98 protein-coding genes, 4 tRNA genes, 4 rRNA genes and 1 pseudogene (2 of these 107 cut by a window edge) are annotated in these 107,500 nt (G+C 69.9%); 46 read left to right on the top strand and 61 right to left on the bottom strand.

From position 1 onward, the window contains the following. The 5 genes from HBB12_RS31360 to HBB12_RS31340 form a co-directional block, all read right to left on the bottom strand. Positions 1-460: ribosomal RNA gene (locus HBB12_RS31360) — 23S ribosomal RNA — on the bottom strand; it reaches 2,343 nt to the left of the window's first position. Positions 461-729: 269 nt separating this feature from the next. Beyond that, positions 730-805: transfer RNA gene (locus HBB12_RS31355), tRNA-Ala, on the bottom strand. Between the two features lie 41 nt (positions 806-846). Next, positions 847-923 (bottom strand) — tRNA-Ile (locus tag HBB12_RS31350). Between the two features lie 142 nt (positions 924-1,065). Next, a 16S ribosomal RNA gene (locus HBB12_RS31345) occupies positions 1,066-2,548 on the bottom strand. Positions 2,549-3,000: 452 nt separating this feature from the next. After that, positions 3,001-4,170, bottom strand: coding sequence for an epoxide hydrolase family protein (locus HBB12_RS31340; RefSeq protein WP_236993005.1), 1,170 nt, complete (start codon positions 4,168-4,170; stop codon positions 3,001-3,003). 156 nt (positions 4,171-4,326) lie between these two features. On the opposite strand from HBB12_RS31340, the gene HBB12_RS31335 reads away from it, so the two are divergent. The 3 genes from HBB12_RS31335 to HBB12_RS31325 are packed head-to-tail and all read left to right on the top strand — an operon-like array spanning position 4,327 to position 7,098. Then, the gene (locus tag HBB12_RS31335; protein ID WP_236993004.1) at positions 4,327-5,412 is read left to right on the top strand and encodes an isocitrate/isopropylmalate dehydrogenase family protein; all 1,086 of its coding nucleotides are present in this window, start codon (positions 4,327-4,329) and stop codon (positions 5,410-5,412) included. Positions 5,413-5,438: 26 nt separating this feature from the next. Beyond that, positions 5,439-6,338: an NAD(P)-dependent oxidoreductase gene (locus tag HBB12_RS31330; protein ID WP_236993003.1), complete on the top strand. Its 900-nt coding sequence runs from the start codon at positions 5,439-5,441 to the stop codon at positions 6,336-6,338. Between the two features lie 55 nt (positions 6,339-6,393). Further along, a complete protein-coding gene (locus HBB12_RS31325; RefSeq protein ID WP_236993002.1) occupies positions 6,394-7,098 on the top strand; it encodes a glutathione S-transferase family protein in 705 nt (234 codons plus the stop codon). A gap of 165 nt (positions 7,099-7,263) precedes the next feature. On the opposite strand, the gene argC is transcribed toward HBB12_RS31325, so the two are convergent. Continuing rightward, positions 7,264-8,205, bottom strand: a complete 942-nt coding sequence (argC, locus tag HBB12_RS31320) for an N-acetyl-gamma-glutamyl-phosphate reductase (RefSeq protein ID WP_236993001.1) — start codon at positions 8,203-8,205, stop codon at positions 7,264-7,266. A gap of 239 nt (positions 8,206-8,444) precedes the next feature. Here argC and HBB12_RS31315 point away from each other — a divergent pair, with 239 nt between their 5' ends. Further along, entirely contained in the window at positions 8,445-8,969 is a 525-nt protein-coding gene (locus HBB12_RS31315) for a DUF5872 domain-containing protein (RefSeq protein ID WP_236993000.1), read from the top strand. A gap of 78 nt (positions 8,970-9,047) precedes the next feature. Here the strand turns inward: HBB12_RS31315 and rpsI are convergent, their stop codons facing one another. The 3 genes from rpsI to HBB12_RS31300 form a co-directional block, all read right to left on the bottom strand. After that, complete coding sequence (rpsI, locus tag HBB12_RS31310; protein ID WP_093570597.1) at positions 9,048-9,539, bottom strand: 30S ribosomal protein S9; 492 nt, start codon at positions 9,537-9,539, stop codon at positions 9,048-9,050. 1 nt (position 9,540) lies between these two features. Beyond that, entirely contained in the window at positions 9,541-10,002 is a 462-nt protein-coding gene (rplM, locus tag HBB12_RS31305; RefSeq protein WP_048426999.1) for a 50S ribosomal protein L13, read from the bottom strand. Between the two features lie 184 nt (positions 10,003-10,186). Continuing rightward, complete coding sequence (locus HBB12_RS31300) at positions 10,187-10,636, bottom strand: PaaI family thioesterase (protein ID WP_236992999.1); 450 nt, start codon at positions 10,634-10,636, stop codon at positions 10,187-10,189. 110 nt (positions 10,637-10,746) lie between these two features. Between HBB12_RS31300 and HBB12_RS31295 the strand changes: the two genes are divergently transcribed. Both HBB12_RS31295 and HBB12_RS31290 read left to right on the top strand, forming a co-directional pair. Beyond that, positions 10,747-11,541 carry an enoyl-CoA hydratase gene (locus tag HBB12_RS31295; protein ID WP_236992998.1) on the top strand — a complete coding sequence of 265 codons (795 nt, stop codon included), beginning with the start codon at positions 10,747-10,749 and terminating at the stop codon, positions 11,539-11,541. Then, positions 11,538-12,065 carry a CoA-binding protein gene (locus HBB12_RS31290; RefSeq protein WP_236992997.1) on the top strand — a complete coding sequence of 176 codons (528 nt, stop codon included), beginning with the start codon at positions 11,538-11,540 and terminating at the stop codon, positions 12,063-12,065. The genes HBB12_RS31295 and HBB12_RS31290 overlap by 4 nt, the downstream gene beginning before the upstream one ends. Positions 12,066-12,154: 89 nt before the next feature. Here the strand turns inward: HBB12_RS31290 and mgtE are convergent, their stop codons facing one another. Next, positions 12,155-13,522, bottom strand: coding sequence for a magnesium transporter (mgtE, locus tag HBB12_RS31285; RefSeq protein WP_236992996.1), 1,368 nt, complete (start codon positions 13,520-13,522; stop codon positions 12,155-12,157). 343 nt (positions 13,523-13,865) lie between these two features. Here mgtE and HBB12_RS31280 point away from each other — a divergent pair, with 343 nt between their 5' ends. Then, the gene (locus tag HBB12_RS31280; protein ID WP_236992995.1) at positions 13,866-14,312 is read left to right on the top strand and encodes a low affinity iron permease family protein; all 447 of its coding nucleotides are present in this window, start codon (positions 13,866-13,868) and stop codon (positions 14,310-14,312) included. Between the two features lie 6 nt (positions 14,313-14,318). Here the strand turns inward: HBB12_RS31280 and HBB12_RS31275 are convergent, their stop codons facing one another. After that, a complete protein-coding gene (locus tag HBB12_RS31275; RefSeq protein WP_236993515.1) occupies positions 14,319-14,735 on the bottom strand; it encodes a response regulator in 417 nt (138 codons plus the stop codon). A gap of 406 nt (positions 14,736-15,141) precedes the next feature. Here HBB12_RS31275 and pal point away from each other — a divergent pair, with 406 nt between their 5' ends. The 10 genes from pal to HBB12_RS31225 all read left to right on the top strand — a co-directional run bounded on the left by pal (position 15,142) and on the right by HBB12_RS31225 (position 28,053). Continuing rightward, positions 15,142-15,678, top strand: coding sequence for a peptidoglycan-associated lipoprotein Pal (gene pal / locus HBB12_RS31270; protein ID WP_236992994.1), 537 nt, complete (start codon positions 15,142-15,144; stop codon positions 15,676-15,678). Positions 15,679-15,923: 245 nt separating this feature from the next. Next, entirely contained in the window at positions 15,924-16,862 is a 939-nt protein-coding gene (ybgF, locus tag HBB12_RS31265; RefSeq protein WP_236993514.1) for a tol-pal system protein YbgF, read from the top strand. After that, a complete protein-coding gene (gene tilS, locus HBB12_RS31260; protein WP_236992993.1) occupies positions 16,859-17,932 on the top strand; it encodes a tRNA lysidine(34) synthetase TilS in 1,074 nt (357 codons plus the stop codon). The genes ybgF and tilS overlap by 4 nt, the downstream gene beginning before the upstream one ends. A gap of 141 nt (positions 17,933-18,073) precedes the next feature. Beyond that, positions 18,074-19,996 (top strand): ATP-dependent zinc metalloprotease FtsH, encoded by a 1,923-nt coding sequence (gene ftsH, locus HBB12_RS31255; RefSeq protein WP_236992992.1) that lies wholly within the window; start codon positions 18,074-18,076, stop codon positions 19,994-19,996. Between the two features lie 227 nt (positions 19,997-20,223). Next, positions 20,224-21,567, top strand: coding sequence for a phosphoglucosamine mutase (gene glmM / locus HBB12_RS31250; protein WP_236992989.1), 1,344 nt, complete (start codon positions 20,224-20,226; stop codon positions 21,565-21,567). A gap of 270 nt (positions 21,568-21,837) precedes the next feature. Then, positions 21,838-22,773 carry an outer membrane protein gene (locus HBB12_RS31245; protein ID WP_236992988.1) on the top strand — a complete coding sequence of 312 codons (936 nt, stop codon included), beginning with the start codon at positions 21,838-21,840 and terminating at the stop codon, positions 22,771-22,773. Positions 22,774-22,965: 192 nt separating this feature from the next. Then, positions 22,966-23,805, top strand: coding sequence for an outer membrane protein (locus tag HBB12_RS31240; RefSeq protein ID WP_236992987.1), 840 nt, complete (start codon positions 22,966-22,968; stop codon positions 23,803-23,805). A 533-nt stretch (positions 23,806-24,338) separates the two neighbouring features. After that, positions 24,339-25,295, top strand: a complete 957-nt coding sequence (locus HBB12_RS31235) for an omptin family outer membrane protease (protein ID WP_236992986.1) — start codon at positions 24,339-24,341, stop codon at positions 25,293-25,295. A 205-nt stretch (positions 25,296-25,500) separates the two neighbouring features. Further along, positions 25,501-26,271 (top strand): glucose 1-dehydrogenase, encoded by a 771-nt coding sequence (locus HBB12_RS31230; protein ID WP_236992985.1) that lies wholly within the window; start codon positions 25,501-25,503, stop codon positions 26,269-26,271. A gap of 108 nt (positions 26,272-26,379) precedes the next feature. Next, positions 26,380-28,053, top strand: coding sequence for an acyl-CoA dehydrogenase family protein (locus HBB12_RS31225; RefSeq protein WP_236992984.1), 1,674 nt, complete (start codon positions 26,380-26,382; stop codon positions 28,051-28,053). A gap of 40 nt (positions 28,054-28,093) precedes the next feature. Here HBB12_RS31225 and HBB12_RS31220 read toward each other — a convergent pair whose 3' ends face one another. Together HBB12_RS31220 and HBB12_RS31215 are read right to left on the bottom strand one after the other, a co-directional pair. Then, positions 28,094-29,359, bottom strand: coding sequence for a GGDEF domain-containing protein (locus HBB12_RS31220; protein WP_236992983.1), 1,266 nt, complete (start codon positions 29,357-29,359; stop codon positions 28,094-28,096). 213 nt (positions 29,360-29,572) lie between these two features. Further along, positions 29,573-29,749, bottom strand: a complete 177-nt coding sequence (locus HBB12_RS31215) for a hypothetical protein (protein ID WP_236992982.1) — start codon at positions 29,747-29,749, stop codon at positions 29,573-29,575. A 129-nt stretch (positions 29,750-29,878) separates the two neighbouring features. On the opposite strand from HBB12_RS31215, the gene HBB12_RS31210 reads away from it, so the two are divergent. Together HBB12_RS31210 and HBB12_RS31205 are read left to right on the top strand one after the other, a co-directional pair. Beyond that, positions 29,879-31,135 (top strand): glycosyltransferase, encoded by a 1,257-nt coding sequence (locus tag HBB12_RS31210; RefSeq protein ID WP_236992981.1) that lies wholly within the window; start codon positions 29,879-29,881, stop codon positions 31,133-31,135. A 38-nt stretch (positions 31,136-31,173) separates the two neighbouring features. Further along, a complete protein-coding gene (locus HBB12_RS31205) occupies positions 31,174-32,637 on the top strand; it encodes a DegQ family serine endoprotease (RefSeq protein WP_442919385.1) in 1,464 nt (487 codons plus the stop codon). Positions 32,638-33,140: 503 nt separating this feature from the next. Here HBB12_RS31205 and HBB12_RS31200 read toward each other — a convergent pair. The 17 genes from HBB12_RS31200 to HBB12_RS31120 all read right to left on the bottom strand — a co-directional run bounded on the left by HBB12_RS31200 (position 33,141) and on the right by HBB12_RS31120 (position 47,573). Next, on the bottom strand, positions 33,141-33,590 hold the full coding sequence (locus HBB12_RS31200; protein ID WP_236992979.1) for a hypothetical protein: 450 nt from the start codon (positions 33,588-33,590) through the stop codon (positions 33,141-33,143). Further along, positions 33,587-33,922 carry a flagellar protein FlgN gene (locus HBB12_RS31195; RefSeq protein WP_236992978.1) on the bottom strand — a complete coding sequence of 112 codons (336 nt, stop codon included), beginning with the start codon at positions 33,920-33,922 and terminating at the stop codon, positions 33,587-33,589. The genes HBB12_RS31200 and HBB12_RS31195 overlap by 4 nt, the downstream gene beginning before the upstream one ends. 5 nt (positions 33,923-33,927) lie before the next feature. Beyond that, positions 33,928-34,401, bottom strand: a complete 474-nt coding sequence (locus HBB12_RS31190; RefSeq protein WP_236992977.1) for a rod-binding protein — start codon at positions 34,399-34,401, stop codon at positions 33,928-33,930. 52 nt (positions 34,402-34,453) lie between these two features. Then, positions 34,454-34,882, bottom strand: coding sequence for a hypothetical protein (locus HBB12_RS31185; RefSeq protein ID WP_236992976.1), 429 nt, complete (start codon positions 34,880-34,882; stop codon positions 34,454-34,456). Continuing rightward, positions 34,882-35,637, bottom strand: a complete 756-nt coding sequence (gene fliR / locus HBB12_RS31180; protein ID WP_236992975.1) for a flagellar biosynthesis protein FliR — start codon at positions 35,635-35,637, stop codon at positions 34,882-34,884. Before fliR ends, HBB12_RS31185 begins: the two co-directional genes overlap by 1 nt. Next, positions 35,634-37,721 carry a flagellar biosynthesis protein FlhA gene (gene flhA / locus HBB12_RS31175; RefSeq protein ID WP_236992974.1) on the bottom strand — a complete coding sequence of 696 codons (2,088 nt, stop codon included), beginning with the start codon at positions 37,719-37,721 and terminating at the stop codon, positions 35,634-35,636. The genes fliR and flhA overlap by 4 nt, the downstream gene beginning before the upstream one ends. 72 nt (positions 37,722-37,793) lie before the next feature. Next, a complete protein-coding gene (locus tag HBB12_RS31170; protein ID WP_236992973.1) occupies positions 37,794-38,060 on the bottom strand; it encodes a flagellar biosynthetic protein FliQ in 267 nt (88 codons plus the stop codon). A gap of 42 nt (positions 38,061-38,102) precedes the next feature. After that, complete coding sequence (gene flgD, locus HBB12_RS31165) at positions 38,103-38,522, bottom strand: flagellar hook assembly protein FlgD (protein WP_236992972.1); 420 nt, start codon at positions 38,520-38,522, stop codon at positions 38,103-38,105. Continuing rightward, a complete protein-coding gene (flbT, locus tag HBB12_RS31160) occupies positions 38,523-39,062 on the bottom strand; it encodes a flagellar biosynthesis repressor FlbT (RefSeq protein ID WP_236993513.1) in 540 nt (179 codons plus the stop codon). It lies immediately after the preceding gene. Positions 39,063-39,070: 8 nt separating this feature from the next. After that, the gene (gene flaF / locus HBB12_RS31155) at positions 39,071-39,418 is read right to left on the bottom strand and encodes a flagellar biosynthesis regulator FlaF (RefSeq protein ID WP_236992971.1); all 348 of its coding nucleotides are present in this window, start codon (positions 39,416-39,418) and stop codon (positions 39,071-39,073) included. A gap of 84 nt (positions 39,419-39,502) precedes the next feature. Beyond that, positions 39,503-40,543, bottom strand: a complete 1,041-nt coding sequence (locus HBB12_RS31150) for a flagellar hook-associated family protein (RefSeq protein WP_236992970.1) — start codon at positions 40,541-40,543, stop codon at positions 39,503-39,505. Positions 40,544-40,584: 41 nt separating this feature from the next. Continuing rightward, the gene (gene flgK / locus HBB12_RS31145; protein ID WP_236992969.1) at positions 40,585-42,024 is read right to left on the bottom strand and encodes a flagellar hook-associated protein FlgK; all 1,440 of its coding nucleotides are present in this window, start codon (positions 42,022-42,024) and stop codon (positions 40,585-40,587) included. A 128-nt stretch (positions 42,025-42,152) separates the two neighbouring features. Then, positions 42,153-43,436, bottom strand: a complete 1,284-nt coding sequence (locus HBB12_RS31140) for a flagellar hook protein FlgE (RefSeq protein WP_236992968.1) — start codon at positions 43,434-43,436, stop codon at positions 42,153-42,155. Between the two features lie 152 nt (positions 43,437-43,588). Continuing rightward, positions 43,589-44,917 carry a flagellar protein export ATPase FliI gene (gene fliI / locus HBB12_RS31135; protein ID WP_236992967.1) on the bottom strand — a complete coding sequence of 443 codons (1,329 nt, stop codon included), beginning with the start codon at positions 44,915-44,917 and terminating at the stop codon, positions 43,589-43,591. 2 nt (positions 44,918-44,919) lie between these two features. Beyond that, a complete protein-coding gene (gene flgF / locus HBB12_RS31130; RefSeq protein WP_236992966.1) occupies positions 44,920-45,648 on the bottom strand; it encodes a flagellar basal-body rod protein FlgF in 729 nt (242 codons plus the stop codon). Between the two features lie 7 nt (positions 45,649-45,655). Continuing rightward, the gene (locus HBB12_RS34570; protein WP_236992965.1) at positions 45,656-46,885 is read right to left on the bottom strand and encodes a DUF1217 domain-containing protein; all 1,230 of its coding nucleotides are present in this window, start codon (positions 46,883-46,885) and stop codon (positions 45,656-45,658) included. A 136-nt stretch (positions 46,886-47,021) separates the two neighbouring features. After that, a complete protein-coding gene (locus HBB12_RS31120) occupies positions 47,022-47,573 on the bottom strand; it encodes a hypothetical protein (RefSeq protein ID WP_236992964.1) in 552 nt (183 codons plus the stop codon). Between the two features lie 157 nt (positions 47,574-47,730). Here HBB12_RS31120 and HBB12_RS31115 point away from each other — a divergent pair, with 157 nt between their 5' ends. Next, entirely contained in the window at positions 47,731-48,042 is a 312-nt protein-coding gene (locus HBB12_RS31115) for a PilZ domain-containing protein (protein ID WP_236992963.1), read from the top strand. 733 nt (positions 48,043-48,775) lie between these two features. Here the strand turns inward: HBB12_RS31115 and HBB12_RS31110 are convergent. After that, positions 48,776-50,695 carry a bifunctional sugar phosphate isomerase/epimerase/4-hydroxyphenylpyruvate dioxygenase family protein gene (locus HBB12_RS31110; protein WP_236992962.1) on the bottom strand — a complete coding sequence of 640 codons (1,920 nt, stop codon included), beginning with the start codon at positions 50,693-50,695 and terminating at the stop codon, positions 48,776-48,778. A gap of 188 nt (positions 50,696-50,883) precedes the next feature. Between HBB12_RS31110 and HBB12_RS31105 the strand changes: the two genes are divergently transcribed. Both HBB12_RS31105 and HBB12_RS31100 read left to right on the top strand, forming a co-directional pair. Next, positions 50,884-51,747 (top strand): shikimate dehydrogenase, encoded by an 864-nt coding sequence (locus tag HBB12_RS31105; protein ID WP_236992961.1) that lies wholly within the window; start codon positions 50,884-50,886, stop codon positions 51,745-51,747. A 98-nt stretch (positions 51,748-51,845) separates the two neighbouring features. Then, on the top strand, positions 51,846-53,183 hold the full coding sequence (locus tag HBB12_RS31100) for an MFS transporter (protein ID WP_236992960.1): 1,338 nt from the start codon (positions 51,846-51,848) through the stop codon (positions 53,181-53,183). Positions 53,184-53,257: 74 nt separating this feature from the next. Here HBB12_RS31100 and HBB12_RS31095 read toward each other — a convergent pair whose 3' ends face one another. Continuing rightward, positions 53,258-56,449 carry an autotransporter serine protease gene (locus HBB12_RS31095; protein ID WP_236992959.1) on the bottom strand — a complete coding sequence of 1,064 codons (3,192 nt, stop codon included), beginning with the start codon at positions 56,447-56,449 and terminating at the stop codon, positions 53,258-53,260. A 485-nt stretch (positions 56,450-56,934) separates the two neighbouring features. Here HBB12_RS31095 and HBB12_RS31090 point away from each other — a divergent pair, with 485 nt between their 5' ends. Further along, complete coding sequence (locus tag HBB12_RS31090; protein WP_236992958.1) at positions 56,935-57,162, top strand: hypothetical protein; 228 nt, start codon at positions 56,935-56,937, stop codon at positions 57,160-57,162. 296 nt (positions 57,163-57,458) lie between these two features. Next, positions 57,459-58,127, top strand: coding sequence for a DJ-1/PfpI family protein (locus tag HBB12_RS31085; RefSeq protein ID WP_236992957.1), 669 nt, complete (start codon positions 57,459-57,461; stop codon positions 58,125-58,127). 224 nt (positions 58,128-58,351) lie between these two features. Here the strand turns inward: HBB12_RS31085 and HBB12_RS31080 are convergent, their stop codons facing one another. The 4 genes from HBB12_RS31080 to HBB12_RS31065 are packed head-to-tail and all read right to left on the bottom strand — an operon-like array spanning position 58,352 to position 61,446. Further along, positions 58,352-59,134, bottom strand: a complete 783-nt coding sequence (locus tag HBB12_RS31080; RefSeq protein WP_236992956.1) for an ABC transporter ATP-binding protein — start codon at positions 59,132-59,134, stop codon at positions 58,352-58,354. Positions 59,135-59,148: 14 nt separating this feature from the next. Then, complete coding sequence (locus tag HBB12_RS31075) at positions 59,149-59,859, bottom strand: ABC transporter permease (protein ID WP_236992955.1); 711 nt, start codon at positions 59,857-59,859, stop codon at positions 59,149-59,151. Beyond that, positions 59,856-60,560, bottom strand: a complete 705-nt coding sequence (locus HBB12_RS31070) for an ABC transporter permease (protein ID WP_236992954.1) — start codon at positions 60,558-60,560, stop codon at positions 59,856-59,858. Before HBB12_RS31070 ends, HBB12_RS31075 begins: the two co-directional genes overlap by 4 nt. Before the next feature lie 31 nt (positions 60,561-60,591). Further along, on the bottom strand, positions 60,592-61,446 hold the full coding sequence (locus HBB12_RS31065) for a transporter substrate-binding domain-containing protein (RefSeq protein ID WP_236992953.1): 855 nt from the start codon (positions 61,444-61,446) through the stop codon (positions 60,592-60,594). A gap of 295 nt (positions 61,447-61,741) precedes the next feature. On the opposite strand from HBB12_RS31065, the gene HBB12_RS31060 reads away from it, so the two are divergent. Further along, positions 61,742-62,242, top strand: a complete 501-nt coding sequence (locus tag HBB12_RS31060; RefSeq protein WP_236992952.1) for a GNAT family N-acetyltransferase — start codon at positions 61,742-61,744, stop codon at positions 62,240-62,242. A 4-nt stretch (positions 62,243-62,246) separates the two neighbouring features. On the opposite strand, the gene HBB12_RS31055 is transcribed toward HBB12_RS31060, so the two are convergent. Further along, on the bottom strand, positions 62,247-62,894 hold the full coding sequence (locus HBB12_RS31055; RefSeq protein WP_236992951.1) for a pyridoxamine 5'-phosphate oxidase family protein: 648 nt from the start codon (positions 62,892-62,894) through the stop codon (positions 62,247-62,249). Positions 62,895-63,042: 148 nt separating this feature from the next. Continuing rightward, positions 63,043-63,627 carry a PepSY domain-containing protein gene (locus HBB12_RS31050; RefSeq protein ID WP_236992950.1) on the bottom strand — a complete coding sequence of 195 codons (585 nt, stop codon included), beginning with the start codon at positions 63,625-63,627 and terminating at the stop codon, positions 63,043-63,045. A gap of 136 nt (positions 63,628-63,763) precedes the next feature. Here HBB12_RS31050 and HBB12_RS31045 point away from each other — a divergent pair. Further along, positions 63,764-63,895: pseudogene (locus HBB12_RS31045) on the top strand (NAD(P)-dependent oxidoreductase); the annotation flags it as partial. A 66-nt stretch (positions 63,896-63,961) separates the two neighbouring features. Here the strand turns inward: HBB12_RS31045 and HBB12_RS31040 are convergent. Then, positions 63,962-64,180, bottom strand: a complete 219-nt coding sequence (locus tag HBB12_RS31040; RefSeq protein WP_236993535.1) for a DUF6894 family protein — start codon at positions 64,178-64,180, stop codon at positions 63,962-63,964. A 274-nt stretch (positions 64,181-64,454) separates the two neighbouring features. On the opposite strand from HBB12_RS31040, the gene HBB12_RS31035 reads away from it, so the two are divergent. The 3 genes from HBB12_RS31035 to eutC are packed head-to-tail and all read left to right on the top strand — an operon-like array spanning position 64,455 to position 67,591. Continuing rightward, positions 64,455-65,321, top strand: a complete 867-nt coding sequence (locus tag HBB12_RS31035; protein ID WP_236992949.1) for a transglutaminase-like domain-containing protein — start codon at positions 64,455-64,457, stop codon at positions 65,319-65,321. 21 nt (positions 65,322-65,342) lie between these two features. Further along, positions 65,343-66,722, top strand: a complete 1,380-nt coding sequence (locus tag HBB12_RS31030; RefSeq protein ID WP_236992948.1) for an ethanolamine ammonia-lyase subunit EutB — start codon at positions 65,343-65,345, stop codon at positions 66,720-66,722. Then, positions 66,719-67,591, top strand: a complete 873-nt coding sequence (gene eutC, locus HBB12_RS31025) for an ethanolamine ammonia-lyase subunit EutC (protein WP_236992947.1) — start codon at positions 66,719-66,721, stop codon at positions 67,589-67,591. The genes HBB12_RS31030 and eutC overlap by 4 nt, the downstream gene beginning before the upstream one ends. 114 nt (positions 67,592-67,705) lie before the next feature. On the opposite strand, the gene fliP is transcribed toward eutC, so the two are convergent. The 10 genes from fliP to HBB12_RS30975 form a co-directional block, all read right to left on the bottom strand. Then, on the bottom strand, positions 67,706-68,503 hold the full coding sequence (fliP, locus tag HBB12_RS31020; protein WP_236992946.1) for a flagellar type III secretion system pore protein FliP: 798 nt from the start codon (positions 68,501-68,503) through the stop codon (positions 67,706-67,708). Then, positions 68,500-68,991 carry a flagellar basal body-associated FliL family protein gene (locus tag HBB12_RS31015; RefSeq protein ID WP_236993504.1) on the bottom strand — a complete coding sequence of 164 codons (492 nt, stop codon included), beginning with the start codon at positions 68,989-68,991 and terminating at the stop codon, positions 68,500-68,502. Before HBB12_RS31015 ends, fliP begins: the two co-directional genes overlap by 4 nt. A gap of 25 nt (positions 68,992-69,016) precedes the next feature. Further along, positions 69,017-69,754, bottom strand: coding sequence for a flagellar basal body L-ring protein FlgH (gene flgH / locus HBB12_RS31010; RefSeq protein ID WP_236993503.1), 738 nt, complete (start codon positions 69,752-69,754; stop codon positions 69,017-69,019). Further along, positions 69,754-70,335, bottom strand: coding sequence for a MotE family protein (locus tag HBB12_RS31005; RefSeq protein WP_236993502.1), 582 nt, complete (start codon positions 70,333-70,335; stop codon positions 69,754-69,756). Before HBB12_RS31005 ends, flgH begins: the two co-directional genes overlap by 1 nt. Next, positions 70,332-71,468 carry a flagellar basal body P-ring protein FlgI gene (flgI, locus tag HBB12_RS31000; RefSeq protein WP_236993501.1) on the bottom strand — a complete coding sequence of 379 codons (1,137 nt, stop codon included), beginning with the start codon at positions 71,466-71,468 and terminating at the stop codon, positions 70,332-70,334. The genes HBB12_RS31005 and flgI overlap by 4 nt, the downstream gene beginning before the upstream one ends. Further along, the gene (gene flgA, locus HBB12_RS30995; protein ID WP_442919396.1) at positions 71,468-71,995 is read right to left on the bottom strand and encodes a flagellar basal body P-ring formation chaperone FlgA; all 528 of its coding nucleotides are present in this window, start codon (positions 71,993-71,995) and stop codon (positions 71,468-71,470) included. Before flgA ends, flgI begins: the two co-directional genes overlap by 1 nt. A 69-nt stretch (positions 71,996-72,064) precedes the next feature. Next, positions 72,065-72,853 carry a flagellar basal-body rod protein FlgG gene (flgG, locus tag HBB12_RS30990; protein WP_236993500.1) on the bottom strand — a complete coding sequence of 263 codons (789 nt, stop codon included), beginning with the start codon at positions 72,851-72,853 and terminating at the stop codon, positions 72,065-72,067. A gap of 13 nt (positions 72,854-72,866) precedes the next feature. Beyond that, positions 72,867-73,220, bottom strand: coding sequence for a flagellar hook-basal body complex protein FliE (fliE, locus tag HBB12_RS30985; RefSeq protein ID WP_236993499.1), 354 nt, complete (start codon positions 73,218-73,220; stop codon positions 72,867-72,869). 7 nt (positions 73,221-73,227) lie between these two features. Further along, positions 73,228-73,644: a flagellar basal body rod protein FlgC gene (gene flgC / locus HBB12_RS30980; protein ID WP_236993498.1), complete on the bottom strand. Its 417-nt coding sequence runs from the start codon at positions 73,642-73,644 to the stop codon at positions 73,228-73,230. Continuing rightward, entirely contained in the window at positions 73,641-74,021 is a 381-nt protein-coding gene (locus tag HBB12_RS30975) for a flagellar basal body protein (protein WP_236993497.1), read from the bottom strand. The genes flgC and HBB12_RS30975 overlap by 4 nt, the downstream gene beginning before the upstream one ends. Positions 74,022-74,266: 245 nt before the next feature. Here HBB12_RS30975 and HBB12_RS30970 point away from each other — a divergent pair, with 245 nt between their 5' ends. Further along, positions 74,267-76,993: a heparinase II/III domain-containing protein gene (locus tag HBB12_RS30970; protein ID WP_236993496.1), complete on the top strand. Its 2,727-nt coding sequence runs from the start codon at positions 74,267-74,269 to the stop codon at positions 76,991-76,993. 237 nt (positions 76,994-77,230) lie between these two features. On the opposite strand, the gene HBB12_RS30965 is transcribed toward HBB12_RS30970, so the two are convergent. The 3 genes from HBB12_RS30965 to HBB12_RS30955 are packed head-to-tail and all read right to left on the bottom strand — an operon-like array spanning position 77,231 to position 80,399. Next, positions 77,231-78,637: an FAD-binding oxidoreductase gene (locus HBB12_RS30965; protein WP_442919395.1), complete on the bottom strand. Its 1,407-nt coding sequence runs from the start codon at positions 78,635-78,637 to the stop codon at positions 77,231-77,233. Positions 78,638-78,696: 59 nt separating this feature from the next. Beyond that, positions 78,697-79,581, bottom strand: coding sequence for a dihydrodipicolinate synthase family protein (locus HBB12_RS30960; protein ID WP_236993495.1), 885 nt, complete (start codon positions 79,579-79,581; stop codon positions 78,697-78,699). Continuing rightward, on the bottom strand, positions 79,578-80,399 hold the full coding sequence (locus HBB12_RS30955) for a GntR family transcriptional regulator (protein WP_236993494.1): 822 nt from the start codon (positions 80,397-80,399) through the stop codon (positions 79,578-79,580). Before HBB12_RS30955 ends, HBB12_RS30960 begins: the two co-directional genes overlap by 4 nt. A gap of 138 nt (positions 80,400-80,537) precedes the next feature. On the opposite strand from HBB12_RS30955, the gene HBB12_RS30950 reads away from it, so the two are divergent. The 5 genes from HBB12_RS30950 to HBB12_RS30930 all read left to right on the top strand — a co-directional run bounded on the left by HBB12_RS30950 (position 80,538) and on the right by HBB12_RS30930 (position 83,226). After that, positions 80,538-81,545, top strand: a complete 1,008-nt coding sequence (locus tag HBB12_RS30950; RefSeq protein ID WP_236993493.1) for an ABC transporter substrate-binding protein — start codon at positions 80,538-80,540, stop codon at positions 81,543-81,545. A gap of 75 nt (positions 81,546-81,620) precedes the next feature. After that, positions 81,621-81,983, top strand: a complete 363-nt coding sequence (locus tag HBB12_RS30945) for a hypothetical protein (RefSeq protein ID WP_236993492.1) — start codon at positions 81,621-81,623, stop codon at positions 81,981-81,983. A gap of 124 nt (positions 81,984-82,107) precedes the next feature. Further along, on the top strand, positions 82,108-82,623 hold the full coding sequence (locus HBB12_RS30940; RefSeq protein WP_236993491.1) for a carbohydrate ABC transporter permease: 516 nt from the start codon (positions 82,108-82,110) through the stop codon (positions 82,621-82,623). Continuing rightward, on the top strand, positions 82,602-83,012 hold the full coding sequence (locus tag HBB12_RS30935) for a carbohydrate ABC transporter permease (RefSeq protein WP_236993490.1): 411 nt from the start codon (positions 82,602-82,604) through the stop codon (positions 83,010-83,012). The genes HBB12_RS30940 and HBB12_RS30935 overlap by 22 nt, the downstream gene beginning before the upstream one ends. A gap of 4 nt (positions 83,013-83,016) precedes the next feature. After that, positions 83,017-83,226 (top strand): ABC transporter permease family protein, encoded by a 210-nt coding sequence (locus tag HBB12_RS30930; RefSeq protein ID WP_236993489.1) that lies wholly within the window; start codon positions 83,017-83,019, stop codon positions 83,224-83,226. A gap of 280 nt (positions 83,227-83,506) precedes the next feature. Here HBB12_RS30930 and HBB12_RS30925 read toward each other — a convergent pair whose 3' ends face one another. Together HBB12_RS30925 and HBB12_RS30920 are read right to left on the bottom strand one after the other, a co-directional pair. Beyond that, positions 83,507-85,168, bottom strand: coding sequence for a Na/Pi cotransporter family protein (locus HBB12_RS30925; protein ID WP_236993487.1), 1,662 nt, complete (start codon positions 85,166-85,168; stop codon positions 83,507-83,509). Between the two features lie 149 nt (positions 85,169-85,317). After that, the gene (locus HBB12_RS30920; protein WP_236993486.1) at positions 85,318-86,028 is read right to left on the bottom strand and encodes a hypothetical protein; all 711 of its coding nucleotides are present in this window, start codon (positions 86,026-86,028) and stop codon (positions 85,318-85,320) included. Between the two features lie 210 nt (positions 86,029-86,238). Here HBB12_RS30920 and HBB12_RS30915 point away from each other — a divergent pair, with 210 nt between their 5' ends. The 4 genes from HBB12_RS30915 to HBB12_RS30900 all read left to right on the top strand — a co-directional run bounded on the left by HBB12_RS30915 (position 86,239) and on the right by HBB12_RS30900 (position 92,264). Continuing rightward, the gene (locus HBB12_RS30915) at positions 86,239-86,790 is read left to right on the top strand and encodes a DUF4337 domain-containing protein (protein ID WP_048430904.1); all 552 of its coding nucleotides are present in this window, start codon (positions 86,239-86,241) and stop codon (positions 86,788-86,790) included. 413 nt (positions 86,791-87,203) lie between these two features. Beyond that, positions 87,204-87,860, top strand: a complete 657-nt coding sequence (locus HBB12_RS30910; protein ID WP_236993485.1) for a TetR/AcrR family transcriptional regulator — start codon at positions 87,204-87,206, stop codon at positions 87,858-87,860. Continuing rightward, complete coding sequence (locus tag HBB12_RS30905; protein WP_236993484.1) at positions 87,857-89,125, top strand: efflux RND transporter periplasmic adaptor subunit; 1,269 nt, start codon at positions 87,857-87,859, stop codon at positions 89,123-89,125. Before HBB12_RS30910 ends, HBB12_RS30905 begins: the two co-directional genes overlap by 4 nt. Before the next feature lie 4 nt (positions 89,126-89,129). After that, positions 89,130-92,264, top strand: a complete 3,135-nt coding sequence (locus tag HBB12_RS30900; RefSeq protein WP_236993483.1) for an efflux RND transporter permease subunit — start codon at positions 89,130-89,132, stop codon at positions 92,262-92,264. A 6-nt stretch (positions 92,265-92,270) separates the two neighbouring features. Here HBB12_RS30900 and HBB12_RS30895 read toward each other — a convergent pair whose 3' ends face one another. From HBB12_RS30895 to HBB12_RS30880, 4 genes are all read right to left on the bottom strand, one after another. Continuing rightward, a complete protein-coding gene (locus HBB12_RS30895; protein WP_236993482.1) occupies positions 92,271-93,083 on the bottom strand; it encodes an ABC transporter permease in 813 nt (270 codons plus the stop codon). 8 nt (positions 93,084-93,091) lie between these two features. Next, positions 93,092-93,937 carry an ABC transporter permease gene (locus HBB12_RS30890; RefSeq protein ID WP_236993481.1) on the bottom strand — a complete coding sequence of 282 codons (846 nt, stop codon included), beginning with the start codon at positions 93,935-93,937 and terminating at the stop codon, positions 93,092-93,094. Between the two features lie 508 nt (positions 93,938-94,445). Continuing rightward, positions 94,446-95,489 (bottom strand): ABC transporter substrate-binding protein, encoded by a 1,044-nt coding sequence (locus HBB12_RS30885; protein ID WP_236993480.1) that lies wholly within the window; start codon positions 95,487-95,489, stop codon positions 94,446-94,448. Positions 95,490-95,509: 20 nt separating this feature from the next. After that, the gene (locus HBB12_RS30880) at positions 95,510-96,619 is read right to left on the bottom strand and encodes an ABC transporter ATP-binding protein (protein ID WP_236993479.1); all 1,110 of its coding nucleotides are present in this window, start codon (positions 96,617-96,619) and stop codon (positions 95,510-95,512) included. Between the two features lie 107 nt (positions 96,620-96,726). Between HBB12_RS30880 and HBB12_RS30875 the strand changes: the two genes are divergently transcribed. Next, the gene (locus HBB12_RS30875) at positions 96,727-98,136 is read left to right on the top strand and encodes an amidase (protein WP_236993478.1); all 1,410 of its coding nucleotides are present in this window, start codon (positions 96,727-96,729) and stop codon (positions 98,134-98,136) included. Next, complete coding sequence (locus tag HBB12_RS30870; protein ID WP_236993477.1) at positions 98,133-98,486, top strand: hydroxyisourate hydrolase; 354 nt, start codon at positions 98,133-98,135, stop codon at positions 98,484-98,486. Before HBB12_RS30875 ends, HBB12_RS30870 begins: the two co-directional genes overlap by 4 nt. Here HBB12_RS30870 and HBB12_RS30865 read toward each other — a convergent pair. From HBB12_RS30865 to HBB12_RS30855, 3 genes are all read right to left on the bottom strand, one after another. After that, positions 98,449-101,037 (bottom strand): sensor domain-containing phosphodiesterase, encoded by a 2,589-nt coding sequence (locus tag HBB12_RS30865; RefSeq protein WP_236993476.1) that lies wholly within the window; start codon positions 101,035-101,037, stop codon positions 98,449-98,451. The two genes, HBB12_RS30870 and HBB12_RS30865, sit on opposite strands and share 38 nt — an antisense overlap. Positions 101,038-101,318: 281 nt before the next feature. Beyond that, positions 101,319-102,449, bottom strand: a complete 1,131-nt coding sequence (locus tag HBB12_RS30860) for an acyl-CoA dehydrogenase family protein (RefSeq protein WP_236993475.1) — start codon at positions 102,447-102,449, stop codon at positions 101,319-101,321. Between the two features lie 11 nt (positions 102,450-102,460). Continuing rightward, on the bottom strand, positions 102,461-103,222 hold the full coding sequence (locus HBB12_RS30855) for an SDR family NAD(P)-dependent oxidoreductase (RefSeq protein ID WP_236993474.1): 762 nt from the start codon (positions 103,220-103,222) through the stop codon (positions 102,461-102,463). A 220-nt stretch (positions 103,223-103,442) separates the two neighbouring features. Here HBB12_RS30855 and HBB12_RS30850 point away from each other — a divergent pair, with 220 nt between their 5' ends. From HBB12_RS30850 to HBB12_RS30830, 5 genes are all read left to right on the top strand, one after another. Further along, entirely contained in the window at positions 103,443-104,555 is a 1,113-nt protein-coding gene (locus HBB12_RS30850) for a CaiB/BaiF CoA transferase family protein (protein ID WP_236993473.1), read from the top strand. A gap of 362 nt (positions 104,556-104,917) precedes the next feature. Then, positions 104,918-106,400 (top strand): 16S ribosomal RNA (locus tag HBB12_RS30845). Between the two features lie 155 nt (positions 106,401-106,555). Continuing rightward, positions 106,556-106,632, top strand: a tRNA-Ile gene (locus HBB12_RS30840). 39 nt (positions 106,633-106,671) lie between these two features. Further along, positions 106,672-106,747 (top strand) — tRNA-Ala (locus HBB12_RS30835). Positions 106,748-107,017: 270 nt separating this feature from the next. Further along, positions 107,018-107,500, top strand: a 23S ribosomal RNA gene (locus HBB12_RS30830); it runs 2,334 nt beyond the window's last position.

The raw sequence follows: 107,500 nt of genomic DNA, 5'->3' as shown, positions 1-107,500 counted from the left end.
TTGGAGGGTGGTCCCCCCATCTTCAGACAGGATTTCACGTGTCCCGCCTTACTCGTGTCCTGGCATTGGCTTGTCCCGTACGGGGCTGTCACCCATCACGCCGGCCATTCCAGGCCGTTCCGGTAAGCGTCATGCCAGGCGCTGGCCTGGTCCGCGTTCGCTCGCCACTACTGACGGAGTCTCGTTGATGTCCTTTCCTCCGGGTACTGAGATGTTTCAGTTCCCCGGGTTCGCTTCAAACCCCTATGGATTCAGGATTTGATACCTTCTCGAACCATCGTAGCGCAGACCCAGGATCGCTCCTGAGCCTACGATACGGTGGCTGAAGGTGGGTTTCCCCATTCGGAGATCCTCGGATCAAAGCTCGTTCGCAGCTCCCCAAGGCTTATCGCAGCGTACCACGTCCTTCATCGCCTCTCAGCGCCAAGGCATCCACCAGATGCTCTTAAGGCACTTGATCGCTCTCATGATCGGTGTCCGGCGTGACCGACAGCCTGTTGGGGCCATCGCTCACACCATCCACGGTCACGATAAAGACCGGCAGCAGGTTCTTTCGAACCCGCTGCCTTATGCTTGCCGAACGCACCCAGGTCCGCCGCTTTCGCAACGGCCCGGGCACATTCCCTCTTCACGATGTCAGATATCCGCAGCCACCCGCTGATGCGTCGATGGTGCGAAGCTCTTTGATCCGGACGACCCTCGACCTCACTGCCGATCGGCAGGGGAGGGTGGTGGAGCTGGACGGGATCGAACCGACGACCTCATGCTTGCAAAGCACGCGCTCTCCCAACTGAGCTACAGCCCCGAGTGGGACGTGCTCCAGCGGCAGAGGTCATCTCCTGATCCTGGTGGGCCTGGGACGACTCGAACGTCCGACCTCACCCTTATCAGGGGTGCGCTCTAACCACCTGAGCTACAGGCCCGTCGCTTGAGCCGCAGCCCAGCGTGTCCGGATGATGAGAAAGAGAAACGAAGACGGCGCGTCCCGCCAATTAGGTCCTGACTGGACCCTTGATCCAACGACGCCGTGAGAGTGAGCGAACTCACATCAGACAGCATCCTTAGAAAGGAGGTGATCCAGCCGCAGGTTCCCCTACGGCTACCTTGTTACGACTTCACCCCAGTCGCTGACCCTACCGTGGTCGCCTGCCCCCTTGCGGTTGGCGCAGCGCCGTCGGGTAAGACCAACTCCCATGGTGTGACGGGCGGTGTGTACAAGGCCCGGGAACGTATTCACCGTGGCGTGCTGATCCACGATTACTAGCGATTCCGCCTTCATGCACCCGAGTTGCAGAGTGCAATCCGAACTGAGACGGCTTTTGGGGATTCGCTCCAGGTCGCCCCTTCGCTGCCCATTGTCACCGCCATTGTAGCACGTGTGTAGCCCATCCCGTAAGGGCCATGAGGACTTGACGTCATCCACACCTTCCTCGCGGCTTATCACCGGCAGTCTCCCCAGAGTGCCCAACTGAATGATGGCAACTAGGGACGTGGGTTGCGCTCGTTGCGGGACTTAACCCAACATCTCACGACACGAGCTGACGACAGCCATGCAGCACCTGTGTGCACGCCTCCGAAGAGGACAACGGATCTCTCCGCCTAACATGCCATGTCAAGGGATGGTAAGGTTCTGCGCGTTGCGTCGAATTAAACCACATGCTCCACCGCTTGTGCGGGCCCCCGTCAATTCCTTTGAGTTTTAATCTTGCGACCGTACTCCCCAGGCGGAATGCTTAATGCGTTAGCGGCGCCACTGACCTGCATGCAGACCAACGGCTAGCATTCATCGTTTACAGCGTGGACTACCAGGGTATCTAATCCTGTTTGCTCCCCACGCTTTCGCGCCTCAGCGTCAGAACCGGACCAGACAGCCGCCTTCGCCACTGGTGTTCTTGCGAATATCTACGAATTTCACCTCTACACTCGCAGTTCCGCTGTCCTCTTCCGGTCTCAAGCCAACCAGTATCGAAGGCCATTCCGTGGTTGAGCCACGGGCTTTCACCCTCGACTAAATCAGCCGCCTACGCGCCCTTTACGCCCAGTGATTCCGAGCAACGCTAGCCCCCTTCGTATTACCGCGGCTGCTGGCACGAAGTTAGCCGGGGCTTATTCCTCCGGTACCGTCATTATCGTCCCGGAGAAAAGAGCTTTACAACCCTAAGGCCGTCATCACTCACGCGGCATGGCTGGATCAGGGTTGCCCCCATTGTCCAATATTCCCCACTGCTGCCTCCCGTAGGAGTCTGGGCCGTGTCTCAGTCCCAGTGTGGCTGATCATCCTCTCAGACCAGCTACTGATCGTCGCCTTGGTGAGCCGTAACCTCACCAACTAGCTAATCAGACGCGGGCCGATCCTTCGGCAGTAAACCTTTCCCCATAAGGGCGTATCCGGTATTAGCTCAAGTTTCCCTGAGTTATTCCGAACCGAAGGGCACGTTCCCACGCGTTACTCACCCGTCTGCCGCTGACCCCGAAGGGCCCGCTCGACTTGCATGTGTTAAGCCTGCCGCCAGCGTTCGCTCTGAGCCAGGATCAAACTCTCAAGTTGAAGAGCTGATCAAAGCTGATCACAATAGTAACGGAGGCTCACGACCGACCGGCGTTTCCACCAATCGTGTGAGCACCGAAACGTCAGATCAGCATCATCCTACTCACGACCGGCTCCGAAGGAACCGGCCCGCAGGGACGACGCCGTCCACGCTTCTCTTTCTCGTATGTACTTGTCAAAGAGCGGGTCGGGCCGGGAGCCAGACCTCGTACCCCGGAGAACAGAAAGCCGAGCCGGGTTTCCCTGGCCCTTGCTTCACCGTCTCTGGGGAAGTCCTTCGCGGCGGCCAGTTCGTCGGCGCCCCGTCGGTGAGCGGCTGTCTAAGGGTAGCCGGCTCGCCTGTCAACACAGCCCTATCCGAGGATTGCGGCCGCGGCGACAAGGGGAGGGCAGGGGGCCTGCCCAGCCCCTGCGGTCGGTGTGTCCACGGGCTGGGTCTGCACGCTCCGCGTTCAAGCCCGGGCGGCACGCTCCTCGCGTGGCAGCGAGGTCGCGAAGGCCCGGACGTCCTCGGCGAGGAGGTCCGGCTGCTCGAGGGCGGCGAAGTGGCCGCCGCGGGGCATCTCGGTCCAGCGTCGGAGATCCGCGAACATCGTCCGTTCCGCCAGCGAGCGGGGCGGGCGGACCATCTCCTTCGGAAAGGCCGCGTAGGCGGTCGGCACCTGCACCTTCTCGCCGTCCGGCACCGGCCAGGGTCGGTGAATCCGGGAATAGTAGGGATGGAACGACGAGCCGATCGCGCCGGTGAACCAATAGAACGAGATGTTGGCGAGCATCCGGTCGCGGGGAATCGCGCTCTCGATCGTGCCGCTGCAATCCGACCAGGACCGGAATTTCTCTACGATCCAGGCGGCGAGGCCGGCCGGGGAATCCGTCAGCGCGAAGGCCAGGGTCTGGGGCTTGGTGCCCTGGATCGACTGATAGCCCGTCTCCTCCTTCAGCCAGGCCGCGACGCGCCGGTAATGCGCGGCTTCCTCCGGGGTGGCATCGCGGCCCGACAGGTCGCGGCGCACCGGCAGCATGTTGAGGTGCAGGCCCTCGACCCGGTCCGGATGGCGCCAGGCGAGCCGCGTGGTGGTGAAGGCACCCCAGTCGCCGCCCTGCGCCATGAAGCGGTCGTAGCCGAGGCGCGTCATCAATTCCGAAAAGTGGTCGGCGATCTCCTCGACGCCGAGGCGCGGTTGGCCGGGGCGGAAGGACAGGCCGTAGCCGGGGAGCGACGGGGCCACGACCGTGAAGGCATCCTCCGGCCTGCCGCCGAAGCGGACCGGATCGGTCAGGCGCGGGATGAGATCGAGGAACTCGAACACCGAGCCGGGCCAGCCGTGGCAGAGGAGGAGCGGGCGAGGATTCGGCCCGCGGCCTGGTACGTGCAGGCAGTGGATGTCGATCTCACCGATGCGCGCGATGGTCTGGGGGAAGGCGTTGAGAGCGGCTTCTTGCGTGCGCCAGTCGAACCGGTCGCGCCAATACGCGACGAGGTCGGCGAGGTAGGTGACGTCGGTGCCGTAGGTCCAGGGCGCCTCGGGGGCCTGGTCGGGCAGGCGGGTGCGGGCGAGGCGCTCGCGCAGGTCGGCGAGGGCGGCATCCGGAACGCGGTAGGTGAACGGCTCTCCCGTCATCGGCGGCTCCTCTCTCATCGGATCTCTTGCCTTGTCGGATCCCGTGCCGTGGATCCCTCGCATGCGTCGGACCGGATGTCGCGGCCCGCGGCGCCGTGCTAGGCGCCCTGGCAAAGGTTCCGCGCGGGCCGCGGATCTCAAGGGAGGGGCGGAGAAATGGCGCAATATCGCATCGCCACCATCGAGGGCGACGGCATCGGGCCCGAGGTGACGCAGGCGGCGATGGCGGTGCTGAATGAGGCCTGCGGCGCAGGCACCCTCGCCTTCGAGATGCTGGAGGGCGGCGCTGGCCACTACGTGAAGAGCGGCGAGGTTTTGCCGGACGACACCTTCGCGGGCTGCCGCGACGCCGACGCGATCCTGCATGGGGCCGCCGGCCTGCCGGGGGTGGTCTATCCGGACGGGACGGAAGTCGGCAACGACCTGCACTTACGCCTGCGCTTCCGCCTCGACCTCTATGCCAATGTCCGGCCGATCAAGCTCCTGCCCGGCGTGCTCTCGCCGTTGCGCGCCTTCGAGGGCGGCGGCATCGACTACGTCATCGTGCGTGAGAACACCGAGGGGCTCTATGCCAGCCGCGGCGCCGGGGTGGTCCTGCGCGACGAGATCGCCTCGGACAGCCTCGTCGTGACCCGCAAGGGGACCGAGCGGGTGGCGCGCTTCGCCTTCGATCTGGCAGCCAAGCGCTCCGGCGCGCCGCGGGACGGGCAAAGCCGGGTGACGGTCTGCGACAAGGCCAACATCCTGCGGTCCTACGCCTTCTTCCGCCGAATCTGCGACGAGGTGAAATCCGAGTATCCCGGCATCGGGATCGATTACGCCTATGCCGACGCGATCACCGTGCACATGCTCAAGCGGCCGGATTTCTACGACGTGATCGTGGCCGAGAACATGTTCGGCGACATCATCTCGGATCTCGGCGCCGCCACCGTCGGCGGGATGGGCATCTCGCCTTCGGGCGAGATCGGCGACGGCCACGCCCTGTTCCAGGGCGCCCACGGCTCGGCGCCGGACATCGCCGGGCAGAACGTCGCGAGCCCGGTCGCCACCATCCTGTCGGGGGTGATGCTGCTGCGCTGGCTCGCCGACCGGAGGAACGATGCGGCTTTGGCCGTCGCGGCGGACCGGATCGAGGCAGCTCTCGGCACCGTGTTGCGCGAGGGGCGGGCGGTGCCGCGCGATCTCGGCGGCACCGCCACCTGCACCGCGGTGGCGGATGCGGTGCGCCGGGCGCTCGCCTGAACTTATTGTCGAGGAGACTTCATCATATGAGCAAGCAGAGCGTGGGCATCGTCGGCGTCGGGCTGATGGGGCATGGCATCGCCCTCAACGTCGCCCGGAAGGGCTGGCCGCTGGGCTATCTCGACCATCCGGGCAACCAGCCGACGGACGACCTCGACGCCTTGGGTGCGACGCGCCACGCCGACCGGGCGTCGCTGGCGCGGGCGAGCGAGGTGGTGATCCTGTGCGTCACCGGTACGCCGCAGGTCGAGGACGTCTTGCTCGGTGACAATGGGCTCCTCGCCTCCCTGCGGCCCGGCACGGTGGTGATCGATTGCTCGACCGCGGTCCCGGCCTCGACGGCGCGGGTCGCGGCGGCGGTGCGCCACGCCGGCGGGCGTTTCCTCGACGCGCCGATGACCCGCACCCCGAAGGAGGCGGCGGAGGGGCGTCTCAACCTCCTGGTCGGGGCCGAGCCGGAGCTGTTCTCGGCGATGCAGCCGCTGCTCTCGGCCTTCGCCGAGAACATCTTCCATGCCGGGTCCGAGGCCGGGGCGGGCCACACCCTCAAGCTCCTGCACAATTACGTCTCGCTCGGCTCCGTCGCGCTGATCGCCGAGGCGGCATCCTGCGCCGGCCGGGCCGGTATCGCGCCCGAGGTGCTGGTCGAGGTTTTGCGCAAGGGCGGCGGCCACGGCGCGGCGCTCGACCGGCTGTCGCCCTTCCTGCTCGCGGGCGATTCCTCGCCGATGCGGTTCTCGATCGCCAATGCCCGCAAAGACCTGAGCTACTACGTGGCGATGGCCGAGGGTCTGGGCGCCGAGCGCGCGGTCGCCGAGGGGGTGCTGGCCGATCTCGACGGGCTGGTCGAGGCCGGGCACGGCGCCGACCACCTGCCGCTCTTGGCCAAGCACTTCGCGGCCAAGCGCTTCGCGGCCAAGGACTGACGCCGGTCGGCGCGGTCGGGTATCGTCGCGACCCTCTCAAGGGAGTTTCCTGGCGATGCCCGACCTCTCCACCTTCCCGATCACCGCTCGCTGGCCGGCCCGGCATCCGGACCGGATCCAGCTCTATTCCTGGCCGACGCCGAACGGCGTGAAGGTCTCGATCGCGCTGGAGGAGCTGGGGCTCCCTTACGAGCCGCACGCCGTCGATATCGGCAAGAACGAGACCTGGAAACCCGAGTTCCTGTCACTCAACCCGAACGGCAAGATCCCGGCGATCATCGATCCGGACGGGCCGGGGGCCAAGCCGCTCGCGTTGTTCGAATCGGGCGCGATCCTGCTCTATCTGGCGGAGAAGACCGGGCGGCTGATCCCGGCCGATCCGGCCGGGCGCTACGAGACGGCGCAGTGGCTCTTCTTCCAGATGGCGGCACTCGGGCCGATGTTCGGCCAGCTCGGCTATTTTCATAAATTCGCCGGCCGCGAGATCGAGGACAAGCGGCCGCTCAACCGCTATCGCGACGAGTCGAAGCGGCTGCTCGGAGTGCTGGAGACACGGCTTTCCGGGCGCGACTGGATCATGGGCGCCGACTACACCATCGCCGACATCGCGATGCTCGGCTGGGTGCGCAACCTGATCGGCTTCTACGAAGCGCGGGAAATGGTGGGTTACGACGCGCTCGAGGCCGTTCCGGCCTGGTTGGACCGGGGGCTCGCTCGCCCGGCGGTGCAGCGCGGGTTGGAGATCCCGTCGCGGGGATAGGCTCGGGCCTGTTCGATCAGGTAGACCGAACTCCAACTCTCCATCGTCATCCCGGGGCCGCGAGAGCGGAACCCGGGATGACATCGAGGATGTCGGTGCTGTCGGGGTCATCGAACAGGCTCTTCGATTGCCGGAGGAGTTTCCTCCTCTCGGACAACCCGCCCCTCAGTCCAGATCGAGCATCAGGCGCAGGTTCTGCACCGCGGCGCCTGAGGCGCCCTTGCCGAGATTGTCGAGGCGCGCGACGAGCACCGCCTGGCGGTGGGTGTCGGAGCCGAACACCCGGAGCTCGAGCGTGTCGGTGTCGTTCAGCGCCTCGGGCTCGATGCGCTCGCGGTCGGCGCCGTCCTCGGCCGCAGTCACGACCTTGACCAGCGTGGCGCCGGCGTAGCGGGCAGCCAGCGCGGCTTCGAGATCGGCGACGCTCGGTCGGCCGGGCAGCAGGTCGAGATGCAGCGGGATCGACACCAGCATGCCCTGCCGGAAGTTGCCCACCGACGGCACGAAGATCGGGCGACGGGTCAGGCCGCTGTATTTCTGCGTCTCGGGCAGGTGCTTGTGGCTAAAACCCAGGCCATAGAGCTGGAAGGCCGGGGCTTCGCCGGCCTCGTAGGCCTCGATCATCTTGCGGCCGCCGCCGCTATAGCCCGAGACCGCGTTGATGCTGATGGGGTGGTCGGCGGGGATCAGCCCGGCATCGACCAGGGGGCGCAGCAGCGCGATGGCGCCGGTCGGGTAGCAGCCCGGGTTGGAGACGCGGCGCGACGCCCTGATGGCGGATTCCTGCTCGGGCGCCAGTTCGGCGAAGCCGTAGGTCCAGGCCGGATCGACCCTGTAGGCGGTGCTGGCGTCGAGGAGCCGCGGGCCGCCGCCGGGCAGGGAATCGGCGAGCGCCGCCGTCTCGCGCGAGGCCTCGTCGGGCAGGCAGAGGATGACGAGATCGACCTCGGACAGGAGCGTGCGCTTCGCCTCCGGGTCCTTGCGGCTCTCGTGCGGGATCGACCGGACCGTGATGTCGTCGAAGGCCTCCAGGCGCTCGCGGATGCCGAGACCGGTCGTGCCGGCCTCGCCGTCGATGAAGACGCTCGGGCTGTGCTTGCGGGTCATGGGCGAAGTCTCCGTGGCGCGGACCGGCCGATGCCGAACGACGCGCGTCGTGATGGGGGGCGGGGGGCCGTCGAGTCAATCGGCAATGACGGCCCGTGAGGGGAGGAACTGTGCCGCGTGATTCGCGACGGTCTCATGTCGCAGGCCTGTCCACAGCCGGAGAACCCGCCCCAGAGGAACCCGGCCCTCGCCGCCCGGTTGTGCTGCCAGATCAGAGCAGACGACATCAGGAGCCCATCATGGCCGGTACCGCCAAGAAGACCGACCCGAAGCTGTGGGAGAAGGTGAAGAAGGACGTCACCCGCTCCGCGAAGGGCGGCAAGCCCGGCCAATGGTCGGCCCGCAAGGCGCAGATGGCAGTGCAGGAATACAAGGAGGAGGGCGGCGGCTACGAGGGCAAGAAGTCGTCCGACAACCACCTCAAGCAATGGACCGACGAGGAGTGGGGCACCAAGTCGGGCAAGGAGAGCGGCAAGACCGGCGAGCGCTACCTGCCGAAGAAGGCCCGCGAGGAGCTGTCCGACGACGAGTACAAGCGCTCGACGGCCAAGAAGCGGGCCGACAGCGCCAAGGGCCGGCAGCATTCGAAGCAGCCGAAGGACGTGGCGAAGAAGGCGGCCGCCGCGCGCAAGGCCTCGCACAAGACCGGCGGCCGGGACGGCGGCCCGACCAAGGCCGAGCTGATGCAGAAGGCCCGGGCGAAGAACATTCCGGGCCGCTCCACCATGTCGAAGGGCGAGCTGGAGCGGGCGCTGGGCGCCTGAACAGGTATCCCGTAACCGCAAAAAGGGCGGGCCCTCGCGGGCCCGCCCTCCTTTTTTTCCGTGACCGGAAAGGTCGCCTTAGCGCTTCGAGAACTGGAAGCTGCGGCGAGCCTTCTTGCGGCCGTACTTCTTGCGCTCGACCACGCGCGGGTCGCGGGTCAGGAAGCCCTCGCGCTTCAGCGGGGAGCGCAGCTCGGGCTCGAAATAGGTCAGGGCCTTGGACAGGCCGTGACGCACCGCACCGGCCTGGCCGGAGAGGCCGCCGCCGGCGACCGTGACGACGATGTCGTACTGGTCGACGCGGTCGACGATCTGGAGCGGCTGCTGCAGGATCATCCGCAGCACCGGGCGGGCGAAGTAGGTGTCGACCGGACGGTCGTTCACCGTGATCTTGCCGGCGCCGGGCTTGATCCAGACGCGGGCGATCGCGTCCTTGCGCTTGCCGGTGGCGTAGGCGCGGCCGAGGGAGTCCAGCTTCTGGACGTGGACCGGGGCCTCGTTCTCGCCCTGCGAGGAGTTCTGGGCCTTGCTGGCCTGGCCGAGGTCGGCGAGAGACTGAAGGGTCGCCATCTTACGCGCTCACGTTCTTGCGGTTGAGAGCGGCGACGTCGAGCGTCTCCGGCTGCTGGGCGGTGTGGGGATGCTCGTTGCCCTTGTAGACCCGGAGGTTGCCCAGGATCTGCCGGAACAGCGGGCCGCGCGGCAGCATGCGCTCCACGGCCTTCTCGACGATACGCTCGGGGAAGCGGCCTTCGAGGATGAACTTGGCCGAGCGCTCCTTGATGCCGCCGGCGTAACCAGTGTGGTGGTAGTACACCTTCTGGTTATACTTGCGGCCGGTGAACTTCACCTTCTCGGCATTGATGACGATGACGTTATCGCCGCAATCGACGTGGGGCGTGTACTGGGGCTTGTGCTTGCCCCGCAGACGCATCGCGATGATCGACGCCAGGCGGCCGACCACCAGGCCCTCCGCGTCGATGACCACCCACTTCTTGTCGACGTCGGCGGGCTTCAGCGAAAAAGTCTTCATCGCGGATAAGTCCCGGAAGTCTTGACGAAAAAAACAGGACGCCGCTGCGGTCAGTGATGAGCGCGCAGCGGCGATGCCGGCTCAGTAACGGAGGTTCCCGCCGACGTCAAGCGGACCGGAAAACCCGAAACGGCAAAAAAGCGAGCTTTTCGAGCGGCTTCCGCGTAGCGGTATCATGATACCGCTATTTCGGCGGGATCGCGTAGGTGCCGGTGGCGTGGCAGACGAGGTCGTCGAGGCCCTGATCGTTTTTTTTGCCCCGGCTCCGGATCAGCACCTCGCCGACGGCGAGCGAGCGCCCGAGCTTGAGCAGGCGCGCTTCGGCCAGGAGATCGGCTTGCGCGGGCTTGCGCATGAAGTTGAACGACAGGTTGGTGGTGACGGCGAGCGCCACCGGGCCGATCTGGGCCAGGATCGCGACGTAGAGCGCAACGTCGGCGAGCGCCATCATGGCCGGGCCGGAGATCGTGCCGCCGGGGCGCAGGTGGCGCTCGTGATAGGGCAGGCGCATCGTGGCCGTCATCGGGCCGACGCTCTCGACCACCGGGCCGGGGCCGCCGTGATGGATCTGCGGAAAGGCCTCGTCGAGGAAGGCCGCGACCGCGTCGCGGTCCATCATGGGGGCGGCAGGCATGCGTGGGGCGTTTCCGGTCGGTGTCATGCACGATCTTGCAGCACGGCGCCCGGCACCGGACAATAGGCCATCCGTTCCGCCCTGACCCGAGACCGCGACTCCGAGCCCCCATGTCCGATACCATGACCGACACCCTGCTCTTGCGCGACGACCGCGACGGCGTCGCGACCCTGATTCTCAACCGGCCGCGGGCCCGCAACGCCCTCTCGCACGCGATGCTCACCGCCCTGTCGGAGGAATTCTCCCGGCTCTCCCGGGACGGGAGCGTACGCGCCGTGGTGCTGGCGGCCGAAGGGCCCGCTTTCTGCGCCGGCCACGACCTCAAGGAGATGACCGCCTACCGGGCGGAATCCGACCGGGGCGCCGCGCGCTTCAAGGACCTGTTCAACCTCTGCTCGTCGGTGATGATGGCGATCCCCGCCCTGCCGCAGCCGGTGATCGCCGCCGTGGAAGGAATCGCGACGGCGGCGGGCTGCCAGCTGGTGGCCTCCTGCGACCTCGCGGTGGCCGGCGGGGACGCCCGCTTCGCCACGCCGGGCGTGCAGATCGGCCTGTTCTGCTCGACCCCGATGGTGGCGCTCTCGCGCAACCTGTCGCGCAAGGCCGCCATGGCGATGCTGCTCACCGCCGAGATGGCGGAGGCCGAAGAGGCGAAGGCGCTCGGACTCGTCAACCGGGTGGTGCCCGCCGGCACGGCGCTGAGCGCCGCGCAGGACCTCGCCGCCGGGATCGCCGCGCGCAGCGCCTATACGGTGCGGGTCGGCAAGCGCGCCTTCTACGAGCAGCTGGAGATGCCGCTGGCGGAGGCCTATGCCCATGCCGGACGGGTGATGACCGAGAACATGCTGGCTCGCGCGGCCGAAGATGGCATCGCGGCCTTCCTCGACAAGAAGGCAGCGCGATGAGCCATCATGACCGTTACGACGACGAGGCGCTCCGAAAAATCCTGCAGGCGGTGCGCAGCATCGCTCTGGTCGGCGCCTCCGCCAACCCGGCCCGGCCGAGCTGGATCGTCACCAAGTACCTGCTGGAGCGCGGGTATCAGGTGATCCCGGTCAATCCGGGCCTCGCCGGGACCGAGCTCCTGGGCCGGCCGGTGGTGGCGCGGCTCGCCGACCTCGCCCAGCCGGTCGACATGGTGGAGATTTTTCGCAATTCCGAGGCCGCCGGCCCGCTGGTCGACGAGGCTCTGGCCCTCGACCCGCTGCCTCGGGTGATCTGGATGCAGCTCGGCGTGCGCAACGACGAGGCGGCGGCCCGGGCCGAGGCGCGGGGCGTCACCGTGGTGATGAACCGCTGCCCGAAGATCGAGTATGGGCGGCTCTCGGGCGAGATCGGCTGGACGGGAGTGAATTCCCGTATCCTGAGCGCCAAGCGGCCGAAGCTGGCGGCGAAGGGGTTCCAGAAGCTGACGATCGAGGAGCGCTAAAGCACGTCATCGTCTCGACCCCACCCTCGACCTCGGGATGAGGTTGAGGGTGGGATGGACAGGACCGACACAGCGACGCTTTTGGCGTGCTACAACAACGTCCCCTTCAGGATCACCAGCGCCACCGTGAAGTAGATCACCAGACCCGACACGTCGACGAGGGTCGCGACGAACGGGGCCGAGGCGGTGGCGGGGTCGAAGCCGACGCGCTGGAGGATGAAGGGCAGCATCGAGCCGGTGAGCGAGCCGAACAGCACGATGCCGACGAGCGCCGTGCCGACCGTGGCGGCGACCAGGAACCAATGCTCGCCGTAATCGTAGAAGCCGAGCTTCTGCCAGATCACGATCCGCACCACGCCGATCGTGCCGAGGATCGCCCCGAGCGTCAGGCCGGCCGGGATCTCGCGAAGCGCCACCCGCCACCAGTCGGACAGGCGCACCTGGTGGAGCGCCAGTGCCCGGATCAGCAGCGAGGTCGCCTGCGAGCCCGAATTGCCGCCCGAACTCATGATGAGCGGGATGAACAGGGTCAGGACCAGGGCCTTTTCCAGCTCGCCCTCGAAACCCTGCATCGCGCTGGCGGTCAGCATCTCCGAGAGGAACAGCACGCAGAGCCAGCCGGCCCGCTTGCGGATCATGGTCAGGAAGTTGATCGACATGTAGGGCTCGTCGAGCGCCTCCATGCCGCCGAAGCGCTGCACGTCCTCGGTCTGCTTCTGGATCATCGCGTCGATCACGTCGTCGACGGTGACGATGCCGACGACGTGGTTGCTCGCATCGACCACCGGCACGGCGAGCAGGTCGTATTTCGAGATCAGGCGGGCCGCCTCGTCGCGGCTGGCATCGGCCGAGACCACCACCGGGCGGCGGTTCGGCGCCACCGACAGGATGTTGTCCTCCGGGTTGCCGGTGATCAGGCGGCGCAGGGGGACCGCCTTGGCGAGCGCCCCGGTGCGCGGATCGAGCACGAAGATCGAGTAGACGGTCTCGCGGGTGCGCTCGACCTTGCGGATGTAGTCGAGGGTGAGCCCGACGGTCCAGGTCGTCGGCACGGCGACGAACTCGGTCGTCATGATCGAGCCGACGCTCTCCTCCGGATAGGCGATGAGCGTGTCGACCGCCCCGCGGGTCTCGGCGTCGAGGCGGGCGCGCAGGTCGGAGCGGCCCGGCTCCTCGATCTCCTTGAACACGTCGGTGACCCGGTCGGCCGACATGCCCGACAGGAACGAGGCGACGCGGTCGCGCGGCAGCATCTCGATGATGTCGGGGGCGCAGTCGAGCGAGGGCTGGTCCAGCACCTCGACGGCGCGGTCGTGCGGCAGGCTGAGCAGGATGGCGGCGGCCACCTCCGGCGCCTCCCGGTTCAGGGCCTCGGCGATGTCGGGGGCGCTCTCCTCGGAGAGGCGTGCGGCGAGGGCGGCGGGCTCGACGGGGGCGTCGATCACGGTGTCGATCATGGCTCACCTGTTTGGGGCGCTGGCGTCGGCCGGCCGTCCCCGGCCGGTCGCGGTGAGCCGCCGACAGGCGAAGCGCGCGGGACCTCAGGCCGGAGACGGCAAGGGCGGTCGACTGTGACTGTCGCTCGGCATGCAGTTCGGGGGTGTCCGGGAGTGCCGTAGCGCGAGAGCGCGCCGCGGGCGGCCTGTCACTGCGCCGGCCTGCCGGCCGCGTCAAGAGGGGAACCGGATGCGCACGATCGGAATTCGTAAGCGGGATCTCAATCAGCCCGGAGCCCTTGGAAACCTTGGGGAAATCTTCCAGGAATCGATTCCGGGAGACCGGGCCGCCGCTGGAGCCACGATGGCGACGACACCTGTCCGCACCTTTTCGGATTTCGCCGCCGCGGTCGCCCGGGCGGCGGGCCGTCCCGGTACCTTCGCGGCGAGCCTGCTCCTGATCGCGGTCTGGGCGGTGACCGGCCCGCTGTTCCACTACTCGGATACCTGGCAGCTGATCATCAACACCGGAACCACCATCGTGACGTTCCTGATGGTGTTCCTGATCCAGAACACCCAGAACCGCGACGGGGCGGCGATCCAGGCCAAGCTCGACGAGCTGATCCGGGCGAGCGCGGCCCAGAACGCCTATATCGGCATCGAGCACCTGACCGAGGAGGAACTCGATTCCCTGCGCGCCCGCTGCGAGGCGCGGGCGAAGAACTTCCATCTCGGCGACGCGGCGGACGCCGCCGAGGAGGCCGCCAACGCCAAGGCCGCCGCGGCCGCCCGGGCCGCGACCGGCGCGTGAGCCGTCTCACGCACAGAGCTGGCGCGACGCCTCGATCTCGCTGGCCATCATCCGGGCGAGACGCAGGATGTCGGCGATTACGAAGGGCTTGGTGACGAAGATGCTCCCGGGCACCGCCGGGTGGTTCAGGTTCGCCGTGGTCGAGGAATAGATCACCGGCCGGAGCGGCTGGATCCGCCGGTAGGCTTCGGCCACGCCCCAACCGTCGACGAGACCCGGAAGCCGGATGTCGGTGAGGAGCCAGTCGATCCGCGCGCCGTGCTCGCGCAGCAGGGTCAGCGCCGCCTCGCCGCTCGACGCGGTCAGCGTCTCGACGCCGTGCTGCTCGCACAGGGTCACCAGCAGCTCGAGCAGCATGTAGCTGTCCTCGACGATCAGGACGCAGGGCTTGCGAACCGGGGGCTTGGAGCCCGAATGGGGCATTCGGGGCGAGGGCAGTGTCGCGGGCATCGCGGGCGAATCTCGATCGTCGGTCCGGCGACGGTCCGACGTCCTGGTTAATGAAATGTCAACGGATCGGGGCCAGGATGTTGCGGGAATGCAACAAGGGCCGGGCGCGCGCGGCGATCGCGTCCCGCGCCGCAGCGTAGCCGTATTTCAACGGTGTCTGGGACTCGCCCCGTCGCGTGCCGGGGCTCGGCCTGACGGCGGCTCCGTGCCGCGCGGTCCCGCCGGGACGCAAGGTTCCGTCAAGCTTGACGAAAACCTTCGCTTAACCGGTCGGGCCTATGGACGATTGCGTGTCGTGAAGCGGCGTTGCCGGGCTCCTCGTACGGCTCGGACCTCGCCGGGTGCGGCCCCACGGGGTCGCCAGAGGAGTTCCCAGTCGATGCCGCTGTCGCTCGCGCCCCTGCGCGCGCTCAAGATCGCCGCCGCCCTCGGGCTCGCCCTGTCGATGGCGGCCTGCGCGAGCAACAACGACCTCGCCGATGCCTCGGCGGCCTACGGGGCCGGCGGACCCGGCGGCTATGGCGGCCGCGGCGGGCCCGCGACGCCGGGCAGCGCCCAGGATTTCGTGGTCAATGTCGGCGACCGGGTGTTCTTCGAGTCCGACTCGACGGACCTGAGTTCGACCGCCACCGCCACCCTCGACAAGCAGGCCCAGTGGCTGCAGCGCTACCCGCGCTACACCTTCCTGATCGAGGGCCATGCCGACGAGCGCGGCACCCGCGAGTACAACTTCGCCCTCGGCGCCCGCCGCTCGCAGGCCGTCCGGGACTATCTCGCCTCCCGGGGCATCGGCTCGAACCGGATGCGTACCGTCTCCTACGGCAAGGAGCGCCCGGTCGCGGTCTGCAACGACATCTCGTGCTGGTCGCAGAACCGCCGCGCCGTCACGGTTCTGGACGGCGGCGCCGGCTCGTGAGGCCAGGGCGGCGTACGCCGCCGTCCTGGAAAGCACCCGGCGGCGTACGCCGCCGTCCCGCGAAGCGAACCGTGCGGCGCGAGCCGCCGTCTTGCAGAGCGAAAGGGGCGGCGCACGCCGTCCCTTTCGGACCGAGGTGAACGGGACGGCGCCCGCCGTTCCTTTTGCCGGGAGCCGCGGCATCTGCTAACCCCCGCTCCCGAGTGCGGACCCGCCGCCTGACCCGAGCCGTGATGCGCCCCGCCATGCTTCGCCGCCTGCTCCTCGCCCCCCTCGCCGTCTCGGGGCTCGCCCTCGCCGCCGCATGCCCGGCCGCGGCCCAGGACGCCGCCGAGTTCGTGGTGCGCCTCAACCGGCTCGAGAACCAGTCGCGCCAGATGGCGGGCCAGATCGAATCGCTCCAGTACGAGAACCGCCAGCTCAAGGAGCAGCTGCGCAAGTTCCAGGAGGATGTCGAGTTCCGCTTCCAGGAGTCGAAGGGCGGGCAGAAGCCCGCGGCCTCGACGCCGCCGGCCAAGCCCCACAAGCGCAGCGACGCCTTCGACCCGTCCCAGAATCCCGACGCGCCGGGCGCGCCCCAGACGCTGGGCGCGACGACGCCTTCTCAGGCGCCCCGGTCGACCGCCCCGGCGACCCCGGGCGCCACCGCCGCCCTGGCGCCGCCCCGTGCGGCGATCGAGGAGCCGGCGCCCGAATACGGCGAGCCGGTGGACCTGCGCCCACCCTCCCGTCCGGCCGCCGCCGCGCCGACCCCGGCGCCGCGGCCCTCCGCCAGCGTCGCGGCCACCGGCAGCGGCGACGCGAAGGCGGATTACGAGGCGGCCTACGCCTACGTGCTCCAGCGCCAGTACGAGCAGGCCGAGATGAGCCTGCGCCAGTTCATCCAGTCGCATCCCCGCGACGCCCTGGTGCCGGACGCGACCTACTGGCTCGGCGAGAGCTACCTGCAGCGCAACCGCACCCGCGAGGCGGCCGAGCAGTTCCTGAAGGTCTCGACCGACTACGCCCGGTCGCGCAAGGCGCCGGACGCCATGCTGAAGCTCGGCGCCTCGCTCAACGCGCTCGGCGCCCGCGAGCAGGCCTGCGCCACCCTGGCCGAGCTGGAGCGCAAGTTCCCGCAGGCCTCCTCGACGGTCAGGCAGGGGGTCGACCGGGAGCAGCGGCGCGCGCGCTGCGCGGCGTGACCCGCCCGGAAGGGCCGCCTGTCGACGAACCCTTGAGTCCCGCCGAGGGCGCGGCTCTCCTCGGGCCCTGGATCGGCCCGGCTGCCACTTATCGGGGCGCCGTACTGGCGGTGTCCGGAGGACCCGATTCGACGGCGCTGATGGGCTGCGCCGCCCTGGCGGAACGCGGGATTCCCGTGATCGCCGCCACCGTCGACCACGGCCTGCGCCCCGCCTCGGCCGGGGAAGCGGAGGGGGTCGCCGGCCTCGCCGCCCGGCTCGGGCTCATCCATCGCATCCTCCCCTGGACCGGCCCCAAGCCCGCTTCGCGCCTCCAGGAGGCGGCCCGGGCGGCGCGCTACCGCCTGTTGGCCGACCTCGCCCGGGAGACCGGTGCCGACCTCGTCCTCACCGCCCACACCCTCGACGACCAGGCCGAGACCGTGCTGATGCGCCTCTGCGCCGGCTCCGGTCCCGCCGGCCTCGCCGGCATGGCGCCGGCCCGCGCCCTCGACGGTTTCACCCTCGGCCGGCCCTTCCTCGGCGTGCCGAAGGCCCGCCTCGTCGCCACCTGCGACGCCCAGGGCTGGCCGTTCGTGCGCGACCCCTCCAACACCGATCCGCGCTTCGGCCGCGCCCGCCTGCGGCACCTCATGCCGCTGCTCGCCGAGGAGGGGCTGACGCCCGGACGACTCGCCCGCCTCGCCGGGCGCCTGCGCCGCGACGAGGACGCCCTGGCGCAGGCCGCCGCCTCGGCCCTGCGCGACCTCCGCTGTCCTTCGCCGGGCGGGGAGGGCTCCCTGACCCTCGACGGGCCCGGGCTCGCGGCCCTGCCGGAGGCTTTGGCCCTGCGGGTCGTCGGCCTCGCGGTCGCGGCCGCGCAGGGCGAGGCGGGACACGGTGATCCTCGCGCCTATCCGCCGCGCCTGGACCGACTGGAGCGGATCGTCCTCGGCGAGATCCTGCCGGCGTTGCGCGGCGGCTTGCCCTGCCGGCGCACCGTCGCGGGACTCCTCCTGGCCGCCGGCGGCGGCCGGCTGACGATGAGCCCGGCGCCGCCCAGACGCTTCCCGGGATCCCGCCCGGCCTGACGCGAGGGACGGCCCGCGGCGCCGCAGGCGCGGGCGATTACTTGGCAAGCCCCGGGCGGGTGCCTACATTGCGTTCCGAGTGCCGGTGCCCCCACCCAGCACGCCCGCCCGGTACCGCGCTCCTCAGGGATTGACTCTTCGATGAACCCCAATTTCCGCAATTTCGCCCTGTGGGTCGTCATCTTCCTGCTGGTGCTGGCCCTCGTGACCCTGTTCCAGAACCCGGGTCATCGCTCGGGCGGCGGGGAGATCGCCTACAGCCAGCTCCTGAACGACGCCGATCAGGGCCGCATCCAGAGTGTGGTCATCTCCGGCCAGGAGGTGAGCGGGACCTATACGAGCGGCGGCACCTTCACGACCTACGCGCCGAACGACCCCTCGCTGGTGTCGAAGCTCCAGGGCAAGGGCGTGACGATCACGGCCCGTCCGCCGTCGGACAACACGCCGTGGTTCATCGCGCTGCTCGTCAACTGGCTGCCGATCCTGGTGTTCATCGGGGCCTGGATCTTCCTGTCGCGCCAGATGCAGTCCGGCGCCGGACGGGCCATGGGCTTCGGCAAGTCCAAGGCGAAGCTGCTGACCGAGGCCCATGGCCGCGTCACCTTCGAGGACGTGGCGGGCGTCGACGAGGCGAAGGAAGACCTGCAGGAGATCGTCGAGTTCCTCCGCGATCCGCAGAAGTTCCAGCGCCTCGGCGGCCGCATCCCGCGCGGCGTCCTGCTGGTCGGCCCCCCCGGCACCGGCAAGACCCTGATCGCCCGGGCGGTCGCTGGCGAGGCCAACGTGCCGTTCTTCACCATCTCGGGCTCGGACTTCGTCGAGATGTTCGTCGGCGTCGGCGCCAGCCGCGTCCGCGACATGTTCGAGCAGGCGAAGAAGAACGCCCCCTGCATCATCTTCATCGACGAGATCGACGCCGTCGGCCGTCACCGCGGCGCGGGCTTAGGGGGCGGCAACGACGAGCGCGAGCAGACCCTCAACCAGCTCCTCGTCGAGATGGACGGCTTCGAGGCCAACGAGGGCATCATCATCATCGCGGCGACCAACCGCCCCGACGTGCTCGATCCCGCCCTGCTGCGCCCGGGCCGCTTCGATCGCCAGATCATCGTCCCGAACCCGGACGTGATCGGCCGCGAGCGCATCCTGCGCGTCCATGTCCGCAAGGTGCCGCTCTCGCCCGACGTCGACCTGAAGGTGATCGCCCGCGGCACCCCCGGCTTCTCGGGTGCCGACCTGATGAACCTCGTCAACGAGGCAGCCCTGCTGGCCGCCCGCCGGGGCAAGCGCATCGTCACGATGCACGAGTTCGAGGACGCCAAGGACAAGGTCATGATGGGCGCCGAGCGGCGCACCCTGGTCATGACCGAGGACGAGAAGCGGCTCACCGCCTATCACGAGGGCGGCCACGCCATCGTGGCCTTCAACGTCCCGGCGACCGATCCCGTCCACAAGGCGACGATCATCCCCCGCGGCCGGGCGCTCGGCATGGTCATGCAGCTGCCGGAGCGCGACAAGCTGTCGATGTCCTTCGAGCAGATGACCTCGCGCCTCGCCATCATGATGGGCGGCCGCGTCGCCGAGGAGATGATCTTCGGCCACGACAAGGTCACCTCGGGCGCCCAGTCGGACATCGAGCAGGCGACCCGTCTCGCCCGCATGATGGTGACCCGCTGGGGCTTCAGCCCTGAGCTCGGCACCGTCGCCTACGGCGAGAACAACGACGAGGTCTTCCTCGGCATGCAGGTCAACCGGCAGCAGAACGTGTCGGAGGCCACCGCCCAGAAGATCGACGCCGAGGTCCGCCGCCTGGTCGAGGCCGGCCTCCAGGATGCCCGCCGCATCCTCGACGAGCGGCGCGCCGATCTCGAGGCCCTGGCCCGCGGCCTCCTCGAATACGAGACCCTGTCGGGCGACGAGATCCGCGGCCTCCTCGACGGCAAGCCCCCGGTGCGCGATGCCGGCGACTACCCGACGAACCCGTCGCGCGGCTCGCCGGTCCCCTCCGCCGGCCGTGGCCGGCCGCGGGAGAACGACGGCGGTTACGAGCCGCAGCCGCAGGCCTGAGACAGCGACTGAATTGACAACGAAGGGCGGCGGGAGCGATCCCGCCGCCCTTTCTCTTGTGCCCTTCGCCTGTGCGGCTCTTCGCGCGGCAGCCTCAAAATAACCCGAACCGTGCAATAGCCCGGGGCGATAGGGCCGCGTCGTCCGGATCGAGGCGGCACCGGCCTTGCGCGGCGTCGCCGACCGGCGGGCCGGATGGCCCGGAACGGGACAAGGAGTGGACAGCCGTGCGTAAGTATTTCGGGACCGACGGCATCCGGGGCCGGGCCAACGGCGTCATCACGCCGGAACTCGCGCTCAAGGTGGGACAGGCCGCCGGGCTCGTGTTCCAGCGCGGGGACCATCGCCACCGGGTGGTGATCGGCAAGGATACCCGCCTGTCGGGCTACATGATCGAGACGGCGCTCGTCGCGGGCTTCACCTCGGTCGGCATGGACGTGCTGCTGCTCGGCCCGATGCCGACGCCGGCCGTCGCGATGCTGACGCGCTCGATGCGCGCCGATATCGGGGTGATGATCTCGGCCTCGCACAACCCGTTCGAGGATAACGGCATCAAGATCTTCGGCCCCGACGGGTTCAAGCTCTCCGACGACGTCGAGCGCGAGATCGAGCGCCTGATCGATTCGAACCTGCAGACCAAGCTCGCCGGCGCCGGCGAGCTTGGCCGGGCCAAGCGCATCGAGAGCGTGCATGCCCGCTACATCGAGTTCGCCAAGCGCACCCTGCCGCGCAACCTCACCCTCGACGGATTGCGGGTCGTGGTCGATTGCGCCAACGGCGCCGCCTACCGGGTGGCGCCCGAGACCCTGTGGGAGCTCGGCGCCGAGGTGATCGCCATCGGCACCGAGCCGGACGGCTTCAACATCAACCGCGACGTCGGCTCGACGGCGCCCGAGGCTCTGGTCGCCAAGGTACGCGAGTTGCGTGCCGATATCGGCATCGCGCTCGACGGCGACGCCGACCGGGTGCTGGTGGTGGACGAGAAGGGCCAGCGGGTCGACGGCGACCAGCTGATGGCGGTGGTCGCCCGCTCCTGGCAGGAGGACCAGCGCCTGTCGAAGAACGGCATCGTCGCCACCATCATGTCGAATCTCGGCCTCGAGCGCTATCTCGGCGGCCTCGGCCTCGGCATGGTCCGCACGGCGGTGGGCGACCGCTACGTCCTCGAGCACATGCGCGAGCACGGCTACAACCTCGGCGGCGAGCAATCCGGCCACATCATCATGTCGGATTACGCCACCACCGGCGACGGGCTGGTGGCGGCGCTCCAGCTCCTCTCGGTGGTGCAGCGCCAGCAGCGCCCGGTGAGCGAGGTCTGCCACTGCTTCGATCCGCTGCCGCAGGTGCTCAAGAACGTGCGCTACGGCGCCGGCGGCGAGCCCCTGCGCCAGGATTCCGTCGTTACCGCCATCGAGGGCGCCCGGCAGCGCTTGGGCGAGGGCGGCCGCCTGGTCATCCGGCCCTCCGGCACCGAGCCGGTGATCCGCGTGATGGCCGAGGGCGACGACCGCGACCTCGTAGTGCAGGTGGTCGACGATGTCGTCGAGGCCCTGCGCAAGGTCGCGGCCTGACCGGACACCCCGGGAGCGGGCGCCGCGTCCGCTCCCTCCGCGCCACAGCCGAGGCGCGAACAGGCGAGGGCCTTACGCGCAGGATTTGTGCGAGCCGGGCTCGCCTCATCGTGCTTCCGCCTGGGCGACGACACCGATCAATCGAGTGCAACTCTTTCTCAGCCCTAAGGCTTAACGTTAAGCGCGGGTTTACCGAACCCGGCGACAGTCATGACGTCTTCCGGAATGGCCGCCCGACGTCTCCGCGGCCCTCCACAACAAGGAACCGTCATGGGCCGCCGCAGCAAGCCACTCGCGCTGGCGCGCATCTTCACGCTCGCAGCGAGCGTGGCAGCGCCGGGCCTCGTCCACGCCGCCGACCTCGATTTCCTGCCGCCCCCGCCGCCTCCGCCGCCCCCGGCGGTCGAGTTCGGTGGCGGCTGGTACCTGCGCGGCGATGTCGGTGCCAGCATCTACACCCGGCCGAAGCTCTCGACCGTGCCGAGCCCGGACGTGGTCAACTACTACAACACCGATCTCGGCGGCGGCGGTTTCGCCGGCATCGGCGTCGGCTACCAGTTCAATTCCTGGCTGCGCGGCGACGTGACCGGCGAGTACCGCTTCTCCAGCGGCTTCCGCACCAACGACCGCATCAAGTCGCAATACTCGACCTACGACGACAACGGCCTGCGCAAGGATTACGACGAGACCACCCACGAGACCACCAACGGCAATTACTCGGCCGCGGTGGTCCTGGTGAACGGCTACGCCGATCTCGGCACCTATTACGGTGTCACGCCGTTCATCGGTGCCGGTGTCGGCGCGGCGTTCCACCGCTTCTCCGGCCTGTCGGAGACGAGCCAGATCACCGGCAGCTACACCTATCCGGATTACCCGGATGCGGGCGCGGTCGGCTACCAGAACATCAGCGGCGGCACCTACAAGACCCAGATCAAGACGAGCTTCGCCTGGGCCCTGCATGCCGGCCTGTCCTACGCCGTCACGCCGAACCTGAAACTCGAACTGGCCTACCGTTACCTCAACATGGGCGAGGGGAGCACCGGCGTGCTCAACTGCTTCTGCGGCAGCACCCTGACGCCGATCAAGGTGAAGGACATCGAGTCCCACGACATCAAGCTCGGCATGCGCTGGATGTTCGGCGCGCCGGTCGTGGCCGCCTACGAGCCGCCCCCGCCGCCGATGATGCCGCTGGTGCGCAAGTACTGACGCTTCACGACTCGACTCCGGCGCGTCCCGCGCCGGAGACCTCGACGGCGGGCCGTTAGGGTTAAGTCGCCGCTAAACCTTTTTCGTTACCTTAAGGCATCGGGCCTCTCGGGTCCGCCGTCACCCCCAAGTGATCATCACAACGTGAAGCACGCCCCGGCTGAGGAGCCGTAGGGGCAGGAAAGGGCTCCCATGGCACGGTTCGGTCACTGCATCCCGGTCGCGGCCCTCGGGCTCGGCCTGCTCGGGGCGCCGGCGCGCGCCGCCGACCTGCTGCCGCCGCCGCCCCCACCGCCGCCGCTGCCGGCCCCGGTGGAGGTCGGCTCCGGCTGGTACCTGCGCGGCGACTACACGGCGAGCGACTTCCGCCACCCGAAGGACGACACCCTGCCGGGCACCGACGGTGCCAAGCTCGTCGGCTTCCGCCTCGGCAATACCGACGGCTATGGCGGCGGCATCGGCTACCGCTTCAACAGCTTCCTGCGCGCCGACGTCACCGTCGACGGCCGCACCCGCAGCCGCTTCCGCGATTATTCCTCGCGCACCAACTTCGTCGAGGGCTTCAACACCGAGGCCGGCAAGCTCGACGTCCTGACCGGCCTGTTCAACGTCTACGTCGATCTCGGCACCTGGTGGGGCTTCACGCCCTATATCGGCGCCGGCGTCGGCATGGCGAGCAAGCGCTTCCACGACGCCTGGACCGGCACCACCTGCTTCACCACCGCCTGCGGCAGCGGCGTCGACGGCGCCTACCAGCTCGGCGCCCAAGGGTTCGACGCCCGCGCCAACCACACGGCGATCGGCCTCGCCTGGGCGGCGATGGCGGGCATCTCCTACGAGATCGGCGCCGGCGTGAGCATCGACGCCAATTACCGCTACCTCGAAGTCGGCAAGGCGCGGACCGGCTTCGACGCCTACACCCAGAATACCCGCATCAAGGACATCGCCGCCAACGAGTTCCGGGTCGGCCTGCGTTGGGCCTTCGGCAACGGCCTCGCCCTGCCGGGCCTGGGCGGTGTCGGACCGTACTGAACAGAAACCGGACCCAAGCGATTGATGTTGCGATCGAATTTTGAGCGCGGGATCCCCTCTCCAGGCGATGCCGGGCTTGCCCGGTATCGCCTGGAGAATGGGACCCGCCCCAGAATAAAAACTGTCTTCGATAATTTATAATATGTACGGATGATCACCGCTTCGTTTCATCCGCCAGGGACGGCAAAGCCGGTGACGAACTGATACCAATGGCCCAAGAGGCTGACGCATCGGGCCATTGATCCATCTCGAATGTTCGTTTCGAAGCCGGAGGCTTGGCGAAGATTCGAGAACGGAACCAAAGGTCGTGTCCAACGACCGCTGGTATGACGAGACACATCCTCTTGCGCGAAACCGATCCGAAAACCGGGGCCGCGTCGGCGCCCCGACCCCCAAACGAGACGCCGGGCGCCCTACCGCGCCGGGCGTCTCGTTTCGGGGTCGGTGACGTACGGAAACCAAATATTAGGGTAAACAAGTCACTATCGCAGGCGTGATCGGCCCGGGGGAGAGGCCGACCCGTCGGAGCCGTGATGCGCACCGTTCTTTTGGGTCTATGGGCCAGTCTGCTGTTCATGCCGGCCGCCGGAGCCGCCGACCTGTTCGCCGAGGACACCGCCGAGGTGTTGCGCGGCAACACCTTCTCGGGCGAAGTGTTCACCGGATACCTGCGCAGTGAAGTGCGGGAATACGTGAACGACGTGGGTTCGCGCGCCCGGGTCAGCCAGCTCAACTGGAACACCGATGCCGCCGTGGTCGGCGGCCGGCTCGCCCTCCAGCCCTTGGATTGGCTGGCGATCCGGGGCCGCGGCTGGGCCGCCGTCGCCTCCAGCGCCGATATGCGCGATTACGACTGGCTCTACGGCTATGCCGGCAAGAACAGCTGGTCGCATTACTCGAACAGCCCGAACACCCAGACGCCGAAGGCTTGGCAGCTCGACATCAGCGCGGCGGCGACGTTCTACGAGGACGAGGAGACCAAGGTCTACGCCATTGCCGGCTACCGGGCGCTCACGTTGAAATCGAACGCCCGCGGCGGCGGGTTCATCTACTCGCAGAACGGATTCCGGGACACGGCCGGAACCTTCCCGGACGACAAGATCGGCGTCGCCTACCAGCAATGGTGGCAGACGCCGTATGTCGGCATCGGCGGCTCCTTCGCGTACGACGATTGGAGCGTGTCCGGCGAGCTGATCGGCAGTCCGTTCGCCTATGGGAACGACAAGGATCATCACGCCGCGCGCCACCTGGTGTTCCGGGAGGATTTCGGCACAACCGGCATGTTCGGCGCCACGGCGTCGGTCGAGTACCGTATCAACCCGTTCCTCTCGGCCGTGGGCCGGGTGGAGTACCAGCAATATTTCGAGGGCAACGGCCCGACGCGCATCACCTCGGGTCTCACCGGCGCGACGACGACCCTGCCGGCTCCGTCCGGCAGCGGCAGCGCCGAAACCATGCTTCTGTCGGTCGGCCTCAAGGCGCGGCTCTGATATGGAATCCGGAAGATCACTTCCGGATTCCATATCATCAGCCCGCGCGGCGCCTGAGCGAAGCCGCTTTCCGCATCGCAAAGCGATCAATCGGAAAGCGTATGACACGGGGACGCCATCCCTGCGACGATCGGCTGGCGCAACGCCGCCGGGCCGGCTAGCCTCCGGGACAAGCCGCGCGACAAGCGGCGGGGAGGGACACTGGATGCAGCGTCTGGCCGGCAAGGTCGCCCTGGTCACGGGCGGCGCGCGGGGAATCGGGTTCGCGATCGCGCGGCGCTTCGCCCGCGAGGGAGCGGCGGCGGTGATCCTCGCCGATCTCGACGAGGCCGAGGCCGCGCGCGTGGCGCCGGAGAACCCCGCCTTCCATCCCTGCCCCCTCGACGTGACGAAGGACGAGGACTGGGCCCGGGCCGTCGACCGCACGGTCGCCCGCCACGGCGGCCTCGACGTGCTGGTCAACAATGCGGGAATCGCGGTCGTCGGCACGATCGAGTCGGTCACCCTCGAAGAGTGGCACCGCGTCCAGGCGGTCAATGTCGACGGGACCTTCCTCGGCTGCCGCCACGCGGTGCGGGCGATGAAGCCGCCGGCCGGCCGCGGGGGATCGATCATCAACCTCTCGTCGGTCTCAGGCATCGTCGGCGGACACAACCTCGCGGCCTACAACGCCTCGAAGGGGGCGGTGCGGCTCCTCACCAAGTCGGTCGCCCTGCACTGCGCCCGCCAGAAATACGGCGTGCGCTGCAACTCGATCCATCCGGGCTTCACCGAGACCGACATGCTGCGCGACCTCGCCGCCGGCAGCCGCTACACGCCCGACGAACTCTCCGAGCGCCTGCGTGCTTCCGTGCCTCTGGGACGCAATGCCGCCGCCGAGGAGATCGCGGGGCTTGCCGCCTACCTGGCCTCCGACGAGGCCGGCTTCGTCACGGGTGCCGAGATGGTGATCGACGGCGGCGTCACCGCGCAATAATCCCCGCTCCCCATAAAGTCGGACCCCAGCGGCAGCCCAGGCCCTCTACAGACCGGCGATTCGCCGCTATTTGTATGCGCCGCAGCAAAATCACCGGAGACCTGCCCGATGTCCGCCCAGGCCGCCCCCGCCCCGACCGATCTCGTCACCCTGGCGCAGGAAGCCGGCCTCGCCGCGAAGGCGCTCGCCGCGGACGCCACGAGGCGCGTGCGCGCCGGCCTCGTCGGCCCCGACGGCCGGCTCTCGCCCGAGCGCCTGGAGACCGAGCAGCACGCCGCCCATGGGCTCGCCTGGCTCTCGACCTATGCCGAGGCGATCAGCCAGCTCGGCGCCTATGCGGCGCGCCTCGCCGAGCAGGGCCGCCTCGGCGAGACCGAGACGCTGCTGGTGCGCATCGGGCTGGGCGAATACCTGGAACAGCTCTTCACCGGCATCCCGATGAGCCAGGGCGAGATGGTGCGCCCGACCTCGTCGCTCGGCCTCAAGGCCCAGGAGGTCGCACGCCACCGCTCGGACGCCGTCGAGACCCTGATCGCGGAGGGCAACACCGCCGAGAACCGCGCCGCCCTGGTGCGGCTGATCCGCGAGGGCTCGGGCGCCACCGTCGGCGAGAGCGGCCTCGACGAGGACATGGAGGCGATCCGCACCGAGATGCGCCGCTTCGGCCAGGCCGAGGTCGCGCCCCACGCCCATGAATGGCACCTCGAGAACGCCTATATCCCGCTCGAGATCATCGGCCAGATGGCCGAGCTCGGCGTGTTCGGGCTGACCATCCCGGAGGAATACGGCGGCATGGGCCTGCCGAAGATCTCGATGTGCGTGGTCTCGGAGGAATTGTCGCGGGCCTATATCGGCGTCGGCTCGCTCGGCACCCGCTCGGAGATCGCCGCCGAGCTGATCCTGGGCGGCGGCACCGAGGAGCAGAAGCAGCGCTTCCTGCCCAGGATCGCCTCGGGCGAGATCCTGCCGACCGCGGTCTTCACCGAGCCCAATACCGGCTCCGACCTGGCCTCGCTGCGCACCAAGGCGGTGAAGGACGGCGACACCTGGCGGATCCACGGCAACAAGACCTGGATCACCCACCCGGTCCGCGCCGACCTGATGACCGTGCTGGTGCGCACCAAGCCCGAGGAGCCGGGCCACAAGGGCCTGTCGCTGCTGCTCGGCGAGAAGCCCCGCGGCACCGACGAGAACCCCTTCCCGGTCGAGGGCCTGTCGGGCGGCGAGATCGAGGTGCTCGGCTATCGCGGCATGAAGGAGTACGAGCTCGCCTTCGACGGGTTCACGGTTCCCGAAGGCAACCTGCTCGGCGGCGTCGAGGGCAAGGGCTTCGCCCAGCTGATGCAGACCTTCGAATCGGCCCGCATCCAGACCGCGGCCCGCGCCATCGGCGTCGCCCAGTCGGCGCTCGATGTCGGCCTGCGCTACGCCGAGGAGCGGGTGCAGTTCGGCAAGCCGCTGGTCTCGTTCCCGCGGGTCGCCGACAAGCTCGCCATGATGGCGGTGGAGATCGCCATCGCCCGCCAGCTCACCTACTTCGCCGCGCACCAGAAGGACGAGGGCAAGCGCTGCGACCTCGAGGCCGGCATGGCGAAGCTGCTGGGCGCCCGCGTCGCCTGGGCGGCCGCCGACAACGCCCTCCAGATCCACGGCGGCAACGGCTTCGCCCTCGAATACCCGGTGAGCCGCCTGCTCTGCGACGCCCGCATCCTGTCGATCTTCGAGGGCGCGGCCGAGATCCAGGCCCAGGTCATCGCCCGCCGCCTGCTCGAAGTGCAGTAAGGGGGATCGGGAGCCTCGCTCAGGGAGGCTCCCGATCCCGTCACGCCGCCCGCGCCCGGTAGACGGCGCGGTCGGCGACCGAGCAGTTCCGGCCGGCGGCCTTGGCGGCGTAGAGTTCGAGGTCGGCGGCCTTCAGGGCCTCGGCGTAGCTCATGGCCTCGGTCACCCGCGCGACCCCGGCGCTCGCCGTGACCGGGCCGGCGACGATCGGCACCTGTGCCGCCGCCCGTACGGGAATCGTCCGCCGCAGGGCCTCGACGGTGGAGAGCGCGGCCTCGTCGGAGAGGAGGAGCGCGAATTCCTCGCCGCCGAGCCGGCCCGCGAAGGCCGGGCCTGCGGCGAGTGCCCGTGCCACCGCGACGATGACCGCGTCGCCCTGGTCGTGGCCGAACGTGTCGTTGATCCGCTTGAAATGGTCGATGTCGAGGATCGCGACCGCGCGCGGCCGCGCCTGAGCGAAATGCCGCTCCAGGCCGCGGCGGTTCGGCAGGCCCGTCAGCGGATCGGTATGGGCGACGAGGTCGAGGGTGTCGGCCCGGGCCTGCGCCTGGTCGCGCTCGCGCTTCAGGCGCATGAACCGGTCGCCGACGCTGGCGGCATTCAGCAGCATCTCCAGCGCGATGGCGCCGAACAGGACGTAGAGGAAGAGGCCGAACGGACGCCCGAGCACGATGTCGTGGTAGAGGCTGACCGCGCAGACCGACAGCACGCAGAGCGAGGCCGCCGACTGGAACCGCGCCGCGCGGCTGCCGCGGGCGAGCGCCAGGCCCAAAGCCGTACAATACAGCACCAGGATCGCCACCAGGACGACATCGCGAAAGGCCCGGTAGGCGGGCGGGCAGGGGTCGAGGAGCATCGCGGGCGTCGTGAGCGCCACCGCGACGGGCAGCCGGACGAGAGCCTTGCGGAAGCCCGCCGGCAGCGTGCCGGGTTCGAGCAGCGTGCCGAGGAACGGCCCCATCAGGGCGATCACCCCGTCGAACAGGACGTTGATCGCGACCTGCCGGGCAACGCTCTCCGCTTCCAGGAGCGGACCGAGCGGCAGCGACGACAGGCAGAGCGTGAGGGCGACGAGCGTCAGGATGCGGGCGGTGTCCCAGAGCAGGAACCGCTCGCGCAGGATGACGAAGAAGGCTGCGTTGTAGGCGATCGGCAGGAGCAGGAAGCCGAGGAAGGCGCCGCTCAGCACGGCGGGCCAGTCGAGGGCGGTGCCGCGGGCGAAGCTGGACTGGGCCAGGGCGGGCGCGGTCGCGAACAGGAGGAGCGCGGCCGCGGGCCAGGCGGATCGGTTTGGCGGACGGATCATGCGGATGGGGCGGCTCTCCCGCGTCGCCCCGACATCGTCGTTCCCCAGGTCAGGCCGCGCCGCGCGCGGATTTAGGGGCCGGGCACTTCCGCGGCAAGCCGGCGATCGGCTGATGAAACCAGAAGTATGAATGATTTCATCGGGATCGCCTGTCCCGTGCAGGAGCGGGGAGGCGCGCCGGTCTCGTCGCCGACGGACCGGCGCGCCTGCCGCCTACTTCGTGATCTTCACCGAGACCGGATCGCTCGAGGGAAACGTCTCCTCCAGTCCCTCGTCGAGCCGTTCGCTGAGCTTGCTCTGCTGATTCTCGGGCCGGGCCTTGTCGTCCGGCGACGCGCTGTCGCGGCGGAAGCCGGGCTGGTCCTGGTTCGGGGTCTTGGTGTCGCTCATGGTGGTCTCCTCGGTCGGAGCAGTCTGCCCGGCTAACGCGCGGGGACCGGGGGTGTTTCGTCCGTGGCGCGCTTAACCGGACGGTGGCGCCTCCCGGGCTAGGGTGCCGCGGGTGAGAGGACCCTTCCGATGCATGTCGGCATCCTGACGAATTTCGCGACGCCGAAGGGCGGCGCCGAGAAGGTCGCGCTCGAATCCGCCCGCGGGCTTGCCGAACGCGGCGTCGCGGTCACGCTGATCCACGGCGCCGACGGGCCGGCCGACCCGATGCTCGATCATCCGGGCATCCGCCGGGTGGGTTTGGGCCTCACCGACGTGTGGGAGCGGCCGGCCTGGCGCGGCGCGATCGAGGGGATCTGGAATCGCGAGGCGGCGCGGCGTCTGGACGCGGCCCTGGCGGCCCTGCCGGTGAGGCCCGACGTGCTGCACCTGCACCAATGGACCCGCTCGCTCTCGCCGGCGATCTTTCCCGTGCTCGCTCGCAGCGGCCTGCCGGTGGCGATCACGCTGCACGATTACTTCCTCGCCTGCCCGAACGGCGTCTATTACCGCTTCGACACGGCCGAGCCCTGCACCCTGCGCCCGGTCTCGCCTGGCTGCCTCGCGGCATCGTGCGATCCGCAATCGCGGGCGCACAAGGCGGTGCGGGTGGCGCGTTACGTCGCGCAATGGGCAGCGATCACCCGCGGTTTCGACCGTCGCCCGATCGACCTCGTCCACGTCTCCGACGGCAGCCGCACCCGGATCGAGACGATGATGCGGGGCGCGCCCGTGCGCCACCACCGCATCGACAATCCGGTCCGGGTCGAGCGCGCCGCCCCGGCCGATCCGGCCGCCAATGACGCGATCGCCTTTGTCGGCCGCTTCACCCGCGAGAAGGGCGCCGACCTCGTGGCGCAGGGAGCCCACCGGGCGGGGCTGCCGTCGCTTTTCATCGGCGACGGACCGCTCGCCGACGAATTGCGCGCCGTCCCGGGGGCCGAAGTAGTCGGCTGGCGCGCCCCGGCGGAGGTCGAGGCGCTGCTGCGCGCCCGAGCCCGCGCCGTGGCGGCGCCGTCGCGCTGGCTCGAGACCGGGCCGCTGACGGTCTACGAGGCGCTCGCCGCCGGCATCCCGGCCGTCGCCTCCGACCGGGCCGGCGCGGCGGAAAAGATCCGGGACGGGGAGACCGGCTTCGTCACCGCGCCCGACCTCGCTTCGCTCAGCGGAGCCTTCGGCCGGTTGACGGACGACGCGCTCGTGCGCCGCCTCGGCGCGGCCGCGCATGCCCGCGCCTGGTCCGCCCCGATGACCCTCGCCGCCCATGCGGACGCTCTGTGCGACCTCTATGCCGGGATGACGGGCACGGCCGAGGCGCCATCTTTTCAGCGCAGTGCTGTCATGTGAGAGAGCATCCAGCGTCAAACCCGAACTTTCGGAGCCGAATGCCGATGCACCGCCCGACGACCTCCCTGCTGCTCGCCGCGCTCCTCCTCGGGGTCGCCCGACCGGCGGCCGCACAGGCCGAGTCGGTGCCGCCGTTCCGCGCCCTGACGGATAACCGGGCCGTGCCGGACTCGAAGGCGCAGGTGCAGCTCTCCTTCGCGCCGCTGGTCAAGCGCGCGGCGCCGAGCGTGGTTAACGTCTACGGCACCCATGTCGAGAAGCGCGCCGCCAATCGCGGCGCCATGGACGAGTTCCTGCGCCGCTTCTTCGGCGATGCGGCGCCCAACCTGCCGCAGGAGCGGGCCCAGCGGTCCCTCGGCTCCGGCGTCATCGTCGACGCCTCGGGGCTGATCGTCACCAACAACCACGTCATCGAGAACATGAACGAGGTCAAGGTGGCGCTGAACGACCGGCGCGAGTTCGAGGCGCAGATCCTGCTGCGCGACCCCCGCACCGACCTCGCCATCCTGAAGATCAAGAGCCCGAGCGGCGGCCTGACGCCGATGGAGATCGGCGATTCCGAGCACCTGCAGGTCGGCGACTTCGTGATCGCTATCGGCAACCCGTTCGGCGTCGGCCAGACGGTGACGCAAGGCATCGTCTCGGCGCTCGCCCGCACCCAGGTCGGTTCGGCCGATTACCAGTTCTTCATCCAGACCGATGCGGCGATCAACCCGGGCAATTCCGGCGGCGCGCTGGTCGATCTCAACGGCGGCCTCGTCGGCATCAACACGGCGATCTACTCGCAATCGGGCGGCAGCCACGGCATCGGCTTCGCCATCCCCGCCAGCATGGTCAAGGCGGTGGTCGAGACGGCGAAGGGCGGCGCCAAGACGGTGCGCCGGCCCTGGCTCGGCGCCCGGCTCCAGCACGTGACGCCGGACATCGCCGACAGCGTCGGCCTCGACCATCCGACCGGGGTGCTGGTGGCCTCGATGCAGGCGAAGAGCCCGGCCGAGGAGGCGGGCCTGAAGCGCGGCGACGTGATCCTGGCGGTGGACGGCCAGACGGTCGACGACCCGGAAGCCTTCGGCTACCGCTTCGCGCTCAAGGGCATCAAGGGCGAGACCAAGCTCACGGTGCTGCGCGGCTCCAGCCGCACGACGGTGCCGGTGCGCTTGGGCCCCGCGCCTGAGACCCGCCCGCGCGACACCCTGAAGGTGAAGACCCGCTCGCCGTTCCTCGGCGCCACCGCGGTCAACCTGTCGCCGGCCGTGGTCGAGGACCTGCAGCTCGACCTGCCGACGCAGGCGCAAGGAGACGGCGTCATCATCGCCGAGGTCGAGGGCGGCAGCCTCGCCAACCGGGCCGGCCTTCAGAAGGGCGACCTCGTGGTGGCGGTGAACGGGGCGCCCGTGACCTCGACGAAGGACCTGGAGCGCATGACCCGCACCTCTGCCTCGATGTGGGAGGTGACGATCAACCGGGGTGGGCAGCAGCTGACGTCGGTGTTCGGGGGGTAGGGGGCGGGAGGCGGGTGCTGCGGCGCCTTCAGCTCGACGAGGCGTGGCGCCCGTCTCCATGACACCCTCGATGTCATCCCGGGGCCGCGAAAGCGGAGCCCGGAATCCAGGGACTCAGGTGCGTCAGAACCTGCTTCGACCGATTGGCGGATTGTTCATCCTACCCACTCACCTCATCCTGAGGTGTTGGTCGATCGCAGATCGACTGACCTCGAAGGAGGGCTCCAGAAGTCTCGGCGCTATCTGGAGCCCTCCTTCGAGGCTCCTTTCAGTCGCACCTCAGGATGAGGTAAGGGGATAGGAACATCCCGCTTGTCTTAAATGTCGAGAATAAAATCTCACTCAAGCAGGCTCTCAACCAATGGCGGATTCGCTCGTCTTCCGCCTTATCCTGACCCATCCGCGGCTCTGGATCCCGGGCCTACGCTGCGCGGCCCCGGGACGACCCTGTGCGGGTGGAAACGATGCGGTCATTCTGCCGGGGGTTTTCTGCCTCGGCAAGCTTACGACCGTACTTCCCGCTTCGCGACGAAATTGATCTCGTCCACCAGCACGTCCTTGACGACGTCGCCGCCCAGGCGCTCGTTCACCTTCGCCCGCACCTCGGCCAGCCGCTTGGTGATGTCGTATTTCGCCAGTTTGCGAAAATCGAGCGCCGGGTCGGCATAGATCTGGCGGAAGGCTTCATCGACCACGAAGGCGTTGGGCGGCACCGGCAGGGTGTGCATCAGCTTGGCGTCGGCGGTGAAGACCAGCACGGCGATGACGTAGCCCTGCACCTTGCCGTCGGCGATCATCGGGATGTTGATCGGCGCGAGCTTCTGGTATTGCAGGCCTTCGAGATAGGGCTCGGTCTTCTTGCCCGAGAAGATGCCGCCGCCGAAGGTCACCGCACCGTAGCAGGAGGCGATGGTGACGGCGCAGATCCACAGCCCGGTGATCAGGATCTTCATGACCGGAGGCTCGTCCGCGCACTATAGGTCCCATCCGACTCGGCGGCGAGCGCCGCCTGGGTCACGGTGTCGTCGATCTCCTCCATCGCCCGCAGGTGCAGGGCGACGACCTGCTGGTTGCGGGCGAGCTTGTCGCGCAGGCGCGCGAGGTGGATCGCCGTGGTGGCGTCGAGGCCGGTGGGGTCGAGGCCGCGGGTGAGGCGGGTGAGTTCGAGGAGTCCCTGGCTCTTGCGGCGGTTGAGGCCGTCGAGATCGGCCGCCCCTCGCGCCTCCAGCGCCTCGGTCTCCTCCTCGATCACGGTTTCGAGCCGCTTGATGCAGGCGAGCAGCATGACGGTCACACCTTGGCCGCGGGATTGGCGGCATCCACCGCCGGCGCGGCGGGGGCAGCCGGATGAGCGGCGTTCAGCATCTTGGCGATGCCGATGCCGCCGGCCTTGGCGATCTGGGTGCCGATCTGCTCGGCCAGCATCGACTTCCAGATGCCGCCGGCATTGCCCTTGCCGTACACGGTCTCGGACTTCTCCGGCATCATCGCCTCGACGAATTGCTGCATCACCAGCCCCTCGAACTTCTTGTAGGGGTCGCTGCCGGCGCCGGTGAGCGCGGTCTGGTTCTGCAGGTTGAGGAGAGAGCCGCGGGCATCGAGCGGCATGTGGGTCGAGAGGCCGGCATCGCGCGCCGCATCGGCGAAGGCGGTGGCGCCGGCGCCGCCGGGCTGCGACAGCTTGGCGGCGGCCTCCTGGAAGCGCTGCGGATCGGCCGCCCGGGCCACGTCGAGCACGATGTCGGAGGGCGGTGAGATGCTCATCGGCGGCTCGAATCAGGATCGGTTACGTCAACAGGATCTTAACGGCCCTGGCTTACGGGAGGCTTGCGTCGGGACGGCCCGAGCGGGCCGCGAGCCGCGCCACCTGCCCGTCGAGCCGTTCGAGGTCGTCGCGCTTGTCCGCCTCGCGGCGGTGATCGTCGGCCCGGCGCTCGGCCAGGGATTCGGCGCGCTTCTGGGCGAGGCCCCGCTCGCGTACGGCTTCCCTCTGCGCGGCGGCCTCCGCCTCCAGCGCGGTCGCCTGCGCGGCGAGCCCGCGCAGGCGCCTGGCCGTGGCCTCCAGCAGCATCGGGCCGTGATCGGAGGAGGCGAGCGCCGCGAGCAGCCGCGACCGGTCGGCCTCGATCTCGGCCGCGCGCTCGCGGGTGGCGGCGAGCTCGATCTCGGCCGCGCGGCGCATCTGCTCCTGCACGGTGACGAGGCGCCTGGCGCGCTTCAGCCGGTCGCCGGTGCCCGACGCCATCAGCCGCGCACCAGCCAGGCCGCGTAGCCGCGGAGGAACTGCGTCATGAACTCGCCCGCGAGGTAGTAGAGCATGAGAAGGCCGCCGAACATCACGAACGGCGTGGCGACGAAGTAGACCGGGATCGTCGGCGTGAGCTTGTTGACGAAGCCCGCCGCCAGGTTGACCATGATGGCGTAGAGGATGAACGGCGCGACGATGCGCAGGCCCAGCATGAAGGCGGCGGTGACCTGGTCGACGATGCGGGTGAGGATCAGCTGGCTGCCGAGCCCCTCGCCGGGCGGGATGCGGGAATAGGATTCGACGAGGCCGCGAAACAGCTCCCAGTGCAGGTCGGCGGCGAAGATGATCGCGGCCGCGGTGAGGAGGATCAGCCCCTCCACCGCCGGCACCGGATCGATGCCTTCGACCGGCGAGCCTGGCATGCCGCCGAAGCCGACCATGGTCGAGGCGGCGTTCATCACCGTCTCCAGCACCAGGATGAAGATCCGGCCGAGGAAGCCGATCATCAGCCCGGTCAGGGTCTCGCTGGCGATCCAGGCCAGGGTCTGCACCGGCAGCTGCCCGGCGAGCCGCGGCTCGAATTGCGGCACGATCAACGGGGCGATGGCGAGCGAGACGGCCCCGGCGATGAGGAGCCGGACCTGCTGGGGCACCCGCGGACTCGAAAAACCCGGGACGACGAGGAGACAGCCGCCGACCCGGCAGAAGATCAGGAAGACGGCGAGGAAGCTGTCCGGCCCGATCTTGGTCACGAGACCGTGCCCAGCGACTTGATCTCGACGCCCCGCGCGATCTCGAGATGCGAGAGCACCGGCAGGGTCGGAAAGATCCGCTCGATGATCATCCGCACGTAGGGCCGGGCGTCGGGCGCGGTGACGAGGGCGAAGCCGTGCACCTCCTTCATCCGCGAGCGGATCGCCTCCGAGGCCTCGGTGCCGAATTGCTCGACGAGGCGCGGGTCGATGTCGAACTCCACCACCTCGCCCTTGGCGTCGCGCTTCAGGCTCTGGTGGAACGACAGGTCCCAGCTCGCCCCCAGCCGCAGCACGCTGAGCACGCCGTTCTCGGCGAGGTCGCCGCAGATCTGCTGCGCCATGCGCATCCGCACGTGCTCGGCGATCTGCTCGGCCCGGCGCGCATGCGGGGTGATCTCGGCGATCGCCTCCAGGATCAGGTGCAGGTTGCGGATCGAGACCCGCTCGGCCAGCAGCAGCTTCAGCACCGCCTGGAGGCCGGAGTAGGAGATCTGCGACGGGCAGATTTCGTCGAGCAGGCGCTTGTATTCGGGGTCGAGCCGGTCGAGGAGCGCACGCATGTCCTTGTAGGACAGGAATTGCGGCAGGTTGTTGCGGATCACCTCGGAGAGGTGGGTGAGCAGCACCGAGGCGCCGTCGATCGGCTCGAAGCCGCCGCGGCGCACCTCCGCGGCGTAGGAATCCATCACCCACAAGGCCTTCAGGCCGAAGGCGGGCTCGCGCACCTCGTCGCTCGGCACGTCGGGCTTCGGCCCGTCGCCGACCACCACCAGCATCTCGCCGGGGCGCAGCTCCTGGCTCGCCGCCACGGTGCCGTGGATCAGGATCTGGTAGCTCTTCGGCGGCAAGGCGAGGTTGTCCGCGACCTTGATGTCCGGCACCACGAAGCCGTACTGCCGGGCGAACTTGCGCCGCATCTTGGCGACCCGGTGGCCGAGCTCTCCTTGCGAGGCCTGGATCTGCGAGCCGACCTGGCGGCCGAGGCTGAGCTCGATCTCCGGGGTCTTGAGCGATTCCTTGACCGAGTCCTTCTCCTTGGTCTCGGCCTGCTTCATCGCCTCCTCGGCCTTGGCCTTGGCCTCCGTCGCCGCCGCCTTCGCCTGGAGCCGGCGCGGGATGGTACGGGCGATGAAGAACAGGAGCCCGCTCAGCGCCATGAAGGGCAGGAAGGGCAGGCCGGGCACGAGCGCGAACATGCCCATCATCGCGGCCGCCACCAGCAGCGCGCGCGGATAGGCGCCGAGCTGGCCGATTACCGCCTGTTCGGCGGTGCCCCGTGTGCCGCCCTTCGAGACCAGCAGGCCGGCGGCCAGCGAGACGATGAGCGCCGGGATCTGCGAGACCAGGCCGTCGCCGACCGAGAGCTTGGTGAAGATGTCGGCGGCGGTGCCGAGCGGCAGGCCGTGCCGCGTCGTCCCGATGATGATGCCGCCGAAGACGTTGACCGCGATGATGATGAGCGAGGCCACCGCCTCGCCGCGGACGAACTTCGAGGCGCCGTCCATCGAGCCGAAGAAGGCGCTCTCCTCCTCCAGTTCCCGGCGCCGGCGCTGCGCCTCCTTGTCGTCGATCAGCCCGGCATTGAGATCGGCGTCGATCGCCATCTGCTTGCCGGGAATCGCGTCGAGGGTGAAGCGGGCGCCCACCTCCGCGATGCGGGTCGCGCCCTTGGTGATGACCAGGAAGTTGACGGTGATCAGGATCAGGAACACCACGATCCCGATCACGAAGTCGCCGCTCATCACGAACTGCGAGAAGCCCTGGATGACGTGGCCGGCGGCGTCCACGCCCTTCTGGCCGTTGGCCAGGATCAGCCGGGTCGTCGCGATGCCCAGCGCCAGCCGCAAGAGCGTGGCGATCAGCAGCACGGTCGGGAAGGCCGAGAATTCGAGCGGCTTCTGGATCCAGAGCGCCACCATCAGGATCAGCACCGACAGGGCGATCGAGAAGGCGAGCCCGACATCGATGAGCAATGCCGGGACCGGCAGGAACAGCACCGCCAGGATCGCCACGATGCCGGCCGCGAAGCCGAAATCCCGCCGCGACTTGCGCTCGATTGCCGGAGCCGCGCCCACCGCCATGATCCCACCATCCTCCGCGAAGGGTTTTCGCAGGTGGGTGTGCCACGGCTAGCTTGCGCGGGGGTTGGGCATTCAGAATCCCGTCGCGATCCGCCCGTAGGCGGCCTCCGCGAAGGCGTTGATCTGGCCGCCGATGAAGGTGCCGGTGACCAGCAGAACGAGCAGGATCACCACGATCTTCGGCACGAAGGTCAGGGTGACCTCCTGGATCTGGGTGAGCGCCTGCAGCAGGGCCACCGCGATGCCGACCAGCATCGCGGCGCCGACCGCGGGGCCCGCGGCGACGATCACGGTCCAGATCGCGGCGCGGACGAGTTCGAGGGCGTCGACCTCGTTCATGGGTGTCTCCGAAGCGCCCGGCACGTCGCCGGATGGCGCACCTTACTGGATGGTGACGCCGGAGGTCAGCAGCACGTCCTGGCCGCTGGTCAGGCGCGCCAGCGCCCCGTCGCTCGTCACCCGCACCGACTGGACGGTGCCGGTCTGGGTGCCGTCGGCCGAGGTCAGGGTGCGGCCGATCACCGTGTCGGCCTGGTCGAGGAAGCTCGAGGCGAGCAGCGAATCGAGCTTGGTGTTGGTCTTCGTCGCCTGCTCGACCTGCGAGAAGGTGGCGAGCTGGCCGACATAGGCGGTCGAGTCCATCGGCTTCGTCGGATCCTGGTTCTTCAGCTGCGCCATCAGCAGCGTCAGGAAGGTGTCCGAGTTCATCGAGGCGGCGAAGGAGCTGCCGGCCTTGGCGGCGGCGGCGGTCGCGGAGGTCCCCGCGGCGGCGGTGGCGCTGGTGGTGCTGTCGACGGTCATTCAGGCCTCCGGGTCGCGGGCGGGCAGAGCGGCATGGGCGGAGCGGCGGTTCGTGGCAGGCGGCCGCACGGCCGTACGCTCGCGGGGCCGCTCGGGGCTGCGGGTGCGGCGGGCGAGCGCGGTCAGGGCCGGAGCCGGCGCCGGAACGGCGGGCGCGTCCCCGGCCTTCATCAGGGCGGCCTCGAGGGGATAGAGCCCGCGGATCAGCTTCAGCGCCTCGAACAGCCGGCCGCCCTCGATCAGGGCGTGGGCGGCGGCGAGCCCGTCGCGCAGGACCGCCTCGCCGGTCGTCGCCAGCAGGCCGTCGCGCAGGCCGTCGTAGAGGACCCGCGCCGATGCCGCCTGGGCGGGATCGATCAGCATGGTCTGGGCGGCGAAGTAGAGCTGACGCAGGGGCGTCGTCGCGTCCTCCGCCTGGAGCACGTGGCTCTCGAGCAGGAAGGTTGCATCGTTCATGAGTTCGATCGCCACCTTGCGGTCGACCCGCAAAACGGCGCCGTTGATGTAGATCCGTTCCCCGGCTCGCAGCGACAGGCGCATGGTGCGGCTCACCTCAGGCCGTCGCGGATCGAGGTGTTCACCTCGATCAAGGCGGAAAGGCTGCGCTCGGGCGAGCGCAGGACCTCGCCGACCTCCTGCATGGTCCAGGCGCCGATCGATACGAGGTCGTCGCGAAGCGCCGGCGGCAGGGCGTTCTCGGGCCCCAGGAGGTCGGCGATCAGGACGTTCCACAGGTCCTGCACGAAGCCGACCGCGGCGGTCCGCTCCGGCCCGGCGAGGCCCCGGGCCTCGACGTCGCGCAGCTGGGCGAGCGCCCGGTCGAAGGCGGCGCGCTCGCGCTCGCGGCCGACCTCCGGGGCGTCCTCCAGGATCTCGGAATAGGAAAAGCGGTACATCGAGCCGATGCCTCGTCGGTCTGTGTCTACGCGTCTGGATGGGGTCGCGGGGATGACGTCGCGCGGGCCGGCGGGGTCGCCGGGCTACGAGAGGTATTTCAGGAGCGACAGCTGCTGGATCTGCGCGGTCAGCGAGTAGGACATCTGGAGCTGGGTCTGCGCGGCGTCGAGCCGGGTCTTGGCCTCGGCCGGATCGACCGCTTCGAGGCGGGAGAGTTCCTTCTGGAAGAGGGAGGCCTGCGCGTCGAGCCGGGTATTGGCGTCGGTGATGCGCGACTGGCTGCGGCCGAGATCGGCCTGGAGCGAGACCAGCCCGGCACTGGCCTGGCTGAGGAGACCCATCGCCCGGTCGGACACGACGGCCTGGGCGTCGGCCGAGAGGCCGGTGAGGCCGAGGCTCGACACGATGGCGGCTTCGGCGAGCTGGCGGAACGCCGTCCCGTTGGCCGAGACCGAGGTGGTCACGGTCTCGCTCAGCGAGATCCGGCTGGTCACGGCGGTGCTCGAGGCCTGCGACCAGGTGTTGCCCCAGTTCGGGTCGGCGAACTGGGCCGCGACCGTGCCTTCGAGGAAGTTCTTCACCTGCGCCGCCGTCAGGGTGGAGGCGCGGGGGTCGTTCGGCCGAAAGCCGAAGGCGGTCTGGAACGCGGCGGTCGCGGCGGCCTGGGCATTGGCCACGGCCCCGTCCTTGATCGGGCTCACGCCGGTATTGATGCCGGAGAACAGCGTCTGCCCGCTCGCGGAGGAGTTGAGGAGGCTCGTCAGCGACGCCAGGGTGTCGCCGGCCGAGGCCGCCATCGCGGCGACGCGCTTGTCCGAGGTCAGCCCGGTCAGGGCGGCGAATTGCGTGTCGGCGGATTTCTGCAATTGCTGCAGGATGTTCTGGGTCGCGCCGAGGCGCAGGGCGGTGACGCCGTTGCCGTCCTTGAGGGCGGCGATCTCCGCCGTGCTCTGGCGCAGGGAGAAGCTGCGGCTCACCTGGGACCCGAGGGCGAGGCCGATATCGGCGTAGCGCCCCGCCGTGATTTCCTGGGTCGCGGTCGCGATCTCGGTCTGGAGCCGGCCCGCGGCATTGCGCGGGGTGTTCCACAGGCTGAGGCTGGAGATGTAGCTGGTGGTCATCATGGCAGGCAGGGCTCTGTCTTGCGGGGGATCGCCGGGACGCCTCACCGGATCGCGGTCAGGAGGGTCTGCAGCAGGTCGTCCACCATGGTCAGGATCTTGGCCGAGGCCGTGTAGGCGCGTTGGAGCTGCAGCATCTGGGCGGTCTCGTCGTCGCCGTTGACGCCGACGGCGTTCGACAGGGCGTCGCTGGCCCGCCCGAGCAGGGTCTTCTGGTAGTCGGCATCCCCCGAGGCGGCCTTGCGGGTCGCTTCGAGCCAGCCGGCGGAATCGGCCGCGAAGCCCGCGAGCGTCGCGGTCTCGTTCAGCGGCGGGCCCGGGGTGAAGCTGCGCGCCGTCGCCAGCCCGGCGACCAGCCCGTTCAGCCGCGTCGCGTAAGCCGCGTCGGTGCCCGGATTGGCCTTGTAGGCGGCACCGTTCATGCCGCCGTCGCGCAGGGTCGTGACGTCGCCGCCGCTCGTCGGGTCGACGGCGGCGTTGAGCGCGATCCTCCCTGCGAGCCCGGCGGTCGAACCCGGCAGGGCGCCGCTCGCGCCGGCCGTGAACAGGCCCGTCTTCGACCCGGCGGCGCCGGTTTCCTTGAAGGTGTCGATCAGGGCGCCGGCGATGGCGTCGAGCTGGTTCTCGTAAGCGACCGCGCTCTCGTCGCGCAACGAGGCGAGGCCGGCGAGCCGCCCGCTCGCGAGCCGCATCGGCGAACTCGCCCCCGTGACCGGCACGCCGTCGACCGTCACGGCCGAGCCCACCGTGCCCGCCGCGAAGGCCGTCGTCGGGGTGAAGCTCACATTCCGGGCGCCCCGGTCGAACAGCGTCACGCCGCTGTCGGTGTAGATCGCCATGTCGCCGCCCGGACGGTCGGAGACGGAGATGCCGATCTCGGCCGAGAGCTGCGACACGATGCGGTCGCGGGTGTCGAGGCTGTCGCTGACGTCCTGGCCGCTCGCCGTGCCGCGCATCACCGCCCGGTTGGCGATGTCGAACTGGCCGAGCAGGTCGTTGATGCGCGCGACCGAGTCCGCCATGCCCTGGTCGGCCGTCGCGCGGGCATCGTGCACGGCGTCCGCCGCGCCGTTGAGGCTGGTGGCGAGGTCGCGGGCGCTCTCGACCGCCGTCCGGGCGAGCCCGGCATCGTCCGGGCGGTTGGCGGCGGCCTGGAGCGCCGCGTTGAGGGCGCCGAGCCGCGCGGCCGGCGACCCCGCGTCGCTGGTATCGCCCACCGTCATCGACAGCTTGGTGAGCCCGTCGAGCAGGGCCTGGCTCTCGGAGGCCGCCGAGGCCGCCGAGAGCTTGCGGGTGAACAGGGCCGCGTCGCTCGCGCGGGTCACCACGACCGTGGTCCCGCCCGCGCCGGTCACCAGGCTGACGATCTTGCGCGAATAGCCGGGGTCGTTCGCCCCCGCGGTGTTGCGGGCGTTGGTGGCGATCTGGCTCGACGTCGCGAGGAGCGCCGAGCGTGCCGAATCGAGCGCGAGCGAGAGACCCATCTGTCAGTTCCGGTTGGCTGGAGCATTTTCCGACGAAGTGGAGACCGGTTCGTCGCAGAAAATGCGGCAAAACCAGATCGAGAGCGGCGCCCGATCGCGGCGCGATCAGGCGCTGCTCTCCTCTGCCGTTACCGCTTCAGGCTCATCAGGGTGTCGAGCATCTCGTTGCCGGTCGTGAACACCTTCGAGTTGGCGGTATAGGTCGACTGCGCCTCGATCATCGCGGTGAGCTCGGTGCTGACGTCGACGTTCGACTGCTCGAGGGAGCCCGACAGGATCTTGCCGCGGCCGCCCTGACTGGCGAAGCCGACCTGGATCGCGCCGGAATCGACCGTCGGCCGGTAGACGTTGCCGGACCGCGGCTCGAGGTTGTCGGCGCTCGGCACGGTGGCGACCGGGACCTTGAAGGCCGCCAGGCGGGTGCCGTCGTCGAAATTGGCGTAGACGGTGCCGTCCGCGTCGAACGAGGTGCCGGTCACGGCGGCCGGCGCCTGGCCGTTGGCCGTGCCCGTGATGGCGTAGTCGCCGGCGAGCTGAGTCAGGCCGGAGAGGTCGAAGGTCGTGCTCTGCCCGCCCGGGGTGGTGAGGGTGAGGGATTTCGGACCCGTATAGGTTCCCGAGCCCTTGGCTCCGGTGCCGGTGATCTGGCCCTGCGCATTGAAGCCGAGGGTGGTGCTCGCCAGCGGCGCGATCGTGGCCCCACTCGCGTCGAAGGGCAGCCTCGGGGCGGTGCCGGACGGGGTCGGGGTGGCAGCGCCGTCGTAGAGCGAGACCGTCCAGGTGTTGTCGTTGTTCTTCGCCAGGTAGACGTCGACGGTCCGGGACTTGCCGACGTTGTCGTAGGCCACGACCGAGTACTTCTTCGAGTACTGGTCCGCCCCGGCCGCGGTGGCGTCGACCGGCAGCTTGCCCGACAGGGAGCCGGCGGTGGTCGGCGTCGCCCGGCTGTTGACCGCGGCGAGGCTGATCGGCACCATGTCGGCGACGCCGTTGAGGGTCGTCGAGGGCTCGCCGTTGAGCAGGCTGTAGCCCATCAGGGTCATGCCGGCGGCATTGGTGAAATTGTTGGTCGTGGCGTCGATCTTGAAGTTGCCGGCCCGGGTCAGGAGCGGTGCGCCCGACGGGTCCTGGACGACGAAGAAGCCGTTGCCGTCGATCGCGAGGTCGGACTTGGAGGTCGTGGCGTTGATGGTGCCGCCCTCGCTCACCGCCCGGCGCACCGTCGTCTCGACCGAGCCCGAATTGTAGTTGCCGGTCCCGGTATCGGCGATCAGCAGCGAGGAGAACTCCGTCGAGGCGCGCTTGTAGCCCGTCGTGCTGGAATTCTGGATGTTCTCCGCCACCGTCGAGATGCGGTTGGACTGGGCGTTCATGCCCGAGACACCGGAGCGGAGCACGCCGATGAGACTCATTGCGGGACCTCGTTCGTCAAAATGCTTCGAATGGGATGCAGGCGGGACTGGGCTTGCGGAGATGCGACTCGCGAAGCCGGAACTCGGGACGGACTAGACCCGCCCAGGCTTGCGCGGGGCTTGGAGAACGGGAGAGGCTCGGCCATCGCGCGTCAGCCCCGCAGGCTCTGGGCGAGCTCCAGGAACGCGTCCCGGCTCGGCGGCTGGGTCGGGTCCTGGTGCAGGGCGTCGTAGATCCGCGGCACCAGGGCGATGGCCTGGTCGAGCTCGGCGTCGGTCCCGGACCGGTAGCCGCCCATCAGGCGCAGGTCCCGGGTCTCCTCGAACCGGGCCATCATCGCCCGGAGCTTGCGGATCAGGTCGCGCTGCTCGGGCGTCCAGACCTCGGTGGCAAGCCGCGAGATCGAGCCGAGGAGGTCGACCGCCGGGTAGCGCCCCTGCTCGGCGATGGCCCGGTCGAGGACGACGTGGCCGTCCAGCGTGCCGCGGATGCTGTCGGCGACGGGATCGTTGTGGTCGTCGCCGTCGACCAGCACCGAGAACACGCCTGTGATGGTGCCGCGCCCCTCGAGGCCCGGGCCTGCCCGCTCGAGCAGGCGCGGCAGGTCGGAGAAGACGCTCGGCGGGTAGCCGCGGGCCACCGCCGGCTCGCCCGCCGCCAGCGCCACGTCGCGGGCGGCATGGGCGTAGCGGGTCACCGAATCGACGATCAGCAGCACCGATTCGCCGCGATCGCGGAACGCCTCGGCCACCGCGAGGGCCACCTTCGGCGCCTGGCGGCGCATCATCGGGCTCTCGTCGCCGGTCGAGACCACCACCACGGCGCGGGCGCGGCTCGGCGCCAGCGCGCCTTCGAGGAATTCCCGCACCTCGCGCCCGCGCTCGCCCACCAGGGCGACCACGACGCTGTCGAACCCTTCCGCCCCCGCCAGCATCGCGAGCAGGGTCGACTTGCCGACGCCGGAACCGGCGAAGATGCCGATGCGCTGGCCGGCGCAGAGGGGGGTGAAGAGGTCGAGCGCCCGGACGCCGGTGCGTAACGGCGCGCGCACCCGGGCGCGGCCGAGCGCCGCCGGCGGGTCGGCGTCGAGGGGAACGGCGCGCTCGCCCGCGATCAGCGGGCCGGCCCCGTCGATCGGGCGCCCGAGGGCGTCGATGACCCGGCCCTTCCAGCTCGGATCGGGCCTTAGCTCCGCCGGCCCGAGGCGGCGGGCGATCGTGCCGATCCCGGCCTCGATCCGGCTCTCATAGGCCTTGAGGGTCGCGCCCTCGGCATCGACCCGGACGATCTCGCCGACCTGCGACCGCCCGCCCGTCGAGAAGGCCATCCGGTCGCCGAGGCGCACGAAGGGCGCGACGCCGCCGATCCGGCAGGCGCTCGCGGTCACCTCGCGGATCGGCCCGCCGATCCGCACCAGGGCCCCGTCCTGCCGGGCCGACGTCATCGCCTCGGTAAGGCGCGCGAGCGGGTCGGCGTCCATGCTCAGCTACCCTGCGGCGAGAGCGACTTCACGGCGCTCTGGAGCGAGGATTCGGCTTCCGTCGTCGCCGTGGCGGCGCTCTCGAAGGCGCGCTGGATGGTGATGAGCTTCGTCATCTCCATGATCGGGTTGACGTTCGAGCCCTCGACGTAGCCCTGGACGATGCCGATCCGGGTGAAATCCTGAACCGGCTGCGCCGGCATGTTGGCGGTCACGGCGTTGCCGGGCGCCCGGGTGAGCGTCGCCTTCTTGTCGATGACGAACAGGCCGATCCCGCCGACCTGGTTGGTGCCCTGGTAGATGCTGCCGTCGCGCCCGATCGTCGGCGGGCCCTGTTGCGGATCGAGGAGGAGGGGAGAGCCGCCCGGATCGAGCACCGGCTGGCCGGTGAGGGTACGCAACTGACCCGTCGCGTCCATCGTCATGCGCCCGTCGCGGGTATAGACCGGACCGGACGGGCCGCCGATGCTGAGCCAGGCATCGCCCTGGATCGCGACGTCGAGGGGCGAATCGGTCTTGGTGATCGGGCCGGAGGCCCGCGAGAGGTAGGTGTCGCCCGAGTTCACGAAGGCCACGGCGCCCTTGGTCGCCTGGGCGAGGAGCGCCGAGAACTTGGTCTCCTCGGCGCGGAAGCCCGCCGTCGCCATGTTGGCGACGTTGTTGGCGGTGGTGGTCAGGCGCTTGTCGAGGGCGACCTGGGCCGAGAGGTTGACGTAGAGGCTGTTCTGCATCGCCGCCTCACGCCTGGCCGTTGCTGAACAGGGCCAGGATCGGATCCGTGGCGGTGTTGTTCTGCGCGTCCCAGATCGCCGCGAAGCGCCGGGCGAAGGCCTCGACCTTGTCCGGGTCCAGGAAGCTCGTGAAATCGACCTTGGAGGAGATGAGGGCCGCGCGCTTCGCCAGGGCATCGCTGGTGGTGGCGCTGCTCGTCGCCGGCAGGCCGATCACCGTGTTGACGACCTGCGTGAGAGCGGGATCGCTCAGGATGTCGTAGCCGCTGTTGAGGAACGGCGCCTTGCGGGCGAAATAGAGGGCGAGGCGCACCCCGGTATCCTCGGCGCCGGCATCGGTTTCGAGGCTCTGCTGCAGGTAGGCGTCGACCACGCCCTTGACGTTGGCGCCCGGCGTGAGGTCCGTCCCGTTGCCGATGCCGACGGCCGTCTGCCCCGGATCGGACAGGGCGGCATTGGTCACCGTCAGGGTGCGGTTGGTGCCGCCGGCGAGGTAGACCGTGTCGGCGTTCACGCCGCTGCCGCCCGGCGCGCCGTCGAGGCCGAGATCGGTGTAGCCGGTGGTTTCGAAGAACAGGTTGCCGTTGGCCCCGATGCCGACCTGCACCTTGCCCATCAGCCCGTCGGCCCCGGACGCGCCGATCTGGGCGTTGATCGCCGCGCCGATCTCGGTCGGGGTGACCTTGGCGAGGTCCGCGACCTTGCCGGCGAGGGTCGCCTTGTTGAGGACGATGGTGGCGCTCTTCGTCGTGGTCGCGTCGACCTGCGACGAGAGGGTGAAGCTCGCCTCGTTGGTGCCGGTGAAGTCGTAGGATGCGGCGAGCGCGTAGGGCAGGGAGAGCTTCGCGCTGCCCGCCGGGGTCAGCTGGGTCGGCGACACCACGACTGGGTCGGTCCCCTTCGCGGTGGTGTTCTGCGTGAAGTCGAAGGCCTTGGCGAAGGCGACGTAGCGGTCGTCCGCCAGGCGGTTGGCGAAGGCGGTGGACGTGGCCGTGCCCTCGGTCAGGACCTTCTTCATGAACGCCTTGGCGTAGCCCATGTCCTCGAGGCCGAAGGCCTTGACGGCGTAATTGTAGAGCCGCGTATCGGCCATGAAGTCGTCGACCGACTTCACCTTGCCGATATTGGCCTGGTAATAGGCGGTGTCGCGGGCGACGACCGGATCGTTGCCCTTGCGCTGCAGCGAGGTCGCGAGATTCCGCGACAGGAGCATGTAGCTCGTCAGCGTGTTCGTCACGGATGCGTCTCCGGCCCGTCGGCGCGGTGGGGCGGGTCCGCCCGCCGCTGCGGCGCGGTCTCCCGATGAGGCTCCCGCTCTAGGCGGCCACGCTTGCTCCAGGCTTGCTTCAGCCCTGGAGTTTGCCGCAGCGCACTCACAGCGGGGTCGGTCCGATGATGGTCTCGGTGGTGATGACGATCCAGCCGGCGCTGGTGCTGCGGATCGACAGCACCCGGCCGGCGCCCGGCAGGGTGGAGCCGATGGCGATCTCGTGCATCCCGTCGCGTCCCTCGACCACGGCCTGGCCCGCCGAGGCGCGCCGCAGGGCGAAGCCGGCGGGCGGCGGTCCGGCGAGCGCTAGCGGCACGGCCGCCGCCGCGGCGGGCGCGGCCGGCTTCTCCGCCAGCGAACCGGTGATCAGGGGATCGAGGTCGGGCTCGGGGGCGCGCGCCTCGGTGATCGTCCGCTGCCAGGCGAAGGGCCCGGTCATCATGGCCGGCAGCACCTGACGCACGTCGTAGGGCCGGGTCGGCTGGGAGAGGGTGTAGCCGGCAAAGCCCGTGGCGGTGAGCGCCAGCAGGATGGCGGCGCCGAACACGCCCCGCTCCGTCGCCGCCTCCCGGGCGCGGCGACGGGCGATCAGGCCCGCGACCGGGCTTTCGGGCGGGAGGGAAGGGCGCTTGCGCGGGACCGGGGCTGCGGGCATGGGCCGGGACGTGTCCGACGGTTGATGGCTAACGAGGCATGAAGGAACATGCTTGACGCCTGGTTAACGGAGCCGCTTCGACCCGCGCCGGGTTTGCGCGGGCGGCGGAAAGCCGTAAGCGTGCCGTGCGGGCACGGGGCCCGGTTGCGGGGATTCCATGACCGATCTGCGGAAGACCGACGGCGATGACGGTCGGGTTTCCGCCCCCACTCCCCGCGTCGGCCGCCGCCGCCGCATGATCCAGCCGGGACGGATCGTGCTCGGCCCCGACCACTCCGTCGCCTGCGAGGTCGTGGACGTCTCGACCGCGGGCGCGCGGCTTCGCGTCCCCACCCGCATCCCCCTGCCGGAAACCTTTCCCCTCGTCATCGCCGCCCACGACCTGCGCAACTTCACGGTGCGCCTGCGCTGGCGCCGGGGGGATTTCGCCGGCGTGACGTTCGAGGGGGCGGGGTTCTACGTCGGGTGAGGACGCCGCAAAGTCCGCCCTCGTTCCTTCACGGCGGCGCCTCCGCGAGGCGCCCGTGAGCTTGCAAGCGGATGCTGGCGATACGGCTTCCGCATCGCGAAGCGATCAATCGGAACTGTGTGAGAGCCTGTTTGAGCGGGCCGGCCCGATCCAAACTCTCCCCGTCATCCTGGGGCTCGTCGAGGACGAGAACCCGGGATCCATAAACGCTGACTCATCTTGAAAGAGCGAACGGCGTTCCGCTTCATCCTGCATCGTCAGCGGTGATGGATCCCGGGTTCCGCTTTCGCGGCCCCGGGATGACATCGAGGGTTCCAAGGCGGTCGGTCGACTCATACGCTTTCCGATTGATCGCATCGCGATGCGGAAAGCGACTTCGCTCAGGCGCCGCGCGGGCTGATGATACGAAATCCGGAAGTGATCTTCCGGATTTCGTATCAAACAGGCTCGGAGTGGTTGGCAACTCCGGCTGCGACGCACGCAATTCCGTGGAAACCAGGGGCCGTCCGAGGCCGTGTTTCCCATGGCGGAGCCTGTCGTGAACCACCCTGTCGGCTGCGGTCCCCGGGGCTGCACCCAGGCCGGAAATCGGGATGCGACGCGAACGCTCGGCCGGACTGCTCTGCTTGCGAGAAGGGGCCGTCCACATCGGAAATCCCGGGCTCCGCGGCGCGGCCCCGGAATGACCGGAGGGTGTCGATATCGTCGAGCGGGTTCCTGCCGCCCCCCGGCCCTACCGCAGCACCTGCGACAGGTTCGGACCCCGCAACGCCGCCAAGGCCGCCATCCGCACCGGTGCGTTCGGCGCGCCGTAGAGGTCGTAGCCGCCCTTCCGCTGCACGATCTCGAAGTAGAACCGCTCCTCGAACGGCGTCGTGTAGAATTGCAGGAACTCGCCGTCGCCGACGCGGTCGTAGAGGATGCTCAAGGACTGCATCCGCGCGACGGTCGCGTCGTCGAGGCCGAAGCGGGCCGCCACGTCGTCGTAGTAATTGGCCGGGATCGGCAGCAAGGTCGCGCCGGCGGCCTTCAGGCGTTCGGCCGCCGCGAAGATGTCGTCGGTGGCAAGCGCGATGTGGTGGACGCCCGCCCCCGCGAAGCTCGTCACCAGGCGGGCGGTGGCGGTGTTGCGGCTCTCCGAGATGTTGAGCGGCAGCCGCATGGTGCGCTCGGCATTCGACATCGCCTTGCTGCGCACCAGCCCGTAGGGATCGGGCAGCACCACCACGTCCTCCGGCTCGAGGCCGAGCACCGCGCGGTAGAACAGCACCCAGGAATCGAGCTGGCCCTCGGGCAGGGCCTGCGCCACGTGGTCGACCCGGGTGAGCAGGCCCGCCGGCTCCGCGCCCTCGTCCAGCACGAAGTCGCGCTCGAAATCGCCCCCGGTCGTCGCGTCGGTGAGGATGATCAGGCTGCCGTCGGGCGCGCGGATCGACGGGAAGGTGTTTTCGTCCGGTCCGATCCGGCCGCCGAAGCGGGCGGCGCCGTAGGATTCGGCCCGGCCGAGAGCCGCCAGCGCGTCGTCGGTGGTGATGGCCTGGGCGCAGACCGAGGGGCCGTGCATCAGGAAGTAGGACGAGGCGAAGGAATCCGGCTCGCGGTTGAGCACGATGCGGATCTCGCCCTGGCCGTAGAGCGTCACCGCCTTGCTGCGGTGGCGGCCGAGCCGCGTGAAGCCGAGCTGGCCCAGCAGCCGCGCCAGCGCCCCCTCGCAGCGCTCGTCCACCGCCACCTCGATGAAGCGGTGGCCGGCGATGGCCGGCGGCAGCGGCGGATCGAACAGCTCGACCCGGCGGCGGGGCCGCTTGGGCGAGGAGGGAGACAAAGCCGCCGCCTCGTCGGTGCGGCGCACCTTCTCCTCCAGGAACAGCAGCGAGCGGTGGCCGTCGGCGGCGGTCTGGCGCGGGGGCGCGGCGCGCATGTCGTCGTTGAAGATCTCGAGCGAGATCGTGCCGGTATAGCCGCAGGCCAGCACCGCCTGGAGGAAGCCCGGCACGTCGAGGTCGCCCTGGCCCGGCAGGCAGCGGAAGTGGCGGCTGAGCGTCAGCGGGTTCATGCCGATGCGCGGCGCGTCCGCCAGCTGGACGAAGAACACCCGCTGGCCCGGCAGATTGGCGATGCCCGACCAGTCGTCGGGAAGCGCGAGCGTGTGGAAGCTGTCGAGGATCAGGCCGAGATGCGGGTGGTTCGCCCGTTCGACGATGCCCCAGGCCCGATCGAAGGTGCGCACCTTGGTGCCCCAGGACAGGGCCTCGAAGCCGATCTTGAGGCCTCTTTTCGCCGCCCGGTCGGCGAGCTGGTAGAGCTGGTCGGCCATCCGGGCGTCGTCGTCCGAGACCTCGGTGCCGACATTGGAGCAGACCAGGATCAGCGGCGCGCCGAGCTCCTCCATCAGGTCGAACTTGCGCTCGGCCCGGTCGAGGTTGCGCTTCAGCTGCTCGTCCGACACGCCCTCGAAATCGCGGAAGGGCTGGAACAGGTCGATCGACAGGCCGAGGTCGGAAGCGTAACGGCGCACGTCGCGCGCCGGGCCGGTATGGAACAAGAGGTCGTTCTCGAAGATCTCGACCCCGTCGAAGCGCGCCGCCGCGATCGCCTCCAGCTTCTCGATCAGCGTGCCGCTTACCGACACCGTGGCGATCGCCTTCCTCATCGCGTTCTCCCGTCCGCTTGTCCGCCGGCTCTCCATCGCAAACGGGGCCGGCTCCGTCGAGCCCGAACCGGGGACCTGGCAGCCCACCGTCTTTCGCGCTTGACATGAACGTACCGGTTAGTACATTTGGATTCAAGCGCGTCGCAATCGCGTCATCCGAGGAACGTTTCGAGAGAGGAGCCCGTCGCATGGGCGCAGCCACTCATTCCGTCCTGGCCGGCCTGATCGGCAACGGCATCCAGGCCTCCCGCACCCCGGCGATGCACGAGCACGAGGGCGACGCGCAGGGCCTGCGGCTCCTCTACCAGAAGATCGACCTGGAAAGGCTCGGCCTCGGAGCCGACGCCCTGTCGGACCTGCTGACGGCGGCCGAGCGGATGGGTTTCTCGGGCCTCAACATCACCCATCCGTGCAAGCAGGCGGTGCTCGCCCATCTCGACGAGCTGTCGCCCGACGCGGCGGCTCTCGGCGCGGTCAACACCGTGGTCCTGCGCGACGGCAAGCGCGTCGGCCACAACACCGACTGGTGGGGCTTCGCCGAGGCGTTCCGGCGCGGCCTGCCGGACGCGGCGCTTGATCGGGTGGTGCAGCTCGGCGCCGGTGGTGCCGGTGCGGCGGTCGCTCACGCGCTCCTGACCCTCGGGGTCAAGGATCTCGTCCTCAACGACATCGACCCGGCGCGCGCGGCTGGCGTCGCGGCCTCGCTCTGCGAGCGGTTCGGCGCCGGCCGGGCGCGGGCCTGCACCGACCTCGCGGCGGAAGTCGCCGCGGCCGACGGCCTCGTCCATTGCACGCCGACCGGCATGGACAAGTATCCGGGCCTGCCGCTGCCGGCCGAATACCTGCACCCGACGCTGTTCGTCGCCGAGATCGTCTATTTCCCGCTCGAGACCGCGCTCCTGCGCGAGGCGCGGCGGATCGGCTGCCGCACCCTCGACGGCGGCGGCATGGCGGTGTTCCAGGCGGTCGAGGCGTTCCGCCTCATCACCGGCCTGACCCCGGACCCGGAGCGGATGCTCCGCCATTTCGCCGAGCTCGGCCGGACGGCCTGAACCGGTCCCGGTCGGCGGCCCGAGCCGCCACCCAATCCCCCGAAGAATGCGGTCCGATCCAACGGGCCCGTCCGTCTCCATTCCCTAGGAAACGCCCGATGACCTCCTCCGTCTATCCCGCGACCGCCGCCGCGGTCGCCGAACCCGAGGCCGTGAAGACGCCGAAGAAGGCCGCACTCGCGAGCTGGATCGGCAGCGCGGTCGAATACTACGACTTCTTCATCTACGGCACTGCCGCGGCGCTGATCTTCCCGAAACTGTTCTTCGCCCCGAACAACCCGCAGGCGGCGGCGATCGCCTCGTTCGCGACCTTCGGCGTCGCCTACATCACCCGGCCCCTCGGCGCGGTGGCGCTCGGCCATATCGGCGACCGCTTCGGCCGCAAGAAGGTGCTGACCTTCACGCTGCTCCTGATGGGTCTCTCGACCTTCATGATCGGCTGCCTGCCGACCTACGAGCAGCTCGGCATCCTGTCGCCGATCCTGCTCGTCATCGCCCGCCTGCTCCAGGGCATCTCGGCGGCCGGCGAGCAGGCCGGCGCCAACTCGATGACCCTCGAACACGCGCCGTCGAACAAGCGCGCCTTCTTCACCAGCTTCACCTTGAGCGGGACCCAGGCCGGGCTGATCCTCGCCACGCTGGTCTTCCTGCCGATCACCCAGATGCCCGAGGCGCAGATGCTGTCCTGGGGCTGGCGCATCCCGTTCTTCCTCAGCGCCCTCGTGGTCGCGGTCGGCTTCTGGGTCCGCCGCACCCTGCCGGAGACCCCGGTCTTCGAGAAGGAGCAGGAGACGCAGGTCCACGCCAAGGCGGACCTGCCGGTGGCCGTGCTGTTCCGCACCCAGTGGGCCGACGTGCTGCGGGTGATCTTCGCCGCGCTGGTCTCGGTGGTGAGCACGATCTTCAGCGTCTTCACCCTGTCCTACGCGGTCAACACGATGCAGATCGACCGCTCGACGATGCTGACCGTGCTGATCCTCGCCAACGTGGTGGCGCTCGGCGCGATTCCCGCCTTCGCGGCGCTCTCCGACCGCATCGGCCGCCGTCCGGTCTTCATCTTCGGCGCGCTCGGCTCCGCCGCTTTGATCTGGCCCTACATGTGGGCGATCAGCCAGGGCAACATCCCGCTGATCTTCACCTTCGGCATCCTGCTCTCGGGCGTGGTCTACAGCGCCGCCAACGGGGTGTGGCCGTCGCTCTACGGCGAGATGTTCGACACCAAGGTCCGTCTGTCGGGCATGGCGATCGGCACCCAGATCGGCTTCGCCCTCGGCGGCTTCGCCCCGGTCATCAGCGCCTCGCTCCTCGGCACCGGCCCGACCGGCTGGGTCCCGGTCGCGGTCTTCGTCACCGCCACGGCGGCGATCGCCGCTTTGTCGATCGTCACGGCGCGGGAGACCTACCGGACGCCGATGGAGATGCTGGGCAAGCGCTGACGCGCTCGGCCCCGCCCGAACGAGAAAGGCCCGCCGCCTCGGCCGAGGCGGCGGGCCTTTCTCGTTTCGGCTCGTCAGAACCGGTAGGTGAAGTTCCCCTTCACCGCATGGTCCTGCGCCCGCTCGCCGGCCTGGCCGGTATAGGAGACGCCGAGCGTCGCCGCCGGGGAGAATGCCCAGTCGAGGCCGGCTTGCGCCACCACCGCGTCGCGGTTGATCGGTATGCCGGCGACCAGGAAGCCGGTCTGACCGGCCCCGAAGGCGAGGAGGGCCTTGGGCACCACGTCGCCATAGGCCCGGCGCCAGCCGACGAGGCCGGTGAGGGTCACCGGCAGGTCGGCCGAGAGGCGGGTCGAGCCCCGCAACCCCACGGTCGTGGCGGCGAGGTCGTTGTCGCGGCCGAGGCCGGAGAGGGCCGCCGGCCCACCGCGCTCGGTAAACGCGTCCTGGCCGATGCGGATCGCGGCCGCACCGACGAAGGGCTCGATGACCGCCGCCCCGAACGCCACCCGGTAGCCGACCTCGCCGAAGACCTGCGCGGTGATGCCGCCGGTGCGGGCGCTCAGGCCCTGGGCGAGGCCGGGCGCCAGGATGCTGCGCCGGAGCGACAGGCTGTTGCCCCCGGCGATGCCGCCGAAGCGGTAGGAGACCGGTCCGAGGGTGGTGCCGGCATAAAGGCCGCCGAAGCCGCTCTCGATCACGCCGGAGGCGGCGCGGCCGGTCACGTCGAGGCTGGTGTTGGTGTAGCCGCCGGCGACACCGAGGCGCCAGGCGCCGGGGAGTCCGCCGAAATCCATCTGCGCGTCGGCGCCGAGCACGAAGCCGCTGATCCGGCGCGACAGCGAGGCGGCATTGCCGTCGCCCCGCGTGCGGCCGAAGGCGCCGAAGCCCTGGCCCCAGACCGCGTAAGGCCGCGGCTCGGCCAGTTGCGCCGGGACCTGGACCGGCGGCGCGACCCGGCCCGGCAGGTCGGCCGAGTAGGCCGCCGGCAGGCTGGGGGCCGAGAGGTTTCCGAAGACCGGCGCGCCCGGTACGTCGCCCCGGCGCAGGCGGTCGAGGATCGCCTCGCGGACGAAGAACGCGGTCTCGAACTGCGCCGTCACCGCGCTGGCATGGACCTCGCCCGACAGGGAGGCGAAGGCGTTGCGCGCCGCCCCCGCATCGGTGCTGACCAGCACCGTCTCGTAGAGTGCGTTGCCGGCGCCGAGAGCCTCGATCGCCCCGCCCGTCACCGCCTGGTTGCGGGTGGCGCCGACCGACGCGAAGGTCGCTCCGTTGCGCGCCAGCGTCAGGCCGACGTCGCGTGCGTCGTAGTCGAGGCTCGCCCCGATGAAGGCGTAGCCCGGGGTCGCGCCGTCGAAGCGGCCGACGATCGCGTTCGTCGACCGCAGGATGACGGTGCGCTGGCCGAGCAGGCTCCGAACGGCACCTGGGACGAGGCTGTCCGCGCCCTCGGACGTGACCGCGACGGTGCCGCCCTCGATCCGCGCGGTGCCGAGCACCGCGACGCGGTCGCTGGCGCCGGGGGCCACCTCGACGGCGTAGCGCGAGCCGCGGGCGAAGCTCAGGTCCCCGACCACGATGAGGGAGTCGAGGCCGCCGACGCCCGGCGAGAGGGTGCCGCCGGAGCGGACGTTTACGCTGCCGAGCAAGCCGCCGCCGCTCAGGGTCGAGCCGCCCAGCGTGCCGCCGGCATTGACGTTGGTGAGCGAGGTCACCCGCCCGGTGACGGCGAGAAGGCCGCCATTCACCTCGGTGGTCCCGGTATAGGAGTTGTTGCCGGCGAGGATCAACGTGCCGTCCCCGGCCTTGGTCAGTCCGCCCTGGTAGGTGCGGGCCAGGTAGGCTTGGCTGCGCGCCTCGCGCCAGAGGTACTCGGCCTGCTGATCGGCAGTGAGGGCCACCACCGGCTGGCCGGATCTCGGGTTGCTGACGGATTGATTCAGCAGCCAGGTCGCGATCTCGGTGCTGTCTTCGGCCTGGCGCTGGCGCAGGGCTGCGTCCGAGATGTCGTTGGACCAGACGTCGAGCGTGCCGCCCGGCAAGGTGGCGGTGAAGCGGCCGAGGAACTGGCCCGGGCCGTTCATCGCCCGGCCGAGGTCGATCTTGCCCCAGCCGAAGGTCTCGTTCGGCACGTCGGCCGGGCCGCTGCCGAGATGGGTCGCGGTGGTGAGCAGCACGTCGCGCGCCTGCTCGTTGGTCATGTAGGGGTAGCGTTCCATCACCAGGGCCAGCGCGCCGGTGACGTGGGGCGCCGACATCGAGGTGCCGCTCTTCGAGCCGTAGCCGGCCACGCCCGTGGTCGAGGTGACGGTGCTCAGGATGCCGCGCCCGGGCGCGGCAATGCACCAGTACTTGGCGAGCCCGCACCGGTTGAACGCCGTGCCGTCGTCGATGGTCAGGCCCGACGCCGCGATCCAGCGCGATTCGAGGTCGGGCTGGAAATAGGGCAGGGCGGCCCGCACGGTCGGGTTGTTCACCCCGGCATTGCCGGCGGCGAAGACCATGATCGTGCCGTATTGCCGGGCGGTCTCCGCCACCGCGTCGAGCCAGTCGAGCCGGCCCTGGAACTTGGCGTAGCCGGAAGCGACCCCCGCGAGGGTGTTGTAGTTCTCAGGTGGAGGCGGGCTGCCCCAGGACGAGTTGATCACCCGGGCCCCCGCCGCCACGAGGTTGCCGTAGGCGGCCTTGAAGTAGGTGTAGTCCTGGTTGGCGCCGTAGATCGCGGAATCGGTGGCGTTGGTGTTGGTGGCGAGCAGGCTCGCCCCGAAGGCGACGCCGTGCATGCCGGTGCCGTCGCGCCGCGCCGCGATGGTGCCGTCGACATGGGTGCCGTGGTCGTCGTTGACGCCCCGGATCCAGGTGCCCGGCACCGAGAACGGGCTCCCGGCCGTGAACAGGTCGCTGCGCACGCCCCCGGCGGTCTCGTAGCGGTAGCCGTCCGCCAGGTAGGTGCCCTGCACGGTGAGCGGCGTCACCTGTCCGGCGAATTCCGGATGGGTGGCGAGAAAGCCCGAATCGACCGAGCCCACCACCACGCCGCGGCCGGTGATGCCGCGTGCATAGGCATGGTCGGCCCGCATCGAGGTCAGGCCCCAATCGCCGAGATATTCCGGCGTCCGCCAGCTCGCCGCATCGCCGAGGCGCCCGGGATCCTGATAACCGGACGACTGGGCCAACGCTGCGTAAGAGATCGTCGAGCAGAGCAGCGCGATCAGGCCGCGGGCGGCCGTCGCATGGCGTCTCGACTGTGTCTGGATTGGCATCAAATTGCCTCGATCTGATCGTGGTCTTTTCGGACTTCTTCTTCCGGGACGGCGCCGGAACGCGCTGGCGACCATGCTAGCCGCGAAAAAATCCGGTCGGCGCCACGATCGTTTCGCATTTGTTTATTTCTGCACGGCCGTGGCAGAAACATCACGAAACCGGCACGTTCGTAGGCGCGCGGGAGCAGATACTCCGGTGGGGCATTGGCCGGGCATCCCCGTCGCGAGGCGCCGGCATGACGCAGCAGGTCCCGATCGGCACCGGCTCGATCGCCGACGCGCCATCGTCGACGTCGCCCATCTCGGCGCGTCCGTGGCGGGTGATCCGGACGCCCTGAGGCGACGCTCGTCCCCGCTCTCCACACCCCGCCGCCTGCCGGCTCGCGCCGCGCGAAGACAGCTTGACCGGACCGACCCTGTCGTGGCTTGTTCACTCTATGTTCTAACGTGAGTCGGCCCCGGCCGGCGCCGTGCAGGGGTGAATCATGAGCTACGAGCCGGCGGAGCGACGGGACGGGAGGGCGCCCGGCGTCGAGACGATCGCAACTGCCTATCTGGCGGCGGCGGGGGGCGATGCGGGCGTCGCCCTGCGCCGGGCGATCGCAGACGCCCTCGCCGATCTCGGCGAGGCCGAGCGGCGCACCCGCCAACAGGACCGGCTGATCTCGCAAGGCTACGTGCGGGCGGGGAGCAGGGACCGGTTCAGGCTCTGATACTAACGGCCCAAGATGGTGACGCATCGATTCGATCTCGGGCAAGCCCGAGATCGACGGGGCCGTTGACCCATCTCGAATTGTCGACACCACGCCCAGAAGTCCGGGACCTCGGGCTTGGCGAAAATTCGAGACTTGGCGAAAACTCGAGAACGGAACCAGAGGTCGTTTTCAACGGCCGTTGGTATGACACGGAACCCTGCCGGCCGACCGTCCTCGCCCATCGGACGGTCTGTTCCACCCTTGCAACCCATCTCCGCCCATACGATCCTACCGCCCCACCGGGAGGCTCGCCCTTGTCGCTCAGCTTCGGAATCCTCGTTTTCCCGCAGGTCCAGCAACTCGACCTCACCGGGCCCTACGAGGTCTTCGCCTCGGTGCCGGACAGCGCGGTCCACCTGATCTGGAAGAACGGCGATCCCGTGCCCTCGGCCACCGGGCTGCCCTTCGTGCCGACCGCGACCTTCGAGACCTGCCCGCCCCTCGACGTGCTCTGCATCCCGGGCGGCAGCGGGGTGAACGCGCTCCTCGAGGACGAGGCGGTGCTGGACTTCGTGCGGGCGCGGGCGGCGGAGGTCCGCTACCTCACCTCGGTCTGCACCGGGGCGCTGGTCCTCGGTGCGGCCGGCCTGCTGAAGGGCAAGCGGGCGACCACGCACTGGTACGCGCACGATTTCCTCAGTCATTTCGGCGCCGTGCCGGTGCAGGACCGCGTGGTGCGCGACGGCACTCTGATCACCGCCGGCGGCGTGACCTCGGGCATCGATTTCGGGCTCACGGTGGTGGCGGAACTCCTCGGCCGCGAGGAGGCCGAGACGGTTCAGCTCGCCCTGGAATACGCGCCGGCCCCGCCCTTCGAGGCCGGCACCCCGGCCGAGGCGCCGGAGGCGGTAGTGGCGCGGGCGAAGAAGCGGCTCTCCGGATCGCGGGCGGCCCGGGAGGCGATCATCGGGCGGATCACCTGACCATCTCGTCGAATGCGTTGATTGTTGACGAACGATATCGGGCAGGGAGAGATATCCTGCACTCCCACCTCATCCTGAGGTGTTAGTCGATCAAAGATCGACTGACCTCGAAGGAGGGCTCCAGAAATCGCAGTGTCTTCTGGAGCCCTCCTTCGAGGCCGCTACGCGGCACCTCAGGATGAGGTCGCGGGTAGCGGCTGGCGCAAGAGAATCAACCGCCCGCCTCACTCCCCCCGCGCCAAAAACTGCCGGAACCGCTCCGATTGCGGCGCGGAAAACACCTGCTCGGACGGCCCGTCCTCCAGGATCCGTCCCTCGTGCAGGAAGACCACCCGGTGGGCGACGTCCCGGGCGAAGGCCATCTCGTGGGTGACGACCAGCATGGTGCGGCCCTCCTCGGCGAGCGCCCGCATCACCCGCAGGACCTCGGCGACGCGCTCGGGATCGAGGGCGGAGGTCGGCTCGTCGAAGAGCAGGACGCGGGGATGCATGGCGAGCGCCCGGGCGATGGCGGCGCGCTGCTGCTGGCCGCCGGAGAGGTGCGCCGGGTAATGATCGCGCTTGTCGGCGATGCCGACCTTGGCGAGCAGCCCCTCGGCCTCGGCGATGCATTCGGATTTGGGGCGCCCCAGCACGTGGACCGGCGCCTCGATCACGTTCTCCAGCACCGTGCGGTGAGACCAGAGGTTGAAGCTCTGGAAGACCATGCCGACCCGTGCGCGGATGCGGTCGACCTGTTTCGTGTCGGCCGGCACCCGGCCGCCGCGGCGCGCGCGCCAGGCCACCGGTTCGTCGCCGACCACGACCTCGCCGGCCTCCGGCACCTCGAGGAGGTTGATGCAGCGCAAGAGCGTCGACTTGCCGGAGCCGGATGAGCCGAGGATCGCCACCACCTCGCCCTCCCGGGCCGAGAGCGAGACGCCGCGCAGGACTTCGAGGTGGCCGAAATGCTTGTGCAGGTCGCGGACCGCGACGGCCTCGGGACGGGTGGGCGAGGGGGCCAGCATGGCGGATTCCGGGGTCAGGCGGGGCGAGCCACCGGGCGCGGGCGCAGGTCCGGCGACAGCCAGGCCTCGGCGAGCCGCAAAAGCCCGATGATCACGAAGGTGAGGACGAGGTAGAAGGCGCCGGCGCAGACGAAGACCTCCAGCGCGCGGAAGCTCTGGGCGATCAGCTTCTGGGCGATGCCGGTGATCTCCATCAGCGTGATGGTGGAGGCGAGCGAGGTCGCCTTGACCACCGAGATCACCTCGTTGCCGTAGGCCGGCAGGGCCTGGCGGGCGGCGAGCGGCAGGGTGACGCGGCGAAACAGCAGGAGCCGCGGCATGCCGCAGGCCCGCCCCGCCACCAGGGCGCCATAGGGCACCGACAGCACCGCACCCCGGAAGATCTCGGCCGTGTAGGCGCCGGTATTGAGCGCCAGTGCCAGCAGCGCGCACCAGTACGGCTCGCGGAAGAACGTCCACAGGCCCCAGGCCTGGAGCGTGGGGCGGAACTGGCCGAGCCCGTAATAGATCAGGAAGATCTGCACGAGCAGCGGCGTGCCGCGGAACACGAAGATATAGAGGCGGGCGAGCCAGTCCGCCGGGGCGACACCCGAGAGGCGGCCCCACGCCGCGAAAGCGGCCAGCACGCCGCCGAGCGCCACCGAGCCGGCGGTGAGGCTCAAGGTGAGGGGCACGCCGCCGAGCAGCGTGCGGATGGTCGATTCGAGGAACGCGACGTCGATCATCGGGTCCCCCGGCGGGCATGGGCCTCGGCCCGCGAGAAACCCCAGGTCGAGAGCGAGGTGATGGCGAGGTAGAGGGCGCCGGCCGCGAGGTAGAAGGTGAAGGGCTGGCGGGTCGAGCCGGCCCCGACCTGGGCCTGTCGCAGCAATTCGACGAGGCCCGTCACCGAGACGAGCGCCGAATCCTTGAGCAGGATCTGCCAGACGTTGCCGAGGCCGGGCAGGGCGTCGCGGGCGACCAGCGGCGCCACGACCCGGCGCAGGATCAGCCCGCGATGCATGCCGACGGCGCGCGCCGCCTCGATCTGCCCGCGGTCGAGGGCGAGATAGGCGCCGCGAAAGACCTCGGCCTGGTAGGCGCCCGAGATGATCCCGAGTGCCGCGACGCCGACTCCGAAGGCCGGTACCCCGACGAAGCCGGTGACGCCGAACAGGCCTGCGATGTTGCCCAGGGCCGCGCTGCCGCCGAAATACAAGAGGTAGATCACCAGCAGGTCGGGCACGCCGCGCAGGAGCGTGGTGTAGCCGTCGGCGGCAAGCCGCAGGGGCAGGAGGCCGGAGAGCTTGGCGCTCGCCGCCAACCCGCCGAGCACGGCGCCGAGGAGGAAGCCGCACAGGGCGAGCGCCAGCGTGGTGCCGGCGGCGAGCAGCAGCGCGCCGCCCCAGCCGCCGGGGCCGAAGCCGAGAAGGGTGAAGGCGCTCACGCGGATCCGATCCCCGTCTGGTCCCGAGCCATCAGCTCTGCGGGGTCAGGTCCGCCTTGAACCACTTGAGGGAGAGCTTCTTCAGGGTGCCGTCGGCGATCACCGAATCGATGCCCTCGTCGAGCCGCGCCTTCAGCTTCGCCTCGCCCTTGCGCAGGCCCATCGCCACGCCGCGGCCGAGGATGCCGCCGCGAAAGCGGGGACCTGCCAGCATCACCGTGCCGGCGAATTCCGGCTTCTCGGCGGTGGCCCGGAGCGGCGCGTCGTTGGCGAAGATCGCGTCGAGGCGGCCGGCGGCGAGGTCGAGGTCGTGCTGCTCGGTGGTCTTGTACTCGCGCACCTCGACGGTGCCCTTAAGGTACTTGTCCATGAAGGCGGCGTGGATGGTCGAGACCTGGACGCCGACGGTCTTGCCCTTGAGGAGCGGCTTGATCGTGTCGAGGGCCTTCTGGGCGTCGGCCTCGTTCGCCAGGCTGAACTTCTCTCCGCTCAAGGGCAACTTGGCGAGCGGCCCGTTGCGGTCGACCGCGAAGCCCGAGGAATCGCCGCTATAGGGCTTGGTGAAGTCGACCACCTTCAGCCGGGCGTCGGTGATGGTCATGCCCGACATGATGGCGTCGAACTTCTTGGCGTTGAGGCCCGGCACCACGCCGTCCCAGTCCTGAGCCACGAACTCGCATTTCAGCTTGGCGCGGGCGCAGATCTCGCGGCCGAGCTCGATCTCGTAGCCGTCGAGGGTGCCGTCGGGCTTGGTGAAGTTGTAGGGCGCGTAGGCGCCTTCGGTGGCGATTCTCACCGTCGCCGGCACCGTGTCGTCGGCCCGGGCCGTCCCGGCGGTGCCGAGGGCGAGGGACAGGACGAGGGCGAGAGCAGACCTGATTGTCATTGTGGCGTCGTTCCCGGACCTTTGAGGCGTTCCATGCTCAGCTAACCCGCAAGGCTGGCCTCAAGGCAAGCGCCTGCAACTGGGATCCTGTGACCGCCATGATGCGAGCGGCATGCCAGCGACGGTTTGCACTTACAGCAGAGCGCTGCTATGGCGCCCGTCTCGGGCAATCGGGCCCGGCGCGGGCGAGACGCCCGCCGGGAGTGGACCGATGGCCCCGAGGGCAGAGGCGCGACGACGGATCGGGTGACCGCTCCGCCCATCCCATCCGACGCCTTGCCCCGAGTGTGCCTCCGTGACCACGCTTCCCCTCGTCATACGGCCCGAGACCCCGCGCGACAACGACGCCATCGAGCGCCTGCACGAGCGCGCCTTCGGCCCCGGCCGTTATGCCCGCACCGCCTTCCGGCTGCGCGAGGGCGTGTCCCATCTGCCCGATCTCTCGTTCACGGCGCTCGTCGGCACGCTGCTGGTCGGCTCGATCCGGGTCTCGCCGGCCCGGGCGGGTTCGAGCCCGCTCCTGGTGCTCGGCCCGCTGACGGTCGATCCGGCCTTCGGCAGCCGCGGCATCGGTGCTGCGCTGATGCGCGCATCCCTGGATGCCGCCCGGGCCGGCGGCCACGGCCTCGTCATCCTGGTCGGCGACGCGCCCTATTACGCCCGGTTCGGCTTCCGGGTGCTGCCGCCGCGCAAGCTCACCCTGCCGGGCCCGGTCGATCCGGGGCGGTTCCTCGCGCTCGAGCTGCGCGAGGGAGCCTTGGCGGAAGCCGGGGGCAGCGTCGTCGGCGGGGCCTGAGGCGTCAGCCCGGATCGGCCTCGCCGCGATAGGCATCGAGCGCGATCGTCCCGCCCTTGCGGGCAACTTCGCGGTCGTCGCCCTCCGGCAGGGCGCCCTCGAAGATGTCGATCCGCTTCCAGGCCGGGAACGGCTGGTGCCCGTCCGCGTCGGGCAGGTGCGGCGAGAGCGCAGTCCCCCGGCTCCGGTGGATGTAGCGGCCGCAATTGACGAAGATCGTGTCGACCGTGACCCGAACGACGTGGTCGGCGCCGGGATAGAGCGCCAGCAGGGCGGCCTCGTCGGCGAGCGTCGCGGTGCCGTGGATCCGCAGGCGGTGCGGGTTCTCGAAATCGATGAAGAGCAGGCCGATGCGGGGATTCTGCCCAAGGTTGCCGAGGGTCAGGAACATGCCGTTCCCGTCGTAGCTCGGGAAAACCAGCTCGCTCGGTCCGGTGATGCGCACGAACCCGGGCGGTCCGCCCTTGTAGGACACGGTCGGCTGGCCGTTACCGTCCACGGTGCTCAGAAAGACCATCGTGGCGCCGGCGATGAAGTCGCGCTCCGGCATCTCGAACGCGTCGTGTGCGTGCTCTTCCAGGCGGTCGGCGAGGCGGCGCGTGCCGTGCTCGTCCTGCAGACGCCGATGGCTCTCGCCGAAGAAGACGCTCATCGTTTCCCCCCTTTGACCTCGGCCATTCCCGACCGTTGCCCCGATTAGCACGGGGGCAGGGGAACCGTCGCACCCGCCTTTACGGCTCGGCGCGACGGGTCAGGGCCGGCTCCCCGTCACGGGGATGGGGAGCCGGTCACAGGTTTTCTTAGTCCTTCATGATCTGGCCATCCGGCCCGACCTTCACTTCCTGCTCACGATCCGCCAGCGCCACCTTGATCTCGTAGGCGACGGCCTTGCCGTCGCGCTCGACCTCGGCCTCGTAGGCCTTGCCGCCGCCGGCCTGCTTCTCGGCGATCACCAGGGCGTCCTTCAGGGAGACCTTGGCGTTGTTGAAGTCGGCGACTTTCAGGCGGGTGAAGTAGCGCTCGATCGGCTGGTTCTCGCTCTTGTAGAGTGCGCCGGTCTCGGCATTGATGCCGTGCTCGACCAGCTTGCCGTCCGGATAGACGACCTTGATCGCCCAGTGCATCGGGTTCTTGCCGTCGGCCTTCTCGAAGTCGGCGTCGATGGCGCGGCCGTTGCCGTCCTTCTGCTGGGCGGTGGTGATGGCATCGGCCAGGCTGACCTTGGCGAGCTTGGCGGCCTGCCACTCCTTCATGTCCTTCATGTCGCTCGTCGCGGCGGGGGCAGTGCCCGGCGCGGTCGGGGCGGTCGGCGCCGTGGTCTGGGCCAGCGCGAGGCCGGTGGTGAGGGCGAGGGCGCCGGCGGCGGCGAGGAAGCGGGTCAGCATCGTGGTCTCCGTGGGCGTGTGAGGCCGTCCATCCAAGGACACCGGAAACGCCGATCCGCCGACTTGGTTGCCCATTGGGCAACATGCTCTCGCAGGAGGCAGGGCCTGGATCGGAACCCACATACTCCCGTCCAGCTCTCAAGTACCGATGAAGCGCCCCGGCCAGCCGGTCGAGCCCGCGCCCGTCTCCGTGATGCTGGCGAGCGAGGAGGCGAGCGACGTCTCGGGCGCCACCGTGGCGGTGACCGGCGGCAAGCCGATGATCTGAGGCTTCGAGACGCCACTCCGGATCCTGCTCCGGAGTGGCGATGTCGCTATGGAAGAAGTGTCGGCCCTACGCGGCTGTCAGCGACACCCGGAACACCGTCCGCCCGGTCTCGTCGCGGACGTTCATGGCGAGGATCGCACCGGCGGACCGGGCCGGGTCGAGGGCGCAGGAGCGCAGGGCCTGGACGGCCTCGGCATGGGCGGCGCCGGCGTCGGTGAGCACCACGCCGATCGTGTCGCGGGCGTCCCAGGTTCCGGCATCGAGGTCGAAGAAGTAGCGGTGCACGGCGTATCCTCCCTGGTCGCTCCGGTCTTGCCGGGCCCGACGACAAGCGGCCTTAACGCAGGCTAAGCCAATCGAAGCAAAGACCGGGCCGCACTGGCGCGGCGCGCGAAACCCGCCGAATCGGCGCGGCTCTTGCGTGACCCTAGAGCGCTTCACGATCGCGTTGCAATCGCAAAGCTCTCTAGGTCTTTGATTTTGCCGCATTTTCTGCGACGAACCGGTATCCGCTTCGTCGGAAAATGCTCTAGCCCGCCGACGGGAAGGGTCTCAAGCCGTGCGCTACACTTTAGGTTGCCATCTCGCCTATGAGGTCGAGACCGAGACGGTCTTCATCTTCAACCTGGAGGTCGCCCGGCTGGCGCGCCACCACGACCTGCGGGAGACGCTGCGCCTGACACCCGACCTGCCCATGCGCCGGCACGAAGCGCCCGAGACCGGCAACCGCTACGTCGCCGTCACGGTGCCGCCCGGATCGTTCAGCCTCGACTACGCGGCGGAGGTAACCCTCGATCCCCATCGGGCCGATCCTGCCGGCATCGCCGAGACGCCGGTGAAGGACCTGCCCCTCGACATCCTGCCCTACCTGCTGCCGAGCCGCTTCGTCTCCTCCGACCGGCTCACGCCCTTCGCCCAGGCCGAGTTCGGCGATGCGCCCCCCGGCTTCGAGCGGGTGAGCCGGATCTGCAACTGGATCCACGATCACATCGCCTATGTGCGCGGCGCCAGCGACGAGGAGACCACCGCCGACGAGACGCTCTTGAAACGGGCAGGGGTGTGCCGCGATTTCGCGCATCTCGGCGCGGCCTTCTGCCGGGCGCTCGGCATCCCGGCCCGCTTCGTCAGCTGCTACGCCTACGGCCTGGTGCCGCCCGACTTCCACGCGGTGTTCGAGGCCTATCTCGGCGGCCGCTGGTGGCTGTTCGACGCGACGCGACAGGCCAATCTCGACGGGCTGGTGCGGATCGGTGTCGGGCGCGACGCGGCCGAGATCGCCTTCGCGACTCCCTTCGGCGAGATGAAGCCGACCGGCATGGAGATCCGCATCGATCGGGCCGACGGCGCGCCGGAGACCGGCGAGCGGACGGTAGCGGCGATCGCGACGGCGGACGACGGTCCTGACGCGGCGGACGGCCCGCGCTAGGTTCTCCACCGGAGGCCTCGCATGCGCTACCGTCACGTCGTCGGACCCCGGACCTTCGTCTTTTCCGATCTCGCCGAGCTGATGGCGAAGGCGAGCCCGCCGCGCTCCGGCGACCGGCTCGCCGGCCTGGCGGCGGAAAGCGCCGAGGAAGGCGTGGCGGCGCGCTGGTGCCTCGCCGAGGTGCCTTTGTCCGAGATCCTGGCCCGGCCGCTGATTCCCTACGAAGCCGACGACGTCACCCGGCTGATCCTCGACACCCACGATGCGGCGGCCTTCGCCCGCGTCAAGCACCTCACCGTGGGCGATTTCCGCGAGTTCCTCCTCACCGCCTCGCCGGAGATCCTGGCGGCGATCGCCCCCGGGGTGACGCCGGAGATCGCCGCCGCGGTGTCGAAGATCATGCGCAACCAGGACCTGATCCTGGTCGCCCGCAAGGCCCGGGTGGTCACGCGCCTGCGCAACACGATCGGGCTGCCCGGCACGCTGGCGGTGCGGCTCCAGCCCAACCACCCGAGCGACGATCCCGCAGGCATCACCGCCTCGATCCTCGACGGGCTCGCTTACGGCTGCGGCGATGCCTGCATCGGCATCAATCCGGTCTCGGATTCGGTGCAGGGGCTGACCGGCCTACTGCATCTTCTGGCCGAGCTGATCGAGCGCTTCGACATCCCCACGCAAGGCTGCGTCCTCACCCACGTCACCACGACGCTGGAGGCGATGAATCGCGGCGTGCCGGTCGATCTCGTGTTCCAGTCGATCGCGGGGACGCAAGCCGCCAATGCCTCGTTCGGCGTCACGCTCCCGCTGCTGAAGGAGGCGCACGAGGCGGCCCTGGCGCAGAGGCGCGGGACGGTCGGCGACAACGTGATGTATTTCGAGACCGGGCAGGGCTCGGCCCTGTCGGCCGAGGCCCATCACGGCATCGACCAGCAGACCCTGGAGGCCCGGGCCTACGCGGTGGCCCGCGCCTTCCGGCCGCTCCTCGTCAACACGGTGGTGGGCTTCATCGGCCCGGAATACCTCTACGACGGCAAGGAGATCATCCGAGCCGGGCTGGAGGATCATTTCTGCGGCAAGCTGATGGGCGTGCCGCTCGGAGTCGACGTCTGCTACACCAACCACGCCGAGGCCGACCAGGACGACATGGACACGCTGCTGACGCTGCTGGGTGCGGCCGGCGTGACCTATGTCATGGGCGTGCCGGGCGCCGACGACGTGATGCTGAACTACCAATCGACCTCGTTCCACGACCAGCTCTACCTGCGCGAGGTGATGGGACTCGGGCGGGCGCCCGAATTCGCAGCCTGGCTCGCCCGGATGGGGCTGGCCGAGGCCGACGGGGCGTTGCGGCCCGGCGGCGGTGCGCCGCTCCTCGCGGCGGCACCGGGGCTCGCGGCGTGAGCCGGGACGACGATCCGGCCGCGATCTGGCAGCGCCTCGCCGCCCTCACCCCGGCCCGCATCGCGCTCGGCCGTGCCGGTTCCGGCCTGCCGACCCGGGAGGTGCTGCGCTTCGGCCTCGCCCATGCCCAGGCCCGCGACGCGGTGCACACGCCCCTCGACGCGGACGGCGTGCGGGCCGGGATCGCCGCCCTCGGCTTCGAGACCCTGGCGGCGGCCTCGGCGGCGCCGGACCGGGCGACCTACCTGCGCCGGCCCGATCTCGGGCGCCGGCTCGACGCGGCCTCCGCGCAGGCGCTCGCCGCGGCCGCCGGCGATCCGGTCGATCTCGCGCTCGTGGTGGCGGACGGACTCTCGGCTCGCGCCGTCCACGAGGGCGCGGTGCCGTTTCTCGACGCGTTGAAGCCGGCGCTCGCCGGGTCCGGCTGGCGCGTCGCACCGGTGGTGGTGGCGACGCAGAGCCGCGTGGCGCTCGGCGACGCGGTCGGGGCGCTGCTCCGGGCCCGCGCCGTCGCGGTGATGATCGGCGAGAGGCCCGGCCTGTCCTCGCCCGACAGCCTCGGGATCTACCTCACCTTCGATCCGCGGCCCGGCCGCACCGATGCCGAGCGCAACTGCCTGTCGAATGTGCGGGCGGCGGGGCTCAAGCCCGACCTGGCGGCGTTCAAACTGCACTGGCTGATCGGCCAGGCGCTGAGCCGGCGGCTGACCGGCGTGGCGCTGAAGGACGAGAGCGACCGGCTGCTGGCGGGACCCGGGGAGAGGCCGATCGACGCTGCGCGCCCGAACCCTCCCCCCTCTGCGGGGGAGGGTACCCCACGGAGCGGGGCGGGAGAGGGGACGCCGCTTCCGGAGAGGTCGCGACTGTGATGAAGGGCGCCACCTGGAACAGCGTCGCGCTGCCCCTCTCCCGGCTCACTGCGTTCGCCACCCTCCCCCGCAGAGGGGGGAGGGTTGGAGCGTACGCTCGATCCCGAGACGAAGCTAGAAGAACGACCGGACCAGCCCGCTCACCAGCAAGTTCCATCCGTCGATCAAGATGAAGAACAACACCTTGAACGGCAGCGAGATCACCGTCGGCGGCAGCATCATCATGCCCATCGACATCACGATCGTCGAGACGATCATGTCGATGACGAGGAAGGGCAGGGCGATCAGGAACCCGATCTCGAAGCCGCGGCGCAGCTCGGAGATCATGAAGGCTGGGATCAGGATGCGCAGGTCGATCTTCTCGCCGTCCTGTGCCTTCGGGAAGGTGCGGCTGGCGAGATCCTGGAAGGTCTGGAGGTCCTTCGGCCGCACCTGGGCCGACATGAACTCGCGGAACGGGTCGGCGATGCGGGTGAAGGCCTCCTCCTCGGTGATCCGGTTCTCCTGGAGCGGGCGCACGCCCTCGTTCCAGGCCCGGTCGAAGGTCGGCGCCATGACGTAGAAGGTCATGAACAGCGACAGACTGACGAGGAACAGGTTGGCCGGCGTGCTCTGGAGGCCGAGGCCCGAGCGCAGGAACGAGAAGGCGACGGCAAAGCGCGTGAAGCTCGTCACCATCACGAGCAGCCCCGGCGCCAGCGACAGCACCGTGAGCAGCGCCACCATTTGCAGGATGCGCCCGCTCGCCGCGCCGTTGCCCGGCGGCAGCAGCGCGTCGAGGCCCGGGATGCCGGTGACGCTGCCCGCGGCGCCGCCTGCGCCCTGCGCCAGGGCGGCCCCGGCGGGCAGGAGCACGAGGGCGACGACCCCGAGAACGACCTTGAGACGCCGGCTCACGCGAACACCCTTCATTGCACCACCAGCGCCTCGACGATCAGCTCGCGGATCGCCCCCTTGGTGCGCAACGCGACGCGCTCGTTGAGGTCCTCGCGCAGGTGCTGGAGGCCGCTCGCCCCCTCGATCTGCGCCGTCGAGAGCGTGCGCAGGTAGGCGACGATGTCGGCCTTGATCTCCGCCACCGTGATGTCGGGGGTGGGCAGGCTGCCGGTCTTGAACACCACCGAGGATTCGAGCCGGATCCAGGAATCGGCCGGCTCGGCGAGGTTCGTCACCACCGAGCCGACGCTGCGCAGGGTGAGGTCGCCGGAATAGTTCAGGACCTTGGTGGCCTTCTCGTGCTCCTGGGCCTCGCGGGTCTTCTGGTCGACCGCCTTCTCGACGCTCGTCATCAGGTACAGGCCGAGACCCGCGCCGGTGCCGATCGCCACCAGGGTGCAGAGGGCGAGGGCGCCGATCCAGGCCTTTCCGCCGCCCTTCTTCTCGTCCTTCTTGTCCGCCATCGCGGGTCCCCCGGGTTCAAGGTCGTCAGAACGGCGCGACGGTCTCGAAGATCTGCTGGCCGAGGGTCGGCCCCTGCACGTCGGTCAGGCGGCCGCGGCCACCGTAGGAGACCCGGGCCTCGGCGATCTTGTCGTAGTCGATGGTGTTCTTGCGCGAGATGTCGCGCGGCCGCACGATGCCGGCGACGTTGAGCACGCGCACCTCGTTGTTGACCCGGATCTCCTGCGAGCCGCTGATCAGGAGGTTGCCGTTCGGCAGCACCTCGGTGATCACCGCGGCCACCGACAGGCTCAAATTCTCCTTGCGGTCGATGGTGCCCTGGCCCTTGGTCTCGGTGCCCGAGCGGATGCCGGTATCGGCGGTGGCCGAATCCTTCAGGCCCGAGACGCCGTAGCCGAAATCGAAGCCGAGGCTCGATTTCTGGCTGCGCGAGCGGTCGCTCGCATTGTCGAACTGCGCCTTGTCGTTGATCAGGATGCTGACCGTCAGCACGTCGCCGATGTTGCGGGCGCGGGGATCCTGAAACAGGTCGGCGCTCGCCGGCGTCCAGGTCGAGTGATAGCTGTGCCGGCTCTGGAGCGAACCGAAGGTCGAGGGCAGGGCCTCGCGCGGGGCGGAAAGCCCGGTGCCGATCGGCGTCAGGACCGGCGGACGGCCGAACTCGTCGAGCTTGCTCTGGCAGCCGGCCAGCGCCAGGCCGGCGGCCGCCAGGGGAAGCAGTCGGAGCGTCAGGAGGCGGCCGGAGGAAGCGAAATGGGTCATCACGATTTCTCGTTGTCCTTGCGGCGGCCGGCCTCGGCCATCTTGCGGGCGAGCGACGCGGCGCGGGACGCCTCCATCTCGGCGAGCACCGCGCTCGCCGTGCGGGCGTTGAGCTTCACCAGGATCGCCGCGGCGTTGTCCTCGGGCATGTTGGTGAGCTGGAGCGCCGCCGCGTCGGCGCGCATCTTGGCGTAGACCGCGACCACGCTCTCGTCGGCCTTAGCCAGGAATTCCTTGCGGCGCTGGACCACCGCCTCGTACTCGGCGCGCTTCTCCTCGAGGCGGCGGATGCGCTCCTCGACCTGCTTCTCGAGCGCGGCGAGCTGATCCTTCTGCCAGGCGAAGCGGGCATCGGCCGCCGCATCCGCGATGGTGGCGCAGTAGCCGGTCTTGGCCGGGTCCTTGGCCGCCCCGGCGGCGAAGTCCTGCGCCGTCGGCTCCTTGGGCGCGTCGCGGGCGGCGATGGCCCGCATCGCCGCATCCTTGGCCGGGTCGCTCGCCGCCCCGCCATGACCGTCGCCGGCGGCGAGCGCCGGACCGGCCAGCGCCAGCAGGAGGGCGGTGAGGAGGATCCGGGTCATTGGACGACGAGCTCCGCCTGGAGGGCGCCGGCGGTCTTCACCGCCTGGAGGATCGCGATGATGTCGGTGGGCTTCAGCCCCACCTGGTTGAGGCCGCGCACCAGGGTCTGGAGGTCGGAGCCGCCGAGCACCGCGAGCCGGCCCTGCTCCTCGCGGGCCGCCACCTCGGTGCGCGGCACCACCGTGGTCTGGCCGTTGGAGAAGGGCGCGGGCTGCGACACTTCCGGCGTCTCGGTGACCCGCACCGTGAGGTTGCCGTGGGTGACCGCCACCGTGGAGATCTGGACGTTGCGGCCGATCACCACCGTGCCGGTGCGCTGGTCGACCACGACCCGGGCCGGCACGTCGGGCTGGATCGTCAGGTCGCCGATCTCGGCGACGAGGCGCGGCAGGATCATGTCGCGGGGGCGCTGGAGCACCACCGAGCGCTGGTCGCGCGGGCTGGCGATGCGGTGGCGGAAGCGGCCCATCGCGTAGGTGTTGATGGCGTCGGCCACCATCGTGGCGGTCTTGAAGTCGGGGTTCTTCAGCTCGAAGATCAGCTCGGGCAGATCGCGGAACGCACCCGGCACCTCGCGCTCGATGAGCGCGCCGTTGGGGATGCGGCCGGCGGTCGGCACGCCCTGCGTCAGCTGCTCGGCTTGCCCTTGAGCCGAGAAGCCCGAGACCGCGAGCGGGCCTTGCGCCGCCGCATAGACGTTGCCGTCGCCGCCCGACAGGGGGGTCATCAGCAGGGTGCCGCCGCGCAACGAGGTCGCGTCGCCCAGCGAGGTCACCGTGACGTCGATGCGCGAGCCGGCGCCGACGTAGGGCGGCAGGTCGGCGGTCACCATCACGGCGGCGACGTTGCGAGTGCGCAGGCGCGCGTCGCGCACATTGATGCCCATCCGGTCGAGCATCGATTGCAGCGACTGCTCGGTGAACTGGGCGTTGCGCAGGGTGTCGCCGGTGCCCTGGAGGCCGGTGACGAGGCCGTAGCCGACGATCTGGTTGTCGCGCACGCCCTTGAGGCTGGCGACGTCCTTGATGCGGGCATAGCCGCCGCTGGCGATGACCGGCGCGGCGGCGCGGGTGGGCAGGACCGGCACCAGGGCCACGGCCAACGCGAGGGCGATGCGGAACGGGGCCCGCATCAGAAACCGCCGATCTTGATGCGGCCGTCGGCCATCACCGTGCCGAGCACGATGCGGTTGGTGTCGGTGTTGCGCACCCGGATGGTCTCGCCGAGGCCGCCATTCTGCAGCGGCGCCCCGACCGCCGTGATGACGAGGCCGTTCTCCTCGAAGATCATCTGGGTCGGCGTGCCCCGGCTCACGAGGCGGGGATCGTCGACGGCGTTGACCGGCACCGGCTCGCCCGGCAGCAGCATCCGGCGGGCGGTGCGCCCGACGATGGCCATCGGCGCGTCGATCACCGCGGCCCGGGCCCGGTAGGTCGTCGGGTAGGCCTGGAGCCGCAGCATCGTCTCCTTGATCGTGTCGCCCGGATAGATCGTCACGGTCGGCACCGGCAGCATCATCTCGGTGAGGGCCGAGGGCGCGTCGGCGGGTGACGACGGGACTGGCGCGGCCACGCCGAGGGCGGCCGGAAGACACAGGCCGACCAGGGCCGGGAGGACCAGCGCCAGGAGGAGACGGGAGTGCCGGAGGAGGGAACGCATGGGGGTGTCGCGCCGGGAGGAGGGGCGCCGCCGGGTCCGGCGGCGTGGCAGTCTCACCGAAAGATCGGCTTACCGGATGCCCTTGGAGATCGTGCCCGCCATCTCGTCGACGGCCTGGATCACCTTGGAGTTCATCTCGAACGAGCGCTGGGCGGTGATCAGGCTGGTGATCTCCTTCACCGGATCGACGTTCGAGCCCTCGAGGTAGCCCTGCTGGAGCTTGCCGTAGCTGGCATCGCCCGGGTTGCCGATCACCGCCGCGCCCGAGGCCGGGGTCTCGCGGTAGAGGCCGTTGCCGAGGGGCTCGAGACCCGACTCGTTGGCGAAGTTGGCGATGGTGATCGTGCCGATATTCTGTTGCGCCACCTGGCCGTCGATCTTGGCGTAGACCTGGCCCGACTGGTTGATGGTGATCTCGGTCGCGGTCGGCGGGATCAGGATCGCCGGATCGACCGTATAGCCTTCGAGCGTGACGAGCTGGCCGGTGGCGTTCTTGTTGAAGGCGCCGGCGCGGGTGTAGTTGATCTCGCCGCTCGGGCTCGTGATCTGGAAGTAGCCGCGGCCATTGATGGCGAGATCGAGCTGGTTGGCCGTATTGGTGAGCTGGCCCTGGCGGTGCAGGTTGCGGATCGCCGCGGCGCGCACGCCCAGCCCGAGCATCGCGCCCTCGGGGACCGCCTCCTGGCCGGACTGGTTGGGCACGCCCTGCTGCCGCTCGGCCTGGTAGAGCAGGTCGGTGAACTCGGCGCGCGCCCCCTTGAACCCGGTGGTGTTCAGGTTGGCGATGTTGTTGGCGATGACTTCGAGGTTGAGCTGCTGGGCGGACATGCCCGTGGCGGCGACGGCGAGCGCTCTCATCTGCGTAAGGTCCTCAGATCGCCATGCGGCTCAGTTCGAGATAGGCGGACACGACCTTGTCGCGGATGGCGACGGCGGTCTGCAGGCTCTGCTCGGCGGACATCACCGCCTCGACGACCTGCTGGGTCGAGACCTTGCCCTGGATGCCGGCGATGGAGGCGGCTTCGCCGGCGCGCAGATCGTTGCGCACGCCGCTCGCGAAGCTCGCCATGATCTGCCCGAAATCGGCCGGCGCGGCGCCGTCGGCACCCGGCATCGCGGCGCCGGACATCGGGGGCAGCGCGGCGCGCTGCACGGAGGCCGCAGCCTCGGGGCGGGCGGAAGCGGCGGCCCGGTCGAAGGCCGAGAGGGTGAGGGCCTCGATCATCGGATGCTCATGTCCTCAGGAGGTCGATCACGCTGGCCACCATCGCGCGGGCCTGCTTGATCACCTGCAGATTGGCTTCGTAGGAGCGGTTGGCCTCGCGCATGTCGGCCATCTCGATCAGGGCGTTCACGTTCGGCAGCTTGACGTTGCCGTTCTGGTCCGCCGCCGGGTTGCTCGGGTCGTGCTCGACCCGGAACGGGGTGTTGTCGGTGTCGATGTCGCGCACACGCACCGAGGCCGCACCGATCGCGCGATCGAGCTCGGCCTTGAAGGTCACGGTCTTGCGCGCATAGGGGTCGGCCCCCGGCGCGTTGCCCGTCGACTGGGCGTTGGCAAGGTTCTCCGACACCACCCGCATGCGCAGGGACTGGGCTTCGAGGCCCGCGCTCGCGAGACGGGAGGCGGCCAGCAGGGGGTCGATCACGATCCGCCCCTCACGGCCAGTTTCAGCATGCGGTCGAAGCTGCGCACCACCCCGATATCGAGGTTGTGCTGGCGCGAGACCTCGCTCGCCTTCAGCATCTCCTGCTCCAGGCTGACGCTGCTGGAGGTCTCGAGCACGTCCCAGCCGGACTTGTCGGGGCGCACCGGGACGCCGAGGCCGGGGGCGTGGAGATGGGCCTGCGCTGTCGTCGCCATGTCGCCGCCGGTGCCGGCGAGCACCTGGGCGAAGGATGCGACGTCCCGGGCCTTGTAGCCCTGGGTGTTGGCATTGGCCACGTTGCCGGCGATGGTCGACTGGCGCACCGACAGGTAGTTGCCGTGCAGCGAGGCGAGCTCGAACAGGTAGATCCCCGTCACGCGAACCCCTCCATGTCCGTCACTCCTTACCCTGTGCCGAAACGACCCGACGCCCGGGCCCTGCCGCGTAACGGAGGGTTTAGGAGCGCTACCTTGCCCGAGGCTGGCGCAAGCTTGCGGGGCCCGCGGGAGGGTCGCCCGGTGGGGATGCGCACGCAGCAGGCATCCCCGCGCCTTGACAGGGACGGCCACTCCCCGGCACTGCCGCGGGGTACCCGCCCGCACTCGTCCCCCCTCTCTCGCGCATGCTTCCGGCCCTGCTGCCCTCCGAGCCGGTCTTCCTCCCGGTCCAGGCCCGCTACGCGGGCGGGGCGGGACCGGGCACGCGCGAGGGCGAACACGCGATCACCGCCAACAACCGCTGGTCCCGGGTCCAGCTGACGTTTCGCCATCTGCCCGCGGAGGCCTGGTGCTGCCTGGAGGCCACCCTCGCCTGGACGGCCGAGGAGGAGGGGGGGCAGGCCCTCGACTTCCTCCTCGCGGGCTTCGACTTCCTGGCCGCCGACGGGTCGAGCCTCGACGTCGAGCAGGTGCCCGGCCTCGTCCGCACCCTGCTCGATCCGCACAGTGCCTGGATCGCCGGGCCGGCCTGCCAGCCCGCCGGCAGCGAGCTGGTGCGGATGGCGCCGTTGCGGGTGGCCTTCGGGGTGCCGCCCCAGGCGCGCGGCCTCGCCCTGACGCTCCGCTCCTGGCGCAACAGCGAAGGGGTCACGCTCGCCGAGCCGCGCCTGCGCCCCGGCATGCCCTCGAGGCCGGGCGCGTTCCGCCGCCGGCGCCTCGGGCCGCATCCGGAGCCTCTGCGCCACGGCCTCGTCCCGGGCCTCGGCCTCGTGGTGCGCGGGCAGATCCACGCTGCGCGGCAGACCGAGCACGCCGCGCGGGTGAGCCTCGTCTACCGCGACCGCGACGGGGCGGAGATTCCGCCGCCCTATCCGGGCACCGTCGCGGTGCCGGGTCTCGGCGCGAAGCCGGGCGCGGAGGAGCCGGGCGAAGGGGAGAGGCCGGCTCTTGGGGCGGCGATCAACCTGCCGGCCCAGCCGCAGGCGCGCCGCTTCACCCTCGCCCTGGAGCCGCCGCCGGGCGCCACCGCCCTCGATCTCGGCTTCTGCACCTGGGAGGAGGAGGGCGAGCGGCTGCCCGCCGTGGAGCTGCTCGGGCCGCCGGAAGTGGCGCTCGAGGACCGGTTCCGGCTCGAGAGCCTGTGCGGCGACGACCTCCTCGACGCGCCGGGCTTCCTCGCCCGCCTCTCGGCCCGGCTCGGGCGCGATCCCGGCGCCGAGGCCGCCTGGATCCCGGGGCCCGGGGAGGCGGGCGCCGCCGCCCTGCCGCTCGCCCGCGCCCGGTCCCTGCGATCCGAGACCGAGCGTCCGGTCGCCCTGCGGCAAGAGGGCGGCCTCACCTTGCGCCTCGCCGGCTGCCCGGACTGGACCCTGCCCGAGCCTCCGGATTTCCGCGAGGATCCGTTCCGCGCCGTGCCCTCCCGCGCCATCCCCTGGCGCCTCGCCTACCAGTCGCTGACCTGGCTGCTGGCGCTCGCCGAGGCGGCGCCGGCCCGGGCGCTCGCCCTCGCCCAGGCCTGGTCGCGGGCCAACCCCTGGGGCCAGCCGGCCGATCCGTTGAGCCTGCATCCGGGCGCCTTGCCGGCCCGGGCCGAGGTGTGGATCGGGCTCCTCGCGCTTCCGGGCGCCGGGGCGGCGGCGCCGGTCCTGACCGGGGAGGCGGTGCGGCACGGCTTCGCCCTGGCGGAGATCGTCGGCCAGAACACCTTCGGGCGGAGCCTGCACCAGCTCCAGGCCGCCGCGGCGCTGCTGGCCCTCGCCTCCGCCCTGCCGCGCCTGCCGTTCTCCGGCCACTGGGACGGGCTCGCCCGCGAGTCCCTACGCGACGGCGTGCCGGCCCTTCTGCCGGTCGACGGGCACTTCTCGGATTCCTCGCTCCACCGCCGCCTCGACCTCGTCACCCTCGGGCGGGCCCTGCGCGAGCCCCTCGGCGAGGCGGCGCCCGGCCCCCTCGTCGCCGCCCGGACCGAGGCGGCGCTCTCGGACCTCGCCGGCCTCCTCGATCCGGGCGGGCGGCTGCCGCCCTTCGGCGAGGTGTTTGCGGGCACCGACGATGCCGGCTGGATCGCCCGGCTGCGCGGCAAGGCCGGGCTGGTGGCGCAGCGCCCGACCGCGCAACAGGCCGCGTCCTCCTCGACGCTCCTGCCCGACGGCCTCTGCGCCCGCCACGACACCGCCGGACGCGGCTGGGCGCATTTCGCCTGCACCTTCGCCGAGACCTCGCCCCAGGGCCACGCCGATTGCACGTCCTTCGTCTACGCGGCGGGGGCGACGCGCTGGATCGTCGAGGCCGGAGGCTCGGAGCAGGTCGAGATCGGGGCGGCGCGCCACTACCTGCTCTCGTCCCGCGCCCACAACGTCGCGGTGATCGACGGCACCGAGCCGGTGGCCGGGCGCGGCCTCCACCGCGGCAGCCTGGCGCTGCCGGGCGCCGTCGCCCACGCGATCGAGACCAACGTGCACGGGCCGGGCGTCAGGCACCTGCGGGTCTTCGTGCTGCCGCACGACCTGTCGGGCCTCGCGGTGATCGACCGCTTCGCCGCGCAGGATGGCGGCCCCCTGACCTTCCGGGCCTTCGCGCAGCTCGCGCCCGAGACGCTCGTCGCCATCGAGGGGCCGCGCCGGGTCCAGGCCCGCCAGGGCGGCCGGCGCCTCGGCCTGGTGCCGTTCGCGATCGCCGGCCGGGTGGCGGGCCTCGACACCGTGATCGGCCGCAGCGAGCGGCCCGGCACCATGCAGGGCTTCGTCGTCCGGCCCGGCGTGCTCGAACCCGCCTGCACCCTGCGCTACGCGGTGACCGGCCGCGGCACGGTCTGCGGCGGCTTGCTGATGGCCGTGGACGGCCCGGCGGAGGATTCCCTCGCGCGGGTGCTGGCGCGGGAGGAACTGGCGCAGTTCCTCATGCAGGCGTGAGGGATGCCTTTGGAGTTTTTTTGATCGAAAAATTCAAGAATGCATCCCACCATCCACCTCATCCTGAGGTGCGACTGAAAGGAGCCTCGAAGGAGGGCTCCAGGAATCTCAGAGACATCTGGAGCCCTCCTTCGCGGTCAGCCGATCTTCGATCGACCGACACCTCAGGATGAGGTGAGATGGTGGAATATCGTCTATCATATCAGGTGCGATCGATGATCGTGATCGACTGGCGACTCACAGCACCTTGCCGGGATTGAGCACCCCTGCCGGATCCAAAGCCGCCTTCAGGCGCCGCATCAGGGCGATCTCGGCCTCGGAGCGGACATGGCCGAGCCACGGCTTCTTCGTCAGCCCGATGCCGTGCTCGGCCGAGACCGTGCCGCCGAACGCGCGCACCAGCCCGTAGACGACCTCCTGGATCGCGTCCTTCGGCTGCGGGTCGGCGCCTTTCAGCCCGGCGACGATGTGCAGGTTGCCGTCGCCGATATGGCCGTAGAACAGCGCGAAGGCGCCGGGCAGGCGTTCGGCCAGGGCCGCCTTGCAGGCCTGGACGTAGTCGTCCATCGCCGCCACCGGCAGGCCGATGTCGAAGGGCTCGTGCGGCCCCAGCACCAGCGGGAATTCCGAGCAGGCGTCGCGCACGCCCCAGAACGTCTTCACGTCGGAGAGCGAGCGGGACAGGACCGCGTCGGCGAGCAGGCCCGCCTCTCCTTGCGCCTCCAGCCAGGCCTCGAAGCGCGGCCCGTCGAAGGTCTCGTCGGTCCCTTGCGCCTCGATCAGGCAATAGGCGGCGTGGCCCGGGGCCAGCGGCACCCGCACCCCCGGCATGGCATGGACCGTCTCCCAGTAATCCGGCCACATCACCTCGAAGGCCGAGAGCATCGGACCGAGGCCCCGGCGGGCCGCCGCGAGGAGCCCGACCACGGAGTCGTAGTCCGGCAGGGCGCAGAGCGCCGCGAAGGTGCAGGCGGGCTTCGGGAACAGCCGCAGCACCAGCCGGGTGATGATGCCGAGCGTGCCTTCCGAGCCGATGAACAGGTGCTTGAGGTCGTAGCCGGCGTTGTTCTTGATCATCCGGTTGAGGCTGGTGACGATGCCGCCATCGGGCAGCACCACCTCCAGGCCGAGGATCATCTCGCGGGTCATGCCGTAGCGGATGACCCGGTTGCCGCCGGCATTGGTGGAGGCGTTGCCGCCGATGGCGCAGGAGCCCCGGGCCCCGAGATCGAGCGGGACCAGGAACCCGGCCGCATCCGCGGCCTCCTGCACCACCTGGAGCGGCGTGCCGGCCCACACGGTCATGGTGGCCGAGGCCGGGTCGATCGCCTCGATTCCGGTCATCCGTTCCAGCGACAGGGCGACCGAGCCGGGCAGCGGCCGGGCGCCCCCGCACAGGCCGGTGAGCCCGCCCTGCGGCACCACCGGCACGCCGTGGGCCGCACAGATCCGCATCGCGGCGGCGACCGCCTCGGTGGTGGTGGGCCTGACCACCGCGAGGGGGACTTGCGGCCCGAGGGTGCTCCAGTCGGAGGCGTTGCGGGCCGGCCGCCCGGCGCCGGAGAGGATCGTCTTCTCGCCCAGTTCCGCGACGAGGGCGGCCACCACCCCCTCGTCGCGGGACGCGTCCGGCATTGCCGTCATGCTGGTCTCCTCCCGAGGGGCGGCGTGGATCGCCGCTCGTCTCGATCGTCTTACAGGTTTTACGCTGCCGCGGCGCGGGACAGGCCCGCCATCTCCGCCGCGATGCGCCGCCCGATTCCGGCATCCGCCGCGACCAGCGGAGCGCGCACCCGGCCGAAGGCGGGTTCGCCCGTCATCGCCGCCATGGCGGACTTCAGTACCGGCACGAACGGCCCGCGGATCAGGCCGATCGCCGCCCGCATCGGCTCGGCGGCGGCGGGATCGGTGAACATCGCCCGCACCAGGTCGGGAACGAGGTTGGCCATGCCGCAGATCGTGCCGACCCCGCCCTCGGCGAGCGCCCGGCCGATATCCGCCTCGTTGCCGACGCAGACCGCGACCTCGGGAGCCGCCGCCCGGAAGGCCTGGAACTGGGCGAAATCGCCCGAGCTGTCCTTCACGCCGGCGACCAGTTGGCCGTAGCGCGCTCGCAGGGTCGCCACCGCCGCCGGGGGCAGGCCGACGCCGGAGGTCTGGGGGATGTGGTAGAGGGTCGCCCGCAACCGGTCGTCGCCGACGCCGTCGAGGATCGCCGCGAAGGCATCGACGATCCCGGCCTCGGTCACGTCGCGGTAGAAATAGGGCGGCAGCACCAGGGCGTGGGTGAGGCCGAGGCCGAGCGCCGCCTTGGTCAGCGCGACGCTGTCCGGAATCGCCGGATAACCGGTGCCCAGCCCGATCCGGTCGGCCGGGATGCCGGCGGCGAGCAGGGCCTCGACCGCCGCGAGGCGCTCAGGGCCTGAGAACGAGGTGCCCTCGCCGGTGGTGCCGAACGGCACCACGCCGTCGCAGCCCCGCTCCATCAGGAACCGGACGTGGCGCACGAGGGCGCCGTGGTCGACCGCGCCGGTCGCGTCGAGCGGCGTGGCGAGGGCGACCCACAGGCCGGTGATGGCGTTGCTCATGCGGTCCTCCGAGAGGGCGCTTCGCGCCCGTTTGAATGAGGGGGAGAGGGCGGTTCACGCCCGTTTGACTCAAGAGAAGAGGGCGGTTCACGCCCGTTTGACTCGAGAGAAGAGGGCGGTTCACGCCCGCTTGACTCAAGGGAATCGGGCGCCTCGTGCCGGTCGGCCTCGCGGCCGGTATCCAGCCCCAGCGCCCGGCGGCGCGAGGTTTCGAGGTGCCGGCGCAGGGCGGCGGCGGCCGCGTCGGCATCGCGCGCCTCCACTGCCGTCAGGATCGCGGCATGCTCGGCGAAGGCCGGCGGCAGCACCTCGGGCGAGAGCGCGACGCGGCTCTGCATGATGACCCGGATGCGGATGAGGTTGACCCGGTGGATCTCCGAGACGAGGCCGTTGCCGAGATGGGCGACGACCGCATCGTGAAACCCCCAATCCGTGGCTTGCGCCTCGGCGATCAGCGCCTCGGTGACGCCCTCCGCGGCCTCAGCGCTGATCCGCGCATGGGCGGCGCGCAGGGACGCCACCAGGGCGGCGGGCGCCGTGCGGGCGAAATGCGCCACCGCCGCGGTCTCGATGATCTCCCGGAGCTGGAACGCCTCGTGGACCAGCCGCAGGTCGACCGCCGCGACCTGCAACCCACGCTGCGGCAGGGTCGAGATCAGCCCGTCAGCCTCCAGCCGCGGGATCATCTCGCGCACGGCGCCGAGAGGCAGGCCGGTGAGCGCCACCAGCTCGCGCTGCGTCACGAAGGAGCCCGGCGCCAGGCGCCCGTCGAGCAACTGCTGGACGAAGGCGTCGTAGGCTTGGTCGCGCTGTTTCATGTCACCCAACTCTCACTGACATGTCAGTCTGTCAATCGCTAAAGGTTCGCTCAACATGCAGTGACCGGGCCGGGCGCCAAAGCGCCGGTCCGGATCGAGACGTGAACGGGAGCCGGGCATCCGGTCCGAGGAGGAACCATGACGACGATGCAGCGCGCGCCAGCCTCGCCTCCTTCCCGTTTCGGGGCAGGAGTGACGCGCGGACCGAAAGCCGCGCTCGCCGGGCTGCTCGCCGCCGTGCTGACCGGTACGATCCCGGACGCTGCTCGCGCCGAGGGCTTCGACTGGAAGCGGTATGACGGCCAGACCATCAACCTCGTCCTCACCGACCATCCCTGGAGCAACGCCATCCGGGAGATGGCGCAGCCATTCACCGTCAAGACCGGGATCAAGCTGCGCATCGCGATCCTCAACGAGGATCCGCAGCGCGCCCGGCTCAACACGCTGCTCCAGGCGAAATCCTCCGACGTCGACGTCTACGTCTCGCTCAAGATCCGCGAGGGTGCGGTCTACAACAAGGCCGGCTGGTACGCCGACGTCACCCCGATGCTGACGGATCCGAGCCAGACTGCGCCGGTCTTCGAGCTCGACGATTTCGGCGCCGGGCTGATCCGCAACGAGACGTTCGGGGGCAAGCTCACCGGCCTGCCGATCAACGTCGAGGGGCCGCTGTTCTACTGGCGCGAGGATATCTTCGCCAAGTGCAGCGTCGCGGTACCCGAATACCTCGAGGACATCCTGGGCGCGGCGCGCAAGATCAAGGCCTGCGATCCGTCGATCGATGCCTGGGCCGCTCGCGGCGTACGCAACGCCGTGCCATACCCGATGGCCGCCTTCGTGTTCAACAGCGGCGGTGGCTTCAAGTCGGTGGACGGAACCAAGCCCGGCCTGTGCCGGCCGGAATCGGTCGCGGGGCTGACGCTCTACACCGACCTCCTCAAGGATTACGGGCCGGTGGGCGCGACCAATCGCAGCTTCCCGCAGGTGGTCGAGCTCCTGGGCCAGGGCAAGGTCGCCATGACCCACGAATCCTCGAACGAATTTCCCAATATCATGAAGTATTCGGGCCGCGAGGACGACCTCGGCATCAAGCTGTTGCCGAAGGGGCGTGCCGGCGGCGTGTCGCAGCCGATCGGCTTCGGCTGAGGCCTGTCGATCTCCGAATATTCCCGCCGCAAGGGGCCGTCCTGGTACTTCCTGCAATGAGCGACCTCGCCGTCGATGCAGGCGACCCTGGTCGATCGCGGCGTGGCACCTTCGCGCAGTTCCGTCTTCGAGGGCGAGGGGATGCGGGCCTGGGCGAGCCAGAAGCCGGTGCGCCGGCAATGGGTCGCGGCGGTGAGCGAGATCAGCCGCCGCGGCACCGGCGACTACGCCTCGCCGACCGACCGGGTGCCGGAGACCCGCGAGATCATCGGCCGGGCGGCGCAGAAGGTGGTCCTCGGCCAGAAGACGCCGCAGCAGGCCGCCTGCGACGCCGACGCGGCGCTGTTGAAGCTGCAACAGCAGGATCCGCCGCGTCTCGGCTACGCGATCGGTCGTGTCGCGATAGCCGACCCCTTCCCACCCTCGACCTCATCCTGAGGTGCGACCGCAGGGAGCCGCGAAGGAGGCCTCCGGATGGCGCAGCGATCCCTGGAGCCCTCCTTCGAGGTCACTCGATCTTCGATCGACTGACACCTCAGGATGAGGGGGAGGGTGGGATCCCATGATGTCGGTCGCGCAGGCGCCGACACTGGTCGTCATCCCGCCACGGGGACCGCACGTGACCACCATCGCCAGTCCAGCCGTCACCATCGTTCCCGAGCGGGCGCGACGCGGACAGGCAAAAATCTCGTTCTCCTGGATGGTCTGGCCGGCGGTCGCCTTCGTCGTCCTGATGATGGTCTTCCCGATCGTCTGCGCCGCCTGGATCTCGCTCCAGGACGCCTCGCTCGGGACCGAGCCGCGCTTCGTCGGGATCGAGAACTACCTGAACCTCGCGAGCGACCCGGAATTCCTCAATGCCTTCCGGGTCACCTGGGTGCTCTACGGGGTGGCGCTGGCGATGCAGCCCGTGCTCGGCACCTGGCTCGGCATCGTGCTCAACGGCGTCAAGGTCGCGCGCAATCTCGTGCTCCTCGATCCCTCCGTCGCATCGTCAACTGGCTGCTCGGCACGGTCCGGGTATCGCCGCTCCTGTGGCTGGCGAGCCCGCACTGGGTGCTGCTCAGCGTGGCGCTGATCGATACCTGGCAATGGGCGCCCTTCGTCGGGCTGATCGTGCTCGGCGGCCTGCAATTCCTGCCGGCGAGCATGTTCGGGGCCGCCGCGGTCGACGGCGTCATCGGCTGGCGCCGCTTCGTCTACGTCACCCTGCCGCTCCTCGGGCCGACCTTGCTCATCGCCGCCGTCCTGCGCTCGGTCGATCTGCTGCGCTTCTTCGACCTCGTCCTCATCGCCACCCGCGGCGGGTCGGGCAACGCCTCGACCACCATGAACATGTACGCCTATCAGCAGGGCTTCGAGTTCTCGCCCTTCGGCCACGCCTCGGCGGCGATGCCGACGCTCTCGATCGTCGTGCTCTGCACCGTCATGGTCTTCGCCCGCCTGCGGCGCGCCCTGAGCTATTGAGGCCATGCCGACGACCCCGCCCGTCTCCCGCCGGATCCTCGGCCGCGCCCAGGTCGCCGCGATGCTGGTCGCGGTCCTGGCGCCGCTCGCCTGGACGGTCCTGTCCTCGTTCAAGGTCGGCCGGGACGTGATGGCGCTGCCGCCGCAGCAGATCTTCACGCCGACGCTCGACAATTACCGCGAGCTGTTCCTGCGCACCGACTTCCTGCACTGACGTTCGATCCGGGGCGGGGGGCTTTGTTCTCGGAGGAGGGGCAACGTGTCTAAGCAGATTTCGCCGAAGTGGTTGCCGGTTCGGCGCCAAAAATCTGCGACAAAACAAAAACCTAAGCGGGCGAAGCGTTGGCCTGCCCACGCAAGTCTGTTTAGGGGCCAGCTTGATTGGCGTGATCCTGCAAAGGATTGCTGAGCGCGCCATGGCCCGCGACGCTGCCGGGGCAGCCACGCGGCACTTTTTCCGGGGTGAAGGAAGGTACTGGCGTCGCGCCAACCCGTCACGACCCCTCCAACCGGCTCGCCCGCAACGCCCCCCGGCTCTCCAGGATCGGATAGGCCGCCCCCGCCACCAGATGGTCGTTGACCCGCTTCAGATCGCGCACGAGGTCGGGATAAAGCGCCGTGGCCTCGGCCGGCCCCAAGCCCGGGCCGGCCTCGCGCAGGCGGCGGAAATGCGCCTCGGTCGCCCGCGCCTCGAGATCGCGGAACACCGCCTTCTCGTCGGCGAGCCGCCGGGCGGCGCGGGGATCCTCGGTCAGGAAGGCGGCGCCCGCCGCGCTCAGGTTGGCGGAGAGGCGCGCCAGCAGCATTCCCACCTCCGCCTTGCCGTCCGCCGAGAAGGCGAGGCCGCGCTTCAGGCGCTTGGCCGCATGGGTCATCACGTTGCGCGAGAGGATGTCGCCGGCGTGTTCCAGGTTGGTGGTGAAGGCGATGAGCGTCGCGATCCGGCGCTCGTCGTCGTCGCTCAGGGCTTCCGGGTCGAGGCGGACGAGATAGGCCTTGATGGCGGCGTTGAGCCGGTCGAGCGTATCGTCCATGCGGCGGATCTCGGTGACCTTGGCCCGGTCGCCGCCGGTCAGCGCCTCGCCGGCCCCGGTCATCATCTCGGCGAGCACGTCGGCCATCCGCAGGGCCTCGCGGCCGGCGGCGCCCAAGGCCACCGGCGGGGTCTCCAACGCCGCCTCGTCGAGATGGATTGGCCGGCCGGGATCGTGGACGTCGATCCTTTCGGGCACCAGCCGGCGCAGAAGGGCCGCGAAGGGGGTGAGCGCCGGCATGAAGACGAGCGCGAGCACGAGGTTGAAGGCGGTGTGGAAATCCGCCACCGCCCGCGACAGGTCGGGCTGCCAGGCCACCAGCAGCGGCCCGATCAGGCCGAGGCAGGGCAGGGCGATGACACAGCCGAGGGCCCGGGTGAGGAGGTTGCCGAGCGCCACCCGGCGTCCCGCGGCCTCGCCGTCGCGAGCCCCCTCCAGCACCGGGTTGAGGGCCGAGCCGAGATTGGCCCCGAGCACCAGCGCCATCCCGGCCTCGAAGGGCAGCACGCCGGCATGGGTGAAGGACATCACCAGGAGCACGATCGCCACGCTGGAATGCGCCGCCCAGGTGAGCACCGCCCCGAGCAGCAGGGCGATCAGCCGGTCGGTGGCGACGGCGCCGAGCAGCACCCGCAGGGCCGGCACGTCCTCGTAGGGGGTGATGACCTCGACGAGGCGCGAGAGCGCCATCAGCATCAGCCCGAGGCCGATCGCCGCCCGGCCGAGGTCGCGGGTGCGCGGCTCGGACCCGCGGCGAAACAGGATCACACCGACCAGCACCAGGACCGGCGCCACCCGGGCGACGTCGAAGGACAGGACCTGCACGATCAGCGTTGTGCCGATATTGGCGCCGAGCATCACGGCGAGCGCCGGCACCACCGCCACCAGCCCGGCGCCCGCGAAGGAGGCGACCATCAGGCCGGTCGCGGTGCTGCTCTGGAGGAGCGCCGTGACCCCGAGCCCCGCCGCCAGCGCCTTGACCCTGTTGCCGAGCGCCACCCCGAGCAGACGGCGCAGATGCGGCCCGAGGGCGCGCTGCACCCCCGTCTGCACCATGTGGATGCCCCAGAGCAGCAGCGCCACCGCGCCGCAGAGATCGAGCAGGGTCAGGGTGGTGTCCATCGGCGTCGGTCGGCCTCCGTCCCGTCCAAGTCTTGCCCGTCCAAGTCTTGCCCGTCCAAGTCTTGCCCGTCCGAGCCCTGGGACTTAGGGCGCCGGAGCCTCCGGGTTCGGGCTCCGGACGCACATCTGATGCCTGTCGGGCGAAGGGATCAGGGTTTCGGGCAGGCCGGGTCGGCCGGGCGGGCGGCGCGGTGGAAATCCAGCACCTCGCGGGTGTAGGTCTCGACCACCTCCGAGAAGGGCTGCCGCTCGCCCGTGAACAGCACCGCCCGGTGGCTGAACAGATGCTCGGGCACGCTCAGCGTCCCGCAGGACGGGGCGGGCGGGGCGGCCTGGTCCCAGCCCGCGGGCAGGGGCTGCCACAGGGGTTCCGAGCCGACGGTCTGGCGGGTGGTGCCGAGCGGCGCCACCGCCCGGCCGAAGGGCGTGTCGGTGGTCTCCAGCTGTCGGTTCATCTCCGGGGTCAGGCGGGCCGGCACGTACCAGTTGTCGGCCTCCGACAGGACGTGGTCGCCGCAGGCGAGGCGCACCCGGCGGTAGCGCAGGGGCTCGTCCGGCCCGACCGCGAGGCGCTTGCGGGTCTCCGGGCTCGCCGGCGTGTCGACGCCCCGGTCCAGCCGGGCGACGAGGCGGGGCGTCTCGGCCATGCGGTGGGCGGCGCACCAGTTCTCGAGCGTCGCGGTGGCGCTGCGGCTCGCCAGCAGGGCGGCGTTGAGGCTCTGGACCACCGCCACGGCCTCGACGCGGGAGAGGTAGGTGTCGGGCCAATCCGGCCCGGCGGCCCGGGCCGGGAGGGCGGGCGCGACGGCGGCGAGGAGGAGGGCGGCGGACAGGGCTCGGCGCATGATCGGGCGTCTCATCGGGACCGGCCCTCGTGGCGGGGCCGTGACGCAAGGCCTGCCCTCTCCCGGGGCGGCCCGCAAGCGGGGGCTGGCGCAGCCCCGCGACCCGGCTATGAAGGCGCGGGCGCCGCCGGCTTCATCGATCGGACGCGTCCCCGGTTCTTCGTCCTGTCGCAGGGTTTCGCCAGACGAGGCCGCGCCTGTCGGATTGGTTCGGGAGAGACGACGATGTCGGGTGGTCACGGGGCGGTGGACAGCTCCAACAAGAAGGTCGCGCTGCTGATCTCGGTGCTCGCGTTGTTTCTCGCCCTCGGCGAGACCCTGGCGAAGAGCGCCCAGACCGACGCGCTCGGCGCCAACGTCGAATCCGCCAACCAGTGGGCCTACTTCCAGGCCCGCACGATCCGCGGCACGGTGCTGAAGACCGCCGGCGAGCAGATCGCGCTGGAGCCGAACGCCTCCCCGGAGGCGGTGAAGAAGCAGATCGAGGAATGGGCCAAGACGATGGCCCGCTGGGATTCCGATCCGGCCTCCGGCGACGGCCGCAAGGAGCTCGCCGCCAAGGCCAAGGCGGCCGAGGCCAAGCGCGACCTCTCGCTCGCCCGCTACCACCATTACGAGCTCGGCTCGGCCGCCTTCCAGATCGGCATCGTGCTCGCCTCCGCCCAGGTCATCACCGGCATCGCCGCGCTCGCCTTCGCGGGCGGCGCCCTGGGGATCGCGGGGATCGGCATGCTGGCGATCGGGCTGTTCGCCCCGCACGCGATCCATCTGTTCTGAGGCGGGATACCGGAGGCCCGCTCGGACCTCCGACCGGTGATCCTCGTACCGGCGCGTGCCCGGGACCGTCGTCCCGGGCACGCGTGGCAGCGCCCGGGATCGAGGGTGAGACCAGCCGAGACGAGGCGGAGCAAGCGACCGACCAGTCTTCCCGCGCCGCCTCGACTGTCTTTCGGATCACGATGGACTGTCGCGGACTGACGCTGCGGCGGGACGGCCACGGCGCGATGCTGATCCGGATTGTGCGGCGGGCAAGCTCCGCCCCGCCTCCACGTCGCTGCCCGATCCGGCCGGAGGCCGCGAGGCGCGCGATGGCAGCGCTTTCTTATCGTGCTATTATGTCGCGGAAACCCGCGCTTGCCAGTGTCGCGCCCAGCCCCGCTAACTGAACCCGTCAGTTCAGTTAGGGCTTCATGAGCGACGCCGCACGCCGATCCGATCGACCTGATGCCGGCCGCCCTCGAGTCGCGCGCCCGCCGGCCGAGCGGCTGCTCGATCCCAAGCGCCGCCGCCGCATCCTGGAAGCCGGAATGGGGCTGTTCTCGGGCCTTCCCTACGCAGCCGTTCACATGGACGCGGTCGCCGCCGCCGCCGGCGTCGCCAAGCCCACGCTCTACCGCTACTTCCCGACGAAGGAAGCCCTGTTCATCGACGGGCTCGCCTGGACCCTGGCGGATCTTCGCGACGCGATCGGGGCGATCCCCGACCGGGACGCCCCCGCGCGCCTGCGCGCCGCCGTCGGGCTGGTGCTGGGGCGCATCGGCGCCCTCTCGCCGGCGCTCACCGCGATCGAGGGGCGCGGCGCCGAGTTCGGCGAGCGCAGCCGGCGCGTCCTGCGCGAGGGCTTCGACGGGTTGCGCGATGCGCTGGCCGGCCTGCTGCGCGACGGCGTCGCCGCGGGCGAGCTGCACGTGCCCGACATCGACCTCGCGGTGCTGATGCTGCTGGGCGGCATCCGCATGGCGGTACACGGCACCGGCCGGCGCCCGCCCGCATCAGGCGCGGTCGCCGATTTCTTCCTCAACGGTCTCGGTGCGCCTCTCGCACCGCGTCATGGAGCCCCGCGATGATCCGCCTCGTCCTCGTCCTCCTGGCGCTCGTCGCGGCCGGAGCGGGATGGCTCGTGCAGCGCCATGGCGGCGACACGCACGCCGCCTGGAGCACGGCCCGGGGGGCGCTGCCGGCCGATCTCGGCCGACACCTGCCGGAGCACCTGCCGGTCGCCTACGTCCCGCCCGCTCCTCCGCCACCGACGAATCCCGCCGCGTCCCGTCCCGTCGTCACCACGGTGGCGGCGGGCGTCACCGACCTCGCGCTCACCCGCTCGGGGGTGGGCTGGGTCGAGCCGATGGCGAGCGTGATCGTGCGCCCGCGCATCGACGGGGTCATCGTCGAGCAGCTCGCCCGCGACGGCCAGGTGGTGAAGGCCGGCGACGTGCTCTACCGCCTCGACGACCGCGAGATCCGCGCCCAGATCGCCCGGGACGAGGCGGCGCTCGCCCGCGACCAGGCGACCCAGGTCCGCACCCAGAACGACGTCCGCCGCGTCGGCGAGCTGCTCTCGCGCTCCTCCGCCTCGCAGGCGCAGTTCGACGTCGCCACCGCCGAGGCCAAGGTCGCATCGGCGAATGTCGCGGCGTCGCAAGCGGCGATCGAGGCCGACAAGGTCCGGCTCGACTACACCACCGTGCGGGCGCCGATCGCCGGCCGCCTCGGCCGGGTGCTGGTCACCACCGGCAACCTCGTCAAGGGCAACGAATCCGCCGGAACCGGCCTCGTCACCATCACGCAGATGCGGCCCTTGCGCGCCACCTTCTCGCTGCCCGAGCGCGACCTCGACGGGTTGCGGGCGGCGCTGATGCGGCCCGGCACCGCGCCGGTGAGGGTCTATCCGAGTGGCGGAGAGGCGGTGCTGGCGGTCGGGCGGCTGTCCTTCGTCGATTCGAGCGTCGACCAGGCGTCGGGCACCGTCACCGCCTGGGCCCTGTTTCCGAACGAGGACGACCGGCTCTGGCCGGGCCAGTACGTCCGGATCGAGGTCGATCTCGGCCGGCGGCCCGGCACCGTGACGGTACCGCAAGCGGCCGTGCAGCCCGGGCAGGAGGGCAGCTTCGTCTGGGTCGTGCGTCCCGACGGCACGGCCGAGCGCCGCACCGTCGAGGTGATCACCTCCCGCGACGGCCGCGCCGCCCTGAGCCTGGGGCTCAAGCCCGGCGAGCGGGTGGTGGTGGAAGGCCAGTTCCGGGTCCGCCAGGGCCTGCCCGTCACCGAGCGGCCGCAGGACGCGACCGAGGCGCAGGCGGCCAAGCCCGGCGCCGCCACCCGGATCGAGTAAGTCGATGAACCTCTCGGCTCCGTTCATCCGCCGACCCGTCGCCACGATCCTGCTGTCGATCGCGCTGACGCTGTCGGGGCTGTTCGCCTACCGCTTCCTGCCGGTGGCGGCCCTGCCGACCGTGGATTTCCCGACCATCTCGGTCACCGCGCAATTGCCCGGCGCCTCGCCCGAATCGATGGCGGCCTCGGTGGCGACGCCCTTGATCAAGGAATTCTCGACGATCCCGTCGATCGCCACGATCTCGGCGACGAACTATCAGGGCTTCACCTCGATCACCGTCGAGTTCGAGCTGTCGCGCAACATCGACCAGGCCGCCGCCGACGTGCAGGCGGCGATCACCCGCACCTTGCGCCGGCTGCCGGTCGAGCTGACGATCCCGCCGAGCTTCCGCAAGCTCAACCCCGCCGACGCGCCGGTGATCCTGCTCGCCTTGTCGAGCGAGACGACGCCGCTGCCGACGCTGGATGCCTTCGCCCAGACGGTGATCTCGCCCTCGCTCTCGACCATCACCGGCGTGGGCCAGGTGCTGGTTTATGGCAGCCAGAAATTCGCCGTCCGGGTCCAGCTCGATCCCAACGTGCTGGCGGCGCGCGGTATCGGCGTCGACGAGGTGCAGGCGGCGATCCAGAACGCCAACACCTCGACGCCGGTCGGCGTGGTCGAGGGCAGGGGCCAGAACCTCACCATCCAGACCAACACCCAGTTGATGAACGCCGACGGATTCCGCGACGTGATCGTGGCGGTCCGCAACGGTCGGCCGGTACGCCTCGGCGAGGTCGCGCGGGTGATCGATTCGGTCGAGAACAACCGCATCGCCTCGTGGAAGGACGGCACCCGCGGCCTGGTGCTCGCCGTCCAGCGCCAGCCCGACGCCAACACGGTCGACGTGGTCGACCGGGTCCGCGCCATGCTGCCGAAGTTCCAGGAGCAGCTGGGCGGCAGCGGCACCATCGACGTCGTCAACGACCGCTCGCTCTCGATCCGCGAGGCGGTGCACGACGTGCAGTTCACGCTGGTGCTCACCATCGTCCTCGTCGTCGCGGTGATTTATTTATTCCTCGGCCGTCTTGCCGCGACGCTGATCCCGTCGGTCGCGGTGCCGATCTCGATCATCGCGACCTTCGGGGCGATGTACGTGCTCGGCTACTCGATCGACAACATCTCGCTGCTCGGCCTGACCCTCGCCGTCGGCCTCGTCGTCGACGACGCGATCGTGATGCTGGAAAACATCGTCCGGCACGTCGAGGAGGGGATGAAGCCGTTCGAGGCGGCGCTCAAAGGCGCGGGCGAGATCGGCTTCACCATCCTGTCGATCACCATCTCGCTCGTCGCGGTGTTCATCCCCGTGCTGCTGATGGGGGGCGTGGTCGGGCGCATCTTCAACGAGTTCGCCATCGTGGTGACGATCGCCATCGTCGCCTCGGCGGTGATCTCGCTGACGCTCACCCCGATGCTCGCCGCCCGCCTGCCGGCCGACGCCGCCGGGCACGGCCAGAAGAAGAACCTGTTCGAGCGCGGCTTCGCGCGCATCCAAGGGTCTTACGAGCGCGGCGTCGATCTCTGCCTGCGCTGGCCGTTCGCGGTGCTGATGGTGTTCTTCGCCTCCGTGGCGCTCACCGCCTGGATGTTCGTCGTCATCCCGAAGGGGTTCTTTCCCTCCGAGGATATCGGCCAGCTCCAGATCGCGACGGAAGCCGGCCAGGACGTGTCCTTCGACGCGATGAGCGCGCTCCAGCACGAGGCCGAGGTGATCCTCGCCCGCCACCCGGCGGTGGCCCATGTGGTGAGCCGGGCCGGCTCGAACGGCTTCTCCGGCACGCTCAACCAGGGCTCGTTCTTCGTCGAATTGAAGGACCGCGACCAGCGCCCCCCGCTGTCGCGCACCATCACGGAGCTGCGCCGCGACCTCGCGACGGTGCCGGGCCTGACCTCGTTCATCACGCCGGTGCAGAACCTGCGGCTCGGCGGGCGCCAGTCGAAGAGCCAGTACCAGTACGTCGTGCAGGGCCTCGACCGGCCGGGGCTGGAACGCTGGTCCGAGCGCCTGACCGAGGCCCTGGCCAAGGACCGCGCCACCTTCACGGGCGTCACGAGCGACCTCCAGAACGCCGCGCTCCAGGCCAAGGTCACGGTCGATACCGACAAGGCGCAGGCGCTCGGCATCACCTCGGACCAGATCCGCCAGACGCTCTATACGGGCTTCGGCACCCGCCAGGTCTCGACGATCTACGGCACCGCCGACAGCTACCAGGTCATCACCGAGTTCGACCCGCGCCTGAACTGGACCGCCGACCGCCTCGACGAGATCCGCCTGCGCGCCAGCAACGGCAAGCTGGTGCCGCTCTCGGCGGTGGCGAGCGTCACCCGCGTCCCGGGCCCGCTCTCGATCAACCAGCTCGGCCTGCTGCCGGCGGTGACGATCTCGTTCGACCTCGCCCCCGGCGTGGCGCTCGGCCAGGCGGTCAACCGCATCGCGGCGATCAAGGAGTCGCTCGGGGTGCCGGGCACCATCACCACGACGTTCGCGGGAACCGCTCAGGTGTTCCAGGACGCGCTGGCGAACCAGGGCCTGCTGCTCGCGGCGGCCGTCATCACCATCTACCTCGTGCTCGGCATCCTCTACGAGAGCTTCATCCACCCGCTCACCATCCTCACCGGCCTGCCGGCGGCGGCGATCGGCGCGCTGGGCGCGCTCCAGCTCTACGGGATGGACCTCTCGGTGATCGCGATCATCGGCGTGCTGATGCTGATCGGCATCGTGAAGAAGAACGCCATCATGATGATCGACGTCGCCCTGGTGCTCCAGCGCGAGCAGGGCTGGAGCCCGGCGGCGGCGATCCGCGAGGCCTGCTCCTTGCGCTTCCGCCCGATCATGATGACGACCGCGGCCGCCGTGATGGGCACCCTGCCGATCGCCATCGGTCACGGGGCGAGCGCCGAGTTGCGCCAGCCGCTGGGCGTCGCGGTGGTGGGCGGGCTGCTGGTCTCGCAGCTCCTCACCCTGTTCATCACGCCGGTGCTCTACCTCTACATGGACCGTCTCGGGACGGGTGTGACCCGCCTCGTCCTGTCGCTGCGCCGCGGCCGCCGCGATCCGGGCCGGCCGGAGGCGGAGGGGCACCAGCCGGCGGAGTGAGGCGCATCACACCAGCCGCCGCGACAGCCCGGTCAGCCGCTCCATCACGGCGATGCCCCCGATCGTCGCGACGATCAGGATTCCGGAGAGCGCCGCGATGGTCACGTCGAGGCGGCCTTCGAGGTCCTGCCACATCCGGATCGGCAGCATGTCGGTGGCGGCGTCGCGCAGGAACAGCGAGACCGGGATGTTGTCGAACGAGGCCATGAAGGCGAGGAAGCCGCCGGACAGGATGCCGGGCCGGATCAGCGGCAGGGTGATCCGGCGGAACGTATAGAGCCGCGAGGCGCCGAGGCTCGCCGAGCCTTCGAGCAGGCTGGGCTGAAGCTGGGTCAGCGCCGCTACGGTGTTGCGCACCACGTAAGGCACGCAGACCACGGTGTGGCCCAGCACCAGCGTCGCGACCGAGACCGGCCAGCCGATGAGCGAGAAGAACATCAGGCTCGACAGGCCGAAGGCCAGGGCCGGCAGGATCAAGGGCGACAGGAAGAAGCTGTCGAGGAGGCGGGCCGAGAGACGCGGCGAGCGCGCCACCGCCAAGGCCGCCAGAACCCCGAGCCCGATGGCGAGCGCGGTCGCCAGCACGGCGACCGTGAGGCTGTTCTTGAGCGCGTAGTGAAGCTGCCAGGCCTCCATCAGTTCGCCGTACCAGCGCAGGGAATAGCCCGGCGGCGGGAAGCGCAGGGACAGCCCGTCGGTGAACGAAACCACCAGCACGATCAATGTGGGTGCGAGCAGCAGCACCAGGGCGAGAATCGCCAGCAGGTGCAGCAGGCCCTCGAAGCTGAGTCGGTCGAGGGCGCCGGGGGAACGGGACATCGTCACTCTCACGTCTGGGCGTAGCCGCGGGCGAGGCGGCCCAGCGCGTTGAAGGCCAGGACCACGCCGAGCACCGCGACGAGGAAGATCACCGACATCGCCGCCGCGAACGGCCAGTTCTGCAAGGCGATGGCCTGCTGGTAGATGTAGCCGGGCATGAACAGCATCTGTCCGCCGCCGATCAGCGACTGGGTGATGAAGCCCGAGATCGCCGCCGCGAAGGTGAGGACCGAACCGGCGATCAGGCCCGGCAGGCAGAGCGGCAGGGTCACGCGAAAGAAGGTACGCCAGCGCCCGGCCCCGAGCGCTTCCGAGGCGTCCCACAGGCTCGGGTCGATGCGGGCGAGCGCCGTCATCAGCGGCAGCACCATCAGGGGCATCTGCACCTGGGCGAGCGCCGCGACGAGCCCGCCCTCTGCGTAGAGCATTCGCAAGGGCGTCTCGATCAGTCCCAGCGAGGAGAGCAGGGAGTTGATCACCCCTTGTCGCCCGAGGATCACGATCCACGCGAAGGTGCGGATCACCACGCTGGTGAGGAGCGGTGTCAGCACCGCCAGGATGATGATCCCGCGCACCCAGCCCCCGGCCCGGGTGGCGACGAGCGCCAGCGGCAGCCCCAGCACCAGGCAGGCGGCGGTGACCTTGAGCCCGAGCCAGAGCGTGCCGAGGAGCACGCCGAGGCTGAAGCCGTCGCCCAGGAAGGCCGCGTATTGCGACAGGCCGTAACCCCCATCCGCCCCCCGAAGCGACAGGCCGAGCAGCGCGACGAGGGGCGCGGCGAAGAACGCCGTGAAGAACACGGCGAGCGGGCTCGCCAGCCGCAAAGGGTAGGTGGTGACGTCCGGCGGGGACACGGAAAGAACTCCTTCGACGGCTTCGACGTGATCCGTACAGTCGAGGTAGAGCGCGTCTCCCCTCTCCCGTGTGGGCTACTGCATTCACACATCTCGGTCTGGGTGCTTTCCCCTTGGAAGGGAGTGCACCTCTCCTCCCCCCTGTGGGGAGGAGTTGGAGGTGGGGGTGGTGCCTGAGGAGACTCGGCGGTGCCTCCTGCACCACCCCCACCCTAACCCCTTCCCACAAGGGGGAGGGGAAAGCGCGCACCTTTACAGGGGATTGGCTCCCTGAGGAGAAGGGTGAATCCGCTAGCCCGTGTGGGAGAGAGGCTGGAGATCGAAGATCCCGCGTGAGGGTGACACGCTTCAGTGTGAAGCAATGAGCATCGTGCTGGTAGCGGAACAGTCACAGCCCAACTCAGAACCGTAGCACCCTCGCGCGATCTTCGATCGCCCCTACCCCTCTCCCACACGGGAGAGGGGATCCCGCGCTTTATCTTGTCTACAGCAGATCATTCGAAAAATATTACAACTTGATCTCGCGGTTGAACCGCTCGATCCAGGCAGGGCGCTGCGCGTTGATCGTCTTCCAATCCTGGAACACGAACTTCTTCTTCAGGTCGTCGGTGTCATTGGCGAGCACCCGGGCGATCTCGCCGGTCATCTTGACCTTGGTGTTGGTGGGTACGACGAGGTAGGGCGCCTGCATCAGCCGGGTCTGGACCGGCTCGGAGATCGCCGCCTCGATCAGCTTGAAGGCGAGTTCGCGGTTGGGCGAGTTCTTGACGATCTGGATCAGTGTCTTGAAGGCGATGGCGCCTTCCTTGGGCGCGACGAACTCCACCGGTACGCCCTTGGCCTTCAGGATCTGGATCGCGTTGAAGTTGCCCGGCGAGATGTCGACCTGGCCCTGCTGGAACAGGGTGGCGAGCGCGCCGGGATTGGCCGCCACCGCCGAGAGGTTGGGCTTCAGCTTCTCCATCGCCTTGAAGGCGGGATCGATGTTCGATTCCGAGCCGCCATGCATCTTGGCGATCTCGACCATGAAGCCGGTGCCCAGCGTCGAGTTCATGTTGGTGATGCCGACCCGGCCCTTGTATTCGGGCCGCCACAGGTCGGCCCAGGAGGTCGGCGGGGTCTTCACCGTGTCGGGATTGTAGGTCAGGCCGACGACCTGGAAGAAGGCGGCCGGGCCGTGCGGGTCCTGCGCGTCGGGGATCAGCTCCTTGAAGGCGGCGCTGCGCTCGACCGGGTAGGGCTCGACGAGATCCTGGGCGAGAGCCATCAGGGCCGGGCCGGGATCGTGCAGCATCACGTCGATCGGCGGGTTGGCCTTGGCGGCCGAGACCTTGGCGATCTGGTCGACCGACAGCATCGGGTCGAGGACGATCGGGGCGTTGCCCGTCTCCTTGCGGAAAGCCGGCACCAGCACGGCCTTGTGCGCCTCCTCCCAGCTGCCCGTGAAGGTGGCGAAGACGAGCGGCCGCGCCTGGGCGTAGGACAGGCCGGGAAACAGCTCCATCGCGCCGAGCGACAGGGCGGTGGTGAGAAGCGTGCGGCGGTCGAGCATCGGGAAACTCCGTTCGAGGATCAGGCGGCGGCCGGGAAGGCGGAGGCGAGGCCGGGGGCGACGGCGATGCGCACGGGGGTGCCGGGCGGACGCAAGCCGCCCCCGCCGAGGCGCGGCTCGGCGATCTTGAGCGGACGCCCGGCTCCGACCCGGACCTCGTGGACGACGGTGGGGCCGAGCGGCAGGGCCATCTCGACCACGCCGGCGATGCCGTCCTGCCCATCGGTGAGGCGCAGGTGCTCGGGCCGCAGGCACAGGGTCACCCGGGAGCCCGGCGCGATCGGCCGGGCCAGCCTGCGAGCCACCACCTCGCCGCCCGCATCGAGCGCGATGCGCGGTCCATGATCGTCCTGCCCGAGCAGCACGCCCGGGACCGCGTTGGCCGAGCCGACGAAGGTGTTGACGAACAGGCTTTCCGGCGCGTCGTAGACGGTGGTGGGCGCCGCGAACTGCTCCAGCCTTCCGTTCGACAGAACCGCGACCCGGTCGGAGAGCGACAGGGCCTCCTCCTGGTCGTGGGTGACCAGCAGCGTGGTCACCCCGGCGACGCGCTGGAGGCGCTTGACCTCGATCTGCATGTCGAGGCGCAGGTTCTTGTCCAGCGCCGCGAACGGCTCGTCGAGGAGCAGCACCGCGGGGCGGATGGCGAGTGCGCGGGCCAAGGCCACCCGCTGCTGCTGCCCGCCGGAGAGCTGGCGCGGGTAGCGGTTGCCGGCATGGCCCAGCTGCACGAGGTCGAGGAGGCGCTTGGCTTCCATCGCCTGCTCGGTCCGGGGCGCGCCGCGGGCGGCCAAGCCGTAGGCGACGTTCTCGGCCACCGTCAGGTGCGGGAACAGGGCGTAGTTCTGAAAGACGATGCCGACGGCGCGCCGGCTCGGCGGCAGGGCGTCGATGACTTGGTCCGCGACGATCACCCGCCCTTCGGTCTGGCGCAGGAAGCCGGCGACGATGCGCAGCAACGTGGTCTTGCCGCAGCCCGACGGCCCGAGCAGCGAGACCAGTTCGCCGCCCTTGATGTCGAGGTTCACGTTTTCCACGGCGACGGCACCGCCGTACCGGTGGGTGATGCCGTCGAGCACGACGGACCGGCCTTCCGCCTGGGTCTGGGCGCGGGCTCCGGATGGTGTCACGGTGAGGGTTCCTGCGGCATCGATCTTGCTGCCCCAAGTGTCGCAAATCGTATGCCATTTCGGGGAAAGCTCATGACTGACCACGACTTGACGACAGGGGGCATCGCATGAGCACGGAGCTGTGGCGGCTCTCCGCGACCGAACTCGGCCGGCTCTTCGCCGCGGGCCGAGCCTCGCCGGTCGACGCCCTGGAGGCGGGACAAACCCGCGCCGCCGCGTGGGAGCCGCACCTCAACGCGATCGCCCGGGAGAACCCACGGGCCCGGGACGAGGCCGAGGCGAGCGCCGCCCGCTGGCGCGCCGGCACCCCGCTCTCGCCCCTCGACGGCGTGCCGATGACCGTGAAGGAGTTCCTCGTCACCGAGGGGCTGCCCTCGACCTATGCCGAGCCGGGCGAGGCCGCTGCCTCTTCCCACGACGAACTGCCCGTCGCGCGGGCACGCCGGGCCGGCCTCGTGATCCTGGCCAAGACCACGATGCCGGAATTCGCTGTGCAAGGTTACACGGCCTCTGCCCGTTTCGGCGTCACCCGCAATCCGTGGAACGTCGCGCTCACCCCCGGCGGCTCGACCGGCGGAGGGGCGGCGGCGACGGCCGCCGGCTACGCGCCGGTCGCGCTCGGCACCGATGGCGGCGGATCCCTGCGCCGGCCCGCCGCCCATACCGGCCTCGTCGGGCTGAAGAGCAGCCTCGGCCGGGTACCGCGCCACGGCGGCCTGCCCTCGCCGCTCCTCGATTTCGAGGTGGCGGGAGCGCTCACCCGCACCGTCGCCGATAGCCGCGCGATGCTCGCCCTGATGCAGGGGGCCGATCCGCGGGTCCTGTGGTCGAATTTTGCACCCAACCCGGCCCCCGAGCGCCGCTTGCGCGCCCGCTACGTCGAGCGCATCGGCGACGCGCCCCTCGATCCCGTCATCGCCGCCTCGTGCCGGCGGGCGCTGGGGCATCTCGAGGCGCTGGGCGTCGCGGTCGAGGAGGGGCCGCTACCCTTCGAGATCGCAGGGCTGAACGCGCTCTGGCCCGAGATCGGCAAGATCGGCCTCGCCCGCCTGTTCGAGGCCGATCCGGCCCTCGCCGCGCGGGCGAGCGCGCCGTACCGAGCGATGGCCGAGGAGGGCGCGCGGGCCCCGGCGACCCTGCTCGCCGCCATCCTCGAGCGGGTCCAAGCCCTGCGCAACGCCGCGAACGCCGCGTTTACGGAGATCGACCTCCTGGTCACCCCCTCCGCCGCGGCGATGCCCTGGGCGGCGGATGCGGTCTACCCGGAGGTGATCGACGGGCAGCCCGTCGGCCCCCGCGGCCACGCCGTCTATTCGGGCTGGGTCAACGCCGCCGCCCTGCCGGGCTTGAGCCTGCCGGTCGATCCGGCACCGGACGGGATGCCGATCGGCCTCCACCTCGTGGCGGGGTTCGGCCGCGACGACCTGCTCCTCGACATCGCCGAGGCGCTGGAGCGCCGCCGCCCCTTCGCGGATCGCTGGCCGGTCCTGCCCGGAACCTCGGAGGCGGCACGATGACGGCCGGCGGCATCTCGGTCCATGCGGTCGACGTGGCGGAGGGCTGCCCGGCCCTCGGCCTGCGGGTCACCCTCGCGGCCCTGGACGAGTCCGGCCCGCGCCCGGTCGCCGAGGGAGTGATCGGGAGGGATGGCACCTTCGACCACCCGGTGGTGCGCGGCATCGGGATCGGGCCCGGCATCTACGAGGCGGTGTTCCACCTCGGCGACTACTTCACGGCACAAGGCAAGCCGGGCCCGCACTTCCTCGACCGGGTGCCGTTCCGCTTCACCATCGTGGATGCGGCGGAGCACCACCATCTGCCGCTGAAGTTCACGCGCTTCGGCTACGCCGTGTTCCGGGGCGTGTGAGCGAGTGCCCGAGCACTGGCACGAGTTCGCCGAACGGCACCGGCCGGCCGAGCAGGAACCCTTGCGCCCCGGTGCACCCCGCCTCGCGCAAGGCCGCGAGCTGCACCTCGGTCTCGACGCCCTTGGCGACGACCGCCCGGCCGAGCGACCGGCCCAGCCCGACGACGGCGCGCAGGAAGCCGGCACCGTCCGGGCAGGCCGTGAGCGCGGGAGCGAGCTTGATCCGCCCGAAGGGCAGGCGCTGCAGGGCGCCGAGGGAGGAGGCGCCGGCGCCGAAATCGTCGAAGGCGAGGCCGATCCCGAGGGCGGCGAGGTCCGCGAGCCGCCCGCCCGCTTCCGCGGCCGCGCCCTCGGCAATGTCGAGCTCCAGGCGATCGGGCGGCGTCCCGTTCGCCGCCAGGGCGGCCCGGAGGACGGAGACGAGGCCGGCCTGGCGCAATTGCCCGCCCGCGATGTTGACCACCACCCGCATCCCCTGCGGCAGAGCCTGCGCGTCCGACAACGCGCTGCGCAGCACCCATTCGCCGAGCGGCACGATCAGGCCGCTCTCCTCGGCGAGGGCGAGGAACGCCGCGGGGCCGAGCGGGCCGCGGGCCGGGTGGTCCCAGCGCAGGAGCGCCTCGACCGCCTCGACCCGCCCGGAGGCGAGATCGAAGACCGGCTGGTAGTACAGGGCGAACTCGCCGCGCTGGAGCGCGAGGCGCAGGTCGATCTCGAGGCGGCGGCGCTCCTCCGCCGCCCGGTCCATGGCGGCGGCGAAGAGGCGGTAGGTGTTGCGCCCCTCCGATTTCGCCCGGTAGAGCGCGCGATCGGCCCGCTTGACCAGGGTGTCGCCGTCGAGCCCGTGCTCCGGCGCGAAGGCGATGCCGATGCTGACGCCGACCGTCGCCTCCTGCCCGCCGAGATCCACCGGCGCACGCAGGGACGCGACCAGGCGCTCCGCGGTCGCCGTGGCGCTGGCCGCCCCGGCCTCGCCGTCGAGCAGGATCGCGAACTCGTCGCCGCCTAAGCGCGCCGGCAGGTCCTCCTGCCGCAGGGCGGCGCGGATCCGCCGGGCCATCTCGCGCAACAGGGCGTCGCCCGCCGCGTGGCCGAACGTGTCGTTGACCGCCTTGAACGCGTCGAGGTCGAGGTAGAGCACCCCGCAGGTCCCGCCGTGGCGCCGCAGCGCGGCGAGGCGCCGGTCGAGGCTGTCGCGGAACAAAGCCCGGTTCGGCAGCCCGGTCAGGCCGTCGTGCCGGGCCATGTGGGCGACCTGCGCATCCGCGGCCTTGCGGGCGGTGACGTCGGTATAGGTCCGCACCGCCCCGCCGGTGGGCAGCGGCACCGTGCGGATCTCCAGCACCGTGCCGTTCGGCCGCTCGCGCTCGTAGGTATGGGGATGGGTGGTGATCGGACCGTGGGCGACCTGCTCGCGCAAGGCGGCATCGCAGCGCGCGAAATCCCCCCGCGCGACCTGGTGGCGCCGCACCGCGTCGAAGGTCGGGGTGTCGCGCATCAGATCCCGCGGCAGGTCGAGGAGCGCGATGGCGCGCTCGTTGCAGACCCGCACGATCCCGTCCTCGTCGACCATCATCAGGCCCTGGTCCATGTGCTCCAGGGTGGCGTCGAGGAGGGCGGTGCTGGCGCGCAGCTCGGCCTCGGCCCGGTCGATCTCCGTCACGTCCTGCACGCTGCCGAACAGGGCCGCGGCCGCCCCGGCCTCGTCCAGCTCGCAGATGCCGTGCGAGACGACGACCCGCTCCGCACCGTCGCGGCGCACGATCCGCGCCTTGAAGTGGAAGCCCGTCCGCTGCTCCCGCGCCCGGGTGACGAGGCCGGCGATCCGCTCGCGGTCGTCCGGATGGTAGTAGGACAAAGCCTCCGTCACGCTGGCGGCGGGGTCGCCCGGCGCGCGCCCGTGCATGCGGCAGACCTCGTCCGACCAGGTCGTGGCCCCGGAGACGAGGTCGACGCGCCAATGGCCGATCCGGGCCACCTGTTCGGCGAGCGTCAGGTTGCGGTTGGCGAAAGCCAGGGCCTCCTCGCTCGCCCGCCGGCGCCGGGCCTCGGTCGCGCTGGCCACCCGGGCCTCGTAATGCCGGAGCTGCGCCACCACGATCGCCGTCAGGTCGGCGAGCTGCGCGCGCTCCCCGGTCGAGAGCCGGCGCGGGACGGTATCGGCGATGCACAGGGTGCCGAGGGCGAGGCCGGGCCTCAGCGCCAGCGGGGCGCCGGCATAGAACCGCACCCCGGACGGCCCGGCGACGAGCGCGATGTCGCGAAAGCGCGGATCCTCCGCCGCGTCCTCGACCACCAGGGGCGCGTCGCCCAGGATGGCCCGGTCGCAGAAGGCCGCGTCCCGGGCGGTCGGACCGAAGGCGATGCCGTCGGAGGCCTTGCACCACAGCCGGTCGGCATCGACCAGCGTGACCCAGGCATAGGGCACCCGGAACAGGGCACGGGCGATGCGGCAGACCGCGTCGAACTGGGCCTCGGGCGGCGTGTCGAGGATCCCGAGGTCGTGCAGGGCGGAGAGGCGGTCGGCCTCCCGGTCGGGACGAGGGGGCATCGCCACGCTCCTTTCCGGCAGATCGGCGCGGGAACGCCAGGCGAGGCTCGACACAACGTCAAAAAAATGAACGAGTCGTTAAATGCCTCGGCCGCGCCGTCTATCGATCGACAAGACGGCCTAGGCCGAGCGATGTCTCTCACGGCGGCAGCACGGGATGATGCACCGCATGCACCATCCCGCGGCGATGAACTGTTGCTGAACGGACGAGTACTGTCCTCTCCGGCTCGCGCCACCGCCGCCGATTGTCGCGGACCGGGCTCGCGACCGCGGCGGCCGGCTCACGCCGTCAGCGCCCGGCTGATCACGATGCGCTGCACGTCGCTGGTGCCCTCGTAGATCTGGCAGACCCGCACATCGCGGTAGATCTGCTCGACGGGATAATCTGCCAGGTAGCCGTAGCCGCCATGGATCTGGATCGCGTCGGAGCAGACCGCTTCCGCCATCTCGGAGGCGAAGAGCTTGGCCATTGCCGCCTCCTTGAGGCAGGGTTGCCCGGCATCGCGCAGGCGCGCGGCGTTCAGGACCAGGAGGCGCGCGGCCTCGATCCGCGTCGCCATGTCGGCGAGCCGGAAGGCGACCGCCTGGTGCCCCGTCAGCGTCTGGCCGAAGGTCTCGCGCTCCTTCGCGTAGGCGAGCGCCGCCTCGAAGGCCGCCCGGGCCATGCCGACGGCCTGGGCGGCGATGCCGATGCGACCGCCCTCGAGATTCGAGAGCGCGATCTTCAGCCCCTCGCCCTCCTGGCCGAGCATCAGGTCGGGGGTCAGCTCCATGTCCTCGAACACGATCTGGGCCGTGTCCGAGGCGCGCTGGCCGAGCTTGTGCTCGATCCGCGCCACCTTGTAGCCGGGGGTCCTGGTCGGCACGATGAAGGCCGAGATGCCGCGCTTTCCCGCCTCCGGGTCGGTCACCGCGAACACGATGGCCAGATCCGCATTCGCGCCCGAGGTGATGAACTGCTTGGTGCCCGACAAAACCCAGGCATTGCCGGAGCGCCGCGCCCGGGTCTTGAGGGCGGCGGCATCCGATCCGGCCCCCGGCTCGGTCAGGCAGAAGGCTCCGAGCTGCTCGCCGCGGGCGAGCGGGCCGAGGAACCGCGCCTTCTGCTCCGCGCTGCCGAATTTCAGGATCGGCATGCAGCCGACCGAATTGTGCACGCTCATCACCGTCGAGACCGCGCCGTCGCCGGCCGCCACCTCCTCGATGGCGAGCGCGTAGGCGACGTGGTCGGCAGCGGCACCGCCATGCTCCTCGGGTACCAGCATGCCCATGAAGCCGAGCGCGCCCATCTCGGCGATCGCCTCTCGGGGAAAGCGCGCCTCCCGGTCCCACTGGGCCGAGAACGGCTTCAGGCGCTCTTGCGCGAAGCTGCGGGCGGTGTCGCGGATCAGGATCTGCTCGTCGCTCAGCATCCTCGCGCTCCCTACTTCGCCTGCATGCGCAACGCGCCGTCGAGGCGGATGACCTCGCCGTTGAGCATCGGATTGTCGATGATCGCCATCGCCAGCTTGGCGTATTCCTCCGGCTTGCCCAGCCGCGACGGGAACGGCACCGCGGCGCCGAGGGAATCCTGCACCTCCTGCGGCAGGCCGCGCAGCATCGGCGTCTCGAAGATGCCGGGCGCGATGGCGCAGACCCGGATTCCGGCCGGCGCGAATTCCCGCGCCGCCGGCAGGGTCAGCCCGACGATGCCGGCCTTCGAGGAGGCATAGGCCGCTTGGCCCACCTGGCCCTCATAGGCCGCGACCGAAGCGGTGGAGATGATGACGCCGCGCTCGCCCCCCTCCAGCGGGTCGAGCGCCAGGGCGCCTGCCGCCACGAGGCGCATCAGGTTGAAGCTGCCGATCAGGTTGACCTGGATCACCTTGGCATAGGCCGCGAGGTCGAGCGGGCCGTTGCGGCCGACGATCCGGCCGGCGGTCGCGACGCCGGCGCAATTGACCAGGATGCGGGCGGGCCCGTGCGCCTCCGCCGCCCGGGCGACCGCCGCCTCGGCGCTGCCTGCGTCGCCGACGTCGCAGGAGAGGGCGATGCCGCCGATCTCGCCGGCGATCTCGAGAGCCGCGCCCTCGTTGAGGTCGAGGAGCGCGACCTTTGCACCCGCCGCCGCCAGCGCCCGGCCGGTCGCCGCGCCGAGCCCCGATCCGCCGCCCGTGACGATGGCCGCTACGCCGTTGACCTTCATGCGCGTCCTCCCCGATCCTCGCCCCCACTCGACCGGTGGGTGACGGACCCTTGTCGCTTGCCGCCGATTCCGCATCACCCGTGACGGGGTGCCGACCGGTCTGCTAGGCGAAGGGCTCCTTGCGGCCCATCGCTATGGGCCGGGCCGGGCATCGTCAAGGCGCCGCCGCCTCAAGTGACGACAGCCGCCGGATCAACGCGGCATCAGGGGGAGAGACAGCATGAAGCCAGCCGGGCAGGGCGGGCCGCTCGCAGGGCTACGCATCGTCGAATTCGCCGGCATCGGCCCCGGCCCGTTCGCGGCCATGCTCCTCGCCGATATGGGCGCCGAGCTGATCCGGCTCGACCGGACAGGGGGAAGCGATCCCTATTCGAAGAACGTGGTGGCACGCGGCCGCCCGACCGTGACGGTCGACCTGAAGGACCCGGCAGATCTCGCCGGCACCCTCGCGCTGCTGGCGACGGCCGATGCCCTGATCGAGGGCTTTCGGCCCGGCGTGATGGAGCGGCTCGGACTCGGGCCGGAGGTGGTGCTCGCCCGCAATCCGCGCCTCGTCTACGGTCGCATGACCGGCTGGGGCCAGCAGGGGCCGCTGGCGAGGTCAGCCGGGCACGACATCACCTATCTGGCGATCACCGGCGCCCTCGCGGCGATCGGACCGGCCGAGCACCCGGTGCCGCCGCTCAACCTCGTCGGCGATTACGGCGGCGGTTCGCTCTACCTGGTGGCGGGACTCCTCGCCGGCCTCATCTCGGCGGGCCGCACCGGGCAGGGCCAGGTCGTCGACGCGGCGATCTGCGACGGCGCCGCCTCGCTGATGGCGATGTTCTCGGAGTTGTCGTCGCAAGGGCGCTGGAGCGACCGGCGGGAGGCGAACCTGCTCGATGGCGGCGCGCCCTGGTATCGCACTTACGCCTGCCGCGACGGCCGCCACATCGCCCTTGGGCCGCTCGAACCGCACTTCTACGCCCTCTTCCGCCGCCTCATTGGCCTCGAGTCCGACCCGGATTTCGACTGGCGCGACGATCCTGAGATGTGGCCGGGGCTGAGGCGCAAGCTCGAAGCCGCGTTCCTGACGAAAACCCGTGACGAGTGGTGCCGCCTCTTCGAGGGAACGGATGCCTGCGTGGCGCCGGTCCTGACTCTCACGGAGGCCGCCGGTCACCCGCACCTCGCGGCGCGGCAAACCTACGTGACCGTCGACGGCACGGTCCAGCCCGCACCGGCACCCCGGTTCTCCGGCACCCCCTCGGCGATCCGACCCCCGTCCGGGCCGCTCACCCTCGGCGAGGCGATCACCCGCTGGAGAGGGGAGGGGAGTTTTCGAAGCTGAGCCGGGAAAACGAGTGTTGACGGCGCCGGAAACGGGGCCTATACGACCACCCATCGGCGCCGGCCGCTCCCGCGGACCGGTCGCTGAGCCATCTTCGAGACAGTCCGGGCCGGCGAGCCTGACCTTGGTCAGGCGCTGGTCCCGTTTTTGCCGATGGTGCCCGGTTTCTGACCGGATCGCTCTTTGACAAGTTCATACGAGAAAGAGAAGCGTGGACGGCGTCGTCCCTGCGGATCCTGCCTTCGGGTGGGATCGTGAGTAGGATGATGCTGGTCTGACGTTTCGGTGCTCACACGATCAGGTGGAAACGCCGATCGGTCGTGAGCCTCCGTTACTATTGTGATCAGCTTTGATCAGCTCTTCAACTTGAGAGTTTGATCCTGGCTCAGAGCGAACGCTGGCGGCAGGCTTAACACATGCAAGTCGAGCGGGCCCTTCGGGGTCAGCGGCAGACGGGTGAGTAACGCGTGGGAACGTGCCCTTCGGTTCGGAATAACTCAGGGAAACTTGAGCTAATACCGGATACGCCCTTATGGGGAAAGGTTTACTGCCGAAGGATCGGCCCGCGTCTGATTAGCTAGTTGGTGAGGTTACGGCTCACCAAGGCGACGATCAGTAGCTGGTCTGAGAGGATGATCAGCCACACTGGGACTGAGACACGGCCCAGACTCCTACGGGAGGCAGCAGTGGGGAATATTGGACAATGGGGGCAACCCTGATCCAGCCATGCCGCGTGAGTGATGACGGCCTTAGGGTTGTAAAGCTCTTTTCTCCGGGACGATAATGACGGTACCGGAGGAATAAGCCCCGGCTAACTTCGTGCCAGCAGCCGCGGTAATACGAAGGGGGCTAGCGTTGCTCGGAATCACTGGGCGTAAAGGGCGCGTAGGCGGCTGATTTAGTCGAGGGTGAAAGCCCGTGGCTCAACCACGGAATGGCCTTCGATACTGGTTGGCTTGAGACCGGAAGAGGACAGCGGAACTGCGAGTGTAGAGGTGAAATTCGTAGATATTCGCAAGAACACCAGTGGCGAAGGCGGCTGTCTGGTCCGGTTCTGACGCTGAGGCGCGAAAGCGTGGGGAGCAAACAGGATTAGATACCCTGGTAGTCCACGCTGTAAACGATGAATGCTAGCCGTTGGTCTGCATGCAGGTCAGTGGCGCCGCTAACGCATTAAGCATTCCGCCTGGGGAGTACGGTCGCAAGATTAAAACTCAAAGGAATTGACGGGGGCCCGCACAAGCGGTGGAGCATGTGGTTTAATTCGACGCAACGCGCAGAACCTTACCATCCCTTGACATGGCATGTTAGGCGGAGAGATCCGTTGTCCTCTTCGGAGGCGTGCACACAGGTGCTGCATGGCTGTCGTCAGCTCGTGTCGTGAGATGTTGGGTTAAGTCCCGCAACGAGCGCAACCCACGTCCCTAGTTGCCATCATTCAGTTGGGCACTCTGGGGAGACTGCCGGTGATAAGCCGCGAGGAAGGTGTGGATGACGTCAAGTCCTCATGGCCCTTACGGGATGGGCTACACACGTGCTACAATGGCGGTGACAATGGGCAGCGAAGGGGCGACCTGGAGCGAATCCCCAAAAGCCGTCTCAGTTCGGATTGCACTCTGCAACTCGGGTGCATGAAGGCGGAATCGCTAGTAATCGTGGATCAGCACGCCACGGTGAATACGTTCCCGGGCCTTGTACACACCGCCCGTCACACCATGGGAGTTGGTCTTACCCGACGGCGCTGCGCCAACCGCAAGGGGGCAGGCGACCACGGTAGGGTCAGCGACTGGGGTGAAGTCGTAACAAGGTAGCCGTAGGGGAACCTGCGGCTGGATCACCTCCTTTCTAAGGATGCCGTTTGTCAGGACGATCGGGTGACCGGTCCTCTCCTCGTACGGCGTCGTTGGATCAAGGGTCCAGTCAGGACCCAATTGGCGGGACGCGCCGTCTTCGTTTCTCTTTCTAATCATCCGGACACGCTGGGCGGTACGCCAAGCGACGGGCCTGTAGCTCAGGTGGTTAGAGCGCACCCCTGATAAGGGTGAGGTCGGACGTTCGAGTCGTCCCAGGCCCACCATGGTCAGACGGTGGTCTCACTGCCCGAGCGGCGTCCTACGGGGCTGTAGCTCAGTTGGGAGAGCGCGTGCTTTGCAAGCATGAGGTCGTCGGTTCGATCCCGTCCAGCTCCACCACCCTCCCTTGCCATCGGGCAGTGAGGTCGAGGGTCGTCCGGATCAAAGAGCTTCGCACCATCGACGCCTAGAGCGGGTGGCTGCGGATATCTGACATCGTGAAGAGGGAATGTGCCCTGGCCGTTGCGAAAGCGGCCGGCCGGGGTGCGTTCGGCAAGCATAAGGCAGCGGGTTCGAAAGAACCTGCTGCCGGTCTTTATCGTGACCGTGGATGGTGTGAGCGATGGCCCCAACAGGCTGTCGGTCACGCCGGACACCGATCATGAGAGCGATCAAGTGCCTTAAGAGCATCTGGTGGATGCCTTGGCGCTGAGAGGCGATGAAGGACGTGGTACGCTGCGATAAGCCTTGGGGAGCTGCGAACGAGCTTTGATCCGAGGATCTCCGAATGGGGAAACCCACCTTCAGCCACCGTATCGTAGGCTCAGGAGCGATCCTGGGTCTGCGCTACGATGGTTCGAGAAGGTATCAAATCCTGAATCCATAGGGGTTTGAAGCGAACCCGGGGAACTGAAACATCTCAGTACCCGGAGGAAAGGACATCAACGAGACTCCGTCAGTAGTGGCGAGCGAACGCGGACCAGGCCAGCGCCTGGCATGACGCTTACCGGAACGGCCTGGAATGGCCGGCGTGATGGGTGACAGCCCCGTACGGGACAAGCCAATGCCAGGACACGAGTAAGGCGGGACACGTGAAATCCTGTCTGAAGATGGGGGGACCACCCTCCAAGCCTAAGTACTCCTCAGCGACCG

It is taken from the genome of Methylobacterium sp. SyP6R (assembly GCF_019216885.1).
In the GTDB taxonomy this organism is placed as follows: domain Bacteria; phylum Pseudomonadota; class Alphaproteobacteria; order Rhizobiales; family Beijerinckiaceae; genus Methylobacterium.
This window is presented reverse-complemented; position numbering and strand designations above follow the sequence as displayed.

What these genes read in the sequence shown, in the direction of transcription:
- HBB12_RS31340 (WP_236993005.1), bottom strand. Translation starts at nt 4,170, where the DNA reads ATGACGGGAGAGCCGTTCACCTACCGCGTTCCGGATGCCGCCCTCGCC.
- HBB12_RS31335 (WP_236993004.1), top strand. Translation starts at nt 4,327, where the DNA reads ATGGCGCAATATCGCATCGCCACCATCGAGGGCGACGGCATCGGGCCC.
- HBB12_RS31330 (WP_236993003.1), top strand. Translation starts at nt 5,439, where the DNA reads ATGAGCAAGCAGAGCGTGGGCATCGTCGGCGTCGGGCTGATGGGGCAT.
- HBB12_RS31325 (WP_236993002.1), top strand. Translation starts at nt 6,394, where the DNA reads ATGCCCGACCTCTCCACCTTCCCGATCACCGCTCGCTGGCCGGCCCGG.
- argC (WP_236993001.1), bottom strand. Translation starts at nt 8,205, where the DNA reads ATGACCCGCAAGCACAGCCCGAGCGTCTTCATCGACGGCGAGGCCGGC.
- HBB12_RS31315 (WP_236993000.1), top strand. Translation starts at nt 8,445, where the DNA reads ATGGCCGGTACCGCCAAGAAGACCGACCCGAAGCTGTGGGAGAAGGTG.
- rpsI (WP_093570597.1), bottom strand. Translation starts at nt 9,539, where the DNA reads ATGGCGACCCTTCAGTCTCTCGCCGACCTCGGCCAGGCCAGCAAGGCC.
- rplM (WP_048426999.1), bottom strand. Translation starts at nt 10,002, where the DNA reads ATGAAGACTTTTTCGCTGAAGCCCGCCGACGTCGACAAGAAGTGGGTG.
- HBB12_RS31300 (WP_236992999.1), bottom strand. Translation starts at nt 10,636, where the DNA reads ATGCCTGCCGCCCCCATGATGGACCGCGACGCGGTCGCGGCCTTCCTC.
- HBB12_RS31295 (WP_236992998.1), top strand. Translation starts at nt 10,747, where the DNA reads ATGTCCGATACCATGACCGACACCCTGCTCTTGCGCGACGACCGCGAC.
- HBB12_RS31290 (WP_236992997.1), top strand. Translation starts at nt 11,538, where the DNA reads ATGAGCCATCATGACCGTTACGACGACGAGGCGCTCCGAAAAATCCTG.
- mgtE (WP_236992996.1), bottom strand. Translation starts at nt 13,522, where the DNA reads ATGATCGACACCGTGATCGACGCCCCCGTCGAGCCCGCCGCCCTCGCC.
- HBB12_RS31280 (WP_236992995.1), top strand. Translation starts at nt 13,866, where the DNA reads ATGGCGACGACACCTGTCCGCACCTTTTCGGATTTCGCCGCCGCGGTC.
- HBB12_RS31275 (WP_236993515.1), bottom strand. Translation starts at nt 14,735, where the DNA reads ATGCCCCATTCGGGCTCCAAGCCCCCGGTTCGCAAGCCCTGCGTCCTG.
- pal (WP_236992994.1), top strand. Translation starts at nt 15,142, where the DNA reads ATGCCGCTGTCGCTCGCGCCCCTGCGCGCGCTCAAGATCGCCGCCGCC.
- ybgF (WP_236993514.1), top strand. Translation starts at nt 15,924, where the DNA reads ATGCTTCGCCGCCTGCTCCTCGCCCCCCTCGCCGTCTCGGGGCTCGCC.
- ftsH (WP_236992992.1), top strand. Translation starts at nt 18,074, where the DNA reads ATGAACCCCAATTTCCGCAATTTCGCCCTGTGGGTCGTCATCTTCCTG.
- HBB12_RS31245 (WP_236992988.1), top strand. Translation starts at nt 21,838, where the DNA reads ATGGGCCGCCGCAGCAAGCCACTCGCGCTGGCGCGCATCTTCACGCTC.
- HBB12_RS31240 (WP_236992987.1), top strand. Translation starts at nt 22,966, where the DNA reads ATGGCACGGTTCGGTCACTGCATCCCGGTCGCGGCCCTCGGGCTCGGC.
- HBB12_RS31235 (WP_236992986.1), top strand. Translation starts at nt 24,339, where the DNA reads ATGCGCACCGTTCTTTTGGGTCTATGGGCCAGTCTGCTGTTCATGCCG.
- HBB12_RS31230 (WP_236992985.1), top strand. Translation starts at nt 25,501, where the DNA reads ATGCAGCGTCTGGCCGGCAAGGTCGCCCTGGTCACGGGCGGCGCGCGG.
- HBB12_RS31225 (WP_236992984.1), top strand. Translation starts at nt 26,380, where the DNA reads ATGTCCGCCCAGGCCGCCCCCGCCCCGACCGATCTCGTCACCCTGGCG.
- HBB12_RS31220 (WP_236992983.1), bottom strand. Translation starts at nt 29,359, where the DNA reads ATGATCCGTCCGCCAAACCGATCCGCCTGGCCCGCGGCCGCGCTCCTC.
- HBB12_RS31215 (WP_236992982.1), bottom strand. Translation starts at nt 29,749, where the DNA reads ATGAGCGACACCAAGACCCCGAACCAGGACCAGCCCGGCTTCCGCCGC.
- HBB12_RS31210 (WP_236992981.1), top strand. Translation starts at nt 29,879, where the DNA reads ATGCATGTCGGCATCCTGACGAATTTCGCGACGCCGAAGGGCGGCGCC.
- HBB12_RS31205 (WP_442919385.1), top strand. Translation starts at nt 31,174, where the DNA reads ATGCCGATGCACCGCCCGACGACCTCCCTGCTGCTCGCCGCGCTCCTC.
- HBB12_RS31200 (WP_236992979.1), bottom strand. Translation starts at nt 33,590, where the DNA reads ATGAAGATCCTGATCACCGGGCTGTGGATCTGCGCCGTCACCATCGCC.
- HBB12_RS31195 (WP_236992978.1), bottom strand. Translation starts at nt 33,922, where the DNA reads ATGCTGCTCGCCTGCATCAAGCGGCTCGAAACCGTGATCGAGGAGGAG.
- HBB12_RS31190 (WP_236992977.1), bottom strand. Translation starts at nt 34,401, where the DNA reads ATGAGCATCTCACCGCCCTCCGACATCGTGCTCGACGTGGCCCGGGCG.
- HBB12_RS31185 (WP_236992976.1), bottom strand. Translation starts at nt 34,882, where the DNA reads ATGGCGTCGGGCACCGGCGACCGGCTGAAGCGCGCCAGGCGCCTCGTC.
- flhA (WP_236992974.1), bottom strand. Translation starts at nt 37,721, where the DNA reads ATGGCGGTGGGCGCGGCTCCGGCAATCGAGCGCAAGTCGCGGCGGGAT.
- HBB12_RS31170 (WP_236992973.1), bottom strand. Translation starts at nt 38,060, where the DNA reads ATGAACGAGGTCGACGCCCTCGAACTCGTCCGCGCCGCGATCTGGACC.
- flgD (WP_236992972.1), bottom strand. Translation starts at nt 38,522, where the DNA reads ATGACCGTCGACAGCACCACCAGCGCCACCGCCGCCGCGGGGACCTCC.
- flbT (WP_236993513.1), bottom strand. Translation starts at nt 39,062, where the DNA reads ATGCGCCTGTCGCTGCGAGCCGGGGAACGGATCTACATCAACGGCGCC.
- flaF (WP_236992971.1), bottom strand. Translation starts at nt 39,418, where the DNA reads ATGTACCGCTTTTCCTATTCCGAGATCCTGGAGGACGCCCCGGAGGTC.
- HBB12_RS31150 (WP_236992970.1), bottom strand. Translation starts at nt 40,543, where the DNA reads ATGATGACCACCAGCTACATCTCCAGCCTCAGCCTGTGGAACACCCCG.
- flgK (WP_236992969.1), bottom strand. Translation starts at nt 42,024, where the DNA reads ATGGGTCTCTCGCTCGCGCTCGATTCGGCACGCTCGGCGCTCCTCGCG.
- HBB12_RS31140 (WP_236992968.1), bottom strand. Translation starts at nt 43,436, where the DNA reads ATGAGTCTCATCGGCGTGCTCCGCTCCGGTGTCTCGGGCATGAACGCC.
- fliI (WP_236992967.1), bottom strand. Translation starts at nt 44,917, where the DNA reads ATGGACGCCGACCCGCTCGCGCGCCTTACCGAGGCGATGACGTCGGCC.
- flgF (WP_236992966.1), bottom strand. Translation starts at nt 45,648, where the DNA reads ATGCAGAACAGCCTCTACGTCAACCTCTCGGCCCAGGTCGCCCTCGAC.
- HBB12_RS31120 (WP_236992964.1), bottom strand. Translation starts at nt 47,573, where the DNA reads ATGCCCGCAGCCCCGGTCCCGCGCAAGCGCCCTTCCCTCCCGCCCGAA.
- HBB12_RS31115 (WP_236992963.1), top strand. Translation starts at nt 47,731, where the DNA reads ATGACCGATCTGCGGAAGACCGACGGCGATGACGGTCGGGTTTCCGCC.
- HBB12_RS31110 (WP_236992962.1), bottom strand. Translation starts at nt 50,695, where the DNA reads ATGAGGAAGGCGATCGCCACGGTGTCGGTAAGCGGCACGCTGATCGAG.
- HBB12_RS31105 (WP_236992961.1), top strand. Translation starts at nt 50,884, where the DNA reads ATGGGCGCAGCCACTCATTCCGTCCTGGCCGGCCTGATCGGCAACGGC.
- HBB12_RS31100 (WP_236992960.1), top strand. Translation starts at nt 51,846, where the DNA reads ATGACCTCCTCCGTCTATCCCGCGACCGCCGCCGCGGTCGCCGAACCC.
- HBB12_RS31095 (WP_236992959.1), bottom strand. Translation starts at nt 56,449, where the DNA reads ATGCCAATCCAGACACAGTCGAGACGCCATGCGACGGCCGCCCGCGGC.
- HBB12_RS31090 (WP_236992958.1), top strand. Translation starts at nt 56,935, where the DNA reads ATGAGCTACGAGCCGGCGGAGCGACGGGACGGGAGGGCGCCCGGCGTC.
- HBB12_RS31080 (WP_236992956.1), bottom strand. Translation starts at nt 59,134, where the DNA reads ATGCTGGCCCCCTCGCCCACCCGTCCCGAGGCCGTCGCGGTCCGCGAC.
- HBB12_RS31075 (WP_236992955.1), bottom strand. Translation starts at nt 59,859, where the DNA reads ATGATCGACGTCGCGTTCCTCGAATCGACCATCCGCACGCTGCTCGGC.
- HBB12_RS31065 (WP_236992953.1), bottom strand. Translation starts at nt 61,446, where the DNA reads ATGACAATCAGGTCTGCTCTCGCCCTCGTCCTGTCCCTCGCCCTCGGC.
- HBB12_RS31055 (WP_236992951.1), bottom strand. Translation starts at nt 62,894, where the DNA reads ATGAGCGTCTTCTTCGGCGAGAGCCATCGGCGTCTGCAGGACGAGCAC.
- HBB12_RS31050 (WP_236992950.1), bottom strand. Translation starts at nt 63,627, where the DNA reads ATGCTGACCCGCTTCCTCGCCGCCGCCGGCGCCCTCGCCCTCACCACC.
- HBB12_RS31030 (WP_236992948.1), top strand. Translation starts at nt 65,343, where the DNA reads ATGCGCTACCGTCACGTCGTCGGACCCCGGACCTTCGTCTTTTCCGAT.
- fliP (WP_236992946.1), bottom strand. Translation starts at nt 68,503, where the DNA reads ATGAAGGGTGTTCGCGTGAGCCGGCGTCTCAAGGTCGTTCTCGGGGTC.
- HBB12_RS31015 (WP_236993504.1), bottom strand. Translation starts at nt 68,991, where the DNA reads ATGGCGGACAAGAAGGACGAGAAGAAGGGCGGCGGAAAGGCCTGGATC.
- flgH (WP_236993503.1), bottom strand. Translation starts at nt 69,754, where the DNA reads ATGACCCATTTCGCTTCCTCCGGCCGCCTCCTGACGCTCCGACTGCTT.
- HBB12_RS31005 (WP_236993502.1), bottom strand. Translation starts at nt 70,335, where the DNA reads ATGACCCGGATCCTCCTCACCGCCCTCCTGCTGGCGCTGGCCGGTCCG.
- flgI (WP_236993501.1), bottom strand. Translation starts at nt 71,468, where the DNA reads ATGCGGGCCCCGTTCCGCATCGCCCTCGCGTTGGCCGTGGCCCTGGTG.
- flgA (WP_442919396.1), bottom strand. Translation starts at nt 71,995, where the DNA reads ATGCGTTCCCTCCTCCGGCACTCCCGTCTCCTCCTGGCGCTGGTCCTC.
- flgG (WP_236993500.1), bottom strand. Translation starts at nt 72,853, where the DNA reads ATGAGAGCGCTCGCCGTCGCCGCCACGGGCATGTCCGCCCAGCAGCTC.
- fliE (WP_236993499.1), bottom strand. Translation starts at nt 73,220, where the DNA reads ATGATCGAGGCCCTCACCCTCTCGGCCTTCGACCGGGCCGCCGCTTCC.
- HBB12_RS30970 (WP_236993496.1), top strand. Translation starts at nt 74,267, where the DNA reads ATGCTTCCGGCCCTGCTGCCCTCCGAGCCGGTCTTCCTCCCGGTCCAG.
- HBB12_RS30965 (WP_442919395.1), bottom strand. Translation starts at nt 78,637, where the DNA reads ATGACGGCAATGCCGGACGCGTCCCGCGACGAGGGGGTGGTGGCCGCC.
- HBB12_RS30960 (WP_236993495.1), bottom strand. Translation starts at nt 79,581, where the DNA reads ATGAGCAACGCCATCACCGGCCTGTGGGTCGCCCTCGCCACGCCGCTC.
- HBB12_RS30955 (WP_236993494.1), bottom strand. Translation starts at nt 80,399, where the DNA reads ATGAAACAGCGCGACCAAGCCTACGACGCCTTCGTCCAGCAGTTGCTC.
- HBB12_RS30950 (WP_236993493.1), top strand. Translation starts at nt 80,538, where the DNA reads ATGACGACGATGCAGCGCGCGCCAGCCTCGCCTCCTTCCCGTTTCGGG.
- HBB12_RS30945 (WP_236993492.1), top strand. Translation starts at nt 81,621, where the DNA reads ATGCAGGCGACCCTGGTCGATCGCGGCGTGGCACCTTCGCGCAGTTCC.
- HBB12_RS30940 (WP_236993491.1), top strand. Translation starts at nt 82,108, where the DNA reads ATGATGTCGGTCGCGCAGGCGCCGACACTGGTCGTCATCCCGCCACGG.
- HBB12_RS30930 (WP_236993489.1), top strand. Translation starts at nt 83,017, where the DNA reads ATGCCGACGACCCCGCCCGTCTCCCGCCGGATCCTCGGCCGCGCCCAG.
- HBB12_RS30925 (WP_236993487.1), bottom strand. Translation starts at nt 85,168, where the DNA reads ATGGACACCACCCTGACCCTGCTCGATCTCTGCGGCGCGGTGGCGCTG.
- HBB12_RS30920 (WP_236993486.1), bottom strand. Translation starts at nt 86,028, where the DNA reads ATGAGACGCCCGATCATGCGCCGAGCCCTGTCCGCCGCCCTCCTCCTC.
- HBB12_RS30915 (WP_048430904.1), top strand. Translation starts at nt 86,239, where the DNA reads ATGTCGGGTGGTCACGGGGCGGTGGACAGCTCCAACAAGAAGGTCGCG.
- HBB12_RS30910 (WP_236993485.1), top strand. Translation starts at nt 87,204, where the DNA reads ATGAGCGACGCCGCACGCCGATCCGATCGACCTGATGCCGGCCGCCCT.
- HBB12_RS30905 (WP_236993484.1), top strand. Translation starts at nt 87,857, where the DNA reads ATGATCCGCCTCGTCCTCGTCCTCCTGGCGCTCGTCGCGGCCGGAGCG.
- HBB12_RS30900 (WP_236993483.1), top strand. Translation starts at nt 89,130, where the DNA reads ATGAACCTCTCGGCTCCGTTCATCCGCCGACCCGTCGCCACGATCCTG.
- HBB12_RS30895 (WP_236993482.1), bottom strand. Translation starts at nt 93,083, where the DNA reads ATGTCCCGTTCCCCCGGCGCCCTCGACCGACTCAGCTTCGAGGGCCTG.
- HBB12_RS30885 (WP_236993480.1), bottom strand. Translation starts at nt 95,489, where the DNA reads ATGCTCGACCGCCGCACGCTTCTCACCACCGCCCTGTCGCTCGGCGCG.
- HBB12_RS30875 (WP_236993478.1), top strand. Translation starts at nt 96,727, where the DNA reads ATGAGCACGGAGCTGTGGCGGCTCTCCGCGACCGAACTCGGCCGGCTC.
- HBB12_RS30870 (WP_236993477.1), top strand. Translation starts at nt 98,133, where the DNA reads ATGACGGCCGGCGGCATCTCGGTCCATGCGGTCGACGTGGCGGAGGGC.
- HBB12_RS30865 (WP_236993476.1), bottom strand. Translation starts at nt 101,037, where the DNA reads ATGCCCCCTCGTCCCGACCGGGAGGCCGACCGCCTCTCCGCCCTGCAC.
- HBB12_RS30860 (WP_236993475.1), bottom strand. Translation starts at nt 102,449, where the DNA reads ATGCTGAGCGACGAGCAGATCCTGATCCGCGACACCGCCCGCAGCTTC.
- HBB12_RS30855 (WP_236993474.1), bottom strand. Translation starts at nt 103,222, where the DNA reads ATGAAGGTCAACGGCGTAGCGGCCATCGTCACGGGCGGCGGATCGGGG.
- HBB12_RS30850 (WP_236993473.1), top strand. Translation starts at nt 103,443, where the DNA reads ATGAAGCCAGCCGGGCAGGGCGGGCCGCTCGCAGGGCTACGCATCGTC.